Source organism: Roseomonas alba (assembly GCF_019430885.1).
Taxonomy (GTDB): Bacteria; Pseudomonadota; Alphaproteobacteria; order Acetobacterales; family Acetobacteraceae; genus Neoroseomonas; species Neoroseomonas alba.
This window is the reverse complement of record NZ_JAHYBZ010000003.1, coordinates 1-112214: the sequence shown is the minus strand read 5'-3', so window position 1 is coordinate 112214 and position 112214 is coordinate 1. Positions and strand designations below refer to the sequence as shown.

General features: G+C 69.9%; 99 protein-coding genes, 1 tRNA gene and 1 pseudogene (1 of these 101 running past the window's edge). 28 read left to right on the top strand and 73 right to left on the bottom strand.

Annotation, left to right across the window (positions count from 1 at the left end):
• Positions 1-1953 carry the 5' portion of a cation-translocating P-type ATPase gene (locus KPL78_RS09290; protein WP_219762662.1) on the bottom strand. It extends 717 nt beyond the left edge of the window, so 1953 of the gene's 2670 nt are visible here — the first part of the coding sequence; the start codon lies at positions 1951-1953; the stop codon falls past the left edge of the window.
• A 119-nt stretch (positions 1954-2072) separates the two neighbouring features.
• On the opposite strand from KPL78_RS09290, the gene KPL78_RS09285 reads away from it, so the two are divergent.
• On the top strand, positions 2073-2837 hold the full coding sequence (locus tag KPL78_RS09285) for a competence/damage-inducible protein A (protein ID WP_219762661.1): 765 nt from the start codon (positions 2073-2075) through the stop codon (positions 2835-2837).
• A 161-nt stretch (positions 2838-2998) separates the two neighbouring features.
• Here KPL78_RS09285 and truA read toward each other — a convergent pair whose 3' ends face one another.
• From truA to def, 3 genes are all read right to left on the bottom strand, one after another.
• Positions 2999-3760, bottom strand: coding sequence for a tRNA pseudouridine(38-40) synthase TruA (gene truA, locus KPL78_RS09280; RefSeq protein WP_219762660.1), 762 nt, complete (start codon positions 3758-3760; stop codon positions 2999-3001).
• On the bottom strand, positions 3760-4665 hold the full coding sequence (fmt, locus tag KPL78_RS09275; RefSeq protein ID WP_219762659.1) for a methionyl-tRNA formyltransferase: 906 nt from the start codon (positions 4663-4665) through the stop codon (positions 3760-3762). The genes truA and fmt overlap by 1 nt, the downstream gene beginning before the upstream one ends.
• 126 nt (positions 4666-4791) lie before the next feature.
• Positions 4792-5313, bottom strand: coding sequence for a peptide deformylase (def, locus tag KPL78_RS09270; RefSeq protein WP_219762658.1), 522 nt, complete (start codon positions 5311-5313; stop codon positions 4792-4794).
• 191 nt (positions 5314-5504) lie between these two features.
• Here def and KPL78_RS09265 point away from each other — a divergent pair, with 191 nt between their 5' ends.
• On the top strand, positions 5505-5900 hold the full coding sequence (locus tag KPL78_RS09265; RefSeq protein ID WP_432761279.1) for an Hsp20 family protein: 396 nt from the start codon (positions 5505-5507) through the stop codon (positions 5898-5900).
• A gap of 90 nt (positions 5901-5990) precedes the next feature.
• Positions 5991-6263: a DUF1150 domain-containing protein gene (locus KPL78_RS09260; RefSeq protein WP_255568818.1), complete on the top strand. Its 273-nt coding sequence runs from the start codon at positions 5991-5993 to the stop codon at positions 6261-6263.
• A gap of 15 nt (positions 6264-6278) precedes the next feature.
• Here KPL78_RS09260 and KPL78_RS09255 read toward each other — a convergent pair whose 3' ends face one another.
• From KPL78_RS09255 to KPL78_RS09220, 8 genes are all read right to left on the bottom strand, one after another.
• Positions 6279-7631 (bottom strand): caspase family protein, encoded by a 1353-nt coding sequence (locus KPL78_RS09255; RefSeq protein ID WP_219762656.1) that lies wholly within the window; start codon positions 7629-7631, stop codon positions 6279-6281.
• Between the two features lie 33 nt (positions 7632-7664).
• Positions 7665-8252: a ribosome hibernation-promoting factor, HPF/YfiA family gene (gene hpf / locus KPL78_RS09250; RefSeq protein ID WP_219762655.1), complete on the bottom strand. Its 588-nt coding sequence runs from the start codon at positions 8250-8252 to the stop codon at positions 7665-7667.
• Positions 8253-8354: 102 nt separating this feature from the next.
• Positions 8355-9830 (bottom strand): RNA polymerase factor sigma-54, encoded by a 1476-nt coding sequence (gene rpoN / locus KPL78_RS09245; RefSeq protein WP_219762654.1) that lies wholly within the window; start codon positions 9828-9830, stop codon positions 8355-8357.
• A gap of 75 nt (positions 9831-9905) precedes the next feature.
• Positions 9906-10667: an LPS export ABC transporter ATP-binding protein gene (gene lptB / locus KPL78_RS09240; protein ID WP_219762653.1), complete on the bottom strand. Its 762-nt coding sequence runs from the start codon at positions 10665-10667 to the stop codon at positions 9906-9908.
• Positions 10664-11629 (bottom strand): LptA/OstA family protein, encoded by a 966-nt coding sequence (locus tag KPL78_RS09235; RefSeq protein ID WP_219762652.1) that lies wholly within the window; start codon positions 11627-11629, stop codon positions 10664-10666. The genes lptB and KPL78_RS09235 overlap by 4 nt, the downstream gene beginning before the upstream one ends.
• A complete protein-coding gene (lptC, locus tag KPL78_RS09230) occupies positions 11626-12327 on the bottom strand; it encodes an LPS export ABC transporter periplasmic protein LptC (RefSeq protein WP_255568816.1) in 702 nt (233 codons plus the stop codon). Before lptC ends, KPL78_RS09235 begins: the two co-directional genes overlap by 4 nt.
• A complete protein-coding gene (locus KPL78_RS09225; RefSeq protein WP_255568815.1) occupies positions 12324-13295 on the bottom strand; it encodes a KpsF/GutQ family sugar-phosphate isomerase in 972 nt (323 codons plus the stop codon). Before KPL78_RS09225 ends, lptC begins: the two co-directional genes overlap by 4 nt.
• Before the next feature lie 122 nt (positions 13296-13417).
• A complete protein-coding gene (locus tag KPL78_RS09220) occupies positions 13418-14074 on the bottom strand; it encodes a ribonuclease D (RefSeq protein ID WP_219762650.1) in 657 nt (218 codons plus the stop codon).
• Positions 14075-14344: 270 nt separating this feature from the next.
• Here KPL78_RS09220 and crcB point away from each other — a divergent pair, with 270 nt between their 5' ends.
• Positions 14345-14827: a fluoride efflux transporter CrcB gene (gene crcB, locus KPL78_RS09215; protein ID WP_219762649.1), complete on the top strand. Its 483-nt coding sequence runs from the start codon at positions 14345-14347 to the stop codon at positions 14825-14827.
• Between the two features lie 9 nt (positions 14828-14836).
• Here crcB and KPL78_RS09210 read toward each other — a convergent pair whose 3' ends face one another.
• Together KPL78_RS09210 and KPL78_RS09205 are read right to left on the bottom strand one after the other, a co-directional pair.
• Positions 14837-15730: a phytanoyl-CoA dioxygenase family protein gene (locus KPL78_RS09210; RefSeq protein ID WP_219762648.1), complete on the bottom strand. Its 894-nt coding sequence runs from the start codon at positions 15728-15730 to the stop codon at positions 14837-14839.
• Between the two features lie 299 nt (positions 15731-16029).
• Positions 16030-16116: transfer RNA gene (locus KPL78_RS09205), tRNA-Leu, on the bottom strand.
• 156 nt (positions 16117-16272) lie between these two features.
• On the opposite strand from KPL78_RS09205, the gene KPL78_RS09200 reads away from it, so the two are divergent.
• The 5 genes from KPL78_RS09200 to fzlA all read left to right on the top strand — a co-directional run bounded on the left by KPL78_RS09200 (position 16273) and on the right by fzlA (position 25119).
• On the top strand, positions 16273-17217 hold the full coding sequence (locus tag KPL78_RS09200) for a complex I NDUFA9 subunit family protein (RefSeq protein WP_219762647.1): 945 nt from the start codon (positions 16273-16275) through the stop codon (positions 17215-17217).
• A gap of 257 nt (positions 17218-17474) precedes the next feature.
• Positions 17475-18914 carry an NAD(P)-dependent oxidoreductase gene (locus tag KPL78_RS09195; RefSeq protein WP_219762646.1) on the top strand — a complete coding sequence of 480 codons (1440 nt, stop codon included), beginning with the start codon at positions 17475-17477 and terminating at the stop codon, positions 18912-18914.
• A gap of 7 nt (positions 18915-18921) precedes the next feature.
• Positions 18922-23457, top strand: coding sequence for a glutamate synthase large subunit (gene gltB / locus KPL78_RS09190; protein ID WP_219762645.1), 4536 nt, complete (start codon positions 18922-18924; stop codon positions 23455-23457).
• Positions 23458-23586: 129 nt separating this feature from the next.
• Positions 23587-24096 (top strand): hypothetical protein, encoded by a 510-nt coding sequence (locus KPL78_RS09185; protein ID WP_219762644.1) that lies wholly within the window; start codon positions 23587-23589, stop codon positions 24094-24096.
• A 354-nt stretch (positions 24097-24450) separates the two neighbouring features.
• The gene (gene fzlA / locus KPL78_RS09180; protein ID WP_219762643.1) at positions 24451-25119 is read left to right on the top strand and encodes an FtsZ-binding protein FzlA; all 669 of its coding nucleotides are present in this window, start codon (positions 24451-24453) and stop codon (positions 25117-25119) included.
• 66 nt (positions 25120-25185) lie between these two features.
• Here the strand turns inward: fzlA and KPL78_RS09175 are convergent, their stop codons facing one another.
• Entirely contained in the window at positions 25186-26001 is an 816-nt protein-coding gene (locus tag KPL78_RS09175) for a tetratricopeptide repeat protein (RefSeq protein ID WP_219762642.1), read from the bottom strand.
• Positions 26002-26058: 57 nt separating this feature from the next.
• Between KPL78_RS09175 and KPL78_RS09170 the strand changes: the two genes are divergently transcribed.
• Positions 26059-26916 (top strand): Rossmann-fold NAD(P)-binding domain-containing protein, encoded by an 858-nt coding sequence (locus tag KPL78_RS09170; protein WP_255568813.1) that lies wholly within the window; start codon positions 26059-26061, stop codon positions 26914-26916.
• Here the strand turns inward: KPL78_RS09170 and KPL78_RS09165 are convergent.
• From KPL78_RS09165 to KPL78_RS09145, 5 genes are all read right to left on the bottom strand, one after another.
• Positions 26869-27618: an alpha/beta hydrolase gene (locus KPL78_RS09165; protein ID WP_219762640.1), complete on the bottom strand. Its 750-nt coding sequence runs from the start codon at positions 27616-27618 to the stop codon at positions 26869-26871. The two genes, KPL78_RS09170 and KPL78_RS09165, sit on opposite strands and share 48 nt — an antisense overlap.
• Positions 27619-27940: 322 nt before the next feature.
• Positions 27941-29107 carry a fumarylacetoacetate hydrolase family protein gene (locus KPL78_RS09160; RefSeq protein WP_219762639.1) on the bottom strand — a complete coding sequence of 389 codons (1167 nt, stop codon included), beginning with the start codon at positions 29105-29107 and terminating at the stop codon, positions 27941-27943.
• A 77-nt stretch (positions 29108-29184) separates the two neighbouring features.
• The gene (locus KPL78_RS09155; RefSeq protein WP_219762638.1) at positions 29185-29688 is read right to left on the bottom strand and encodes a glycosyl hydrolase 108 family protein; all 504 of its coding nucleotides are present in this window, start codon (positions 29686-29688) and stop codon (positions 29185-29187) included.
• Between the two features lie 47 nt (positions 29689-29735).
• Positions 29736-30950: a patatin-like phospholipase family protein gene (locus KPL78_RS09150; RefSeq protein WP_219762637.1), complete on the bottom strand. Its 1215-nt coding sequence runs from the start codon at positions 30948-30950 to the stop codon at positions 29736-29738.
• A 191-nt stretch (positions 30951-31141) separates the two neighbouring features.
• On the bottom strand, positions 31142-32335 hold the full coding sequence (locus KPL78_RS09145) for a patatin-like phospholipase family protein (RefSeq protein ID WP_219762636.1): 1194 nt from the start codon (positions 32333-32335) through the stop codon (positions 31142-31144).
• A 130-nt stretch (positions 32336-32465) separates the two neighbouring features.
• Between KPL78_RS09145 and KPL78_RS09140 the strand changes: the two genes are divergently transcribed.
• Positions 32466-33440, top strand: a complete 975-nt coding sequence (locus KPL78_RS09140; protein ID WP_219762635.1) for a Bug family tripartite tricarboxylate transporter substrate binding protein — start codon at positions 32466-32468, stop codon at positions 33438-33440.
• Positions 33437-34519, top strand: a complete 1083-nt coding sequence (locus KPL78_RS09135; protein ID WP_219762634.1) for a malate/lactate/ureidoglycolate dehydrogenase — start codon at positions 33437-33439, stop codon at positions 34517-34519. Before KPL78_RS09140 ends, KPL78_RS09135 begins: the two co-directional genes overlap by 4 nt.
• 396 nt (positions 34520-34915) lie before the next feature.
• On the opposite strand, the gene KPL78_RS09130 is transcribed toward KPL78_RS09135, so the two are convergent.
• The 4 genes from KPL78_RS09130 to trxB all read right to left on the bottom strand — a co-directional run bounded on the left by KPL78_RS09130 (position 34916) and on the right by trxB (position 38823).
• Entirely contained in the window at positions 34916-35887 is a 972-nt protein-coding gene (locus tag KPL78_RS09130; protein ID WP_219762633.1) for a Bug family tripartite tricarboxylate transporter substrate binding protein, read from the bottom strand.
• 62 nt (positions 35888-35949) lie between these two features.
• Entirely contained in the window at positions 35950-36522 is a 573-nt protein-coding gene (locus KPL78_RS09125) for a DNA-3-methyladenine glycosylase I (protein WP_255568812.1), read from the bottom strand.
• Between the two features lie 433 nt (positions 36523-36955).
• Positions 36956-37849 carry a LysR family transcriptional regulator gene (locus tag KPL78_RS09120; protein ID WP_219762632.1) on the bottom strand — a complete coding sequence of 298 codons (894 nt, stop codon included), beginning with the start codon at positions 37847-37849 and terminating at the stop codon, positions 36956-36958.
• Positions 37849-38823, bottom strand: a complete 975-nt coding sequence (gene trxB / locus KPL78_RS09115; protein WP_219762631.1) for a thioredoxin-disulfide reductase — start codon at positions 38821-38823, stop codon at positions 37849-37851. The genes KPL78_RS09120 and trxB overlap by 1 nt, the downstream gene beginning before the upstream one ends.
• 145 nt (positions 38824-38968) lie before the next feature.
• Between trxB and KPL78_RS09110 the strand changes: the two genes are divergently transcribed.
• Positions 38969-39445 (top strand): Lrp/AsnC family transcriptional regulator, encoded by a 477-nt coding sequence (locus KPL78_RS09110; protein WP_219762630.1) that lies wholly within the window; start codon positions 38969-38971, stop codon positions 39443-39445.
• A gap of 505 nt (positions 39446-39950) precedes the next feature.
• Here the strand turns inward: KPL78_RS09110 and KPL78_RS09105 are convergent.
• The 9 genes from KPL78_RS09105 to carA form a co-directional block, all read right to left on the bottom strand.
• Positions 39951-41198: a threonine ammonia-lyase gene (locus KPL78_RS09105; protein ID WP_219762629.1), complete on the bottom strand. Its 1248-nt coding sequence runs from the start codon at positions 41196-41198 to the stop codon at positions 39951-39953.
• Positions 41199-41289: 91 nt separating this feature from the next.
• Positions 41290-41763, bottom strand: a complete 474-nt coding sequence (greA, locus tag KPL78_RS09100) for a transcription elongation factor GreA (protein ID WP_219762628.1) — start codon at positions 41761-41763, stop codon at positions 41290-41292.
• Positions 41764-41879: 116 nt separating this feature from the next.
• Positions 41880-45125 (bottom strand): carbamoyl-phosphate synthase large subunit, encoded by a 3246-nt coding sequence (gene carB / locus KPL78_RS09095; protein WP_219762627.1) that lies wholly within the window; start codon positions 45123-45125, stop codon positions 41880-41882.
• A 45-nt stretch (positions 45126-45170) separates the two neighbouring features.
• Positions 45171-45440 (bottom strand): hypothetical protein, encoded by a 270-nt coding sequence (locus KPL78_RS09090; protein ID WP_219762626.1) that lies wholly within the window; start codon positions 45438-45440, stop codon positions 45171-45173.
• Entirely contained in the window at positions 45437-45724 is a 288-nt protein-coding gene (locus tag KPL78_RS09085) for a hypothetical protein (RefSeq protein ID WP_219762625.1), read from the bottom strand. Before KPL78_RS09085 ends, KPL78_RS09090 begins: the two co-directional genes overlap by 4 nt.
• Positions 45721-46020, bottom strand: coding sequence for a hypothetical protein (locus tag KPL78_RS09080; RefSeq protein ID WP_219762624.1), 300 nt, complete (start codon positions 46018-46020; stop codon positions 45721-45723). The genes KPL78_RS09085 and KPL78_RS09080 overlap by 4 nt, the downstream gene beginning before the upstream one ends.
• Positions 46020-46652 carry a LysE family translocator gene (locus KPL78_RS09075; RefSeq protein ID WP_219762623.1) on the bottom strand — a complete coding sequence of 211 codons (633 nt, stop codon included), beginning with the start codon at positions 46650-46652 and terminating at the stop codon, positions 46020-46022. The genes KPL78_RS09080 and KPL78_RS09075 overlap by 1 nt, the downstream gene beginning before the upstream one ends.
• Positions 46652-47410 carry an SDR family NAD(P)-dependent oxidoreductase gene (locus tag KPL78_RS09070; protein WP_219762622.1) on the bottom strand — a complete coding sequence of 253 codons (759 nt, stop codon included), beginning with the start codon at positions 47408-47410 and terminating at the stop codon, positions 46652-46654. The genes KPL78_RS09075 and KPL78_RS09070 overlap by 1 nt, the downstream gene beginning before the upstream one ends.
• Before the next feature lie 57 nt (positions 47411-47467).
• On the bottom strand, positions 47468-48844 hold the full coding sequence (gene carA, locus KPL78_RS09065) for a glutamine-hydrolyzing carbamoyl-phosphate synthase small subunit (protein ID WP_219762621.1): 1377 nt from the start codon (positions 48842-48844) through the stop codon (positions 47468-47470).
• Positions 48845-48960: 116 nt separating this feature from the next.
• Here carA and KPL78_RS09060 point away from each other — a divergent pair, with 116 nt between their 5' ends.
• Entirely contained in the window at positions 48961-49413 is a 453-nt protein-coding gene (locus tag KPL78_RS09060) for a GatB/YqeY domain-containing protein (RefSeq protein ID WP_219762620.1), read from the top strand.
• Between the two features lie 55 nt (positions 49414-49468).
• Positions 49469-50734, top strand: coding sequence for a hypothetical protein (locus tag KPL78_RS30650; RefSeq protein WP_219762619.1), 1266 nt, complete (start codon positions 49469-49471; stop codon positions 50732-50734).
• 22 nt (positions 50735-50756) lie between these two features.
• Here the strand turns inward: KPL78_RS30650 and KPL78_RS09050 are convergent, their stop codons facing one another.
• The 11 genes from KPL78_RS09050 to KPL78_RS09000 form a co-directional block, all read right to left on the bottom strand.
• Entirely contained in the window at positions 50757-50975 is a 219-nt protein-coding gene (locus KPL78_RS09050) for a DUF3126 family protein (RefSeq protein WP_219762618.1), read from the bottom strand.
• Positions 50976-51198: 223 nt separating this feature from the next.
• Positions 51199-51756: a GNAT family N-acetyltransferase gene (locus KPL78_RS09045; RefSeq protein WP_255568810.1), complete on the bottom strand. Its 558-nt coding sequence runs from the start codon at positions 51754-51756 to the stop codon at positions 51199-51201.
• A 549-nt stretch (positions 51757-52305) separates the two neighbouring features.
• Positions 52306-54225 (bottom strand): RNA polymerase sigma factor RpoD, encoded by a 1920-nt coding sequence (gene rpoD / locus KPL78_RS09040; RefSeq protein ID WP_219762616.1) that lies wholly within the window; start codon positions 54223-54225, stop codon positions 52306-52308.
• A 72-nt stretch (positions 54226-54297) separates the two neighbouring features.
• The gene (gene dnaG / locus KPL78_RS09035) at positions 54298-56094 is read right to left on the bottom strand and encodes a DNA primase (protein WP_219762615.1); all 1797 of its coding nucleotides are present in this window, start codon (positions 56092-56094) and stop codon (positions 54298-54300) included.
• 644 nt (positions 56095-56738) lie between these two features.
• Positions 56739-58811 carry a protein-disulfide reductase DsbD family protein gene (locus tag KPL78_RS09030; protein WP_219762614.1) on the bottom strand — a complete coding sequence of 691 codons (2073 nt, stop codon included), beginning with the start codon at positions 58809-58811 and terminating at the stop codon, positions 56739-56741.
• Positions 58812-58879: 68 nt separating this feature from the next.
• Positions 58880-59596 carry an MgtC/SapB family protein gene (locus KPL78_RS09025; protein ID WP_255568808.1) on the bottom strand — a complete coding sequence of 239 codons (717 nt, stop codon included), beginning with the start codon at positions 59594-59596 and terminating at the stop codon, positions 58880-58882.
• Between the two features lie 119 nt (positions 59597-59715).
• The gene (locus KPL78_RS09020) at positions 59716-60846 is read right to left on the bottom strand and encodes a linear amide C-N hydrolase (protein ID WP_219762613.1); all 1131 of its coding nucleotides are present in this window, start codon (positions 60844-60846) and stop codon (positions 59716-59718) included.
• A gap of 232 nt (positions 60847-61078) precedes the next feature.
• A complete protein-coding gene (locus tag KPL78_RS09015; RefSeq protein WP_219762612.1) occupies positions 61079-61825 on the bottom strand; it encodes a lysophospholipid acyltransferase family protein in 747 nt (248 codons plus the stop codon).
• The gene (locus KPL78_RS09010) at positions 61822-62469 is read right to left on the bottom strand and encodes a YdcF family protein (RefSeq protein ID WP_219762611.1); all 648 of its coding nucleotides are present in this window, start codon (positions 62467-62469) and stop codon (positions 61822-61824) included. The genes KPL78_RS09015 and KPL78_RS09010 overlap by 4 nt, the downstream gene beginning before the upstream one ends.
• Entirely contained in the window at positions 62466-63323 is an 858-nt protein-coding gene (locus KPL78_RS09005; protein ID WP_219762610.1) for a cell division protein FtsX, read from the bottom strand. The genes KPL78_RS09010 and KPL78_RS09005 overlap by 4 nt, the downstream gene beginning before the upstream one ends.
• Positions 63316-63990, bottom strand: coding sequence for a cell division ATP-binding protein FtsE (locus KPL78_RS09000; protein ID WP_219762609.1), 675 nt, complete (start codon positions 63988-63990; stop codon positions 63316-63318). The genes KPL78_RS09005 and KPL78_RS09000 overlap by 8 nt, the downstream gene beginning before the upstream one ends.
• An 80-nt stretch (positions 63991-64070) precedes the next feature.
• On the opposite strand from KPL78_RS09000, the gene KPL78_RS08995 reads away from it, so the two are divergent.
• Positions 64071-64484: a zinc-ribbon domain-containing protein gene (locus KPL78_RS08995; RefSeq protein ID WP_219762608.1), complete on the top strand. Its 414-nt coding sequence runs from the start codon at positions 64071-64073 to the stop codon at positions 64482-64484.
• A 204-nt stretch (positions 64485-64688) separates the two neighbouring features.
• Here the strand turns inward: KPL78_RS08995 and KPL78_RS08990 are convergent, their stop codons facing one another.
• The 4 genes from KPL78_RS08990 to KPL78_RS08975 all read right to left on the bottom strand — a co-directional run bounded on the left by KPL78_RS08990 (position 64689) and on the right by KPL78_RS08975 (position 69247).
• The gene (locus KPL78_RS08990; RefSeq protein WP_219762607.1) at positions 64689-65474 is read right to left on the bottom strand and encodes an ABC transporter permease; all 786 of its coding nucleotides are present in this window, start codon (positions 65472-65474) and stop codon (positions 64689-64691) included.
• On the bottom strand, positions 65474-66631 hold the full coding sequence (locus KPL78_RS08985) for an ABC transporter permease (RefSeq protein ID WP_219762606.1): 1158 nt from the start codon (positions 66629-66631) through the stop codon (positions 65474-65476). Before KPL78_RS08985 ends, KPL78_RS08990 begins: the two co-directional genes overlap by 1 nt.
• A 428-nt stretch (positions 66632-67059) precedes the next feature.
• Positions 67060-68103, bottom strand: a complete 1044-nt coding sequence (locus KPL78_RS08980) for an ABC transporter substrate-binding protein (protein ID WP_219762605.1) — start codon at positions 68101-68103, stop codon at positions 67060-67062.
• Positions 68104-68143: 40 nt separating this feature from the next.
• The gene (locus KPL78_RS08975; RefSeq protein WP_219762604.1) at positions 68144-69247 is read right to left on the bottom strand and encodes an ABC transporter ATP-binding protein; all 1104 of its coding nucleotides are present in this window, start codon (positions 69245-69247) and stop codon (positions 68144-68146) included.
• Between the two features lie 84 nt (positions 69248-69331).
• Here KPL78_RS08975 and KPL78_RS08970 point away from each other — a divergent pair, with 84 nt between their 5' ends.
• Positions 69332-70348, top strand: a complete 1017-nt coding sequence (locus KPL78_RS08970) for an enoyl-CoA hydratase/isomerase family protein (RefSeq protein ID WP_219762603.1) — start codon at positions 69332-69334, stop codon at positions 70346-70348.
• 388 nt (positions 70349-70736) lie between these two features.
• Here the strand turns inward: KPL78_RS08970 and KPL78_RS08965 are convergent, their stop codons facing one another.
• Positions 70737-71639: a LysR family transcriptional regulator gene (locus KPL78_RS08965; protein WP_219762602.1), complete on the bottom strand. Its 903-nt coding sequence runs from the start codon at positions 71637-71639 to the stop codon at positions 70737-70739.
• 103 nt (positions 71640-71742) lie between these two features.
• Between KPL78_RS08965 and KPL78_RS08960 the strand changes: the two genes are divergently transcribed.
• Both KPL78_RS08960 and KPL78_RS08955 read left to right on the top strand, forming a co-directional pair.
• Positions 71743-73398, top strand: coding sequence for a hydantoinase B/oxoprolinase family protein (locus KPL78_RS08960; protein ID WP_219762601.1), 1656 nt, complete (start codon positions 71743-71745; stop codon positions 73396-73398).
• Between the two features lie 5 nt (positions 73399-73403).
• Positions 73404-75503 (top strand): hydantoinase/oxoprolinase family protein, encoded by a 2100-nt coding sequence (locus tag KPL78_RS08955; protein ID WP_219762600.1) that lies wholly within the window; start codon positions 73404-73406, stop codon positions 75501-75503.
• Between the two features lie 116 nt (positions 75504-75619).
• On the opposite strand, the gene KPL78_RS08950 is transcribed toward KPL78_RS08955, so the two are convergent.
• On the bottom strand, positions 75620-77911 hold the full coding sequence (locus tag KPL78_RS08950; protein WP_219762599.1) for a xanthine dehydrogenase family protein molybdopterin-binding subunit: 2292 nt from the start codon (positions 77909-77911) through the stop codon (positions 75620-75622).
• Complete coding sequence (locus KPL78_RS08945) at positions 77908-78918, bottom strand: Ldh family oxidoreductase (protein WP_219762598.1); 1011 nt, start codon at positions 78916-78918, stop codon at positions 77908-77910. Before KPL78_RS08945 ends, KPL78_RS08950 begins: the two co-directional genes overlap by 4 nt.
• Positions 78919-79172: 254 nt before the next feature.
• Here KPL78_RS08945 and KPL78_RS08940 point away from each other — a divergent pair, with 254 nt between their 5' ends.
• Genes KPL78_RS08940 through KPL78_RS08905 form a run of 8 tightly spaced genes read left to right on the top strand, consistent with a single transcriptional unit; the run spans position 79173 to position 85565 of the window.
• Positions 79173-80048 (top strand): transporter substrate-binding domain-containing protein, encoded by an 876-nt coding sequence (locus KPL78_RS08940; RefSeq protein ID WP_219762597.1) that lies wholly within the window; start codon positions 79173-79175, stop codon positions 80046-80048.
• A 6-nt stretch (positions 80049-80054) separates the two neighbouring features.
• Entirely contained in the window at positions 80055-80720 is a 666-nt protein-coding gene (locus tag KPL78_RS08935; protein WP_219762596.1) for an amino acid ABC transporter permease, read from the top strand.
• Positions 80721-80726: 6 nt separating this feature from the next.
• On the top strand, positions 80727-81392 hold the full coding sequence (locus KPL78_RS08930) for an amino acid ABC transporter permease (protein ID WP_219762595.1): 666 nt from the start codon (positions 80727-80729) through the stop codon (positions 81390-81392).
• Entirely contained in the window at positions 81385-82179 is a 795-nt protein-coding gene (locus KPL78_RS08925) for an amino acid ABC transporter ATP-binding protein (protein WP_219762594.1), read from the top strand. Before KPL78_RS08930 ends, KPL78_RS08925 begins: the two co-directional genes overlap by 8 nt.
• Before the next feature lie 15 nt (positions 82180-82194).
• On the top strand, positions 82195-83358 hold the full coding sequence (locus tag KPL78_RS08920) for an NAD(P)/FAD-dependent oxidoreductase (protein WP_219762593.1): 1164 nt from the start codon (positions 82195-82197) through the stop codon (positions 83356-83358).
• On the top strand, positions 83355-84614 hold the full coding sequence (locus KPL78_RS08915) for an NAD(P)/FAD-dependent oxidoreductase (protein WP_219762592.1): 1260 nt from the start codon (positions 83355-83357) through the stop codon (positions 84612-84614). The genes KPL78_RS08920 and KPL78_RS08915 overlap by 4 nt, the downstream gene beginning before the upstream one ends.
• A gap of 8 nt (positions 84615-84622) precedes the next feature.
• The gene (locus KPL78_RS08910; RefSeq protein ID WP_219762591.1) at positions 84623-85156 is read left to right on the top strand and encodes an aminotransferase class IV; all 534 of its coding nucleotides are present in this window, start codon (positions 84623-84625) and stop codon (positions 85154-85156) included.
• A complete protein-coding gene (locus KPL78_RS08905) occupies positions 85137-85565 on the top strand; it encodes an aminotransferase class IV (RefSeq protein WP_219762590.1) in 429 nt (142 codons plus the stop codon). The genes KPL78_RS08910 and KPL78_RS08905 overlap by 20 nt, the downstream gene beginning before the upstream one ends.
• A gap of 137 nt (positions 85566-85702) precedes the next feature.
• On the opposite strand, the gene hemP is transcribed toward KPL78_RS08905, so the two are convergent.
• On the bottom strand, positions 85703-85864 hold the full coding sequence (gene hemP, locus KPL78_RS08900; protein WP_219762589.1) for a hemin uptake protein HemP: 162 nt from the start codon (positions 85862-85864) through the stop codon (positions 85703-85705).
• A gap of 259 nt (positions 85865-86123) precedes the next feature.
• Here hemP and KPL78_RS08895 point away from each other — a divergent pair, with 259 nt between their 5' ends.
• Complete coding sequence (locus KPL78_RS08895; RefSeq protein WP_219762588.1) at positions 86124-86939, top strand: lipase family protein; 816 nt, start codon at positions 86124-86126, stop codon at positions 86937-86939.
• Between the two features lie 147 nt (positions 86940-87086).
• On the opposite strand, the gene KPL78_RS08890 is transcribed toward KPL78_RS08895, so the two are convergent.
• The 21 genes and pseudogenes from KPL78_RS08890 to KPL78_RS08790 form a co-directional block, all read right to left on the bottom strand.
• Positions 87087-87722, bottom strand: a complete 636-nt coding sequence (locus tag KPL78_RS08890; protein WP_219762587.1) for a LysE family translocator — start codon at positions 87720-87722, stop codon at positions 87087-87089.
• 230 nt (positions 87723-87952) lie between these two features.
• Positions 87953-88393 carry an organic hydroperoxide resistance protein gene (locus tag KPL78_RS08885; protein ID WP_219762586.1) on the bottom strand — a complete coding sequence of 147 codons (441 nt, stop codon included), beginning with the start codon at positions 88391-88393 and terminating at the stop codon, positions 87953-87955.
• Between the two features lie 62 nt (positions 88394-88455).
• Positions 88456-90585 (bottom strand): NAD-dependent DNA ligase LigA, encoded by a 2130-nt coding sequence (gene ligA / locus KPL78_RS08880; RefSeq protein WP_219762585.1) that lies wholly within the window; start codon positions 90583-90585, stop codon positions 88456-88458.
• Positions 90582-91001, bottom strand: a complete 420-nt coding sequence (locus KPL78_RS08875) for a GNAT family N-acetyltransferase (protein ID WP_219762584.1) — start codon at positions 90999-91001, stop codon at positions 90582-90584. Before KPL78_RS08875 ends, ligA begins: the two co-directional genes overlap by 4 nt.
• 121 nt (positions 91002-91122) lie before the next feature.
• Positions 91123-92799, bottom strand: coding sequence for a DNA repair protein RecN (recN, locus tag KPL78_RS08870; protein WP_219762583.1), 1677 nt, complete (start codon positions 92797-92799; stop codon positions 91123-91125).
• A gap of 19 nt (positions 92800-92818) precedes the next feature.
• A complete protein-coding gene (locus KPL78_RS08865; RefSeq protein ID WP_219762582.1) occupies positions 92819-93673 on the bottom strand; it encodes an outer membrane protein assembly factor BamD in 855 nt (284 codons plus the stop codon).
• 80 nt (positions 93674-93753) lie between these two features.
• A complete protein-coding gene (lpxC, locus tag KPL78_RS08860) occupies positions 93754-94698 on the bottom strand; it encodes a UDP-3-O-acyl-N-acetylglucosamine deacetylase (protein WP_219762581.1) in 945 nt (314 codons plus the stop codon).
• A 375-nt stretch (positions 94699-95073) separates the two neighbouring features.
• Positions 95074-96639, bottom strand: a complete 1566-nt coding sequence (ftsZ, locus tag KPL78_RS08855) for a cell division protein FtsZ (protein WP_219762580.1) — start codon at positions 96637-96639, stop codon at positions 95074-95076.
• 58 nt (positions 96640-96697) lie between these two features.
• Positions 96698-97993, bottom strand: coding sequence for a cell division protein FtsA (gene ftsA, locus KPL78_RS08850; protein ID WP_219762579.1), 1296 nt, complete (start codon positions 97991-97993; stop codon positions 96698-96700).
• Entirely contained in the window at positions 97990-98892 is a 903-nt protein-coding gene (locus tag KPL78_RS08845) for a cell division protein FtsQ/DivIB (protein WP_255568805.1), read from the bottom strand. The genes ftsA and KPL78_RS08845 overlap by 4 nt, the downstream gene beginning before the upstream one ends.
• Positions 98882-99808: a D-alanine--D-alanine ligase gene (locus KPL78_RS08840; protein ID WP_219762578.1), complete on the bottom strand. Its 927-nt coding sequence runs from the start codon at positions 99806-99808 to the stop codon at positions 98882-98884. The genes KPL78_RS08845 and KPL78_RS08840 overlap by 11 nt, the downstream gene beginning before the upstream one ends.
• A complete protein-coding gene (gene murB / locus KPL78_RS08835) occupies positions 99805-100767 on the bottom strand; it encodes a UDP-N-acetylmuramate dehydrogenase (RefSeq protein ID WP_219763125.1) in 963 nt (320 codons plus the stop codon). Before murB ends, KPL78_RS08840 begins: the two co-directional genes overlap by 4 nt.
• A 2-nt stretch (positions 100768-100769) precedes the next feature.
• Positions 100770-102212, bottom strand: coding sequence for a UDP-N-acetylmuramate--L-alanine ligase (gene murC, locus KPL78_RS08830; protein WP_219762577.1), 1443 nt, complete (start codon positions 102210-102212; stop codon positions 100770-100772).
• Positions 102212-103333, bottom strand: a complete 1122-nt coding sequence (gene murG, locus KPL78_RS08825; protein ID WP_219762576.1) for an undecaprenyldiphospho-muramoylpentapeptide beta-N-acetylglucosaminyltransferase — start codon at positions 103331-103333, stop codon at positions 102212-102214. Before murG ends, murC begins: the two co-directional genes overlap by 1 nt.
• 8 nt (positions 103334-103341) lie before the next feature.
• Positions 103342-104520 carry an FtsW/RodA/SpoVE family cell cycle protein gene (locus tag KPL78_RS08820; protein ID WP_219762575.1) on the bottom strand — a complete coding sequence of 393 codons (1179 nt, stop codon included), beginning with the start codon at positions 104518-104520 and terminating at the stop codon, positions 103342-103344.
• The gene (gene murD, locus KPL78_RS08815; RefSeq protein ID WP_219762574.1) at positions 104520-105899 is read right to left on the bottom strand and encodes a UDP-N-acetylmuramoyl-L-alanine--D-glutamate ligase; all 1380 of its coding nucleotides are present in this window, start codon (positions 105897-105899) and stop codon (positions 104520-104522) included. Before murD ends, KPL78_RS08820 begins: the two co-directional genes overlap by 1 nt.
• Positions 105896-106984: a phospho-N-acetylmuramoyl-pentapeptide-transferase gene (mraY, locus tag KPL78_RS08810; protein ID WP_219762573.1), complete on the bottom strand. Its 1089-nt coding sequence runs from the start codon at positions 106982-106984 to the stop codon at positions 105896-105898. Before mraY ends, murD begins: the two co-directional genes overlap by 4 nt.
• Complete coding sequence (locus KPL78_RS08805; protein WP_219762572.1) at positions 106981-108351, bottom strand: UDP-N-acetylmuramoyl-tripeptide--D-alanyl-D-alanine ligase; 1371 nt, start codon at positions 108349-108351, stop codon at positions 106981-106983. The genes mraY and KPL78_RS08805 overlap by 4 nt, the downstream gene beginning before the upstream one ends.
• A complete protein-coding gene (locus tag KPL78_RS08800) occupies positions 108348-109790 on the bottom strand; it encodes a UDP-N-acetylmuramoyl-L-alanyl-D-glutamate--2,6-diaminopimelate ligase (protein ID WP_219763124.1) in 1443 nt (480 codons plus the stop codon). The genes KPL78_RS08805 and KPL78_RS08800 overlap by 4 nt, the downstream gene beginning before the upstream one ends.
• A gap of 4 nt (positions 109791-109794) precedes the next feature.
• Positions 109795-111735 carry a peptidoglycan D,D-transpeptidase FtsI family protein gene (locus KPL78_RS08795; RefSeq protein WP_255568803.1) on the bottom strand — a complete coding sequence of 647 codons (1941 nt, stop codon included), beginning with the start codon at positions 111733-111735 and terminating at the stop codon, positions 109795-109797.
• Positions 111736-111750: 15 nt separating this feature from the next.
• Positions 111751-112214, bottom strand: a pseudogene (locus KPL78_RS08790) (hypothetical protein); the annotation flags it as partial.

The window sequence follows — 112214 nt, the reverse complement described above, 5'->3', positions numbered from 1 at the left end:
GCCCTTGCGGCCCATGGCGACGCCAACATCGGCGCGGCGCAGGGCAGGGGCGTCGTTCACGCCGTCGCCGGTCATGGCGACGACGCCGCCTTCCGCCTGCAGGGCGGTGACGAGGCGCAGCTTCTGCTCGGGGCTGGTGCGGGCGAAGATGTCGGTCTCGGCGGCGGCGCGACGCAGCGCGGCGTCGTCCAGCGCGTCCAGGTCGATGCCGGTCAGGGCGCGTTCCGTCTGACCGAGGCCGAGCGCACCGGCGATGGCACGCGCGGTGGCGGGATGATCGCCGGTGATCATCGCGACGCGGATGCCGGCGGCGCGGCATTCGGCGACGGCGGCAATCGCTTCCGTGCGCGGCGGGTCGAGCAGCCCGACGAGGCCGAGCAGCGTCAGCGGCGGCGGCGTGCCGTCGGCGAGGCTCGCATCCTCCGGCAGCCAGGTCTCGGCCAGGGCGAGGACGCGGAAGCCCTCCTCGGCCAGGCTCTGCGCCGCGCGTTCCCAGCGGGGCGCGTCGAGCGAGGTCTCGCTCTCATCCGTCGCTTCCAGCGCGCAGAGCGGCAGCAGCGCCTCCGGCGCGCCCTTCACGGCGAGCAGCCGGCCGTCCTCGGCCCAGTGCAGCGTCGCCATCCAGCGGTTCCGGGAGTCGAAGGGAATGACGTCGAGTCGCTGCGCCTCCGGCACCACGCCGGCGCGGGCGGCGAGCGCCAGCAAGGCACCCTCCATGGGATCGCCGAGCACCGTCCGGCCACCGGACTCGTCGGGCGCCAGCGTCGCGTCGTTGCACAGCGCGCCAGCCCGGGCGAGGCGGCGCAGCAGCGTCATCGCCTCGGCCGTCGGCGTGCCGCCCCCGGCGGTGACGATGGAGGCGACGGGGCCATAGCCCTCGCCTTCGATGGACAGGCGCCCGGCGGCGGTGAGGACCGCGCGGGCCTCCATTTCGTTGCGCGTGAAGGTGCCGGTCTTGTCCGAGCAGATCACGCCGACCGCGCCCAGCGTCTCGACGGCGGGCAGGCGGCGGATGATGGCGTGGCGCGCGGCCATGCGGCGCACGCCGATGGCCAGCGTCACGGTCAGCACCGCCGGCAGCCCTTCCGGGATGGCCGCGACGGCGAGGCCCACCACGGCCATGAAGGCGTCGGCCGCCGCCCAGCCCTGGAACAGGGCCACGGCGAAGGCGAAGGCCGACAGGCCGAGCACCGCGATCGTCACCTGGCGCGCGAAGCGGTCCATCTGGCGGATCAGCGGGGTTTCGAGCGTCTGCACCTCGGCGAGCAGGGTGCTGACGCGGCCGATCTCGCTGGCAGCGCCCGTCGCGACGACGACGCCGCGCGCCTGCCCCGTCACGACCAGCGTGCCGGAGAAGAGCAGCGAATGCCGGTCGCCCAGCGCGGCGCCCTCCGGCACGGCGGCCACGTCCTTGTCGGCCGGCACGCTTTCCCCGGTCAGCATCGCCTCCTCCGCACGCAGCGCGCGGGCGGAGAGAATGCGCAGATCGGCCGGCACCCGGTCCCCGGCTTCGAGCAGCACGACATCGCCGGGGACGAGCGCCTCGGCCGGCAGGTCCGTCCGAACCCCGTCGCGCAGCACCGAGGCATGGGGCGCCAGCATCCCCCGGATGGCCGCCAGCGCCTGTTCCGCCCGTCCTTCCTGGATGAAGCCGACGATGGCGTTCAGCACCACGACGCCCAGGATCACCCCGGCATCCACCGGATGCCCCAGCGCCAGGCTGATCGCCGCCGAGACCAGCAGGACATGAATCAGCAGGTTGCGGAACTGGTCGAGGAAACGGCGCAGCGCGCCGCGCCGCGGCGGTTCCGGCAGCCGGTTGGGGCCGTGCCGGGCCAGGCGCGCAGCGGCCTCGGTGGCGGTCAGCCCCCCCGGCGCCGCCTCCAGGCGCGCGAGCACCGCGCCCGGCGGCAGCGCATGCCAGGGCGGCTGCGGGGGGCGGTCGGCTGGCATGACATCCATGTCATCTGGCTAGTCGCCCCCGCAGCGGCGATCAACCGGGGGCGGTCACAGCCGAGGCTTCCGGGCGGAAAAGGTCGCGCCTATCCTCGGCGGGACTGGAGGACGCCGCCATGCCCAACCCGACCGCCTGCCTGCTCATCATCGGCAATGAGGTGCTCTCCGGCCGCACCCAGGACGCCAATCTGAAGTTTATCGCCACGCGCCTCGGCGAGATCGGTATTCCGCTGCGGGAAGTCCGAGTCATTCCGGATGTGCCCGAGACCATCGTCGACACGGTCAACGAGGTCCGCGCGAAATACGATCACGTCTTCACGACGGGCGGCATCGGCCCGACACATGACGACATCACCAGCGAATGTGTCGCCGCCGCCTTCGGCGTGCCATGGGAACCGCATCCGGAGGCCTGGCGCCGGATGGAATCGCACTATGCGCGGCAGAACCCGCCCGGCGACTTCAACGCCGCGCGCCAGCGCATGGCGACCATGCCGCGCGGGGCGGAACTGATCGACAACATCATCTCCATCGCGCCCGGCTTCACCATGGGCAATGTCCACGTCATGGCCGGCGTGCCGCGCATCATGCAGGCGATGTTCGAAGCGCTGGCGCCATCGTTGCAGGGCGGCCCGCCCGTGGTCTCGGCCGCCGTGCACGCCAACGGGCTGATGGAAGGGCGGATCGCGGAAGGGCTCGGCGAGATCCAGAAGCGGTATCCGGACCTCGATATCGGGTCCTATCCCTACTACCGCACCGGCGGGGGCGGGGTCGCCGTGGTGGCGAAAGGAACCGATGCCGAGACGGTGAAGCAGGCCGCGCATGACGTGCTGGTGTTCATGCGGGCCTGCGGCGGGCAGCCGGTGGAAGGCGAGCCCGCATAGGGCAGGGGGCGGACCGGAGGAGGGCTCTGCCCTTCCCCGGGCCCCCACCCGCCAAAGGCCGAAGGGCCTTTGGAAACCCCAATCTGGTGTCGGGCGCGGCGGACCGCTCCTGACGGCGGTGGCACGTCCTGCACGGCACGCGCCCTCCGGTTCCCCCGCAGCTACGCCCAGTCGATCTGTTCCGCGTATCGCACGCCCGTCAGCACCAGTCCCTCGGCCGGCGCGGTTTGCCCCGCGCGCGTCCGGTCGCGGCCGTCCAGCACGCTGCGAGGCCAGGAGACGGGACGCTTGCCGCTGCCGACCTCGGCCAGGGTGCCCACCATGTTGCGGACCTGGTGATGGAGGAAGGAACGCGCCTCGGCGGTGATGACGACCTCGTCGCCCAGCCGCGCTACATCCAGGCGGTCGAGCGTGCGTAGCGCCGACTTCGCCTGGCAGGCCGCCGCGCGATAGGCCGAGAAATCATGCTTGCCGAGCAGCATCTGCGCCGCCTTATGCATCGCGCCGGCATCGAGACGCCGCTGCACGTGCCAGACGCGCCCGAGATCGAGCGCCGGACGTGCCCGGCGGTTGAGGATGCGGTAGCGATAGGCGCGGCCGATGGCGGAAAACCGCGCGGACCAGTCCTCGGGCATCACGGCGGCACCGAGCACGGCGACGGGATGCGGCCGGGTGTGGAAGTTCAGCGCCTCGCGTACCCGTTCAGGCGGCAGGTCGGCGGACAGCGTCACCTGCACCACCTGGCCTTCCGCATGGACCCCGGCATCGGTGCGCCCAGCCGCGGTGAAGACCGGGATCTCGCCGCCGTTCAGATTGGCCGCAGCGTCCTCAAGCACCTGCTGGACGGACAGCCCTTCGGCCTGGCGCTGCCAGCCGACGAAGGGCGCGCCGTCGTACTCGATGAGGAGCGCGTAGGACGGCATCAGCCGAGCTGCGTGCCGCGCGGCAGAGCGAAGCCGCGCAGGAAGGCGTCGGCGTCCATGGCCGCGCGGCCCGGGCGCTGGAGGCGCGCCAGGCGCAGCGCGCCGGTGCCGCAGGCGACCAGCGCGGCATCGTCCAGCGCCGTGCCGGGGGCGCCGGACCCGGCTTCGACCCGGGCGGCGAGGACGCGGATCTGTTCGCCCCGGTGGTCGAAGAAGGTGCCGGGCCAGGGGTTCAGGGCGCGTACGCGGCGTTCCAGCGCCGCAGCGTCCTTGTTCCAGTCGAGGCGGCCGTCCTCCTTGGTCAGCTTGGGGGCATAGGTGACGCCGTCCTCCGGCTGGGCGATGGCGGGCGGGTCTTCGGCCAGGGCGCGGAGGATCAGGTCGGCGCCGATGGCGGCCAGCGCATCGTGCAGGGCCTGGACGGTGGTGTCCGGCCCGATGGGCGTGGCCTGCGTCAGCAGCATGGGCCCGGTGTCGAGGCCCTCGTCCATGCGCATGATGGTGATGCCGCTTTCGCTGTCGCCGGCGAGGATGGCAGCGTGAATCGGCGCCGCCCCGCGCCAGCGCGGCAGCAGGGAGGCGTGGATGTTGAGGCAGCCGCGTTTCGGCGCATCGAGCATCGCCTTGGGCAGGATCAGCCCATAGGCCGCGACCACGGCGGCATCGAGCCCCAACGCCGCGAAGGCGTCGTGCTGCGCCGTATCCCGCTTCAGCCGGGTCGGCGTGCGGACTTCGAGCCCCAGCTCCAGCGCCGCGCGGTGCACCGGACAGGGCGTTTCCTTCTGCCCGCGCCCGGCTGGCCGAGGCGGCTGGCAATACACCGCGGCGATGTCGTGCCCCGCCTGATGCAGCGCCTTGAGCGCCGGCACCGAGAAATCGGGGCTCCCCATGAAGGCGATGCGCATGGCGTTCCCCGTTTTGCTGGATGGGCTGTGCCTGCGGCGTCGGCGCGACAGGCTGACAGGAAGTTCCCAAAGGCCTTTCGGCCTTTGGCGGGTGGGGTCCGGGGAGGGCAGGGCCCTCCCTGGTCTTCAATCCCTCTGCTTCGCCTTCAGTTCCTTGGCGAGTTTCCGCAGCAGCATGTTCCGCTTCAGGGCCGACAGGTAGTCCACGAACAGCACCCCGTTCAGGTGGTCGATCTCGTGCTGCAGGCAGGCGGAGAGCAGTCCTTCGCCTTCGATTTCCTTCTTCGCCCCGGTCAGGTCCTGGTAGCGCACCTTCACCCGCGCGGGCCGCGTCACGTCGGCATATTGCCCGGGCAGGGACAGGCAGCCTTCCTCGCGCGTCGCGACCTCGTCGCTCTCGGCGACGATCTCGGGGTTCACCAGCACGATCGGTTCGCGCTTCTCCTCGCGCTGAAGGTCGATGACGACCAGGCGGATGAGTTCCCCCACCTGCGGCGCGGCCAGGCCGATGCCCGGGGCGGCATACATGGTGGCGAGCATCTTCTCCGACAGGGCGCGCACGTCGTCGGCCTTCGCGACGGGCTTGGCCTTGGTGCGCAGGCGCTGGTCGGGGACGAGCAGGATCGGCAGGGTGGTGGGATCGGTCATGGCGGGGGCCTGGGCATGTAGCCTTCGCGCTCCCCCCTTGCAACTGCCTGCCCGGCCGCCAAAATCCAGGGCCGGCGGGATGCTTCGGGTCCCGTCGCCCGCTTCGCTCTCGGATGAGGAGGCCCGCCTTCGTGTCTCGACCGTCTCTGTTCGGTTCGCCGCTTTTCCTTGGCTTCGACCACCTCGAGCAGATGCTCGACCGGGTGGGCAAGAGCGCCGACGGCTATCCCCCCTACAACATCGAGCAGATGAGCACGGACCGCCTGCGGATCACGCTGGCCGTCGCGGGTTTCGCGATGGACGACCTGCAGATCACGCAGGAGGACAACCAGCTCGTCATCCGGGGCCGGCAGAGGGACGACAGCGAGGGACGGATCTTCCTCCATCGCGGCATCGCCGCGCGGCAGTTCCAGCGTGCCTTCGTCCTCGCGGAGGGGATGGAGGTGGAGGGTGCCTGGCTCGACAACGGGCTGCTGCACCTGGAGCTGAAGCGCCCGCAGCCGGAGAGCCGGGTGAAGACCATTCGCATCGGCGCGCGTGGCAATGGGGCCACGGCGCTGGTGGACGATAGCAACGAGCGCGGCTGAGGAGGCGCGCCCGACACATCCGGGCCCCCTTCGGGGCCGGAACAGCAGCCGCACGGGCCCATGACGGGACGGACGGCAGGAGAATGACCAATGTCCGACATCAATGACCGCATCGACGACGTCGAGGAGCAGGAGGAGGCCGAGGCCTTCCCGAGCGCTGAAGAACTGCGCCGGCTGTCGCCGCTCGCCTGGGCGCAGTATGGCGCCCGCCAGATCGCCTATGTCCGCCCGGTGATCGTCAACGGTCAGCCGGCCGTCGCGATCCACGCAGCCGACGGCACGCCGATCGGCGCGGCGCCCACCATGGCGCTGGCGACGGCGGCGATCGTGCAGCACGGGATGGGGCCTGCCCTGGTCCACTGACGCGCCGCCGGCGCGTCAGTCGATGCGCCGTAGGAAGGTGGTCACGCTCGGCCGCCGCCGGCCATCGCCGGAGGCGGCCATCAACCTTGCATCCATCACATCCGGCGCGGTGAGCGTGAGGCGCGTGGTCATGCCTTCGGGGCTCGTCCATTCGAGGATTCCCGGTGCCGTGACCGTCATCATCCGCCGCCAGTTTCCCGCCGGCGCCGATGCGGAGGCGAAGTTCCGCGCATCGTCCGGCGGGCCGATGAAGGCGCTGCGGGCGATGATGACCTCCGCCGTGCGTTGCGCCTCATTCACCGACAGCACGATGTAGACGATGTGCCGGCCGCTGCGCCCGCCCCACAGCCGCGATCCGCTGCTCCAGCTGCCGACCAGTCGCGCATTGGGGCCGGAGGAGGCGGGGCGGCTGAAGCGCAACTCGGTCAGGTTGCGCGGCAACGGCACGCCATGGGCGGCGGCATCCTCCACGATGCGGCGGGTCGGCCCGGCGGAGGCCGTCGCCCCTGCGGCGACACGCAGGAAGAACGGGCCGAGCAGGCTCGAATTGTCCCACGGCACCTGACGCCCGCCGGTCGCCTGGCGGACGCTGCGGCGCACCCGGGTCAGCATGTCGCGGATCTCGATATCCGGGGTTTCCATGTACCGCAGCAGCGCGGTCGTGAAGGGGCTGTTCGTCCCGTCGCCGTCCATCGCGACCTCTCCGGGTGCCGTGGCGAAGGCGATCAGTGTCCCCTCGGCCGAGGCCACCCGGGCGAGCCCATGCCGCGTTGCCGTGCCGGAGACGGCGGGACCGAAGGGATTGTCGCGACAGGCATCGAGAAAGATGAGCGTGGTCGCCGCCCGGCCCTGCAACGCCGCGGCGATGTCGTCGTAGCGCAGCCCCGCCGCGGCCAGAGACGACGCGTCCCGCACGCGGGACAGATCGACCGGGAAGATGAGGTTGTGCCCGCCGATCTCGGCCGCATGGCCCGCGAAGAACAGCAGCGCGGCCTCGGCGCCGGGTGCCGCATCCGCGAGGCGGCGGACCGCCGCGGCCATGCCGCCGCCATCCGCATCGACCAGCAATTCCACCCGGAAGCCGAGCCTCTCAAGCGTCTGCGCCATCGCCTGGGCGTCGCGGGGTGGGTTCGCCAAGGCCGGCGCGCCGCCCTGATAGGCACCGTTGCCGATGACCAGGGCGATCCGCCGCGCCGCCTGCGGCAGCGCCGGCACCGCTGGAGCGGTGGCGATGAGCGTCGTCGCCAGGAGCATGATGCGCCGCCGCATGCCGCCATCCTCTTCCTCGACGGAAGCAGTATGGAAATCCGGCCCGCCCCGGTCCATGGACGTGATGGTGAGGCGGTGCCGGCGCTGGAAATGCGCCATCCGGCGCATTTCCAGGCAGGGTTCCGGTCGGTCTCAGCCAGGACCGGGATCGATCCACCCCACATGCCCGTCGCCCCGGCGATAGACGACGTTCAGCGCCCGCGTCGCCTTGTTGCGGAACATCAGGACGGGGACATGGCCGAGATCCATGCGCATCACTGCCTCGCCCACCGTCAGGATCGCGATCTCGGTGGTGTGCTCGGCGATGATGGCGCCGTGATCGACGCCGTTCGGCACGGCGGGGGCCTCCTCGCCCTCCTCCTCGGTGACCTCAAGGACGCGTTCGCGGCCCTCGGGCGCCTCGTCGCGGCCGGGGGCGAAGGAGCGTGCGTGCTCGTTCACCCGGCGGCGATATCGGCGCAGGCGCTTGGCCAGGTGCTCGGCCGCCTCGTCGAAAGCGCGGTGGGCGTCGGGGCCTTCGCCTTCGGCCCGCATGGTCAGCCCTCGGCCGGCCTTGAGATTGATATCGCAGGCGAAATTGGCCCGGCTGCGGTGGAAGGTGACGTTCGCTTCCAGCGCGTGGTCGAAATACTTGCGCGTGATGGCGTCCAACCCGTCACGAACATGGGTCTTCAGCGCCTCACCGGTTTCGACCTGCTTGCCTGCGACTGTGACATGCATGGGGCTTTGCCCTCCTTCCTCTAGTGAAGGGGAGGGGCCGCCCCGCATGGCGACCGGACGCCGATCCGCCTCCTCAGGGCAGATCGTTCAGGCAGAACCGGATCAGGCCGGGACGGCCTTCTCCCGTTTGCGCTGCACCGAAGATGGTATCCGCAGCGCGTCCCGGTATTTGGCCACGGTCCGGCGGGCGATGTCCACGCCTTCCGTGCGCAAACGCTCGACGATCGCGTCATCGGACAGGATGTCGGCCGGTTGTTCCGCATCGACCATGGCCTTGATGCGGTGGCGCACCGCTTCGGCGCTCACGGATTCGCCGCCGGCGGTGCCGGCGATGGCGGTGGTGAAGAAATACTTGAGCTCGAAGGTCCCGCGCGGCGTCGCGATCGCCTTGTTGGAGGTGACGCGGGAGACGGTGCTTTCGTGCATCCCCACCTCCTCGGCCACATCGCGCAGGATCAGGGGGCGCAGATGCGCGACGCCGTGGCGGAAGAAGCCATCCTGCCGTCGCACGATCTCCGCGGCGACCTTGAGGATGGTGTTGGCGCGCTGCTCCAGCGACTTCACGAGCCAGGATGCGGTCTGGAAGCGCTCGGCCAGCCAGGCCTTCTCGTCGCGGTTCTTGGCACCGACGATGGCGCGGGCGTGGAAGCCGCGGTTGATCAGCACGCGCGGCAGGGTCTCGGGGTTCAGCTCGACGATCCAGTCCTCGCCCGGGCCGCGGCGCATCAGCACGTCGGGGATCAGGGTGAGGGCCGGCGGGGCGTCGAAGGACGCGCCGGGCTTGGGGTCGAGCCGCTTCAGCTCGGCCACCATCTCGGCCATGTCCTCAGCATCCACGCCACAGATGCGCTGCAGACCGCGCAGGTCGCGTCGGGCAAGGAGTTCCAGGTTGTCGAGCAGCGCGGCCATGGCCGGGTCGAAGCGGTTGCGGTCCTGCAACTGGACCATCAGGCATTCGCGCAGATCGGCGCAGAACATCCCCACCGGATCGAAGCGCTGCATGCCTCGGCGTACCGCGGCGACGAGCGCCTCCTCGCAGCCCAGCGCGGTGGCGATGGTCGCGTCGGGGATGGCCAGCCGCCCCGCGCCGTCGACCAGCGCCAGCAGGTTTGCCGCGATCATGCGCTCGACGGGCGTGGTGAAGGTCAGGCGGACCTGCTCGCCGATATGCTCGCGCAGGTTCTTCTCCGGCGCGGCCATGGCCTCGATGCCGGACAGGTCGTCCTCGAAATCGGACCGGCCGCCGCGCCCGATGGGCGGCGTGCCGCTGTCATAGACATTGTCCCATTCGGCATCGAGCGGCGCGGCATTCTCGCTTGGCAGCACGTCGGAGGACGCGGCCGCGGCGGCGTCCGGCACTTCCGGCGCCGCCGGCAGCGGGTCCCTCGTCCGGCCGGCATCGGGGCCCGGCGGCTCGCGGTCGTCACGCTCCAGCAGCGGGTTGCGTTCCAGCTCCTCCTCGACGAAGGCGGTGACCTCGAGATTGGAGGATTGCAGAAGCTTGATGGCCTGCCGCAGCTGCGGCGTCATCACGAGCTGCTGCGAATGGCGCAGGTCCAGCCGCGGCGCGAGCGACATTATCCGTTGCCCCCGGCCACGGGCGCGTGCCGTGGCGTGAGTGCGTGGGCGGCGGCGGATGACACGGCGCGCAAGCTAAAGACTGAACCTTTCGCCCAGGTAGACACGGCGCACGCCCTCATGCGCGACGATGTCGCGCGGGTTGCCCTCCATCAGCACCTGGCCGTCATGCAGGATGTAGGCGCGGTCGATGATCTCCAGCGTCTCGCGGACATTGTGGTCGGTGATCAGCACGCCGATGCCGCGGTCCTTGAGGTGCTTTACCAGGTCGCGGATCTCGCCGACCGCGATCGGGTCGATGCCCGCGAGCGGTTCGTCGAGCAGGATGTAGGAGGGGTGCGTGGCGAGCGCGCGGGCGATCTCGCAGCGCCGCCGCTCGCCGCCCGACAGGGCGAGTGCGGGCGCCCGGCGCAGATGGGAGATGCCGAATTCGGCGAGCAGCGCATCGAGCATCTGCTCCCGCCGGTCGCGGATCGGTTCCACGACTTCCAGCGCGGCGCGGATGTTGTCCTCGACATTGAGGCCGCGGAAGATCGAGGCCTCCTGCGGCAGGTAGCCGAGGCCGAGGCGCGCGCGCCGGTACATGGGCAGCGTGGTGACGTCATGCCCGTCCATCGTCACCTGCCCCTCGTCGGGCTGGACGAGGCCGGTGATCATGTAGAAGGTCGTGGTCTTGCCGGCACCGTTCGGGCCGAGCAGCCCCACGGCCTCCCCCCGCTTCACCGAGATCGAGACGTTCCGCACCACGGGGCGCTTCTTGTAGCGCTTGCCGAGGCCGCGGGCGACGAGGCCGCCGGCGGCGGCATTGCCTTCCACCACGCGCAGCGCCTCGCTCATCGCGGCCCCTCTGGCTGTGGTGAAGGCTGCTGCTGGTTCTGGGCCGGCTGCTGCTGGCCCTGCTGCGGCACGACGAGGCCCTGCACGCGCGCGCCAGGGGCGGAGACGAGACGGGCAACCCCGGTCTTCATGTTCACGATGGCTTCCTGACCGGTGAGTGTGTTGTCGCCGCGCGTGATACGCACGTCGCCGAGCAGCCGCGCGAGGCCGGTATTCGGGTTGTAGACGCCGCGGTCGCCACGCACGACCTCCTCGGCGGTGCGGATATCGACATTGCCATAGGCCTCCACCCGCTCGATGGAGGAGGGCTGCGGCTCGCCCGGCTGACCGGGCACGGGCGCCGAGGTCACCTGCGCGCGCGGCGGCGGCTGCGGTCGTTGTGCGCCCGGCGCCGCGTTCTCGACGAAGTAGGCGACGAGCGTATCGGCCCGGACGCGCCGGCCGTCATTCGTCACCACCACCGCATTGCCGCGCGCCACCGCCATGCGTCGCTGGGCCCAGTACTCGATGCTGTCGCGAGCGGTCAGCGTGTTGTCGGGTGTGACGAGGCGGAGATTCTGCCCCGTCATCACCATCACCGCCTGGTCCATGTCATAGACCGCGCGGTCGCCCTCGGCCCTGTCGGTCGCCGAGGTGACGACGACATTGCCCTCGGCCTCCAGGCGCCAGATCTCGCCGCCGCCGGCCGGGCCATCCGCCGGGGGACGCGGGGCAGCGGCGGCCTGCTGGCCTCCGCGCGGGCGGTAGCGGGCGATCAGCCGGTCGGCCTCGACCGTCACGCCGCCGCGGGTCGCGCGCGCTTCGCCGCGGGCGACCACCACCTGTTCCTGCTGGCGCCATTCGATGCCGTCGGAGGCGGTGACGTCGATCGGCCCGCCCTGGCTCAGGTCGAGCCCTTGATTCTGCGCAAAGGCCGTCGAGGCGAGCAGCGCCGCCGCCAGGCCGAGGAAGCCGCGTCTCATTGCCCGCCCTCCAACACCGCATGGGCATGGCCGGTGAAGATGACGACCTGGCCGCGTTCCGTGAGGCGGAAGCCCTCGCTGGTCAGCGTGCCGAAGGGGCCTTGCGCGGCAACCGGCTTGTCGCCGGAGGCGGACCCTTCCTGAAGCTGGATCTGCGCCGCTGCGGTCACCAGCAGGTTGCCGCCGTCCTGCCAGAGCGTGACCTCGCCCCAGAGGTCGAGCAGATGCCGCCCCTTGTCGAAGCGGCCGGTTTCGGATTCGAGCAGGATCCAGCTCCCGTCGGTCAGCAGGATGTCGGCGCGTGGCCGTTCGAGGTCGACGATGTCCGGATCCTCGGTCTGCGTGGCGGTGGTCGCGGTCACGGTGAAGGGGCGGTTCTGCTCGTCGAGGCCCTGGTAGCGCGGATCGACCACTCGCACCGCATCCGGCGCGGTCTGGATGACGCGGCGGAAGGAGACGCGGGCGCGGTCTTCCATGCGGTCGAGTTCGGGCCAGACGGCAATGCCGACCAGAAGCCCGACGCCGGCAAGCGGCAGCAGCCATTTCGCCACGCGTACGACGAAGCGATGCCGCGCGATCTGCCCGGCGGAAGGCATCCAGCGTTGGCGCGACGGCGGCAGCATGCGGCGGGGGCCGACCGCCCCGGACCCATGCACCGGCACGGCGGCGGCGATGCGCGGCTCCTCCCGACGGGTCATGCGACCCCGGCCCGCAGCAGGTCGTGGATGTGCAGGATGCCGAGCGGGCGCCGCGCCTCATCCACCACGAACAGGGCGGTGATGGATCGCGCATTCATCTCGCGCAGCGCCTCGGCGGCCAGCGTGTCGGGCGTGATGGTGCGCGGTGCGCGGTTCATCACGGAACCGGCGGTGCGGGCGAGCAGGTCCGCCGCGCCCCCGCCATCGAGCGCGCGGCGCAGGTCGCCATCGGTGATGATGCCGACCAGCGCCCCGTCAGGCCCCTGCACGCCGAGGCAGCCGAAGCGCCGTGCCGTCATGGCGACGATGGCGGCATCCATGGTGGTCTCGGGCGGCGCGAGGGGCAGTTCCGCGGCGCCGTGCATCAGGTCGCGCACGCGCGACAGCTTGGCACCGAGCTTCCCGCCCGGATGGAAGACGCGGAAATCGGCGGCGGTGAAGCCGCGCCGGGTGAGCAGCGCTACCGCCAGCGCATCGCCCATCGCCATCTGCATGGTGGTGGAGGTGGTGGGGGCGAGGCCCATCGGGCAGGCCTCGGGTTGCTTCGGCAGGATCAACGGGATGTCGGCGGCGCGGCCGAGGGCGCTTTCCTCGCGGCTGGTAATGCCGATGAGCGGCAGGCCGAAGCGCTTGGCGTGATTCACCAGATCGGCAAGTTCCGGCGCGTCGCCCGAATTGGACAGGGCTAGCACCGCATCGCCGGCGACGATCATGCCGAGATCGCCATGCGAGGCCTCGGCCGGATGGACGAAGAGCGCCGGCGTGCCGGTGGAGGCGAGGGTCGCGGCGATCTTGCGCGCGACATGGCCCGACTTGCCCATGCCGGTGACCGCGACGCGGCCGGAGGTCCCGGCGAGCACCGAGACGGCGCGGGCGAAGCGGTCGTCCAGGCTGGCGGCCAGGGCGGTCAGGGCTTCGGATTCCAGCGCCAGCACGCGGCGGCCGGTCTCGAGGTCGGGATGGGGCAAGGGTGCGTTCACCCTGCCTGTATGGTGCGCCGGCGGCCGGTGGTCAATAAATGCGCAAGTTGGGGAATCAAGAATCGTGCCAAACGGCTGCCGGCCGCACCCGGGCGTTGCGCCGGCGTCGGTCAGTGGGCGAAGATGTCGGGTTCTTCATAGCCCAGCAGGTCGAGCTTCCCGCGCGCCGGCAGGAAGCGGAAGCAGGCCTCGGCGAGGTCGAGCCGCCCCTCCCGCTTCAGCAGCCCTTCGAGCTTCGCCCAGAGCGCATGCAGGTGCAGCACGTCCGAGGCGGCATAGGCGAGCTGTTCGGGCGACAATTCCGGCGCGCCCCAGTCCGAGGTCTGCTGCTGCTTCGACAGGTCGACGCCGAGCAGTTCCCGGCACAGATCCTTCAGCCCGTGGCGGTCGGTGAAGGTGCGCACCAGCTTGGCCGCGACCTTGGTGCAGATGACCGGGGCCACGGTGACGCCGAGATACTGGTACAGTGCCGCGACGTCGAAGCGGGCGAAGTGGAACAGCTTGGTCACCGCCGGGTCGGCCAGCAGCTTCCTCAGGTTCGGCGCGGCATAGCCCTGCCCGCCGAGCGACTGGGGGATGAGCTGCACCAGATGCGCCGACCCGTCGCCCGAGGAGAGCTGCACCAGGCACAGCCGGTCGCGATGGGGGTTGAGGCCCATCGTCTCGGTGTCGATGGCGACGACGCGGCCGAGGTCGAGCCCGTCCGGCAGGTCGTTGCGGTGCAGCCGGATGGTCACGCCGGCATGGGTAAACAGGGTGGTGCCCACAGGGATCGCCGAGCCTCGTCTGGTCGTGGTGCCCAGGAAGGCGGTCCGGACAGCGGGCTGGAACAGAGCCTTGCGGCGCGGCGGGACGATCCTGAACCCCAGGGATTCCGTCGGGCTCTTACGGCGGGCGCCGCAGCCGCGCAAGCCGGGCCGTCGCCGGCATGGCTTCCGGAAACGCGGCACGCCGTGCGTGGAAGCCTTCCGGTCGGGCAGGGGCAGATCATGCGGCCACCCTGCGGGTTCCCCGCGTGCCGGACAGGAGGATCGCGCATGACCCTGGTGAATTGTCTGCTCGTCATGGCCGGCGGCGCCGGCGGCACCCTGGCGCGCTACCTCGTCTCGATGCTGGCCGAGCCGATCAGCCGCACCCTGCCCTGGGGCACGATGCTCATCAACATCACGGGATCATTCGCCATCGCGTTCTTCGGGATGCTGACGCTGGCCGGCGGGCGCTTTCCCGCACCGGATTCCGTGAGGGTCTTCGTCACGGTCGGCCTGTGCGGCGGCTTCACCACCTTCTCGACCTTCAGCGTCCAGGCGGTGGAACTGCTGCACGGCGGGGCCATGGCCCGCGCCATGGTCAATATCGCGGTGACCGTCACGCTGTGCATCGGGGCCGCCGCTTTCGGGCAAGCGCTGGCCATGCGCATCAACGGCAACGGCGTCCCCGGCGTGGAGCGCCCCGCGCCCCGCCTGGCCGAGGCGCCGGGGCATCGCATGGTGGAAGCCGGGACGTTGCCGCCCGTCGCATGATCCGCGGCGTCAGCCGCGCACGATCAGACGGTTGGTGTAGGCGTCGAGGGCGGGGGTGCCGGGCCGCCTCACGGGGTTGTAGTCGAAGCACTGGATGGGCAGGACCGAGAACTGGGCCTGGAGGATCAGGCGCGGTTCGCGTTTCGGCACCACGCCGCGATGGATCCCCGCCATGTCGCCGACGAAGCTGGTGCCGGATGGCCCCATGACGGACAGGATGCTGTCCTGCCCGAACCGGTCGGTCAGTCCGTCCTCGGTGAACCGCGCATTCCGCAGCGTCGCGCGGGTCCTGTGCGACCCGCGGACATAGGCATGCGGACCGGATGTCGGGCAGACATCGGTCAGGTAGGTGAACACCTTGATGGTGCGCCAGTCGTCGCAGTCGCGATGCCACGTCTGCACATCCTCCCGCCCGACGGCGTTCGGGAAGGACCAGCGCACGCCAAGGCTCGACAGCGTCGGCTTGCAGCCGAGATAGGCCGCGGCGAGGCTCAGCAGCTCGGGGTCGTTCACCGCCTCGAGCAGATGCGGGCAGTCGACGATGGTCTGCAGGTCATAGGCCGCGCTGCGCGTGCCGGCAGGGATCTCCGCGAGAGGTGCCTGCCGCCCGCCCGGCAGCGTGACGGGCGCGTTGTGGAAGTAGTCCTGCACGCTGCGCAGGGTTTCCTCGCTGAACAACGGGGCGAGCATCGCGATGCCGCGGCCGCGCAGCTCCCCCAATTCCCTCTGGCGGGAGGGGCGTGTCGGGCCCGCGCCGTGACGGCTGCGAATGACGAGAGCGATGCCCCCGGTGACCGCGCGGCGCAGGGGCGTGGGCGTGACCACGCGCTGGGCGTAGTAGGCAAGCGCCCGGCCCAGCCGGAACCCGGGCAGCCGGGGATTGATCTGCGCATAGGCTATCATGGGCGTCGTCTCGCGGCCGGCATGAGGGGGGCCTCCCGATGCGATGCCGCTTGGCCCTCTCGTCGATCCGTCCGCACGAACCTGGAAAGGGAGTTGCGGCTGAAACGCAATTTCAAGGTTCGGCCATGGCGCTAAGGCAGGTCAAATTACTAGTACGTAATGATACGATATTGATACAGATTCTGCCATCACGGGGGGGCGCCCGAAGGGCGCCCGCGGCCAATGCCCGGCTTAGTGGCGATGAACCACCGCCGCCGCCGGACGCATCCGGCGAGATTCTACTGTCCGGATGCTTGCCGTGGTGCCCAGGAAAGGACTCGAACCTTCACAGCCTTGCGGCCACAGGTACCTGAAACCTGCGCGTCTACCAATTCCGCCACCTGGGCAAGGGGGCCGGCGCCTCGCGGCGAGGCCGGGCGTTTACGCGGGGTCGCGCGGGGCGTCAAGCGGGGGTGTGGTTGCGGCATCGCCTCGGCCCGGCCCATATGGGGTCCGGGTGGCGCGGAACGGCGGTTCTGCCTGGGTTTCAGCGGGAGGCGAGGATGATCGGCAGCGGTGTCGCAACGGTCTTCGGGGGCGCGGGATTTATCGGGCGGCAGATCGTGCAACGCCTCGCGCGGCAGGGCTACACGGTGCGAATCGCCGCCCGCGATACGGAGCGGTCGGCGCGGCTTCGCCCGCTCGGCGATGTCGGCCAGGTCGAGCCGGTCGCGGCGTCCGTGACCGACGATGCCTCGGTGGCGCGCGCCGTGGCCGGGGCCGATGTGGTGGTGAACCTGGTCGGCATCCTCTTCGAGCGGAAGCGCGGTGACTTCGAGCGCATCCACGCCGAGGGCGCCGGCCGCGTCGCCCGCGCAGCCGCCGCGGCCGGGGTGCGGCGGCTGGTGCAGATCTCCGCCCTCGGGGCGGACCCGGACAGCCCGAGCCTCTATGCCCGCACCAAGGCGGCCGGCGAGGCGGCGGTGCGCGAGGCCTTCCCCGACGCGACCATCCTGCGCCCGTCAGTGGTGTTCGGGCCGGACGACCAGTTCTTCAACCGCTTCGCCGGTCTCGCCGTGCTGCTGCCCGTCATGCCGGTGATCGAGGGCGCGACGCGCTTCCAACCCGTCTATGTCGGCGATGTCGCGGATGCGGTGATGGCGGCCATCGACCGCGGCGATGCGACGGGCCGGACCTACGAACTCGGCGGCCCGCGTGTGATGACGATGCGGGACGTGCTCGAATTCGTGCTGGAGCACACCCATCGCCGCCGCCCGCTCGTGACGGTGCCGCATGGGCTGGCGGCCTTCCAGGCGCGGCTCGGCGAATGCCTGCCGACGCCGCCGCTGACGCGGGACCAGCTCAGCCTGCTGGCGCGGGACAATGTGGTGTCGCCGCAGGCTGCGGGGCTGGAGGCGCTGGGCGTCGCCCCCAAGGCGGCGGAGGCGATCGTGCCGGCCTATCTGGCCCGGTTCCGGCAGGCTGGGCGGCGGCGCGCGCCGGCATAGGTCCAAATCGGACCTTTATTTCGGTCATCGAAGCGTCGCAATGCCGGCGCGACGCATATTGCGAAGTATTTAGGACACGAAAACTGACCAATCGGCGCAGAAAGGACTCGCGTCGGGATTTTTCATGCCGTATGTGACGCTGAACCGAGGCCGCATGGACCGATCATGCCTGGAGGCATGGCCGCCTACGGCCCGGTGCGCGTCCTGACCTGACGCAAGCCGATGTATGCAAGACCGATGCCGCCGCGGGGGTTCGCATGGCCGAGAAGATGCTCCAGTTCGTTCGCCTGCAGCAGCGTCAGCCCGACAAGCGCGATGCCGCCGCGCGCCGCGCCGATTGGGGCGAGGTCTATCAGCCCTTCGCGCAGGAAGCCGCGTCTTCCCAGGCGTCGCGGTGTTCCCAGTGCGGCGTGCCCTTCTGCCAGGTACATTGCCCGCTGAACAACAACATCCCCGACTGGCTGAAGCTGACCGCCGAGGGCCGCGTCGAGGAAGCCTATGAGATCGCCGCGGCGACCAACACCTTCCCCGAGATCTGCGGCCGCGTCTGCCCGCAGGATCGGCTCTGCGAAGGCAATTGCGTCATCGAGAAGGGCTTCGATTCCGTCACCATCGGCGCGGTCGAGAAGTACATCACCGACACCGCCTGGGAAAAAGGCTGGGTCAAGCCGCCCAGGCCGGTGAAGGAACGCGCGCAGAGCGTCGGCATCATCGGCGCCGGCCCCGCCGGCATGGCGGCGGCCGAACGGCTGCGGACCATGGGTTATCAGGTCACGGTCTATGACCGACATGACCGCGCCGGCGGGCTGATGATCTACGGCATCCCGAACTTCAAGCTGGAGAAGGACATCGTCCTGCGCCGGCAGAAGCAGTACGAGGATGGCGGCATCACGTTCCGGCTGAACGTCGCGGTCGGCCAGGACATCCCCCTGTCCGAGCTGCGTGCGCAGCACGCCGCGGTGCTGGTCGCGACCGGCGTGTACAAGGCGCGCGACATCACCAATCCGGGCGGCGATCTCGCCGGCGTGGTGCCCGCGCTCGACTACCTCATCGCGTCCAACCGCAAGGGCCTGGGCGACATGGTGCCCGACTTCGACAGCGGCGCGCTGGATGCTGCGGGCAAGCATGTGGTCGTCGTCGGCGGCGGCGACACCGCGATGGACTGCGTGCGCACAGCGGTGCGCCAGGGCGCGGCCTCGGTCACCTGCCTCTATCGCCGCGACAAGGCGAACATGCCGGGGTCGATGCGCGAGGTGAAGAACGCCGAGGAAGAAGGCGTGGTCTTCGAATGGCTCGGCGCGCCCGAATCCTTCTTTGGCGAGGGCAAGGTCGAAGGCGTGCGCGCCCAGCGCATGCATCTCGGCCTGCCGGACGCGACGGGGCGCCAGCAGATCGAACCCATCCCCGGCGCGCTGTTCAACCTCCAGGCCGATCTGGTGATCAAGGCGCTCGGCTTCGACCCCGAGGATCTGCCCCAGGCCTTCGACGAGCCCGCGCTGTCCGTCACGCGCTGGGGCACGCTGAAGGTCGACTACCGCACCATGATGACGGCGCTGCCCGGCGTCTTCGCGGCGGGCGACATCGTGCGCGGCGCCTCGCTGGTCGTGTGGGGCATCCGCGACGGGCGCGACGTTGCCGACCAGATCCACAGCTACATCCAGGCCCAGGGGGAGACCCCGGCCATCGCGGCGGAGTGAAGCCACCATGTCGCACAGCGAATCCGGTTCCGAATTCACCGAATCCTTCCTGCGGGGCCGCGAGGCCCTGGAATCCGCCGCGCATCTCGACCTGACCGAGCACGACGCCTGTGGCGTCGGCCTGGTCGCCGCGCTGGACGGCAAGCCGTCGCGCGAGGTCGTGCAGGCTGGCATCGACGCGCTGAAGGCGGTCTGGCACCGCGGCGCGGTCGATGCGGACGGCAAGACCGGCGACGGTGCCGGCATCCATATCGAGATCCCGCAGGACTTCTTCGCGGAAGTCGTGCAGCGCGGCGGCGACCGCGTCCGCCCCGGCCGCATCGCGGTCGGCATGGTCTTCCTGCCCAAGACCGATCTCGGCGCGCAGGAACGCTGCCGCCAGATCATCGAGACCGAGATCCTGTCCGGCGGCTACCTGATCTATGGCTGGCGCCAGGTGCCGATCAACGTCGCCGTCATCGGCGAGAAGGCGAACGCGACCCGCCCCGAGATTGAGCAGATCCTGATCTGGGATCCCGAGGAACGCGACATCGCGACCGCCGAGCGCGACATGTACGTCATCCGCCGGCGCATCGAAAAGCAGGCCATCGCGGCGCAGATCCCCGAGCTCTATCTCTGCTCGCTGTCCACGCGCTCGGTCATCTACAAGGGCATGTTCCTTGCCGAGAGCCTGACCGAATTCTACCCGGATCTGCTCGATGCGCGCTTCATCTCGCGCTTCGCAATCTACCACCAGCGCTACAGCACCAACACATTCCCGACCTGGCGCCTGGCGCAGCCCTTCCGCATGCTCGCCCATAACGGCGAGATCAACACGCTGCATGGCAACGCCAACTGGATGAAGAGCCACGAGACGCGGCTCGCCCATCCGCTGCTCGACGCGCATATGGACGACCTCAAGCCCATCGTGCAGGCGGGCGGGTCGGACACCGCGACGCTCGACAATGTCTTCGAACTGCTGGTCCGCGGCGGGCGCGACGCCCCCATGGCCAAGGCGCTGCTGATCCCCGAAAGCGTCGGCAACAACGCGACCATGCCGGAGAGCCATCGCGAGCTCTTCATGTACTGCAACGCCGTGATGGAACCCTGGGACGGCCCGGCCGCGATCGCCGCGACGGATGGCCGCTGGGTGGTCGGCGGCCTGGACCGCAACGGTCTGCGCCCGATGCGCTACACCATCACCGATGGCGGGCTGCTGATCGTCGGCTCCGAGACCGGCATGGTGAAGGTGGCCGAGGATCGCGTGATCCGGAAGGGCCGCGTCGGCCCCGGCCAGTGCATCGCCGTCGACCTGGAGGAGGCGCGCTTCTACGAGGACGCCGCGCTGAAGGACCTGCTTGCCGCCCGCAAGCCCTTCGGCAAGTGGACCGCGCTCACCACCCGCATCGACGAGATCGTCAAGGCGGAAGCCGACGAACGGGCCCATTTCGGTATCGAGGAACTGCGCCGCCGCCAGCTCGCCATGGGCTACACGCTCGAAGAGCTGGAGCAAATCCTGCACCCGATGGCCGAGGACGCTGCCGAGGCGATCGGGTCGATGGGCGACGACACGCCGATCGCGGTGCTGTCCAACCAGTATCGCGGCCTGCACCACTATTTCCGCCAGACCTTCAGCCAGGTGACCAACCCGCCCATCGACTCGCTGCGCGAGACGCGGGTGATGACGCTGAAGACGCGGCTCGGGAATCTCGGGAACATCCTCGAGGAGGATCCGGCGCAGTGCGACATGCTGATGCTGGAAAGCCCGGTGCTGTCCAACGCGCAGTTCGAGGCCATGCGCCACTACATGGGCAGCACGGTCTGTTCGGTGGACTGCACCTGGCCGACGAAGGAAGGCGAGCACGGGTTGCGCCGTGCCGTGGAGCGCATCCGCCGCGAGGCGGAGGAAGGCGTCCGTTCCGGCTGTGCCCACGTCATCCTGACCGATGAGGCGCAGGGCTTCGACCGCGCCGCGATGCCGATGATCCTCGCCGTCGGCGCGGTGCAGACGCATCTGATCAAGCACGGGCTGCGCACCTTCACCTCACTGAACGTCCGCGCCGCCGAGTGCATGGACGTGCACTACTTCGCCGTGCTGATCGGCGCGGGCGCGACGACCGTGAACGCCTATCTGGCGCAGGAGAGCATCGCCGACCGCCATCGCCGCGGCCTGTTCGGCAATGTCGGCCTGGGCGATGCGGTCGCGAAGTACAAGAAGGCGGTGGACAAGGGCCTGCTGAAGGTCATGTCCAAGATGGGCATCGGCGTGCTGTCGTCGTATCGCGGCGGCATGAACTTCGAGGCCATCGGCCTCTCCCGCGCCCTGATCGCCGAGTTCTTCCCCGGCACGCCGTCGCGCATCTCGGGCATCGGCCTGTCGGGCATCGCGCGGCGCGTGCTTGCCCTGCACGACAAGGCGTGGACCGAGGGCGCGGTCGCGCTGCCGGTCGGCGGGCTCTACAAGCTGCGCCGGCGCGGTGAGACCCATGCGTTCGACGGCAGCCTGATCCACACGCTGCAGAAGGCGGTGGAGACCGACAGCTACCAGACCTTCAAGCGCTACTCGGACGCGGTGCGGAAGCTGCCCCCCGTGGCGCTGCGCGACCTGCTCGACTTCCGCCTGGAAGGCCGCACCCCGGTCGCGATCGAGGAAGTCGAGAGCATCACCGAGATCCGCAAGCGCCTGGTCGCACCCGGCATCTCGCTCGGTGCGCTCAGCCCCGAGGCGCATGAGACGCTGTCGATCGCGATGAACCGCATCGGCGCGAAGTCCGACAGCGGCGAGGGCGGCGAAGACCCGTCGCGGGCCAAGCCGCGGGCCAATGGCGACAACGCGAACTCCGCGATCAAGCAGATCGCGAGCGGCCGCTTCGGCGTGACCGCCGAGTATCTCAACAATTGCCGCGAGATCGAGATCAAGGTCGCCCAGGGTGCAAAGCCCGGCGAGGGTGGTCAGCTTCCGGGTTTCAAGGTGACCGGCCTGATCGCGAAGCTGCGCCACTCCACGCCCGGCGTGACGCTGATCTCCCCGCCGCCGCATCACGACATCTATTCGATCGAGGATCTCGCGCAGCTCATCTACGACCTCAAGCAGATCAACCCGGATGCGTCGGTCTGCGTGAAGCTGGTCAGCCGGTCGGGCATCGGCACCATTGCGGCCGGTGTCGCGAAGGCGAAGGCGGATGCGATCCTGGTCTCCGGCCATTCCGGGGGTACGGGTGCCTCCCCGCAATCGTCGATCAAGTATGCCGGCCTGCCCTGGGAGATGGGGCTGTCCGAGACGCACCAGGTGCTGCAGCTCAACCGGCTGCGGCATCGGGTGAAGCTGCGCACCGATGGCGGGCTCAAGACCGGGCGCGACGTGGTGATCGCGGCGATGCTCGGCGCCGAGGAATTCGGCATCGGCACCGCCTCCCTGGTGGCGATGGGCTGCATCATGGTGCGCCAGTGCCATTCCAACACCTGCCCGGTGGGCGTCTGCGTGCAGGACGAAGCGCTGCGCCAGAAGTTCACCGGCACGCCGGAGAAGGTCATCAACCTCTTCTCCTTCGTGGCGGAGGAGGTGCGCGAGATCCTGGCCTCGCTCGGCGTGCGCAAGCTGACCGACATCATCGGCCGCACCGATCTGCTCCAGCAGGTCAGCCGCGGGTCGGAGGATCTCGACGACCTCGACCTCAACCCGCTGCTCGTGCAGGCCGATGCCGGCCCGCATGCCTCCTACTGGACCATGGATGGCCGCAACGAGGTGCCGGAGACGTTGGATGCGGAGATGATCCGCGACGCCGACGCGCTGTTCCGCCACGGCGAGAAGATGCAGCTCCAGTACAATATCCGGAACACGCATCGCGCCATCGGCACCAAGGTGTCGTCCCGCATCACGCGGCAATACGGCATGTCGGGCCTCCAGCCCGGCCACCTGACCGTGCGGCTGCGTGGCACGGCGGGCCAGTCGCTCGGCGCCTTCGCGGTGCGCGGTCTGAAGCTCGAGGTCTTCGGGGACGCCAACGACTATGTCGGCAAGGGGCTGTCAGGGGCTTCGATCGTGGTGCGCCCCGCACCCTCCTCGCCGCTGGTCTGGAACGAGAACACCATCATCGGCAACACCTGCCTCTACGGTGCGACGGCCGGCGAATTGTTCGCGGCCGGCCAGGCGGGCGAACGCTTCGCGGTGCGCAATTCCGGCGCGACTGCGGTGGTGGAAGGCTGCGGTGCGAATGGCTGCGAGTACATGACCGGTGGCACCGTCGCGATCCTTGGCGCGGTGGGCGACAATTTCGGCGCCGGCTTCACCGGCGGCCACGCCTTCGTCTATGACGCCGACGATACCTTTGGCCTGCGCATCAACCCCGAGACCCTGCTGTGGGACCGCCTTGCGCATCCGCACTGGGAAAGCGTGCTGTGCGACCTGATCGCCCGGCACGTCGCGGAGACCGGCAGCCGCTTCGCCGCCCGCCTGCTGAACGAATGGGCGGTGGAACGGCAGCGCTTCTGGCACGTCGTGCCGAAGGAATACGCGAAGTACCTGCCGGTGCCGATGTCCGAGGCGCGTGCCGCAGCGGAATGATCTGCGTTACGGCCCGGTGAAGTGATTCATCGGGCTGTGACCCGGCTTCTTCCGTTTCGATGACTGCGGGGTAATCTGCTCCTCGTCCGATGCGCGCCGCCGCCGCATCGCAGGAGGGGAAAGATCACCATGCGCCGTTTCATCCTGACCCTCGGGGCCCTGCTGGCCCTGGCCGTTCCGGCCTCTGCACAGCAGGTCCAGAACCTCGCCGCCATCAATGGTTGGGTCGCCTATATCGCGCAGAGCAATGCCGGTCCGCTTTGCGGCATGGGCACCGAGGCCAATTCGGTCGGCCGCTTCTTCTGGATCAAGCTCGAACGGCTGAACGGTGACCTGCATGGCTTCATCCAGGTGGGCGACCGGGCCTGGAATGTCCGCCAGGGTGCGACAGGCCGCATCGTCGTCGGCATCGACCGCCAGCGCGCCGAGCTCAACTACACCGGGACCAACCGGCCCGACATGATCGAGGCGTCCTACCGCGGGGCCTTCCGCAACTTCATCAATTTCGTCGAGGCCTTCGCCGGCGGCTACCGCATGCAGGTGAGCTTCCCTGGCGAGGACGTCGCGCCCTGGTCGGCCGACCTGCGCGGCACCCGCGCGGTGACTGAAGCCTTTCTGGCCTGCGCCCGGCGGATCTGACGCGACTCTGGAACCGAGAGGGGTTTCGCCCCTCTCGGGCTCTCCGCTCCAAAGGCCGAGAGGCCTTTGGAGACCCCGGCTTGGCGCCGGGCGCCGCCGACAGGATCGGTGCCGAAGCCCGCTCTTGCGCAGGTCAGGCGCCGCGAGAAGGTTGAGCGCCCGCACCGCACGGCGCCGAGTGACGGTTTCCAAAGGCCTCGGGTCTTTGGCGGGGCAGAGCCCTTCCGATTCCAACAGCAGCGGTGCTTCACAAGCGCCTTCTGCTCTCCGACGGCGCGTTTCGCGGCAAGGTGTCCGAAAGTTCGGGCCCGGGCCCTGGCCTCCCGGCAGGGCGGGTGGCATAAGCGGCTGATTGTGAGGTTGCTGTTCCACCTTCCCCTCTCGCCCTTTTCCCGCAAGGTGCGGCTCGCCCTGGCCGAGAAGCGCATCCCCTTCGACATGCGCATCGAACGTGTCTGGGAACGGCGCGAGGATTTCCTGACCATGAACCCCGCCTGCACCGTGCCGGTGCTGGTGGAGGACAACGGCCTGACCATCGCGGATTCGACCGCGATCTGCGAATACCTCGATGAGGCCTATCCGGACATGCCGCTGCTCGGTCGGACACTGGCCGAGCGCGTCGAGGTGCGCCGCCTGGTCGCCTGGTTCGACGGCAAGTTCCACGCCGAGGTCGGCGCCAATCTCCACTACGAGAAGCAGATGAAGCGGCTGATGGGCCGCGGCAACCCCGATGCGACGGCAATCCGCGCCGGCTACGCCAATCTGCGCCCGCATCTGGAATATATCGGCTGGCTGGCGGAAACGCGGCCCTGGCTCGCCGGTACCTCGCTGACGCTGGCCGATCTGGCGGCGGCCGCGCATCTCTCGGTGCTGGACTTCATCGGCGACATCGACTGGTCGCTGAACGAATCGGCCAAGGACTGGTATGCGCGAATGAAGTCGCGCCCATCCTTCCGGCCGCTGCTGACGGATCGCGTCAGCGGCGTGACGCCGCCGGCGCACTACGCCGATCTGGATTTCTGACCTGACGCTGGCGGACCGAGAGGGGCGCCGCCCCTCTCGGGCGCACCTTGCCCAAGAGGCGCCCGCCTATCGCCGCGCCGGACCCGCCTCGATCAACGCCAGATTCTGTGCCGCGAGGTCCGCAGCCGCGCTATCCGGCGCGAGTTCGAGCACCCTCTCCCAATCCGTCCGCGCCCCTGCGGCATCGCCCTGCGCCTGGCGGATGATGCCGCGTTCGAGCAGCCCTTCGACATTCTCCGGCTCAAGCCGCAGCGCCTGGGCAACGCTTTCGGCCGCCGGCGCCAGCCGTTCCAGCCGGCGCAGCGCGGAGGCCCGGATGATCCACGCCTCGGCCCGCGATCCGTCGGCCGCGACCACCAGTTCGACGTCGGTCAGCGCGTCGGCCGGGCGGTCCAGAGCGATCGAGGCCATGGCCCGTTCCGTCAGCAGATCCGGATCGGACGGCATCAGCGCGATGGCCAGCGTCAGCGCCGCAAGGGCTTGCTGTGGCTTCCCGGCGGCGATCCAGGCCTCGCCGGCCTGGCCGAACACGGCCGCGCGGGCCGCGATGCCGGCCTGGCTGCGGGAGGCGATGCGTTCCAACTGCTCGGCGGCCCGTTCGGCCTCGCCCAGGTTCAACAGGGCGAGCGCGCCGCAATGGGCCGCGCCCTCGCCGCCGCCCTGCATGGACCAGGTATCGGCGAAGGCGCGCGCACCTTCCGGGTCGTCCTCCAGCATTTCCAGGCAGCGTTCGTATTCCGGCACATCCACCAGACGCGGCGGATCGGGCGGGGTCGGCAACACCTCGTCGCCATCCGCGCCGGCCAGGAACCACCACGCACCCCCTCCTGCCGCGACGAGCATGATCGCGGCGCCTGCCAGCAAGAGGCGAAATGGCGTCATGTGCGCAATCTAGTGTCCGGCGCTCAGCCGTGCCAGATCGTGGCGATGCAGGCAGCCATGCTTCTCGTTCTGGGTCTCGGACATGCCGGCGGCGCGGTGGCGCGCCTCGCACGCGCAGCCGGGTGGGCCGTCGCCGGCACCTCGCGCGCGCCCGACGCGCCAGGCGTGCTTCCCTTCGCCGCGGCGGGCGAGGCGATCCGCGCTGCCACGCACCTTCTGATCACGACGCCACCCACCGAAACCGGCGATCCGGTGCTCGAAGCCCATGCCGCGGCGGTGGAGGCGGCCCTCACTGCGGGCGGGCTGCGCTGGGTCGGCTATGTCTCGACCACCGGCGTCTATGGCGACCGCGCTGGCGCCAGCGTGGACGAGACCGCCGAGCCCACGCCCGCGCAGCCGCGCAGCCGCCGGCGCCTGGCTGCCGAGCAGGCCTGGCGAGACGTCACGATGGGCCGCGTCCCGCTCGACCTGATGCGCGCCGGCGGCATCTACGGTCCCGGTCGCTCCGCCCTGGACGATCTGCGTGCGGGCAAGGCGCGACGCATCGTCCGGCCGGGCCATGTCTTCACCCGCATCCACAGTGACGACATCGCCCAGGCGGCGCTCGCGGCGATGACGCAGGACCGTCCGCCCGTGCCCCGCGTGCTGCATCTGGTCGATGACGAACCGGCGGAGAGCGCCGCTGTCGTCGCATACGCCGCGGCCCTGCTCGGCATGGACCCGCCGCCCGCCATTCCGTTCGAGGACATACGCGCGACCCTGTCGCCGATGGCGCTCTCCTTCTGGTCGGAAAGCCGCCGTGTCACCAACGCCATGACCAAGGCCGCGCTCGGCCTCGCTTGGCGCTACCCGTCCTATCGCGAGGGCCTAGCCGCCATCCTGGCCGAGGAGCGGCGCCAGGGTCTCGCCCAGTAGCGCGAGGTCCTGCGGCCGCGACAGCCGATGGTCGCCGTCCTTGACCAGGTGGATGCGGACATCCTCGGTCGTCAGCGCCGCCGCGATGCGCAGCGCGTGCCGCCAGGGCACGTCGGGGTCGCGCTGCCCCTGCAGGATGCGCACCGGCGCCGCGACCTCCAGCGCCCCGCGCAGCAGCAGGTGATCCCGCCCATCCTCGATCAGCGCGCGCGTGATGGGGTAGGGGTCGCCATACTCGCTCGGCCGGTGCCAGACGCCCTCGCGCAGGATGGTCCCGCGTTCCTCGGCTGAGAACTCATCCCACATCAGATCCTCGGTGAAGTCGGGCGCCGGCGCGATGCCGACCAGCGCATGCAGCGCGACCCGCCGCCGCGCCGCGAGCAGCAGCGCGATCCAGCCGCCCATCGACGATCCGACCAGAAGCTGCGGCCCCTCGGTCAGCGCCGAGATGACCGTCGCGGCATCCTCCGCCCAGCGGCCGATCGTCCCATCGACAAAGCGGCCCTCTGATGCGCCATGCCCCGAATAGTCGAAGCGCAGATAAGGCGTGAGGCGCGCGGCGCACCAGCCGGCGAGGAACTCGGCCTTGCTGCCGGTCATGTCGGAATTGAAGCCACCGAGGAAGACGACCCCGATGCCGTTTCCGGGCTGGTGATCCCAGGCGAGACGGACGCCGTCACCGCGATCGAGCATGCCCTTCATGGCGCGAGGATACAGCGTCGGGCGGCATTGGAGAGAGGCTCTGCCCTTCTCCTGCACCGCGAAGCAGCGCTTCGCGCCCGCCACAGGCCGAAAGCCCGCTGGACACCCTGAATTGGCGCCGCGCGACCATCGTGGACCCGAAGGCGGAGCGCGCGTTGCGCACCGTGCCAAGGAATAACATGCCGCGCGGGGCACCGCGCCTGCTCTGGCCTTTCAGAACGACTGTCCCGCCCGGCACCAGGTATCGGTTTCCAGAGGCCCTGTGGCCTTTGGTGGGGGAATGATTGGAGGGGGGCAAGGCCCCTCTCCGACGGTCCTGCCCTCACAGCCGAGGCAATCCGCGCCGCACCAGCGACGCGAAGAGCGTCCCGGCCCCGAAGGTCCAGGGCGGGCATTCATCCGTCCGGTCCACCTCGTTCACCAGCACGCCGAGCCGCGGGCTGCCGATGCGCACCTCGTCGCCCTCCTTGTGCGTGAAGCCCATTCCGGCCGCGCCGCGGTCCTTGGATGGCGAGAAGGGCGTGCCGAGATACAGCACCACCCCGTCCGGATACTGGTGATGCGCCCCGATCATCTGCGCCACCAGGTCGGCCGGGTCGCGGCTGATGGATCCCACCGCGCCGCGTTCCTCCAGCGCGAAGCCATCCCGTCCGCTGATGGTCAGCGTGATCTCCGCCTGCCGGATGTCCTCCAGGGTGAAGCCTTCATCGAACAGACGGATCATTGGTCCCAATGCGGCGGAGGCGTTGTTGTCCTTCGCGCGCCCCAGCAGCAGCGCGCTGCGCCCCTCCACGTCGCGCAGGTTCACGTCGTTGCCGAGCATGGCCCCCTGAATGCGGCCGCGGCTGTTCACCACCATCACGCATTCCGGTTCCGGGTTGGACCATTGCGAATTGGAATGCACCCCTACCTTCGATCCGATGCCGACCGCGGCCATGGGCGGGCATTTGGTGAAGATTTCCGCATCCGCACCGATGCCGACTTCGAGGTACTGGCTCCACCAGCCCTTCTCGACCAGCGCGGCCTTGACTTTCATCGCCTCGGCGCTGCCGGGCACGACGGCGGCAAGGTCGTCGCCGATGATGGCGCGGACCTCGGCGCGCACGGCCTCGGCGCGGGAGGCATCGCCGCGGCAGCGTTCCTCGATGACGCGTTCCAGCATGGAGCGGACATAGGTCACGCCGGCGGCCTTCACCGCCTGGAGGTCGATGGGCGCGAGCAACCAGGGCCTGTTGGGATCGCGCGCGTCATGGGCGGAGTTGGCGAGCAATCCGTCGAGGTCGAGCGCCAGCGGTGCGCCGCGCGTACGGATACAGCTGATGGGACTATCCTGTTCCATCCAGCGCGCCATGGTGCCGAAGGCGGGCGTCATGTCGAAGGCAGCGTCGCCGATGAAGCCGATGATGCAGGGCCCTGCGGCGGTCATGACGCGGGCGGCGAAGCTGCCCTGCGTGAAATCAGCCGGCAGGCAGGATCGATCGAGCCGCATGTGGTGGTCCTCCCCGAAATTCTTGTCAGTGGCAGGCTGACGGGGCGGGGCCAGTCTGCCAAGGGGGGGGGCGACCGTTACGCCGGGCAGGGCGCCACGTGGTTGCGTTGGCGGATCGCGGTCGATGTGAATGGCAGGCCTCGCCGGCCGCGCCAGGACGCATGAGCAGCTTGGATCGCGCTGGCCAGGCCGCAGGCGGAGCGGGCGCGCGCGGCGTCCAGCGTCGCGGCATCGGCGGTGCCGCTCGGCGGCACGCCGAGTTCCGCCTGGAGATCGGCCATGGCCTTGACCGTCCCGGCTTCGAACGCATACGCGAACAGGGCGAGATCGACGCCCGCCGGCAACCGGGCCGCACCCAGCGGTGCCCAGACCAGGCCGCGCAAAATGCGCGTCGCATCCTCGCTCCGCAGCGCCCGCAGCATGCCGATATCGGCCGGCCCGCCGATCCAGACCGAAAGCAGGCCCAGCCCGACGCCGTGCGCCGAGGGGCCGCCGAGCAGCGGATCATGGGCACGAAAGCCACCGTGTTCCGCCATCGTGGTCGCGGCGCAGGCAGCGAAGCGGTCCGGAGAGTCGAGCATGGCGCCAGAGTGGCGTCGCCACCGTTAAGCCAGCATTGATGCCGCATTCAGACCGGTAGCCCGCTCTTCCAAGGATAGCCGCGGCGCGCCTTGGCGAAGCCGTACTCGAACAGGCTGCCGAGGAAGACCGGGTCGAAGGGCTCGCTCTCCTCCGCGGTGAAGTCGTCCTCGATATAGGCGAGGCGGAAACCGATGCCGTGGCGGTGTGTGGCGGTTTGGATGCGATAAAGATCGCCGAGGCTCGCCGCGCTGATCAGCGTCGAGATCGCCCGGCCCGCAATGTCGAGCGCACGCCTGCGCACCGGCCCGCCCTGCACCGTCAGCCGCCCATTGCGCACGACATAGGCGGTGACCTCTGCCGGCGTCAGGCCCTGGCGGATGCGTGCCTCGCGGCTCTCGCCGAGGCCCGGCGGATAGAGATAGGCCTGGGCATAGGTGCCGCCATCGACATGCATCTCCTGATGCGGACGGCCATTCACCGTCACGTCGATCATCACCGGCGGGAACAGCCCCGGCACGGCCGCCGAGGCCAGCAGCACCTGGCGTGCCAGGGACAGCGCGCGCGGATCGCCGCTCGCCGCGATGGCGCCGAGGTTCCACCCCACCGGCCGCTGCGCATCGAGATTGGTCGTCGCGATGATGAGCTGCCGTCCCGCCCGGTAGCCCTCGGCGATCTCGGCCAGCAGTTCCTCGGTCATGAAGCGGGCGATGGTGTTGGCGAGCGGCGTGGTGTCCGACACCGCATCATCCACCAGCGCGGCGAGCAGCCCGCGATCCCGCAGCACGTCCACCGCCCCGCGCAGGCCCGTATAGGCCTCGCGCAGGTCGCCATCACGGCTGGGACCCACGAAGACCAGCGGCGCGGTCAGCGCGCCGGTTGAGATGCCTGTCACCACGTTGAAGACCGGCCGGGTCCCCGTCTCGGTCCAGCCGCAGGACAGCCCTGCCCCGAAGGCACCATTCTCGCCCCCGCCGGAGAAGGCGATGATCGAACTCGATGGCAGCGGGTCGCGCGGGCCGAGGCCGAAGGCGCGGCGCTGCCGGCGCCCCGCCTCGTTGAACTCGGCGACGATGCGCGGCAGGTCCTCGGGATCGGCGACGCAGAAGCGTTCGTTCGGCAGGCCGAGCGCGGTGGCAAGCCGGACATCGGATTGTGGCACCGGCGCGCCGCGCTCGCCGAGACCGCAGCCGGCCAGCATGGCGCCCGTGCCGCCCAGCAGCACGCGGCGGCCGACGTCTCTCGGGTTCGGGCTCCATCGCATGGAGGCAGGGTATCGCAGGGCATCCGCGGCGGGAAAGCGGGGACGGCTCAGAGTCTGTCGTGAACGTCCGGCGCTGGCCCGCACCCCCAACCCGGCCAACCATCGAGGATATTGTCGTCGGGTGGCCGGGTGGGGGTGCGGGCCGGCGCCGGACGTCAGAAGTCGTCTCACCCGATTTCTGCGACAGGCGCCTACACCGGCGGGCGCGACGCCCAGGGATATCCCCGCCGCGCACGCTGGAAGCCGTAGTCGAACAGGGCGCGCATGTAGCCCTGGTCGAAGGGCGCGGGCAGTTCCATGTCGAAATCCGTCCCGATGAAGGCGAGGTGGAAGCCGATGCCGTCGCGCTGCGTGTTGGCGTAGATGCGCAGCACGTCGTTGTAGCCGCTGGCCGCGATCATGGTGGCGATGGCGCGCCCCGCGATGCCGAGCGTGCGGCGCTCCACATCCGCCCAGTCGGGGTCGAGGCGCGCATTGCGGATGACATAGGCCTCGACGTCGCGCGCCGCGGTGCCGCGCCGGATGCGCTGCTGCCGCCCCGCGCCCAGCGAGGCCGGGTAGAGGAAGGCCTGCGCGAAGGCGCCGCCATCGACATGCATCTCCTGCCGCGCCTCGCCATCCAGCGTCACGTCGATCATCACGGGCGAGAAGGCGCCGGGAATGGCGGCCGAGGCGAGCAGGATGCGCCGCGCGAGGTCGAGCGCTCGCGGATGCCCGCTCGCCGCGATCGCCCCCATGTTCCAGATGACCGGAAGCTGCGCATCGAGCTGCGTGGTGCCGATCAGCATCAGCCGCCCGCCGCGATAGGCCTCGGCGATGGCGGCCAGCATCTCCGCGGTCATGTAGCGGGAGATGGTGTGGAACAGTGGCGTGTTGTCCGCGAGCCCGTCCGCGAAGACCGCCTGCAGCAACCCGCGCGAGCGCGCCACTTCGGCGAGCGTCAGCTGCGTATAGACCGAGCGGAGCTGCGCATCGTAGGCGCTGCCGAGAAATGCGAAGGGTGCGGTCAGCGCGCCGGTGCTGACCCCGGTGACGAGGTTGAACTCCGGCCGATTGCCGGCTTCGGTCCAGCCGCAGAGCAGGCCGGCGCCGAAGGCCCCATTCTCTCCGCCGCCCGAGATTGCGAGAAGGTTGACCGGCGGCAGAGGCGCGGTCGGGCCGAGGTTCAGCCGCTGCCGCATGCGCTCGGCGGCGGCCTGGAACTCGGCCTCCAGCCCCTGCAGGCCGGCCCGGCTGAACAGGCTGAAGCGCTCGTTCGGCAGGCCGATGACCGTCGCCTCCGTCATCCGGCCCCGCGGCACCGCAGGGCCACGCACCGGCAGCGCGCAGCTGGCAAGCAGGCCGGTGCCGCCCAGGGCGAGGAAGGATCTGCGGTGTGCTGCCATAGGGGCTCCGAGGGCGATTCGCGCGCGGATGATAGGCGATGCACGGCAGGCCCGCGCCCCCGTTGCAATTGCGGCGGGGGCCGCGACGGGCCACTCTTGCGTCACCAGAAAGAGCCGGAGGAACAACGTCATGACCAGCACCCGCCGTACCGTGCTGACCGCGGCTGCCGCGGCCACGCTCGGCACGCCCCGCATCGCGCTGGCCGCCTGGCCCGCCGACCGCCCCATCGAGGTGATCGTGCCCTATCCGCCTGGCGGCGGCGTGGACACCATGGCCCGCGTGATCCTGCCCGTGGTGCAGAACCACCTGCCGGGCGCCCGCTTCGTGGTGACGAACCGTGCCGGCGCCGGCGGGCAACTCGGCTGGGAAGCCGCCTTCACGGCGCCGGCCGACGGCTTCACCCTGGCGGCGACCTCGGTGCCGGCGCTCGTCACCTATCCGATGGAGCGCCCGACCCGCTATCGCCCCATGGAATTCACCTATATCGCGAATGTGGTGGACGATCCGGGCGGGCTGTTCGTTGGCGCCAATTCGCCGCTACGCACGCTCGCCGACCTGGTCGCGGCGGCCAAGGCGCGGCCGGGCGAGATCAGCTACGGCACCACCGGCATCGGCTCGGACGACCACCTGCTGGTCATCGGCTTCGAGGAAAAGATGGGCGTCCCGGCGATGACCCATGTGCCCTTCAACGGCATGGCGCCGCTCGCCACCGCCCTGGTCGGCGGGCATCTCCAGGTCGGCGCCTTCAACATGAGCGAGGGCCTCGCCCTGCTGCGCGACGGGCGCATCCGCAGCCTGGGCCAGGCCGCGGCGACGCGCTGGGCCGCCACCCCCGACGTGCCCACCTTCCGCGAGCAGGGCGTCGACCTGATCAGCGGCGCGACGCGCGGCATTGTCGCCCCGCCCGGCCTGCCCGAGGAGATACGCCAGCGGCTGGAAGGCGCCTTCCGCGCGGCCCTTGCCGATACCGACTTCGTGCGGGAGGCTGAGCGGCTCGGCCTGCCGCTCGCCCCGCGCATCGGTGCCGACTACCGCAACGACGTCGCGGCGCTGGAGACGCAGTTGCGCGGCCTCTGGCAGCGCCGCCCCTGGAAGGAACCATGACGGAAGCAGACACCGTTCACGTCGAGGCGCAGGCCCTCGGCGACTTCGTGCGGAGCATCGTGGCGGCGACCGGCGCCACGCCGGATGAGGCGGCGGAAGTCGCCGCCCATCTGCTGGAGGCGAACCTCCAGGGCCATGACAGCCACGGCATCATGCTGCTGCCGCGCTACGTGCAGCATGTCGGCGAAGGCAAGCTGACACCCAATGCCGCGCCGATGCCGATCCGGCAGGAGGCGTCGCTCGCGCTGTTCGACGGGCAGATGGGCTATGGCCAGCATGTCGGGCGCCTCGCCATGGATTGGGCGATCGAGGCGGCGCGCCAGCACGGCCACGCCGTGATGGGCCTGCGGAACGTCCACCACATCGGCCGCGTCGGCACCTATGGCGAGCAGGCGGCGCGGGCGGGGATGATCTCCGTCCACTTCGTCAACGGCGTGTCCGGCCCGCCCGCCGTCGCACCCTTCGGCGGTTCGGATGGGCGACTGTCCACCAACCCGGTCTGCATCACCATCCCGCCTGCGGTCGAGGGCGGCCAGCCGCTGGTGTTGGATTTCGCAACCTCGGCCATCGCCCTCGGCAAGTGCCGCGTGGCGTTCAACGCGGGACGCATGGTGCCCGAGAACGCGCTGGTGGATGCCACCGGGCAGGCGACGACCGATCCCGGCGTGCTGTATCGCGATGGACCGCGCGGCGCGCTGCTCTCCTTCGGCGCGCACAAGGGCTACGGGTTGGCGTTGGTCTGCGAACTGCTGGCTGGCGCGCTGCTGGGCGGCGCGACCGCCTGGCGGCCGGAATCGCGCACCCAGGGGATCATCAATTCCTGGCTCGCCTTCGTGGTCGACCCGGCGCGGTTCGGGGATGTGTCGCAGTTCCGCGCCGAGGTCGCGGCGGTGATCGCGGACGTGAAGTCGTCCCCCGCAGCGGACCCCGAGAACCCGGTGCTGGTGGCCGGCGAGAAGGAACGCATCACCAAGGCGAAGCGGCTCGCCGGCGGCATTCCGGTGGACGCGACGACCTGGGGGAACCTGGTAAAGGCGGCAAGCGGTCTCGGGATCAATGCGGTGCCGGAAATCCGCTGACGGAGCGAAGGAGGTTCCGCCCCTTCGAACGTCGTTCGCCGAAGGCCGAGGGGCCTACTGATCGTCTGCGGAACCGAGAGGGGCTTTGCCCCTCTCGGGCTCTCCCCAGCAAAGGCCGAAAGGCCTTTGCAAACCTCAACTTGGCGCTGGGCGCTGCTGTCAGAATGGGCGCCGAAACCCGCACCTGCGTACCAAGCGCGCTTGGTGGGTCCGGAAAGCCTGTCGCGCCCGGCACCAATCGTTTGCGGTCCAGGGGCTCCAAGCCCCTTGGCGGCGTGGCCCGGAGGGGCGGCGCCCCTCCGGTTTCCGGCAGCGGTGTCTTCGAGGCGTGGCCGGCCGTGGCGCGCTGACACCAGGATCAGGAACGGGGCCGCCGCTCCGCCCCAACCCGCCGCCTCAATCCACTCGCGCGCCGGACGCGCGGATGATCGGTGCGAAGGACGCTTCGTTCGCCGCGCGGAAGTCGGCCAGGCCTTCCGGTGTCGTGTACCAGGGTGTCGCTCCGTATTCCTGAAAGCGGGCGATCAGGTCCGGGCTTTCCAGGGCTCGCTTCGACAGGGTGTTGATGCGGTCCACGATGGCCGGCGCGATGCCGGCCGGTCCGAGCACCCCGCCCCAGGACGTGATCTCGAAGCCCGGCAGGAATTCCGCCATGGCCGGGATCTGGGGTGCCAGCGGGCTGCGCTGGGCGCTGGTGACGGCAAGCGCGCGCACCTTGCCGTCGCGCGCCTCGGCGAGGCCCTGCGGGATGTTGTCGAAGATCATGTGCACGCGCCCCGCCATGACGTCGATATGCGCTGGCGCGCCGCCGCGATAGGGCACGTGGAGGATATCGAGCCCCGCGAGCGTCTTGAACATCTCGCCCGAGATGTGGACCGTCGTGCCCGAGCCCGAGGAGGCATAGGCGTACCGACCGGGATTGGCCTTCAGCAGCGCGATCAGCTCGGGGACGGTCTGCGCCGGCAGGTCGTTGTTCACCACCAGCAGGTTGGGCAGCTGCCACAGCCCGGAGATGTAGGTGAAGTCCCGCCGCACATCGAAGGGCAGTCGCGCGAAGAGCGTCGGCGCGATGGACAACGAGGACACCGAGGCGAGGCCGATGGTGTTGCCGTCGGCGGGGGACCGGGCGATGGCCTCGGTGCCGACATTGCCGGCGTTGCCGGAGCGGTTCTCGACGATGAACTGCTGGCCGGAGATCTCGCTCATCTTCTGGCACCAGAGGCGCGAGAGGATGTCGGTACCGCCACCGGGCGGGAAGATGCCGATGAAGCGGATGGGGCCGGTCGGCCATTGGGCCTGGGCAACGGCGGGCGCAGCAAGGGTGGCACCGGCGGCCGCGAGCACGGCGCGGCGGGACGTGGACGTCATGCAGTTCTCCCTGTCGGCTCTGAAGGCCGTGCCCCCATCGGACGATGCCGGGGGCGGGAGCGTCAAGCGTCGCGTCGGAAGCAACCCAGGCTGTGGTCGTTGACGATGCCCACGGCCTGCAGCCAGGCCTGCACGATGGTCGGGCCGACGAATTTGAAGCCGCGGCGCTTGAGCTCCTTCGAGATGCGCTCGGCGAGCTCGGCGGAGGCCTTCTGCGTCGTGCCGTCGCCGCGCAGGACGGTGCCGCCGGTGAAGGACCAGCAGAAATCGGTGAAGCTCTCGCCGCGGGATTCCATGTCGCAGAAGATCTGCGCGCCCTTGATGGTCGCCTCGATCTTCGCGCGGGATCGGATGATGCCGGCATCGGCGAGCAGGCGCGTGATGTCGGCCTCGGTGAAGCGGGCGACGATTGCGGGGTCGAAGCCGGCGAAGGCGGCGCGGAAGTTCTCGCGCTTGCGCAGGACGGTGATCCAGGCGAGGCCGGCCTGGAACCCTTCGAGCATCAGGCATTCCCACAGGGCGCGCGGGTCGCGCTGGGGCACGCCCCATTCGCTATCGTGGTAGTCACGCTCAAGGGGATCATTCTCCGCCCAGCGGCAGCGATGGACCGAGGTCATGAATTCGTGATCCAGCATGTGATGACTGCATGAAGCAAAGCGCAGAGCTTTGCAGGCATTCCTGAACAAATCAAGAACATATGGTTCGGGCGCTGAGCGCGCTGCGCCGCAAACCATGCCGCTTCGGTTGTAGAGAGGGGGCTTCGACACACGTGAGAATCGGGGTCCCGCGGTGCAGCTACACCGAAGCGGAAGCCGATCCGCCGTCAAAAGAAAGGCCCGGAACCCCTTGGGGGACCGGGCCTAGTCAACAGGGAGGCTTCACGTCTGGGAGACGAGGGATCCCGTAGGACCCCTTCCGACCTAGTCGCCGGATGTCCAAAACCTAATCCCGGAATCGACATGCGTGTTTCTCGATATGCACCACCCCGATATGCAGGAGGTGCATGCCTTTCGCTCACCCTTGTGTGATGCGCGTGACAGCCGGCTGCGCAACGAAGCGGCAGGCTGTTCAGCCCGTTGCATTGACCAGTTCCGCGACGAGAAAATCGCGGAACACGGAGACGCGCTTCGAATGCCGCATCTCCTCCGGATAGACGAAGAAGGCCTCGAAGCGGGGCGCCTTCACCTCCGGCAGGATCTGCACCAGATCATCGAGCTGGTCGCCGATATAATCGGGCATCGCCGCGATCCCGAGCCCGCTGCGCACCGCGGCCAGGATGCCGGGCAGGGAGTTGATCTCGATGGCGGTGCGGCGCGGCGTGCCGGGACGGCGCCCGGCCTCGGCCAGCCAGTTGATGTTGTCGATCGGCGGCCTGTAGTCGCCGTAGATGATCAGCCGATGCGCATCGAGATCCTCGACCCGCTGGGGAATCCCCATGGTCTTGAGATAGGCTGCCGACCCGCAGACCTTCCAGCCGAAGGTCGCGATATGCCGCTGGATCAGGTCCGGCTGCCGCGGTGGATGCATGCGGATCGCGACATCGGCCTCGCGCATCGCCAGGTCGAGGTCCGCATCGTCCAGCAGCAGCGTGATGCTGATCTCGGGATGCTGCGCCAGCAGCTTGTTCAGCCGCGGCGCCAGCCAGGCACTGCCGAAACCGGTCGTCGTCGTGACCTTCAGCCGCCCGGCCGGTCGCTCGCGACTCTCGGTCAGCAGGGCCTCGGTCATCGCCAGTTTCGCGAAGACTTCCCGCACTGTCCGGTTCAGCGCCTCGCCCTGCTCGGTCAGGATCAGGCCGCGCGCATGGCGGTGGAACAGCGGGACCGTCAGCGCCTCCTCCAGCGCCTGGATCTGGCGGGAGACAGCGGATTGGCTGAGGTTCAGGGTCTCGCCGGCATGGGTGAAGGACCCCGCCTCGGCGACCGCGTGGAAGACGCGGAGCTTGTCCCAGTCGATCGGCATCAGGCGGCTGCTTGCTCCGTCTCGGCATCCATGGCGGCAAGGAACTTCTCGGCTTCCAGCGCCGCCATGCAGCCGGTCCCCGCGGCGGTGACCGCCTGACGATAGACCTTGTCCTGCACGTCGCCCGCTGCAAAGACCCCAGGCACGGATGTGCGCGTCGTGCCGGGCGTGGTGACGATATAGCCCTCGGCGTCGGTATCCACCTGGCCGACGAACAGCGCCGTCGCCGGCGCGTGGCCGATGGCGACGAAGACGCCGTCGAACGGCACCTCGGACGTTGCGCCCGTCTTGGCATTGCGCAGCGCCAGGCCGCGCGCGACCGGCACGCGGCCGGACGGATCCGCCAGCACCGCCTCCGGCACCGTGTCCCACAGCACCGAGATGTTCGGCTTCGCGAACAGCCGCTGCTGCAGGATCTTCTCCGACCGCAGGCTGTCGCGGCGATGGATCAGCGTGACATGGCGGGCGAGGTTCGACAGGTACAGCGCCTCCTCCGTCGCCGAATTGCCGCCGCCGATCACCGCGACATCCTTGCCGCGATAGAAGAACCCGTCGCAGGTCGCGCAGGCCGACACGCCGAAGCCACCCAGCTCCTTCTCCCCCGGGATGCCGAGCCAGCGTGCCTGCGCGCCGGTCGCGATGACGATCGCCTCGGCCTCATAGGTCGCGCCCGAATCCCCGGTCGCGCGGAACGGCCGGCGCGACAGGTCGACAGCGGTCACGATGTCGTAAACGACCGTCGCGCCGACATGCTCGGCCTGCTTCTGCATCTGCGCCATCAGCCAGGGGCCCTGGATGGCCTCGGCGAAGCCCGGGTAGTTCTCCACATCCGTGGTGATGGTGAGCTGCCCGCCCGGCTGCAGCCCGGCCACCACGAGCGGCGCCAGCCCTGCGCGCGCGGCATAGATCGCGGCCGTATAACCGGCCGGGCCAGCGCCGATGATCAGGAGACGGGTGCGGTGAATCTCGGCCAAGGCACGCATTCCATTGCTTGTTGCCAGTGTGACGATATCGGGCACTCCCGGCGCCCCCACAACCCGACGCCTTGATGGATTGGGGTCCTGCAATGATATTGCGCCAGGGGCCGAGCCTGAGCAACGAAGCATACGAGTCGTCACGATGAACCGCGAACCCGAACCGGACCTCGATTCGGTGGACCTGCATATCCTCACCGAACTCCAGCAGGACGGGCGGATGACCAATGTCGAGCTGGCCCGGCGGGTGAACCTGTCAGCGCCCCCCTGTCTGCGCCGCGTCCGGCGGCTTGAGGAAACCGGCATCATCCGCGGCTACCACGCCGATGTGGACCCGGTGGCGCTCGGCTGGGAAATCACCTTCTTCGCCCTGGTGGGGCTGGAATCCCAGAAGCAGGCCATCCTCGAAGCCTTCGAGGTCCTGGCCACCACCTGGCCCGAAGTGCGCGAATGCCACATGATCCGCGGCGGCGGGGACTTCCTGCTGCGCCTGGTTGCGCGGGACACGGCACATGAGAACGAACTCACCAGCCGACTGACCAACGCGCCGAGCGTGCTGCGCGTGCAGACGTTGCAGACGATCCGGACGGCGAAGGACGCGGCAGGGGTGCCGATCGGGTGAAGTCGCCGCCAGGGAGGGCTCTGCCCTCCCCGGACCCCACCCGCCAAGGGCCCACGGCCCTTGGATCCCACTTTGTTGGCAGGGCGCCCGGGGAAGGGCAGGGGCGCGCTTGCCGGTTCCCGATCCGGAACATACCGCCCAGCCCTGTCGGTGACGTTTTCAGCGGCAAGGCTCGGCGATATGGCGCACGAGGTTGGTGGGGCTGCCGCGCACGAAAGCAGGACTCTGATATCAAGGCATTCGTAGGGCTGGCCGCTATCAGTCGGTGAGAGGCCCTTTGACCCTGGGTGGCCGGCCGCCGACCCTCGGCCAAGCGGACTGTACGCAACGGGAAGCGTTCGCGCGATCCGGCGATGGGAACACGATCAAGGCGTCGTGCAGAGCGTTTCGCTTCGATCCCCAGCCGATCTTTCATGCGTGGCGCCAGGTATCGGTTTCCAAAGGCCCTGTGGCCTTTGGTGGGTGAGGCCCGGAGAGGGGCAAAGCCCCTCTCCGGTCGCGCGTCTCACCCGCGCCGTACCACGTAATCCGCCGCTTCCATCGCCGCGATGATCGCGTCGCCCTGCGCCGCGTCGCGCACCTCGATCATCAGGTGCAGTTCCGTGCTCTGCACGGTCGGTGCGCCAAACAGCTGCTGATGCTTCACCTCGATGACGTTGCCGCCGACATCGGAGATGCGCTTGGCGATATCCGCCAGCACGCCGGGCCGGTCGGGAATGTCGAAATGCAGGCGCATGATGCGCCCGTCGCGCAGGAGCTGCCGCAGCAGCACGTTGGACAGCGCGCGCGCGTCGATGTTGCCGCCGCAGACCGTGGTGCCGACGACGCGCCCCTTGAAGCGCTCGGGATAGGTCAGCACGGCGGCGAGGCCCGCGGCACCTGCGCCTTCGGCCACGACCTTGGCGCCCTCGGCCAGCAGGGCGACGGCCTGTTCCACGGCGCGTTCGGGGACCAGCAGCACCTCGCTGTGGCAGCGGCGCAGGATGTTGAGCGGCATCTCGCCCACGTCGCGCACGGCAATGCCCTCGGCGATGGTCGGGCCGCCGACCGAGACGGGCTCGCCCGCCAGGCGCTGCGCCATGGCGGGATAGCCCTGCACCTCGACGCCGAAGACCGGCACGCCGGGGCGCAGCGTGGCGGCGACGGTGGCCGTGCCGGCGCACAGACCACCGCCGCCGATCGGGATGACGAGGGCCTCGATCTCCGGCGCGTCCTCGAGCATTTCGAGCGCCATGGTGCCCTGGCCGGCGATCACGCCGGCATCGTCATAGGGATGGACGAAGACCAGGCCCTCGCGCAGCGCGAGCTCATGCGCATGAGCCGCCGCTTCGGCCAGCGTCTCGCCATGCAGCACCACGCGCGCGCCCCAGGATTCGGTGCGTACCACCTTCGTGGACGGCGTGAACTTCGGCATGACGATCGTCGCCGCCACGCCGGCGAGCTGTGCATGCCGAGCCACCGCCTGCGCATGGTTGCCGGCCGACATGGCGATGACGCCGGCCTCGCGTTCGCGCTGGGTCAGCAGCGCCAGGCGATTCGCCGCGCCGCGTTCCTTGAAGGCACCCGTCGCCTGAAGATTGTCGAGCTTCAGGAAGACCCGCGTGCCGGCCACGCGGTTCACCGACGGATTCTCGATGGTCGGTGTGCGGATGATGGCGCCGCGAATTCGCTCGGCCGCGGCACGGATGTCGGCGAGCGTGACGCTCGGCGCGACAGGGGCCTCGGTGGTGCGGATCGCATTCACGGCGGACATGGGACTTCCTTGTTGGTGGACCAGAAAGACGAAGGGCGCACCGGGGAAGACCCCGGAGCGCCCTGGCCGCACAGCGTAATCTGGCAGGCGGTCAGGCGAATTTGACGGCGGTAATCTCGACGGACCGGGCGCCGCCGGGGGCGGGAACCTCGACGGAATCGCCGACCTTCCTGCCCATCAGCGCCTTGGCAAGCGGGGAGGTGACGGAGATCGACCCGTTCTTCATGTCGGCCTCATACTGGCCGACGATGCGATAGGTCTTCTCGTCCTCGCTTTCCTCATCGACGATGGTGACCTTCGCGCCGAACAACACCTTGTCGCCCGTGAGGCGGCCGACGTCGATCACCTCGGCCGAGGGGATGATGGCCTCGAGCTCGCCGATGCGGCCCTCGATGAAGGACTGGCGTTCACGCGCGGCATGGTATTCGGCGTTTTCCGACAGGTCCCCATGGGCACGCGCTTCGGCGATGGCGCGGATGATGGCCGGGCGCTCTTCGGACTTGAGCACCTTCAGCTCCTCCTCGAGACGCGCAAGACCTTCGGCGGTCATCGGGAACTTCTGCACGGCGAACCCTTCCCCAGGAATCACTGTCCCCCTCCCGGCCCTCGGTCCGGTTCTGCCAGGCCTGGCGGTCGGTGGGGGGGAGAGACAGGACGGGGGCCGAAACGGCCCCCATGCGGTCAGAACGACGTAGCAAAATACGCTTGCAGGGGCGCCACATCAAGGGTTCCGGCTTTCAGGGCCGCAATGGCATGGACCGCCGCCCGCGCCCCCGCCGCGGTGGTGTAGTGCGGAATGCCATGGGTCAGGGCTGACCGGCGGATGTCGAAACTGTCCGCCACCGACTGCCCGCCGCCCGAGGTATTGATCACCAGCTGGATGTCACCGGACTTGATCGCATCCACGCAATGCGGCCGGCCTTCCAGGACCTTGTTGACGATCTGGACCTCGAAGCCGGCGTCGCGGATGCGCGCCGCGGTGCCCCGGGTGGCGAGCAGCTTGAAGCCCATCTCGGTCAGCCGCCGGGCGAGCGTCACCGCCGCGGCCTTGTCGCTGTCCTTGACCGAGATGAAGGCGGCCCCTTCCTCCGGCAGCTTCACCCCCGCGCCGAGCTGCGACTTGAGGAAGGCGCGCTCGAAGGAATGGTCGAGGCCCATCACCTCGCCGGTGGACTTCATCTCGGGTCCGAGGATGACGTCGACATTCGGGAAGCGATTGAAGGGGAAGACCGCCTCCTTGACCGCGACGTGGCGGGAGATCGCGTCGTCATCCAGGGTGAAGGCGGACAGCTTCTCGCCCGCCATCACGCGCGCGCCGATCTTGGCGACTGCGATGCCGGTCGCCTTGGCAACGAACGGCACGGTGCGCGAGGCGCGCGGGTTCACTTCCAGCACGTAGATCTCGCCATCCTTCACCGCATACTGGACATTCATCAGCCCCTGCACCTTCAGCGCGCGGGCCATGGCTTCCGTTTCGGCCTTCAGTTCCGTGACGATCGCCGGCGGCAGGGAATAGGGCGGCAGGGAACAGGCGGAATCGCCGGAATGGATGCCGGCTTCCTCGATGTGCTCCATCACGCCGGCGACATAGACTGCGCCATCCGCGTCGCAGATGCAGTCCACATCGACCTCGATCGCATCCTGAAGATACTGGTCGATCAGGATGGGGTTCTCGCCCGAGACCTTCACCGCCTCGGCGCCGAAGCGGCGAAGCTGCTCGTCATTATGCGCGATTTCCATCGCGCGACCGCCGAGCACGTAGGAGGGACGCACGACGACCGGGTAGCCGATGCGGTTCGCCTCGGTGATCGCCTCGTCCAGCGTGCGCGCGGTGCCATTTTTCGGCTGCTTCAGGCCGAGGCCCTTCAGCAGGATCTGGAAGCGCTCGCGATCCTCCGCGATGTCGATCGCCTCGGCCGAGGTGCCGAGGATCGGGATGCCCGCCTTGTGCAGCGCCTGGGACAGCTTCAGCGGCGTCTGCCCGCCATACTGCACGATGCAGCCCAGCACCTCGCCGGATTCCTGTTCCTTGCGGATCAGGGCGATCACGTCCTCGGCGGTCAGCGGCTCGAAATACAGGCGGTCGGAGGTGTCGTAGTCGGTCGACACCGTCTCCGGGTTGCAGTTGACCATGATGGTCTCGTAGCCGGCGTCGCGCAGCGCGTAGCAGGCATGGACGCAGCAATAGTCGAACTCGATGCCCTGGCCGATGCGGTTCGGCCCGCCGCCGAGGATGATGGCCTTCTTGCGCCCGGTCGGCCGCGATTCGCAGACCGGCACGCCGAAGCCGCCCTCATAGGTCGAGTACATGTAGGGCGTCTCGGAGGCGAATTCCGCCGCGCAGGTGTCGATGCGCTTGTAGACCGGCTGCACGCCGAGCTTGCCGCGCAGCGCCGCGACATCGGCTTCCTTCACGCCCGCCAGCACGGACAGTCGCGCGTCGGAGAAGCCCAGCGCCTTGAGTTTGCGCAGCGCGGTCGCGGTCTGCGGCAGGCCGATCTCGCGCACCGTGTTCTCGGCCTGCACGATCTTCTCGATCTCGCGCAGGAACCACGGGTCGAACTTGGAGGCCTCGTGGATTTCCTCGATCGACACGCCGGCGCGCATCGCCTGGGCGGCGACCAGCACCCGGTCGGGCTTGGGCGTCGCCAGCGCGGCATGGAAGGCCTGGGCCGACCCGTCACCGGGGGCGGGAATGTCGTCGAGACCCGACAGCCCCGTCTCCAACCCGCGCAGCCCCTTCTGCAAGGCTTCCGCGAAGGACCGCCCGATCGCCATGGTCTCGCCGACCGACTTCATGGACGTCGTCAGCGTTGCCGGCGTGCCGGGGAACTTCTCGAAGGTGAAGCGGGGGATTTTCACCACGACATAGTCGATTGTCGGCTCGAAGCTCGCCGGCGTGACCATGGTGATGTCGTTCTGCAATTCGTCCAGCGTGTAGCCGACGGCCAGCTTCGCCGCGACCTTGGCGATCGGGAAGCCGGTCGCCTTGGATGCCAGAGCGGAGGAGCGCGACACGCGCGGATTCATCTCGATGATGACCATGCGGCCATCGGCGGGGTTGATGCCGAACTGCACGTTCGACCCGCCGGTATCGACGCCGATCTCGCGCAGGCAAGCGATGGAGGCATCGCGCATGCGCTGATATTCCTTGTCGGTCAGCGTCAGCGCCGGGGCGATGGTGACGGAATCGCCCGTATGCACGCCCATCGCATCGAGATTCTCGATGGAGCAGATGATGATGCAGTTGTCCGCCTTGTCGCGGACCACCTCCATCTCGAATTCCTTCCAGCCGAGGACGCTTTCCTCGATCAGGACTTCGCTGGTCATCGAGGCCGACAGGCCGGCCGAGACGATCTGCTCGAATTCCTCGCGGTTGTAGGCGATGCCGCCGCCCGTGCCGCCCAGGGTGAAGGACGGACGGATGACGCAGGGCAGCCCCACCGCCTTCAGCCCCTCGCGCGCCTCGTCCATCGTATGCGCGATGGTCGATTTCGGGCTCTCGATGCCGATCTTCGACATGGCATCGCGGAACTTCTGCCGGTCCTCGGCCTTGTCGATCACCTCGGCCTTCGCGCCGATCAGCTCGCAGCCATACTTCGCGAGCACGCCGGCCTCGGCGAGCTTCAGCGAGGTGTTGAGCGCGGTCTGCCCGCCCATGGTCGGCAGCAGCGCGTCGGGGCGTTCCTTCGCGATGATCTTCTCGACGATCTCGGGCGTGATGGGCTCGATATAGGTCGCATCCGCCAGGCCCGGATCGGTCATGATCGTCGCCGGGTTGGAATTGACCAGGATGACGCGATAGCCCTCGGCGCGCAGCGCCTTGCAGGCCTGGGCGCCGGAATAGTCGAATTCGCAGGCCTGGCCGATGACGATCGGGCCCGCGCCGATGATGAGGATGGACTTGATGTCGGTGCGCTTCGGCATGGGGGTAAGGGCCTCTGGCGAAAGGAAGATCGAAGAAGGGGCTGGCTACGCTGCGGCGGACTGTCGTCGCGCCGCGAGCAGCAGCAGCGGCAGGATCAGCAGGTGTGGCAGCAGCCAGAACAGGGTCAGCGGCAGCCAGCGTTCCTCATCCGCCATCAGGAAGGGCGTCGCGCCATGCACGGCGGCGGAGAGGAAGAAGGCCGTCCAGGCCGCGCGCACCGGCGGCAGGATGCGCCGCAGCGCATGCGCCAGCGCGAAGAGCACGACGCCGGAATAGGCCAGCGCGAAAAGGCCGAGCGCGGCAGCCGACATCATGTCGCCTCCGGCTGCGGCAGGATCCGCGCCACGACAACGCCACCCATCACCGCACCCATCAGGGCGTCGCCGACTTGGGCCGGGCGCTCCATCAGGAAGGCCACGACGCCCGCGGCGACGAGCATCGCCGCATAGGAGGCGCCCGCGATCAGGAAGGCGCGCAGGCCACGGGACCCGTCGCGTATCGGCCGCGTGGCGAGCCAGAACACCGCGGCGCCGGGAAGGGCAGCCATCAAGGTGGTCATGGCGCCGCCGAGCTGGGCATCGAGCGTATGGCGGATCATGGCGGATGCGGCAGCGCCAGCAGGATCAGGAAGCCGATCAGGCCGACCAGGCCGCCGCCGATCAGCGCCCCGCCCATAGCTTCGTCGGTGTAGCTCGAACGTTCGAAAGTCAGGGCCCAGGTGCCGGAGGCCGCCATCGACAGGCCAAAGGCCGCGCAGGCGCTGACGAAGGGCCGCAGCGCCCGAACCGCCACCGCGAGCGGCCGCGTCAGCCACCAGAACAGCACCAGTGCCGGCGGCAGCGTCAGCAACGCTGCCACCGCCCCATGCGCCAGCGCATCCAGGCCATACATCATCACCGCCGCCCCTCCGTCGCCAGCTTCACCGCGATCAGCGCGAGCGCGGTGCCCAGGATCCAGCGCTGTGCCGCCATCCAGGCCGGACGCGTGCCGAGGAAGCGCGCGACACCCGCCGCGCCATAGACCAGCAGCCCGTCGAAGACGATCGCGACGCCGATCTGCACTGCCCCCAGCGCCGCGCCCTGCGCGAAGACGCTACCCAGTGCCGGGTCGATGAAGGGCGGCAGCACCGCCACGTAGAACAGAGCGACCTTGGGGTTCAGCGCCGCGGTCGCGAACCCCACCGCGAACAGCCGCCCAGGCGGCTCCTTCGGCATCGCCCGCGGTGCGAAGATCGGCTGCCCGCCCGGCCGCAGGCACTGCCACGCCAGATAGGCCAGATAGATCGCCCCGCCGATGCGCAGCACGTCCCAGGCATAGGGCACGGCGAACAGCGCGGCGGTCAGCCCCGCCGCCGCGCACAGCATGATCACCAGCGACCCGAACTGGCACCCCACCAGCGACACCAGGCCCGCCCCGGTCCCCTGCGCCAGCGCGCGGGAGACGAGGTAGAGCATGTTCGGCCCCGGCGTCGCCGCGAGCCCGAAGGACAGCGCGGCGAAGACCAGCAGGGTCTGGATCGAGGGCATCAGCCGTGCACCGAGAACCCGCCATCGACCGGGATCGCCACCCCGGTGATGAAGGCCGCGCTGTCGGAGGCGAGGAAGGCCGCCACCCCCTCGAAATCCTTCGGATCGCCCCAGCGCTTGGACGGCGTCCGGCGCAGCACGTCCTCGTTCAGCGTGGCCATGTCCTGCCGCGCCTTCTTCGTCAGGTCGGTGTCGATCCAGCCCGGCAGGATGACGTTCACCGTGATCCCGTCCGGCGCCCAGGCCACGGCGAGCGACTTCGTCATCTGCACCACCCCGCCCTTGGACGCGCCATAGGCCGCATGGAACGGAAGCCCGAAGATCGACAGCATCGACCCGTTGTTGATGACCCGCCCGACTCCGTGCTTCTTCAGCCAGGGATAGGCCGCCTGCGCCGCGATCATGCCGCTGGTCAGGTTGGTGGCGAGCACCGTGTGCCAGTCCTCCATCCGGTATTCCTCCGGACGGCGGCGGATATTGGTGCCCGCATTGTTCACCAGGATGTCGAGCCGGCCGAAACGATCGGCCGTGGTCGCGACGGTCTCGCGGATCGACGCCTCATCCGTCACGTCCATCTGGGCGCTGGCGGCGATGGCGCCGAGCGCCTTCAGCTCCGCCACCGCCGCGGCGTTCTTCTCGGCGTTGCGCCCGGCGATCATCACCGCGGCACCGGCCTTGGCCAGCCCGCGCGCGAAGCCCAGCCCGATGCCGCCATTCCCGCCGGTGACGAGCGCGACGCGCCCCTTCAGGTCGAACATCCGTGTTTCCCTCTCCCTATCGCCCGCGCGGCCGATCCGGTCGGTCGCGCGGCCGGCTCAGGCGCCGGCCTTGTGCGCCTCGATCATCTCCACGAAGCGGTGGAAGAGGTAGTGGCTATCGCTCGGCCCCGGGCTGGCTTCCGGGTGGTACTGCACCGAGAAGGCCGGGCGGTCGGTCGCGGCGATGCCCTCATTGGTCCCGTCGAACAGGGACACATGGGTCACCGTGGCATTCCCCGGCAGGGTCTTGGGGTCGACCGCGAAGCCGTGGTTCTGGCTGGTGATCTCGACCTTCCCGGTGGTCAGGTCCTTCACCGGCTGGTTTGCCCCGCGATGCCCGCGGGCGAGCTTGTAGGTCTTCGCCCCCAGCGCGAGCGCCAGCAGCTGGTGCCCCAGGCAGATGCCGAAGACCGGCAGCTTCGCGTCCATCACGCCCTGGATCGCCGGGATGGCGTATGCGCCCGTCGCCGCGGGGTCGCCGGGGCCGTTTGACAGGAAGACGCCGTCCGGCTTGTGGGACAGGATGTCCTCCGCGGTCGCGGTGGCGGGCACCACCACCACCTCGCAGCCGGCCGAGGCCAGGCAGCGCAGGATGTTGCGCTTCGCCCCGTAATCCACCGCGACGACCTTGTGCTTCGGCGCCGCCTGGATGCCGAAGCCCTCCGGCCAGGCCCATTCCGTCTCGTTCCAGGCGAAGGTCTGGCGGGTCGTGACCTCCTTGGCGAGGTCCATCCCCTCCAGCCCCGGCCAGCCGGCGGCCTGGGCCTTCAGCGCGGCAATGTCGAACTTCCCATCCGCCTTGTGGCAGATGACGCCGTTCGGCGCGCCCAGGTCGCGGATGCGCGCGGTCAGGGCACGGGTATCGATGCCCGACACGCCCGGGATGCCATGCGACACCAGCCAATCCCGCAGGTTCTTCGTGGCGCGGTAGTTGGACGGCTCGGTGACGTCCTGCTTCACAACCAGGCCGCGCGCGGCCGGGGTGATGGTCTCGATATCCTCGGGGTTCGTCCCGACATTGCCGATATGCGGGAAGGTGAAGGTGATGATCTGCCCGGCATAGGAGGGGTCGGTCAGCGTCTCCTGATACCCGGTCATGCCCGTGTTGAAGCAGATCTCGCCGACCGTCGCGGCCTCGGCCCCGAAGCCTCGGCCCCAGAAGATCGTCCCATCGGCCAGCACCAGGCAGCCCGTCGCACCTTCGGGGGGAGTATCGGCCGCGTTCATATCGGGTTCCGTCTTCTGGGTTTCCGTGGGCGCGCCGGGAAGATCGGCGAGGGACAGGCCGGTCGCGGACAGGATCGCCGGCCAGTGCTTGGCCGGGATGGCCTTGGCCTGGCGCCATTTGCGGATGGCCTCGGTGCCGACGCCGCAATGATTCGCTGCCGCCTCGGAACCCCCGAGCAGCCCGATGATGTCTTCCACGGTGCGCATGGCGGGAGACATATCGGGAATGGATTTCCCAGCGCAAGCTGAATCAGTCGGGTGGGAAATTTCCTCCCGCGCGAACCCTGCGCTATAGGGCGCCCAACAGACGAGGAACCATTGCCATGTCGCTCCGCGACCGCTTCCTGGACGAGCTCAAGACCGCCATGCGGGCCAAGGATGCCGAGCGCGTCTCCACGCTCCGCATGATCCAGGCCAAGCTGAAGGACACCGACATCGCCGCCCGCCCCGGCCCGCCGGTGGACGAGGCCGGCATCATCGCCATGTTGCGGGGCATGGCGAAGTCGCGCGCGGAATCGGTCGCCCTCTACCGCCAGGGCGGCCGCGAGGAACTCGCTGCGAAGGAGGAGGCCGAGATCGCCGTGATCGACAGCTTCCTCCCCCAGCAGATGGACGAGGCCGCCATGACCGCCGCCGTCGAGGCCGCGGTGGCCGAGACAGGCGCTGCCTCGATCAAGGACATGGGCAAGGTCATGGCCGTGCTGCGCGCGAAGCACGCCGCGACCCTGGACATGGCCAAGGCCGGGCCGATGGTGAAGGCGCGCCTGGGCGGCTGAACCCGCGCGGCGCCGGGCGACCCGTGAAACGGGGTATCAGAGAGGCGCACTGTGCATGACTGAGACGATCTCCTGGACCGGCCTGGCCGTCCTCGTGCTGCTCATCCTGGCGGGCATTGTTGCGGGGCTGCTCTACGCGAAGCTCAAGGACGCCATCCTGCAGTTCCAGCGCCGGCTCGACGGCATCGGGCAGGATCTGGCGGCGGCGGGGCGGGAGATGGCGGGGACCCGGCAGGACGTGGCGGAGATCCGGCAGGAGATGGCCGGTAGCCGGCAGGAGGCGACGGGAACCCGGGAGGAGACGGCCGTCGCCCGGCAGGAACTTGCGGCGCTCCGGCAGGATGCCGCAGCATTCCGGGAGGAAGCCGTCGCTGCCCGGCAGGTGGCGGCTGCCGACCCGGCCGAAACGGCCGCGATCCGGCAGGAGATGGCCGCGCTGGTGCAGCGTGCCGACGCCATCCGGGCGGACCTGGCGCGGCTCTTCACCACGACGCGCGTCGCGAACATCCTCGCCAATCCGATCGTTCTCGACCACCTGGCCGCGCTGCGTGAGGAGATCGTCCCCCCGCCGCGCGTAAGCTATCCCTTCCGCGCCGCGGTGGGTGCTCTCGCGCCCCGGATCACGCGGCGCGCCGGGACGACGGTGCTGTGCACGGTCGCACTCGGGGAGGCCTATCTCGCCAAGATCCGGCCCGCCATCCTCTCGCACGAGGCCTATGCCGAGGCGCGCGGCATCAGCCACGCGATCCTGTCGGACCCGCCAAGCTACATCGACCGGCCGCCATCCTGGATGAAGATTGCCCTGATCATGCACCTGTTCGCGCAGGGCTTCGATCGCGTGGCCTTCGTCGATGCCGATGCGCTGATCACCAATCCCGCTTTCGACCTGGATGCCGCCTTCGGCGCCCGCTCCCCCAACGGGTCGCTGACGCTGACCGAAGACGAGGCCGGCATCAATTGCGGCGTGATGTTCCTTGAGGACGGTCCTGCCATCCGGCGCGTCCTCGACCTGGTCTGGTTGTTCGATGCGGACATCACCAACGGGACCTGGGAGCAATACGCGCTGAAGGCGCTGATGGCGCTCTCGAACGACATCACCCAGCATATCACCATCGTGGACGACCCGCGGGTCTTCAACGCCTTCCCCGAGGAGAGGAACCGGTTCTACCGGACCATGGCGCGCAGCGTCTGGCAGCCAGGGGATTTCCTGTGCCACTTCTCCGGCATCCGCTCGCCGCACCTCGAGGCGCTGATCGAGCATTATGCCGCCAGGACGGCCTGGGGCCGCCTGCCATCGGACCAACCGGCCGGAACGCCCTGACGGCGCCCCGGCCAAAGCCCGGTCAGTTCGGCATTTCGAGGTCTTCGGACAGCACCACGATCTGGACGGCGTAGGACACTTCGCCATCCTCCGCGTCGCGGTGCACGGTGCCGATGAACTCGTCGCCGACACGCAGCTCGACGCTCGCGCCCTTGCGTTCCGGGGCGGTGACGGCGATGCGGTTGTTGCCGAAGAGGCGGCGCAGATGCGCCTGGACGGCGGCGCGTTCAGCCGGGGTCATGCTGGGTTCCCTGTGTCTGGAAGGCCGGCTGGATAGACCCGGCGGGCTGCGGGTGCAAATCCGCCGGATTTCCGCGGCGTCAGAGATCGTCTGAAAAGTCCGGCACCGGCCCGCATCCCCGCCCGGTCACCCGACAACAGCATGCTGAATTGGGTGCCGGGTGGGGATGCGGGTCGGTGCCGGACATGGACATGCGCCGACCGGCGCATGTCCAAACGGTCTCTCAGCGCCCCAGATGCGGCGGCACCCGAAGGCCGAGCCGCCTCGGCACCGGCCAGACTTCCCGCACCGTGCGCAGCCTCTGGAACCCTGCGGCCACATAGGAGGGCAGGGCGCGCGGATGATCCGCCGTGCAGGTATTCACCGTCACCGCCGGCTTGCCCGCGGCCCAGGCGGTATCAACCGCATGGCGCAGGAAAGCGCGCCCCACCCCAGTGCCGATCGCCCAGGGCATCAGCCCGAAATAGGCGAGGTTCACCGCATGCGGATAACGGCGGTCGAGCTCGTAGAACCCCGCGGGTTCGCCATCCTTCATCAGCACATGGATCGACACCGCGGGCATGGACAGCAGCGCCGAGAGCTCCGCATCGGTGGCTGTGCGGCGCATCCACCACAGCCAGGGTTCGCCCACCGTGTCATAGAGGTAGCGATAGAAGGGCACCGAGCAGTGCCGCGCCTGTTCCACACGGACATCGGGCGGCAGGGGTCGGGACGGATCGCTGGGCGGCGTGTCCATCCGCAGGAAGGTGACGTCGACCGTCACTTCCTCGATCTCATTCATCGTTGCCGCCATTCGTGCGACCCTCTCCTGATGGCGCGACTCTCGCGATGGCGAAGGGCGTGGTCAACAGAGGCGCTCTGCGGGCGGGAGGCGGACCCTGGCCCGCTCGCCTCAACCGCCAGGCCGAACTGCTGCCTGCCCGCCGGATCTTGTGCCGCGCACCACAATCGATATTCAAAGGCCGGCTTGTTTCCGGTGACGAGTTGGAGGGGCTTTGCCTCTCCAGGCCACCCCAGCAAAGGCCGAAAGGCCTTCGCGGACCTCAACGTGGTGCCGGGCGCCGCTGACGGAATGGTGGCGAAGCGCGCTCTTGCGCACGAGGCGGGCTTCGAGGGGCCAATACGGGCTTTCTGCTGTGTGCGAGATGCCTGCGGTCCAGGTGCTCCAAGCACCGGGGGCACCCACTGACGTTTCATGGCAACGTCAGTGGGACCGCGATGGCGGGGATGTCCGGAGAGGCACGGCCCCGCCGGTTCCGCCCGTGAACGCAAACAAGCCCTCAGGAAGGCCTCTCGGCCTTGCGCGGGGAAAGCCCTCTCGGTCTCGCCCTCAATTATCCAGGAACGACCGCAGCTTCCGCGACCGGCTCGGGTGCTTCAGTTTGCGCAGCGCCTTGGCCTCGATCTGGCGGATACGTTCGCGCGTCACGTTGAACTGCTGCCCGACCTCTTCCAGCGTGTGGTCGGTGTTCATGCCGATGCCGAAGCGCATGCGCAGCACGCGCTCCTCGCGCGGCGTCAGGGACGCCAGCACGCGGGTCGTCGCCTCGCGCAGGTTGGACTGGATCGCGGCGTCCAGCGGGATGACCGCGTTCTTGTCCTCGATGAAGTCGCCGAGGTGGCTGTCCTCCTCGTCGCCGATCGGCGTTTCGAGGGAGATCGGCTCCTTCGCGATCTTCAGCACCTTGCGCACCTTCTCGAGCGGCATGCCGAGCTTCTCGGCCAGCTCCTCGGGCTGCGGCTCGCGGCCGATCTCGTGCAGCATCTGCCGGCTGGTGCGAACCAGCTTGTTGATCGTCTCGATCATGTGGACCGGGATGCGGATGGTCCGCGCCTGGTCGGCGATGGAGCGCGTGATCGCCTGGCGGATCCACCAGGTCGCGTAGGTCGAGAACTTATAGCCGCGGCGGTATTCGAACTTATCCACCGCCTTCATCAGGCCGATATTGCCTTCCTGGATCAGGTCCAGGAACTGCAGGCCGCGATTCGTGTACTTCTTGGCGATGGAGATCACGAGGCGGAGATTGGCCTCGATCATCTCCTTCTTCGCCTGGGTCATGTCGCGCTCGCCGCGGGAGACGGTCGCATAGACGCGCTTGAACTCGCCGATCGGCATGCCGGTGGTGTTGGCGACCTCGGTGATGCGGGCGCGGATCTGGTCGACCTCGGCCGAGTGCTTCGCGACGAAGGCCTTCCAGTACTTGGACGGCAGGGCGCCGACCCGCTCCAGCCAGGCCGGGTCGAGTTCCGACCCGCGCCAATGCTGCAGGAAGTCCTCGCGCTTGACCTTCTGGCTCTCGGCGAGGCGCAGGACCTGGCCTTCCAGCACCGTCAGCTTGCGGTTCAGGCCCTTGAGCTGGTCGACCAGCTCCTCGATGCGGTTATTGTGGAGATGGACCTTCTCCACCAGCGCAATCAGGTCGCGGCGCGACTTCTCATAGGTCTTCTCGCCACGGCCCACGAGCTCCTCGCCGGCATGGTAGGCGTCCATGCGCTTGGAGGTGAGCTTCAGCAGCTTGCCGTAGAGGCTCTCGATCTCGGCGAAATTGGCGAGGACTTCGGGCTTTAGCTTCTCTTCCAGGGCGGAGAGCGACAGGCCCATCCCCTCGCCCTCGTCGCCTTCCTCGAATTCCTCCTCGGCGGCCTCGGCGGGCGCGCCGTCGGGGTTGCCGGCGGACTGGGTGGCTTCGAGGTCGATGACGTCGCGCAGCAGCATGCGGGCCGGGGTGGCGCGCACCGCCTCATGCCAGCGCAGGATGGCCTGGAAGGTCAGCGGGCTCTCGCAGAGCCCGCCGATCATCATGTCGCGGCCGGCCTCGATGCGCTTGGCGATGGCGATCTCGCCCTCGCGCGACAGCAGCTCGACCGAGCCCATCTCGCGCAGATACATGCGCACGGGGTCGTCGGTGCGGCCGAGGGATTCCTCATCGACGTTGCCGCCGGATTCCTCCTCGTCGTCATCCTTCTTCTCGGCCGGCTTGGCGGCGGCCTCGCCGTCCTCGTTCTCCTCGGCCTCGACGACATTGATCCCGGCCTCGCTCAGCGTGGCCATCGTGTCTTCGATGGTCTCGGAGGACACCTGGTCCTGCGGCAGGGCGGCGTTGATCTCGTCGTAGGTGACGTAGCCACGCTCCTTGCCGCGGGCGATGAGCTTCTTCACGGCCGCCGACTGGGTATCCAGCAGCAGTCCTTCGACCTGCTCGTCCCGCGTCTCGACCGTCTCAGCCCCTGCCGCCGCTTTGCTCGCCATGCGTACTCCGCTCCGTCCAACGGTTTCGGGCATCCGATCGCAGCCGGATGCCCGAGAAAACCACCCTCTACCCTATGCGGCGTCGCCCGACGCCTCCGCGGCGCCCTCGCCGCGGCGGAGCGCGTCCAGCGCCTCCGTCACCAGGATCAATCGGCGCTGCGCCGAAGGATCATTCGTTTCGGCAAGACTCTGCCGGGCTTCCCGCTGATCCTCGATCAATTCCGCCTCGCCGCGCAGGCGCAGGAAAAAGTGCCAGAAGCCTTCCTCGACCTCCCGCGGCAGGGCTTCCGGCCCCGCTGCGAAGGGGAGGCCCACGGGCATCAGAGCCCAGGCAACCGCATCTTCCGCGCCATGATGGGCGAGGTGGGCGATCAAACCTTCAGAGTCAAGCGGTTCCGAGGCCACACCCCATGCGAGAATCGCGTCCCGCAGTTGCGTGGCGGGTCCCGGCGGCAGGTCGAGCAGCCCGATCGCCTCCTCCACCTGGGGCAGGATCCAGGGGTGGCGGAGAATGATGGCGAACATCATCCGGGCGCGTTCGGCGCGGACCGGGCCTTCGGATATGGCGGGCCGGGCGGCGCGGCGGGGCGGCGGGCGCTGGCCTGGCCGCAGGCGGGATGCGGCGAAGAACCGGTCCAGCAGCACGCGGCGGTATTCGCCGGCCAGCGCCTTGTCGGCGATGGCCCCTGCTGCCGCGTTCAACCGGTTGCGCAGCGCGGCGCGCTGTTCGGGCGTCGCGGCCGGGCGCCCCTCGGCAATCAGACCGTAGAGCGCATCCGACATCGGCCGGGCCCCGTCGAGCACGGCCTGGAATGCCGCCGGGCCGCGCTTCGCGGTCAGGGTGTCAGGGTCCTCCCCGGCCGGCAGGGTCGCGAAGCGCAGCGTCCGTTCGCTGGTGATCAGTGGCAGGGCCAGTTCCGCCGCCCGCGCCGCCGCCCGCGCGCCTGCCGCATCGCCGTCGAAGCACAGCACCGGCTCGGGGTTCAGCCGCCACAGCTCTTCCAGTTGCTCCGCCGTCAGCGCGGTCCCGAGCGGCGCGACGGCTCCCGTGAACCCGGCCTGGTGCAGGGCGATGACGTCCATATAGCCCTCGACCGCGACGACCGAGGCGCCGCGAAACGCCCCCTCCCGCGCCAGATCCAGGCCGTAGAGCCCCATCCGCTTGCGGAACAGCGGCGTCTCCGGGCTGTTCACGTATTTCGGCTGGCCGTCGCCCAGGATGCGCCCGCCAAAGGCGATTACCCGTCCGCGCCGATCGCGGATGGGGAACATGACGCGTGAGAAGAAGAAGTCGCGGGGCGGATCCCCGGCCTCGCCCGCCCGCAGCAGCCCGGCTTCAAGCAACTGCTCCTCGGTCACGCCCTCGGCCTTCAGGTCGGCCTGGATGGCGCCCCGGCCGCCGGGTGCCCAGCCCAGCAGGAAGTCGCGGATCGTCGCGTCCTTCAGCCCCCGCCGCAGCAGGTAGTCCAGCGCCGGCCGTCCCTCCGGCAGGAAGAGGCGGCGATGATAGGCTTCGGCCGCCGCCTGCATGACGGCATGCAGATCGCGCGCGCGCCGCTCTCGCGCAGCTTCCTGCGGCGATGGCTTCGGCACATCCATCCCGGCTTCTGCCGCCAGGCGCTCGATGGCCTCGGGGAAGGACGCGCCGTCCGCGCGCATGACGAAGGTGATGGCATCCCCATGCGCGCCGCAGCCGAAGCAGTGGAAATGGTCGTCATAGACGTAGAAGGAGGGGGTCTTCTCGCCATGGAAGGGGCAGCAGCCCTTCCAGTTCCGCCCCGATTTGGTCAGCCGCGTCTTCCGCCCGATCAGCCCGGGCAGGGGCGTTCGGGCGCGCAGCTCGTCGAGGAATGCGGGGGGCAGGGCCATGGGAAGCCGGAGAAACTAGACTCGCGCCGCGATGATTGCACGCGCGCGGAGAGGGGCTCTGCCCCGCTCCGGACCTCACCCCGTCAGAGGCCCGGACGCCATTCTCCATTGCCGGGCTGGTTCCGCAGCCGAAGATCGGGGGGCTCTGTCCCTCCGAACCACCCCGCCAGATGCTTGGAGCGCCTGGACCGCAGGCACTTGGTGTTGGGAGGGGCGGTCACCTTCGTGCCCTCGAAACGCCTTGCGGGCGCAAGGGCGGCTTTCGACGGACGTCCTGCCAGCGGCGCATAGAGCCAGGTCGATGGCTGCAAAGGCCCTCCGGCCTTCGCGGGGTTGGTTTGGAGGGGCGGCGCCCCTCCAGCTTCCGCAGCGGAAGAATGAGGGCAACGGCCAGGGACCCGCGCATCCTCGGCGCGCGAGAACGACTCCCGGCCTTGGGCCGAACCGTGATGCCCCATGCCAAGTGACGGTTTCCAAAGGCCCTGTGGCCTTTGGTGGGGGAGGTTTGGAGGGGGCAAAGCCCCCTCCAATCACCCGTCACGCCCCGACATACTTGGTCGCGCATCCATAGGGCGGCGTGCTCGCCTGCTGCACCGGCCGCCCTTCGGCGGCGCCGAGGGCGGCGCGGCGGGTGAACCTCGCCGTCATGTGCTCTCTCGCGGTTCGGCAATGGCTTGGAGGATGATCCCTTCGGTGAGGATCTGCGGCAGGATGCGCGGCGCACCGCCCCCCGCCGGGTAGAACAGATAGAGCGGCACCCCATCCCGCTGATGGGCGCGCAGCACGGCGGTGATGGCCGGGTCGCCGCGGGTCCAGTCGCCGGTCAGATAGGCGATGTTGCTGTCGGCGAAGGCGCGCTGGACCCCATCGGTCGCGAGGGCCACCCGCTCATTCACCTTGCAGGTGATGCACCAGGCGGCGGTAAGGTTCACGAAGACCGGGCGGCCTTCGGCGCGCAGCGCGGCAAGGCGGGCCTCGGACCAGGGCTCGCCATGGTCCGCGCCGGCGGCCTGGGCGGGCGCGGGGGCGGCATGCAGGCCCGGCAGCAGGGCAAGGGCGCCGACGACCGCCGCGACCCCCACCGCCCGGGCGATGCGTCCACCCGACTGCTGCGCGATGCCGATCGCCCAGGCGGCGAAGCCGATCAGCACGGCGCCGCCCAGCACGGCGAGCACCGCCATCGACCCGGCCTGTTCCGACAGCACCCAGACCAGCCAGGCGGCGGCCGCATACATCGGGAAGGCCAGGCCCTGCTTCAGCCGCTCCATCCACAGGCCGGGCTTCGGCAGCAGCCGGGCCAGGGCGGGGAAGACCCCGAGCAGCGCGTAGGGCAGGGCCATGCCGAGCCCCATGGCGGCGAATACGGCCAATGCCTCGGCCGCGCTCATGCCCAGCGCCGCGCCGATCGCCGCGGCCATGAAAGGCGCCGTGCAGGGCGTCGCCACCAGCACGGCGAGCATCCCGGTGAAGAAGGACCCGGCATGCCCGCCCTTGGCCGCGAGCCCGCTGCCGGCCGAAACCGGCCCGCCGATGGCGAAGACGCCCGACAGGTTCAGCCCGACCGCCAGCATCAGCCAGGCCATGGCCGCGACGAAGACCGGCGAGGTGAACTGGAACCCCCACCCCGCCACACCGCCGGCCGCCCGTAGCCCGACCAGAAGCGCGCCAAGCGCGAGGAAGGACAGCACCACCCCCGCCGTATAGGACACCGCATGCGCCCGCACCGTCCCGCGCGCCGCGCCGGACAGCTTCGCGAGCGACACCGCCTTCATGGCGAGGATCGGGAAGACGCAGGGCATCAGGTTCAGGATGAGCCCGCCCAGGGCGGCAAACAGCAGCGCCTGCCACAGCGGCAGCCCGGCCGCCGCGCCAGCCGCGGGCACCGGGCCCAGGGGCGCCGAGATCAGATAGGCCCCGCGCACGCCCGCGGCATCGGTGATCGCCACCACGCCAGCCACCGAGGATGGCAGGCTCTCCGCCCCGCCGCGCGTCAGCCCGAGCCGCAGCGTGCCGTCCGCGACCGTCATCGGCTGCGGCGCGGCGTTGTCGATCACGCCCCAGGGCTCGGGGAAGAAGAAGGCCTCGCGCACCGCGCCGGGCGCGATGCCCGGGCCGGAGATCGCGATGGCCCCGGCGCCGTCCTGGAAGCCATAGGTCGCGCTGAAAGGGGCGGCGCGGGCCTGGGAAGCCTCGGCGGCGATGAACAGGCTGCCGGTGGCGGCGTCGGCCGGACGCCCCGCGGCCTCAACCGGGATGTCGAGCCGGAAGGTGCCTTCCTCGGGGATGCAGATGCGCTCGCAGACCAGCCAGGTCGCATCGGCCTGGATCGGGAAGGTCTCGCCCGGCTTCAGGCCCGCCGGGGCGGTGACCGGGATTGTGAAGACCGCTTCGCCCTCGTAGCCGAAATTCACCAGGGGTCCGAAGGGGATGCGCTGCGGCGCGGGGAACTGCATCGGGGCGCTCGTCGCGCCCTCGGGCATGGTCAGGGCGACCTCGGGCGGTTGCCCCGCATCCCCCGGGTTGATCCAGTAGGTGTGCCAGCCAGGCGCGAGGCGCTGGCGCAGCGCGATCCGGAAAGTCTGTCCCGGCGCGATGGCGTCATGGTCCGCGAGCACCGTGACCGTCGCGCGGGGGGAGGTGACAGGCGCGCTCTCAAGCGCCCGCGCGGCGGGCGCGAGCGCGAGGACGGCGGCAAGGACGGTGAGCACTTGCAACATGACGGGAAAGAAAGGTGCCCCGGACCGCGCCGCAAGTCCCGTAACGAAGAATTTCGGCCGGCCGGGGATCATTCCAGGGAGCTGCTTTCCCAGGCGGCGTCGCTGATGGCCGGGTGGCGGGACAGTTCGGCCACCACCGCCCCGATCTCCGCCGTCACCACGACGGTGCTGACCAGCACGGCAGTCACCTCGACGACGTCCTCGCCGCGTTCGATCACCTCGACATCGGCGACCGGATACTGCGCGGCCTGAAGGCGCTCGATCAGATGTCGGCGCATCGCCGCCAGGTGCCGGGCGTCGGTGGTGATGCGGACCTCGATCCGCGCCTCGGTGCCTGTCTGGTCGAGCGGGCGACGCTCGATCCAGGTCACCACGGGCCGCAGCAGCGTATTGCCGGCCAGGACGAAGGCGGTGATCAGGACCGCCTCCACCACCAGATCCGACCCCGCCGCGGCGCCGATCGCCGCCGAGCACCACAGCGTCGCCGCGGTGTTCAGGCCGCGGACGTTCAGCCCCTCCTTCATGATGACGCCGGCCCCCAGGAAGCCGATGCCCGAGACGACATAGGAGATGACGCGCACCGCCTCGGCATCGCCGGCCAGGCGCTGGGCGATGTCGACGAAGGCGGCGGCGCCGACGGCGACCAGCGTGTTGGTGCGCAACCCGGCGCTGCGCTGGCGGAACTGGCGTTCCACTCCCACTAGCGTGCCGAGGACGAAGGCGACGAAGAGGCTGAAGGCGCTGTCGAGCAGCGCCATCGGCTGGATCGTGGTCAGGAAGTGCAAGGGTCAGGCACCGCGCGGGGGAAAAGGACGCGACCCTCATACCATGCGATCGCATATGCGGCGGACCGCCATGAAATCGTCATGCCGAGGGTGGCGAGGCGCCCGCTGACGGCCGCGCGCTACGGGCGCGGCACCACGTCCCGGATCGGTTCCTCCCGGGGATCGTCCAGTGGCCGGCTGGCCACCCGGCCGCCCAGCGACGCAAAGTCCACATCGGCCATCTTCACCCGGCGCAGCGTCCTGTTGAACTGCGTGTGGTAGTACATGGCGCGGTTGCGGATATCGCTCGCCACCGTCCATTGCGTGGCGCTGTACATCAGTTGCGGCTGGCCCGGCGCGCCCCGCTCCTGGCTGACCGCTTCCACGGGCAGGTCGAAATTGTCGAGGATGCGGAAGCTCTCCCGCACCGTGTCGAAGCCGCCCGTGGTGTGCCGCGCGGTCGCCACATAGGCCGCGGCGCGGATGAAGCGGCTGGGCGGCGTATAGTCCCCCGGCAAACCCAGCAGCCCCGACCCCACCCCGATCGGCGCCAGCTCCACCCCGGCGACGCGGCGCGGGCCGCGATCGGCGGGCGAGAGTTCCAGATAGTTCCGCACATTGGTCATGTGCCAGTCGTAGCTGGGCGAATTGGTGATGACGCCGAAGGGCGCATCGAAGACGCGCAGCGCGCCCTCGAGCGATTCGATCACCACCGCCTGGCCGCTCTCCTCGATGGCGATGACATGCGCCGGTGCTGGGAAGCCGAGGGCCGGCTCGACCACCGGGGCGATGCGGATATCGGCAAGCGCCGCGCGCACCTCGGCGACCGTCGCGCAATTCGTCAGCAGGTAGCCCGCGAGGTCCGTCATCGCCATGGACCGGGCCGCCTGGGCGGGATCATAGGGCGCATAGACCGCCGTGCCCGGGTGGTAGAACATGCCGACGACAAGGCCGGCCTCGTTCAGCCCGTCCGTGACCACGGGCTTGCCGAGGGCGAAGATCGCCAGCGCCTTGTGGCGGCCGGTCCAGGCGATGCCGGGCTTGCCGTCGGGCATCTTGTCAGCCGCCTGCAACGCGATGCCCGAGGGCACCGCGGCCAGCCGCGGCATCATGTCGAAGGTGCCCCATTCGAGGGTCCGGGCGAAGATGACAGACCCATCGGCGCCCTTCAGCCGGATGCCTGTGCAGGCCTCGGCCTGGCGCGGCGCCAGCAACCCGGCGGCGCCCAGGCCGAGCCCGGCGGCCAGCAGGCCGCGTCGATCCCATCGCATGCTGCGTTCCTTCTTCCCGTGGCGGGTTGGTTCCCGCACACGTTTCGCGCGAATCTAGCGCAGGAAGCACCACGAAAAGTTGAGTTTCCGCAAGTTGCCGGTCCGCCGGGGATGCCACCGTGCGGTGCGCGCCGGCACGCCGGTGGGGCACTTCATCCACAAACCGGGCATCTTGGAAAAAAACTCAATATCTTCAGTACTATGACCTAATGCCCTGACCCCCTGGATGAAGTTATCCGCAGCCTCTCTCCCCAGATTTATCCACAGGATGCGCACTGCCGTGGAGGCGCGCGGTTTCGTCCTCGATCGCCGTTTCCAGGGCGTTCATCAGCGCGGCGCGTGGCTGGCCGGCCGGCAGTGGCGGCAGCACCGAGATGTGGATGACCCCCGGCGGCTTGCGGAAGGCGCGCCGGCCCCAGCAGCGCCCGCTGTCGGTCGCCACCGGCACCACCGGCGCATGGGTCGCGGCGGCCAGCGCCGCGACGCCGGGCTGGTACGGCACGTGCTCGCCGGGTGCCGTGCGCGTGCCCTCGGGGAAGATCACGATGGGCCGACCCTCGGCGAGCCGGCCCCCGGCCTCCCGCACCATGCCCCGTAGGGCCTTCGCACCGGCCTTGCGATCGACGGCGACATGCCCGCAGCGCCGTGCGAGCCAGCCCCAGATCGGGATGTCGAGCAGCTCCTTCTTCAGGACATAGACGCAGCGCGGCAGCAGGACGAGCCAGACCACGGTGTCGAAGGCCGATTGATGCTTGGCGGCGATGATCGCGCCGCCGGTGGGGATGTGCTCAAGGCCTGTCACCGCGACCCGGATGCCGCAGACGATGCGCAGCAATCCGATCACGGCGCGGGCCCACAGCCGCACATAGCCGATCAGCACAGGCGGGGGCGCGGCGAGCAGCGGCACGGCCGCGAGCACGACAAGCGCCGTCCCGCCCAGGAACAGCAGGTTGAACAGCGCCGAGCGCAGCATGGTCATGAATCGCGAATCTCCCGCCGCGGACTGGCCAGCGCCGACAGGCCGGCGCGCGCGAGCAGGTAGCGTCCGTATTCACCGAACAGAAGGGCCCAGGTCGAAGCTTTCCACAGCGTCCCCGGCGCGCGCAGCGTGCTCGGCACGATGGCGTGGGGCACCAGCGTCGCGCCCCGCATGGCGCGGCGCAATTCCAGCAGCGCCCGCGGCATGTGGTACGAGGCGGTGACCACGCGCAGCGAGTGCAATTCTTCGGCCCGCGCCCAGGCCGCGGTTTCCACCGCATTGCCCCGCGTCGTCGCGGCGGCCCGCCCGATCGCGACCCGAGTCGTGAAGGGTGCCGGGTCGTGGCCGGCGGCCGCGATGATGCCGACCAGCCCCGCCTCGGGATGCGCGCCGGAGATCAGCAGCCGCGGTGCCCGGCCTTCGGCCAGCAGGCGCAGGCCGGTGGCGACGCGCTCGCTGCCGCCGGTCAGGACGACGATGCCGTCGGTCTCCTGCATCGAGGGCGCCGCCGGATCGAAGGCACGCGCGACGAAGACCGCGAAGCCCAGGAGAAAGGCGATCGCGAGGCCCAGCACCAGCCCGAGGACCCACCAAAGCCGCCGGCGGCGGCGTGGCGGCGCGGGCGCGGCGGCCTCCTCGCTCATGGCAGGCGGCGCAGCCACCGACGCACCGTCGCCTGGGTCGCGATCCAGGCGACCACGCCTGCCATCACCGGCAGCAACAGCAGGTCGACCCAGGGCAGCCCCTGCCAGGACGCCTCGCCGGCCAGGGGGCCGGCCAGGGATGCGAGGCCCGCCAGCGCCGGAACGGCCAGTACCGTGCCCATCACCGCGCCCATGCCGGCGAGATACGCCGCCCTGCGCGCGAAGCGCCCCGCGACATCCGCGTCCGTCGCCCCGAGCCCGTGCAGCACCAGCACCGCATCGCGGCGCGCCGACAGGCCGGCCCGCACCGCGACACCCACCACGGCGGCCGCCACGCCGGCGACCAACCCGAGAACGGCCAGCGCCAGCCCCTGGATCGCCCGCGCCAACGCAGCGAGATGGGCGACCCAGATGCCATGCGCTTCAGTGACGGCGCCGGGGACCTCCCGGGCCACGCGATCGCCGATCAGGGTCGCATCGGCCGACAGGTCGGCGAGGTGGAGTTCGATCACGCCGGGCAGGGGCAGCCCCTCGGCGCCGCCCAGCCAGGGGCGCAGCAATTCCGCCATGCGGGCGGGATCGACGGGCTCCGCCGACGCGACCTCGGGCTGAGACCGCAGCACGGTCAGGGCGCGCTGCATGCGCTCCGGCGTGGGTTGCGGGATCTGCACGGTGACGGCGGCCTGCGCGCCTTCCCGCCAGCGTTCGGCGAGGCGGTCCGCGCCAGCGCGCCCGGCCAGGGCCAGCGCGGCCAGCAGCGCCATGGCGGCCACCAGGCCGATCAGCAGCCGGTCCGCGAGCGCCTTGCGCAGGCCGAGCGGATCGCGTGCCAGCCGCCGCTTCGGCTCAGCCATCCGCCACCAGCCGGCCGCCGTCGAGGGTGAGCATCCGTCCCGCGTGGCGCTGCGGCAGGTCCTCGGAATGGGTGGCGACGACGACCGTCGTGCCCATGCGGTTCATTTCCAGCAGCAGCGCCAGGGTGCGCCGCCCCTGGCGCGGATCGAGCTCGGAGGTCGGCTCATCGGCGACCAGCAGAGCGGGGCGGGTCACCACGGCGCGTGCGATGACGAGGCGCTGCTGCTCGCCGCCGGACAGTTCCTCGGGCCGCCGCGCTTCCTTGCCCGCCAGCCCGATCCAGTCGAGCAGGTCGGCGACATCGGCGCGGATGGTCGATTCGGCGATGCCGGCGAGTCGCAGTGGCAGCGCGACATTGTCCCAGGCGTTCAGATGGGTGAGCAGTCGGAATTCCTGGTGCACCACGCCGATTCTCCGGCGCAGCGCCGGCAGGTCCCGCCGGCGGGCACGCGACAGCGGGATGCCGAGCAGCTCGACCTCGCCCTCGCTCGGTCGCAGCGCCGCCTGCATCAGGCGCAGCACCGAGGTCTTGCCCGCGCCGGAAGGCCCGAGAATCCAGGTGAAGGAGCCTTCACCGAGCGTGAAGGACAGGTCGCGCAGGACCTCGGGACCTGGCCGTCCGCGCTGATCGGGATAGGCAAGGCCCACGCGGGTGAATCGCACCATGAGGATGTTTTGCCTGCGTGGCGCGCGCACCTCAACCGCTGCTTGCCGCATCGCGCGCGCCGGTCGAGGATGGAAGAACGATGCGTATCGATTGTCCCGCCTGCGCCGCGACCTATGAGGTGCCAGACCGCCTGCTCGCCGGGCCGGCGCGGACGCTGCGCTGTTCGCGCTGCGGGGCGGATTTCGCGCTGCCGCGGGTGGCGGCACCGGCACCGCCGCCGGTCGCGGAACCGCCGCCCGCGGCGCCCCCGGTGCCGGAACCCCAGGTCGCCACCGAGCCGCCACCGGCACCGCCGCCGCGACCCGAACCGCTGGCGATGGTCGCGCGCACGCCACCGGACGAAGCAGCGACCCCGCGCGGGCTGGTCGGGGCCTGGATCGCCTCCCTGGTGGTCGTGGTGGCGGCGATCCTCGGGCTTCTTGCCTTCCACGCGAAGGTTATGGAGATCTGGCCGGCGAGCACGCGGCTCTTCGCGGCGCTGGGGCTCGCTTAGAGCATGTTCGGTTCACGTTCGTTCACCCATCATGCTCCAATCCATTGTTTGATCGCGTGATTCAGACTTCCGGCGCAGCCCCACCCGCGGCCGTCACGCGCTGGAGCCGATCCTGTCCGGATGAACTCATCTGGACAGGTGAAGATGGCCGCAAAAACAAACACCTGGAGCGTTGCTGGTGAACGGAAGCTCGCCGGAAGTGCTCTAGCCGCCGGCCTGACGCTTCCCGCGGCCCTGCAGCCAGGCGACCGTCAGCAGCAGCAACACCGACAGCCCCACCAGAAGAGCCGCCGCCGCGGTCGTCGTCAGGCTGATCGAATCATTCAGTCCGGCGAACATCTGTCGCGGCAGGGTGCGTTGCGCGGGACCGGCGATGAACAGCGCGACCACCACCTCATCCAGCGAGGTGGCGAAGGCAAAGACCGCGCCCGCCGCCACGCCCGGCGCGATCTGCGGCAGGCAGACGCGGAAGAAGGCGCGGAGCGGCCCCGCGCCGCAGGCCGCGGCGGCGCGCAGTTGGACGGGGTCGAAGCCCTCCAGCGCCGCCAGCACCGTCACCACCACGAAGGGCACGCCGAGCGTCGCATGGGCGATGATCATCCCCGCATGGGTCGCGACCAGCCCGATCGGCCCGAAGGCCAGCAGCAGCGCGACGGCGACGACGATCACCGGCACGACCATGGGCGCCAGCACGACGCCCATGGCGACCGCCCGGAAAGCACCCGTCATCCGCCACAGCCCGAAGGCCGCCGGCGTGCCGAGCAGCGTCGCCAGCCCCGCCGCCGCCGTGCCGATCAGCAGCGAGTTCCACGCCGCCGGCAGCCAGAAATCGGAGCCGAAGAAATCCTGATACCAGCGCAGCGACAGCCCCGGCAGCGGATAGAACAGGAAGGACCCGGCCGAGAAGGACAGCGGCAGGATCGCGACGATCGGCGCCATCAGGAACAGCGCCACCAGCAGGCCCACGGCCCACAGCGCCCCGCGCGCCATCACGCCGCCCCTGGCCGGCGGAACCCCGCCAGCCTGCCATACAACGCGACGCACAATCCGACCGCCACCAGCAGCATGATCGACAGCGCCGCGGCCAGGCCCCAGTTCACCGAGCGCGTGGCATAGAAGCCGACGAACCAGGCGAGCATCTGGTCGTTCGGCCCGCCGAGCAGTGCCGGCGTCACGTAGAAGCCCAGCGCCTGGATGAAGACCAGCAGGCAGCCCGCGCCGATCCCCGGCAGGCACAAGGGCAGCGTCACCCGCAGGAACACGAGCCATGGCGCCGCCCCCAGCGAAGCCGCCGCGCGCGGCAGCCGTGGATCCAGCGCGCGGAAGGCGGCCACCAGCGGCAGCACCATGAACGGCAGCAGGATGTGCACCATCGCCAGCACCACGGCGAAGCGGTTCATCATCAGCGTCAGCGGTCCGATCCCGATACTGCCGAGCGCCGCATTCACCACGCCCTCCTTCTGCAGCAGCACCATCCACGCCGCGGTGCGGACGATCAGGGATATCCAGAAGGGCAGCATCACCGCACCCAGCAGCAGCGTGTTCGCCCAACCCCGCGTGGTCGCGATCAGCCAGGCCATCGGCCAGCCCAGCAGCAGGCAGCAGGCCGTGACCAGCAGCGAGATCCACAGGCTGCGCAGCAGCACGGCGCGGAACACCGCCTGGTTGTCCGGCACCGGCCGCACGGCCCCCGTCGCGTCGCGCTGCAGGTCCAGCGCGGTCAGCGCATGGAAGGCCGAGAGCGGCCCGCCGGCGCGGCGGATCGCGCCCCAGGTCTCGATGTCACGCCAGTCCTCGCTGATGGCGAACACGGCGTCCTGTGCCGGACCTGGGAAGGGGCGTTCGACGCGCCGTGCGGTCATGGGCAGCAGGCCACGGAAGCCGGGGCGATCGGCATTCAGGCGCGCGGCGGCGCGAGCGATGGACCCGCCGCCGGTGTCGCGGTCCCGCGCGCGGGCGTCGCGCAGGTCAGCGACCAGGGCGGCGAAGGCGGGTTCGGGCGGCAGCGCGGTGCCGTTCCAATCGGCCAGCGTGGCGACGGTGCGGGGCAGGACGGGGGCGACCTCGGCGTCGCTGACGCCTCGCCAGAGGAAGGCGGCGATGGGAGTGGCGAAGGTGAGGAGCAGGAAGAGGAGGAGAGGCGCCATTAACAGCGCCGGACGGTTCATGGGGTATCGGAGAGGGGCGCCGCCCCTCTCCGAACCTCACCCCGCCAACGGGGTCCGATTGACGTTGCTTCGCAACGCCAATGGGTGCCCCGGGTGCTTGGAGCACTTGGAGCGTAATCATGTGTTGCTGGGCGCATCGGGCAGTCTCCGCCCTTCCAGCGCGTTTCGGGCGCAAGAGCGGGTCTCGGCGGCATTCTGCCTGTGGCGCCCGGCATCAGGTAGAGTTTTCAAAAGGCCTTTCGGCCTTTGGCGGGTGGGGGTTCGGGGGAGGGCAGAGCCCTTCCCTGATGCGCCAACGCCACGATCCTCGCGCCTGCGGGGCAAAGCCCCCCCAATCCTCAGCGGCGGCACGGAGACCAATCAGCCCCTGCCCGCAACGGGACGAGAGCGGCGTCCTATTCCGGCTCTCACCGCGACACCCAGGTGTTGAACCGCTGCGTCAGCCGGTCGAGGTTGTCGAGCCAGAACTGGTCGTTCAGGTGCAGCGCGCTTTCCAGGTTCTGCGGCGCCGTCGGCAGGTCCGCGAGCAGGCTGGCGGGCAGCTTCTCGTTCACGCCCTTCGCGGTCACGCCATAGGGGATCTTCGGCGGCAGTTCCGCCTGCACGGCGGGCTGGCCGACGAATTTCAGGAACTCCAGCGCGCGCGCCTTGTTCGGGCTGCCCTTCATGATCACCCAGGAATCCAGGGTGAAGATGTTGTTGGTCCAGACGATCGCGAAATTGCGCCCATCCGTCGCATTCGCGGCCGAGATGCGGCCATTGTAGGCGACGGTCATCGCCACCTCGCCCGCAGCGAGCCATTGCGGAGGCTGCGAGCCGCGCTCGAACCAGGCGAGGTCGGCCTTGATGGTCTCCAGCTTGCGGAAGGCGCGGTCCACGCCCGCCGGCGTGCCGAGCACCTGATAGACCTGGCTCGGCGGCACGCCATCGGCCATCAGCGCCATTTCGAGCGTCGTCTTCGGACCCTTGCGCATGCCGCGCTTGCCGGGGAAGCGCGTGGTGTCGAAGAAATCCGCCCAGTTCGTCGGGCCCTGCGGCGTGCGGGCGCGGTCGTAGCCGATGATGAAGGAATAGAGGATCGCACCGACGCCGAAGTCGTTCACCGCCTCGGGGATATAGGCGTCCTTGCCGCCGATCGCGGCCCAGTCCATGGGCTCGAACAGACCTTCATCGGCGCCGATGAGGAGCTCCTCGCTCTCCACCTGCACCACGTCCCAGGTATTGGCACCGGAGGCGATGCGCGACCGCAGCACACCGATGCCGCCGTCCCAGGTTTCCTCCAGAAGGCGAGTGCGCGTGGCCTGCTGGAAGGGACGGAAATAGACCTCGCGCTGGGCGTCCTGATAGGCGCCACCCCAGGAGACGACGGTGAGGTCGCGGCCCTGCGCCTGCGCCGCCCCCGGCAAGGCCGTCGCCGCGAGGGCGCCCTTCAGGATGGTCCGGCGTTTCATGGGGTCGTCTCCTTCGTGGCGTTCGGCTGCGGTGGGGATTCTAGACCTTGGTCGAGGCGTCACGGAAGGCGACGGCAGCACCTTCCGGCCAGGCGATGGAAATCGGCCCGCCGGGGGCGGGCAGGCGGCCGATGCCGGCGGGGCGCTTGGACAGGACCTCGCCGCCCTCGTCGAAGGCCAGGCGCAGCCGGACATGGTCGCCGAGGAAGATCGCCTCGAGCAGCGTCGCCGGCTGCGCGCGCTCGCCGAGATCCGAGGCATCGGCATCGGCCACGGCGATGCGTTCGGGGCGGATGGCGACCAGGCAGGCCTCGCCGGTGCCGCCGCAATCCGCGGCCTGGGCGGTCACCACGGGGCCGCAGCGCAGCCGCACGCTGACCTCATCACCATCGCGCGAGGCGACGATGCCCGGCAGCAAATTGTTCTCGCCGACGAAGCCGGCGACGAAGGCATCGGCCGGCCGGTCGTAGAGCATCGTCGGGTCGGCGCATTGGCGGATGCGGCCGCCCTCGAAGACCGCGATGCGGTCGGACAGCGTCAGGGCCTCCGCCTGGTCATGCGTGACGTACATCATGGTCACGCCCAGCCGCTGGTGGATGTGGCGGATCTCGAGCTGCATCTCCTCGCGCAGCGCCTTGTCCAGCGCGCCCAGCGGCTCGTCGAGCAGCACGATGGGCGGTTCGAACACCATGGCGCGGGCTAGGGCCACACGTTGCTGCTGCCCGCCGGAAAGTTGCACCGGCCGGCGGTCCGCGAAGCCGTCCAGCCGTACCATGGCCAGCGCCCTGCGCGTGCGGTCGTCGCGTTCGGCCCGGCCGACACCGCGGACGGACAGCGGGAAGGCGACATTCTCCGCCACCGTCATGTGCGGGAACAGCGCATAGGACTGGAACACCACGCCGATGCCGCGTCGGTGCGGCGCCGTATGCGCGATGTCGCGGCCTTCCAGCAGGATGCGGCCCTCGGTCGGCGTCTCGAAGCCCGCAAGCATCATCAGCGTGGTGGTCTTGCCCGACCCGGACGGGCCGAGCAGCGTCAGCAGCTCCCCCCGCGCGATGTCGAGGTCGAGCGACTGCACCGCGGCGGGCCCACCGGCACCATAGGTCTTCCGCACGCCTTCGAAGCGCACCAGCGTTTCGGCCATGGCCCCAGCTTCGGCGGCTGGGCCGGCTTGTCAACGCCCGGCCGCCCCGGTAACGCCCCTGCCGGTACGAGGGAGCCCAGGACCATGAGCGAGACCACCGAACCCAGCCTGATCGCGAAGCGGGAGGGTCTTGCCGGCACCCTGCTGATGAACCGCCCCAAGGCCCTCAACGCCCTGACGCTGGAGATGATCCGCGACTTCGCCGCGGCCATTGCTGACTGGCGTGACGATGAGGCCATCCGCCTGGTCGTGCTGGAAGGCGCCGGCGGCCGCGCCTTCTGCGCCGGTGGCGATGTCCGCGCCGTGCGCGCCGCGTCCATCGCCGGCGACCGCGCGGCGGTCGAGGCCTTCTTCTCCGAGGAATACGCGGTCAACACCGGCATCGCGACCTTCCCCAAGCCCTGGATCAGCCTGATCGACGGCGTCTGCATGGGCGGTGGCATCGGCGTCGCCGTGCATAACGGCCCGCGTGTCGTCACCGAGCACGCGCTGGTCGCCATGCCGGAAACCGCCATCGCGCTCTTCCCGGATGTCGGGACGTCCTATGTGCTGCCGCGCCTGCCCGGGAAGGTGGGGATCTGGCTGGCACTGACCGGCGCGCGGCTGACGGGTGCGGATTCCGTGCATGCCGGCCTCGCCACGCATTTCGTGCCGCGCGATGCCCTGCCGGGCCTGCGCGCCGCCTTGCTGGCCGAAGGCGCGGGCGCGGTGACGCAATTCGCAGTGACGCCGCCGGAAGCCTCCTTCGCGTCGCATCGCGAGGCGATCGACCGGTGCTTCGGCCAGGACGGCGTGGCCGCGATCCTCGCCGCGCTGGACGCGGAAGGCACGGAATGGGCCGCCGCCCAGGCGAAGATCCTGCGGCGGATGTCGCCAACCTCGCTCTGCGTGTCGCTGGAACTGCTGAAGCGCGGCGCGGAACAGGATCTGGCCGGGTGCCTGGCGACGGAACTCGCGCTGACCCGCGTCGTGGTGAACGAGCACCCGGATTTCGTCGAAGGCGTGCGGTCCGTGCTGGTGGACAAGGACGGCGCGCCGAAGTGGCAGCCGGCGCGAATCGAGGACGTCGATCCGGCGGCGATCGCGAAGATGTTCGCGTAGGTGGGCCGGAGAGGGGCTTTGCCCCTCTCCGGACCTCTCCCCACCAAAGGCCACAGGGCCTTTGGAAACCGATACCTGGCGCCGGGTAGGGCACGCGGCTCGCAATGCCAGGACGGGCGCGGTGCCTGGGCGTTGGGCGTGAAGCGCGCTGTCCCGTTGCTTCGACTTTCGATGCCAGGCCGCAGAAAGTGACCTGCCGGAAGCCAGGGGCACCGGGCACAAGGGGCACTCAGCGCATCTTCGTGCCTGAGTGCACCATCTGACGCCCGTTGCGACAGTATTGCGCGGAACCAAGTCAAGGTTTCCAAAGGCCCTGTGGCCTTTGGCGGGTGGGGTCCGGGGAGGGCAGAGCCCTTCCCGGTTCCGCCCTTCCCAAGCCGGCGCCTCGTCACCCCCGCCCGATCCGCTTCAGCGCGTCATCGATCAGAGCCCGCAGCGCGGACCCGCCGCCGCGGCGACGGTACGCCATCCAGATGCGTGACACGGCCGAGGTCTCCGCGATCGGCAGCACGCGCAGTTCCGGCAGGGTCAACCGGCACAGGCACCGCGGCAGCACCGACAGGCCGATGCCGGTGCCGATCAGCGACAGGATGGACCCGTTCTGGCTGAGTTCCTGCTCGATGCGCGGCTCGAAGCCCGCAGCGGCGCAGAGCGAGGCGACGTGCTCGGCAAGCCCGGCGTCGGAGCGGCGGGAGAAGTGGATGAAGGGTTCCTGGGCCAGTTCCTTCAGGGGGACGGGGCCTTCACTGCGTGCCAGGCGGTGGTCGCGATGGACCACCAGCATCATCGGCTCGCGCATGACCTCGGCCAGGGCGAAGCCGGGCGGGACTTCGGGGCGCGTGGGATAGCGCAGATAGGCGACCTCCAGCCGGCCGGCGGCCAGTGCGCGCACGGCGGCGTAGACCGCGAATTCCTGCAGCACGAGGCGGATACCGGGATGCCGGTCGCGATAGCTGAGGATGGTGGCGGCGACCGGCTCGGCGAGCAGGGCGGAGGGGAACAACCCGACGGTGACCTCCCCGATCTCGCCGCGATGCGCGCGGATGGCGGTCTGCCGCGCCCGCTCGGCCTGGTCGAGTGTGGTGCGCGCCTCGGCCAGGAACAGCCGCCCGGCCTCGGTCAGGGTGACGGAGCGGCTGGTGCGGTCGAACAGGCGCACCTTCAGCTCCTCCTCCAGCGCGCGGATCTGCTGGCTGAGCGGCGGCTGGGAGATGCCGAGGCGTTCCGCGGCGCGGCCGAAATGCAGTTCCTCGGCCACGGCGACGAAATAGCGGAGGTGACGCAGCTCCATGCGATCCATTCGTATGACATATGGATTTCAACGCAAGCCATATTGGAAGCCACCCGCCAGCCGTTCCTAGACTGATGCGACGCAACCATCCGGAAGGACGGCGATGAACGACGCGCCCGCGGCGGCCCTCGACCCGATCACGCTTGAAATCTACTGGAACCGCCTGATCTCGGCGGCGGACGAGGCGGCCACGGGCCTGCTGCGCACCGCCTTCTCGACCATCGTGCGGGAATCGAACGACTTCGCCACGGTGCTGATGGACCGCGACGGGAATTCGGTGTCGGAGAACACCGGCGGCCTCGCCTCCTTCTCCTGCATCCTGCCGAAGACGACGAAGGACTTCCTGAAGCGCTACCCGGCTGAGACCTGGAAGCCGGGCGACGTGGTCGTGACCAACGACCCGTGGCTGGCGACCGGCCATTTGCCGGACTTCACGGTGACGACGGGCATCTTCCACCGCGGCAAGCTGGTCGGTTTCTCGGGGTCGATCTCGCATTCGCCGGATGTCGGCGGCGCGCTGTGGTCGGCCGATTGCCGCGAGATCTTCGAGGAAGGCATCCGCATCCCGCCGTCGCGCCTGCTGCGCGAGGGTAAGTGGAACGAGCAGTTGCTCGACATCCTGCTCGGCAATGTGCGCGTGCCGCGCCAGGTGCTGGGCGATTTGCAGGCGCAGGTGGTCGCGGCCGAGGTCGGCGCGCGCCGCGTCGCGGAATTCCTCGAGGATACGGGCCTGCCGGACCTCCAGGAACTCTCGGCCGCGCTGAGCGAGCGCGCCGACCGCGCCATGCGCCGCGCCATCGCCGAGGTGCCGGACGGGAGCTGGTCCTCCGTCATCACGGCGGATGGCTTCGACGACAAGCATACGCGCATCGCCTGCACCGTGACGGTGAAGGGCGACACGATGCACATCGACTACGCCGGCACCTCGCCGCAGATCGATCGCGGCATCAACTGCGTGATGAACTACACGCACGCCTATTCGGTCTATCCGATCAAATGCGCGCTCGATCCCTTCACGCCGCGCAATGAGGGGTCCTACCAGGCCATCACGGTGGCGGCGCCGGAGCGGTCGATCCTGAACCCGCTCTATCCCGCACCGGTCAGCGCGCGGCAGTTGACGGGGCATCTGCTGGCGGGCGCGATCTACCAGGCGCTGTCGCAGGTCATCCCGACCAAGGTCATCGCCGATTGCGGCGGCGCGCCGACGATGCGCGCGCTGTTCAGCGGCACCAAGGCGGATGGCGACAGCTTCAGCCAGGTGCTGTTCGCTTCCGGCGGCATGGGCGCCTGCCCGCACAAGGACGGCATGTCCGCGACGGCCTTCCCGACCAATGTCGGCGCGGGGTCGATCGAGGCCTATGAATCCGTCGCCCCCATCATCGTGCGCAAGAAGAAGCTGCGCGTGGATTCCGGCGGACCCGGCACCTTCCGTGGCGGGCTGGGGCAGGAGATCGAATTGGAACTCGACAGCGACAAGGCCGCGCGGCTGTCGCTGCTGTCCGACCGTCACGACAACCCGGCCGGCGGCATCCTGGGCGGCCTGCCTGGCGGGCCCTCGGTGATCACCTTCGGCGACGGGACGAAGCCGCATCCGAAGTCGCGAACCTCGATCGAGCCGCACCAGTCCGTGCTGCTGCTCTATGCGGGCGGCGGCGGCTTTGGCGATCCGAAGAAGCGCGCGCCGGAGGCGGTGAAGGAAGACCTGCGCCACGGCTACATCTCGGCCGAGGCGGCCAAGACCATCTACGGCGTGGAGTGACGCGCATGACCACCACTGCTTCTGCGCGCGTCGGCGTCGATGTCGGCGGCACCTTCACGGACCTCGTCCTGCACGACCCGGTGCGCAACATCGTGCGCACCGGCAAGCTGCTGACCACGCCGGACGATCCCTCCGAGGCCATCCTGAACGGCATCGCGCGCATCCTGCGTGAGGCCGGGCTGGAGCCCGGGGACGTGCACAGCGTCATCCACGGCACGACGCTGGTCACCAACACCATCATCGAGCGGACGGGTGCGAAGGTCGGGCTGCTGACCACGGACGGCTTCCGCGACAGCATCGAGATTGGGCGCGAGACGCGCTACGACCTCTATGACCTGTTCCTCGAAACCCCGACGCTGCTGGTGCCGCGCGCGCTGCGCCTCGAAATCCCCGAGCGCATAGGCGCCGATGGCCGCGTGCTGAAGCCGCTGGACGAGGAAGCTGTCGCGGTGGCGACGAAGCAACTCGTGGAAGGCGAGGGGGTCGAGGCGCTGGCCGTCGGCTTCCTGCATTCCTACCACGCGCCGCAGCATGAGAAGCGCGCCGGCGAGATCATCCGCAGCCTTTACCCGAAGCTGCCGATCTCGCTGTCGGCGGAGGTGGCGCCGGAAATCCGCGAGTTCGAGCGCAGCTCGACGGCCTGCGCCAATGCCTATGTGCAGCCGCTGATGGCGCGGTATCTGGACCGGGTGCAGTCCACGCTGGAATCCACCGGGTTCCGCGGCAATCTCTACATCATGCTCTCCGGCGGCGGCATTACCACCGTCCGCGAGGCGAAGGACTTCCCGATCCGCCTGATCGAATCCGGCCCGGCGGCCGGTGCCATGGCGGCGGCCTTCATCTCGCGCCTCGCGGGGCTGAAGCATGTCGTGTCCTACGACATGGGCGGCACCACGGCGAAGATGTGCCTGGTCGACGACCATGAGCCGAACCACAAGTTCGACTTCGAGGCCGGCCGCGTGCGCCGCTTCCAGAAGGGGTCGGGCCTGCCGCTGAAGGTCTCGGTGGTCGACATGATCGAGATCGGCGCGGGTGGCGGATCGCTCGCGCGCATCGATCCGGGTTCGGGGCTGATGAAGGTCGGCCCGCGCAGCGCCGGCGCGAAGCCGGGGCCGGTCTGCTACGGCCGCGGCGGCACGGAGCCCGCGGTAACCGATGCGGACCTCGTGCTGGGTCGCCTCGATCCGGCCTACTTCCTCGGCGGCGAGATGGCGCTGAACCTCGACCCGGTGCGCAAGGCCTTCGAGACGCGCATCTCGGCCGAGACCGGCATCGGCGTCGATGAAGCCGCCCTCGGCGTGCAGCGCATCGTCGACGAGACCATGGCCTCCGCGACGCGCATGCACCTCGCCGAGAAGGGAAAGGATCCGCGCCGCTACACCATGATCGCCTTCGGCGGCGCGGGGCCGGTGCATGCCTGGAATCTCGCGCGGCTGCTGAAGATCAAGACGCTGGTCGTGCCGCTGGGGGCGGGCGTGGCGTCGGCGCTTGGATTCCTCGTCGCGCCGCCGGCGACCGACATGGTGCGGTCCTATGTGGCGCGGCTGGAGCGCATCGACTGGGTGCGGGTGAACGGATTGTTCGCCGAGATGAAGGCGATCGGCACGCAACTCCTCACCGAGGCCGGCGCGAAGGCGGAGGAGATCACCTTCCGCCCGGTCGCCGAGATGCGCCATGTCGGCCAGGGCTTCGAGATCCCGGTGCCGTTGCCGGGCCTCGAATTGTCGGATGCCGATGTGCCGACGATCCGCAGCGCCTTCTTTGAGAACTACCGCGACCGCTTCGAGCGCGTGATCGAGGAGAACCCGATCGAGGCGCTGAGCTGGCGTCTCGCCTGTGCCGCGCCGGGTTGGACCATCGACCTGGCTGGCGCCGTGCAGCGCGATGCCGGGCCGGAAACCCCGACGCCGCGCACGACGCGCCGCGTGCTGTTCGAGGGCGCGGGCTGGCAGGACTGCCCGGTCTATGACCGCTACGCCCTGCGCAGCGGCGCGACGCTGTCGGGCCCGGCCCTGATCGAGGAGCGTGAATCGACCTGCGTCGTCGGTCCGGACAGCACGGTCCGCGTCGACGACACGCTGAACCTGGTGATCGAGCTCGCCTGATGTGAAGCGCCCGGCGTGGACAACACGCCGGGCGTTACCCGTCGCAGAACGGGGTGTGGGAGTGCCAGAAGCGCGGCGCGTGAAGAAGGAACTTCACGATGCCGATGCGCGACGTGTCAGGGACCGGCCGACCGGATCGCCTGCCAGACCCTGGCAGGCGTCAGAGGCATGTCGATCGCCGCGATGCCAAGCGGCGCGAGCGCGTCGAGCACTGCATTCACCACCGTCTGCGGCGCACCGATGCAGCCCGCCTGTCCCGATCCCTTCACGCCGAGCCGGTTGGACCGCGTCGGCACCTCGATGCAGGTGACGTCGAGCGGCGGAAGGTCCTCCGCCCGCGGCAGCCAGTAATCCATCAGCGAGGCGGAGAGGATCTGCCCCGTCGCGGGGTCGTAGGCGATTTCCTCGCCCATCGCCTGGCCGATGCCCTGAGCGAGGCCGCCCTGCACCTGGCCGATGGTCAGCATGGGATTCACCAGCCGGCCGTAATCGTCGACGGCGGTGTAGCGCAGCAGGCGCACCAGCCCGGTCTCGGGATCGACTTCCACCTCCGCAACCTGGCAGCCATTGGGAAAGGTGACGAGGTCGAGGTCGCTGTCCACCTCGGCATCGATGGACCCGCCCGCTTCGCGCGCCGCCTGCGCGACATCGAGCAGGCCGATGCCGCGCCCATCCGCCGTGCCGAAGCGGCCATCGGTGAAGTCCAGATCGGCCTCCGCACATTGCAGCAACTGCGCGGCCAGCGGCTTCGCCTTCGCGATCACCGCATCGATGGCGCGCACCAGCGCCTCGCCGCCCATATGCATGGACCGCGCGCCGCCATGGCCGTGGCCATGCGGGACGAGCGCGGTATCCGCCTGGACGAGACGGAAGGTCTCGACCGGCAGGCCGAGCAGATCGGCGGCAACCTGCGCGAAGCTGGTCGCCAGCCCCTGCCCGTTGTTCTGCGTCCCGGTGGCGAGGTCGATGCCGCCATCGGCACGAAACCGCACGCCACCCCATTCGCCTGGCGCGCCGCGCGAGGTTTCCAGGAAGCAGGCGACGCCGAGCCCGCGCAGCATGCCGCGCCGCGCCGCATCGGCGCGCCGGGCCGGGAACCCGTCGGCATCGGCGGCGGACAGGGCGCGATCCACATTGGTGATGAACTCGCCGCAATCGATCGACATGCCCATCGCCGTGCGATGCGGGAAGCCGGCGATCAGGTTCTGTCGGCGCAGCGCGACCGGATCGCGCCCGATGCGTCGCGCGGCGAGGTCGATCAGCCGCTCGATGATGTAGTTCGCCTCCGGCTTGCCGGCGCCGCGATAGGCGTCGATCGGCACGGTGTTGGTGAAGGCGCCGCGCACATCCATGTGCACTGCAGGGATGTCGTAGAGTCCACCCATCGCCGTACCCGGCGCATTGGTGGAACTGCCCGGCCCGCTCGCCGAGAGGTAGGCGCCGAGATTGGCCACAGTCTGCACGTCGAGCGCCAGGATGCGGCCTTCACCGTCCAGACCGAGCCGCGCATGGGTCAGGTTGTCGCGCCCATGGGTGGTGCTGACGAAATCCTCCATGCGTTCCGCGACCCAGCGCACCGGGCGGCCGAGCCGTCGCGCGGCGACCATCTGCACCACGTATTCCGGAAACAGGAAGTTCTTCGCGCCGAAGCCACCGCCGACATCCGGTGCGACGAGGCGGATGCGGTCGCGCGGCATGTGGAAGATGTCGTCGGCGAGCTGGTCGCGCATCGGATGCACCGCCTGCCCGCTGAGCTCCAGCAGGAAGCTGCCGGTCGCGGCGTCGTAGGACGCGACGGCGGCACGTGGTTCCATCGGCGCGGCGGTGACGCGGTTGTTCACCAGATCCAGCGAGACGATGGTCGTCGCCTTCGCCATCGCTGCCTGCACGGCGGCCGCATCGCCCTTGCGGAAGCGGAAGGCGAGGTTGCCCGGCGCCTGCGGCCACAGCAGCGGCGCATCGGCGGCGAGCGCGGCCGCGCCATCCGTCACGGCATCCTGCGTGTCATACTCGACCCAGATCGCTTCCGCGGCGTCGCGTGCGAGGCTCACGCTGTCAGCCACCACGAAGGCGACCGGGTCGCCGACATGGCGCACCGCGCCATCGGCCAAAGCGGGCCGCGGTGGGATGATCAGCGGCGCCTCGCTGGCGATCTTCGCCACGCAGGGGAGGGAACCGATGCCCTCCGCCTCCAGATCCTCGATCGTCAGCACAGCCTGCACGCCGGGCATGGCGCGCGCCGCATCGGTGTCGATGGACAGGATGCGCGCATGGGCATGCGGCGAGCGCAGCACCCAGCCATGCAGCGCGCCGGGCGCGTCCAGGTCGTCGACATAGCGCCCCTGCCCACGCAGGAAGCGATCATCCTCGAGACGACGGCGCGAGACGCCACGTTCCGGCACGCTCATGCCTCTTCCTCTCCGGCCAGCTTGCATAGCTTGGCATATGTGGCATCCGGGATCGCGATGCCATCCTCCACCGCGCGGGCACGCCGATGACAGCGTTCGTCGCCCGGCAGTCGGTCCGATCCGGCCTCCCGCAGCATGGCGACCAGCACGGCGATGCGGGACGGTGCGTCGCCGCCCGGCCCGCGCGACGGGTCGATCAGCAGCAGGAATTGCCCCGCGCGCGAGGTCTGCGCACCGGGGAATTTCGGCGAATCATCCTGGAAGCCGAAGCGCCCGCCGGTCATGGCGGCGGCCAGCACCTCGACCATGAAGGCAATGCCGGCGCCTTTATGCGCGCCAAAGGGCAGCAGCGATCCGCCATCGAGGATCTTCGCCGGATCGGTGGTGGGCACGCCTTCTGCGTCGAGGCCCACACCCTCCGAGACCGCATGCCCTTCGACGCGGGCCTTCAGCACCTCGCCCTGCGCGCGCAGGCTCGATGCCTGGTCCCATACCACCGGCGGCCCGTCGCTGCGCGGACAGGCGAAAGCCATGGGGTTGGTGCCGAGCACCTTCCGCTTCCCGCCCCAGATCACGATGCGCGACCGGGCGTTCACCATCGCGATCGCGATCAGCCCGCGTTCGGCGAAGGGCTCCACATCCGGCCACAGCGCCGCGAAGTGATGCGAGTCATGGATGCAGATCGCGGCGAGACCTTCGCGCCGCGCGGTGGCGATTGCCTGCTCCCGCGCCGCGGCCAGCGCCACTTGCGCGAAGCCATTGCAGGCATCGACGGCGAGGATCGCCGGCGCGGGCTGTGTCACCACCGGCACCGCCTCGCCATTCACCCAGCCGCTGTTCAGCGTGGCGATATAGCCGTCCAGGCGCAGCAACCCGTGGCTCGCCGCGCCGTCGCGCTCGGCCGCGGCCACCACGCCGGCAACGATGGCCGCGTTGTGCGGGGTCATGCCATGCCGTTCGAAGGCCCGGGCGATGAGGGCGCCCAGCGCCGCTTCGGTGATGATCACGCGGGGTCTCCCGATCGCTGCACGCAGCGCAGCATGCCATCACGCCGCGTGGTTTCCAGGGCCGCGACGACGATGCGGAAAAAAACTTCGGAGGGGATAGGCGAGCCGCCCGCGATGCGACTACCGTTGCCGTCGGGAGACGACGCGGCTTCAGCAAGGCGGGCGCTCGGCGGCATCGGAAGGCCGCGCGGATCCCGCTCCATGACCGACGCAGCGGCCGGTGCCGCGGGGCGTAGATCGAGGAGGCTTGAACCATGCAAACACCCTTCACCCGACGCCTGTTGCCGGGGCTCGCCGCGGCTGGCGGACTGCTCGGCGCACGTGCCGCCCAGGCGCAGCCGGCGGCAGCATCGACCTGGGACCAGATCATGTCGACGAAGCGGCTGCGCGTCGGCGCGGCGCTGACGGAGCCCTGGTATTACAAGGATACCACGAACAACGCCGCGCCCGGCGGGGTGAAGATCGGTGACGTCACCTGGCGCGGCATCGGCCCGCGCCTGGGTGATGCGATCGCCAAGGCGATGAACGTGCAGCTCGAGATGGTGGAGGTCACCTGGGGCACCGCGGTCGCGGCGCTGCAGGCCAACCAGATCGACACCATGTTCATCCTCGATCCGACGCCCGAGCGGGCGCTCGCGATCGACTTCGTCTTCGCGCCCATCCTCTGGTATCCGGTCGCGGCGCTGGCGAAGAACAACTTCGCGCCGACCACCTGGGCGGAGATCAGCGATCCGGCGGTGAATTGCGGCGTCGTGCTCGGCAGTTCGACCGACCAGACGCTGACGCGCCTGTCGCCGCGCGCGAACATCCAGCGCTACCAGCAGACCGGCGAGATGCTCGCCGCCTGGCAGTCCAACCGTATCCAGGCGGCCTTCCTGACGGCGCCGGGATCGGACCTCGCCATCGCTCGGCTGCGCAGCGGCAAGACGCTGATCCCGCGTCCCGTCGTCGCCGTGCCGGCCGGTGCCGGCGTGCGCAAGGAAGCGGATAGCCGCTGGGCGAACTACCTCTCGACGGTCGTCGCCTATTACTACAATTCCGGCCTGACCCAGACCTTCTACGACGAGTTCATGACCTTCCGCGGCCTGGAACCTGGCCGTGCGACGGCGATCCAGCGCGAGGCCTGGTAGCCCCGCATGGGCTACGAGTGGGATTTCGCGGCGGTCTTCCGTCACAGTGGCCTGCTGCTGGAAGGTGCCCTTGGCACCTTCCGCCTGGCGGGGATGGCGATACTCATCGCCATCCCTCTCGGCCTGCTCGTCGCGCTGCTGCGGCTGTCGCGGTTGCCGGTGATTTCCTGGCTTGCGGTGATCTATACGGATGTCTTCCGCACCTCGCCGTCGATCGTGCTGATCTATTGGTTCTTCTTCGCCTTCCCGCTGCTGGTCGGCGTCGATTTCGACACCTTCACGGCGGTGTCGCTGACGCTCGGATTGCAGACCGGCGCCTATATGGCCGAGGTCTTCCGCGGCGGGATCCAATCCATCCGGCCGGGGCAATGGCAGGCGGCCAAGGCGCTCGGCATGGGGCCGGCGATGACGCTGCGCTACATCATCCTGCCGCAGGCGGTTCGCCGCATGATCCCGGTCTTCTTCACGCGGCTGACCGAGCTGTTCAAGGCGACCTCGCTCGCCGCCGTCGTCTCCTATGCGGAGGTCGTGCAAATGGCCTCGCGCGTGTCGTCGGAGACCTTCCGGCCGATCGAGACCTACACCGTCGTCGCGCTGTTCTTCTTCGTGGTGATCTTCCTGGCGAGCCGCCTGGTGCGCTACGCCGAACACCGCTTCGCGGTGCCGGAGTAGCGCCGCATGGACCATGAATGGGACTTCGCCTTCCTGCTCGACCAGCGCGACTTCATCCTGCGCGGGCTGATGGCGACGTTGCGCTTGGCTGCGGCCTGTGTGGCCGCAGGCATTGTGCTTGGGCTGGTCTTCGCTTCGGCGCGGCTGTCGCGATCGGCGGCGATGCGCTTCATCGGCACCGCCTATGTCGAGTTCTTCCGCAACATTCCGGTGCTGGTGCAGATCTTCTGGTGCTACTTCGCCTTGCCGATCCTGACCGGCATGCAGCCTGACGCCTTCGTCGCCGCCTCGGTGGCGATCTCGCTCTATGCCGGGGCGTATCTCGCGGAGATCTTCCGATCCGGCATCCAATCGATCGAGAAGGGCCAATGGGAAGCCGCGCGCGCCATTGGCTTCGGGCATGTCGCGCTGATGCGCTGGGTCGTGCTGCCCCAGGCGGTGCGGCACGTCATTCCGCCGCTGACCAACCAGGTGATGGAGATCGTCAAGACGACCACCGTCGCCTCGACCATCGCCTATGGCGAGCTGCTCTACTCGGCCAAGGTGCTGAGCGACCAGGAGTTCCGCCCTATCGAGAGCTACACTGCGGTCGGTGCCTTCTTCATCGTCCTGCTGACCCTCGTCAGCCTCTTGTCGTCGTTCCTGGAAAGGAGGCTGCGCCGCCATGTCTGAGGTTCTGCGCGTCGAGAACCTGCACAAGCGCTTCGGACCCCTGCATGTGCTGCGCGGCATCAACCTCTCCGTCAAGAAAGGGGAGACGGTTGTCATCCTCGGCGCGTCCGGGTCGGGCAAGAGCACGCTGCTGCGCTGCGTGAACTTCCTGGAGATGCCGAACGAAGGCCGCATCACCGTGGAAGGCAAGCTGGTCGGACGCGCGACGACGAAGCCGGGTGTCATGGCCTACTCCAACGCCGAGCTGAACGCGCTGCGTGCCCGTGTCGGCATGGTGTTCCAGCAATTCAACCTGTTCCCGCACATGACGGTGGAAGGCAACGTCATGATCGGGCCAATGAAGCTGCGGGGCATGTCGGCGGATGCCGCTCGCACGCTGGCGCATGACAATCTCCGCCGCGTCGGCATCCTCGAGAAGGCACGTGAATATCCCGCGCGCCTGTCCGGCGGTCAGCAGCAACGCGTCGCCATCGCCCGCGCGCTCGCCATGGAACCATCGATGATGCTGTTCGATGAGGCGACATCGGCGCTTGATCCCGAACTGGTCGGCGAGGTGCTGCTGTCGATGCGGCGCCTGGCGGAGGAAGGCATGACCATGCTCGTCGTCACCCACGAGCTGGGCTTCGCCTACAACGTCGCGCATCGCGTCATCTTCCTCGAAGGCGGGGAGGTGCATGAGCAGGGCACGCCGCAGCAGGTCCTGCTGAACCCGCAGCGCGAGCGCACGCGCGATTTCCTGCGCAGCCATACCCTGTTCCGCCTGCCTGAACCCGGCGGCGGCCTCTGAAGGAGATCCGCGCAAATGCGGCGCATCGTCATCATCGGCGGCGGCATCATGGGGTCCGCCATCGCCTATTCGCTCGCGCGTGCCGGCGTCGTCGCCGATGTCACGGTGGTGGAGCCCGATCCGACCTATGAATTCGCCGCCACGCCGCGCGCGGTGGGCGGTGTGCGCCTCCAGCACGCGGTGCCGGAGAATGTCGAGATGTCGCTCTATGGCGACACCGTCTATTCGGCCTTCGACCAACACGTCGTCGGCGGCAAGGTCACCTTCGATCCGCAGTTCCATCGCATCGGCTACCTCTTCCTTGTCGAGGGCGCGGAGGCGATCGCCTCCCTCGAAGCCAATGTGCGCATGCAGAAGGAACTCGGCGTCGAGGTGGACATCCACGACGTCGCGGAACTGCGCCGCCGCTACCCCTCTTTTACCTTCAAGGGTGCGGAGGCCGGCGCCCTGTCCCCCGGCGACGGCCAGATCGACCCGAATGCCGCGCTGATGGGCTATCGCCGGGCGGCGGAAGGGCTCGGCATCACCTATCTCAAGGATCGCGTCGTCGCGCTCGACATGGCGGGGAACAAGGTGGCCCTCGCACGGCTCGAATCCGGCGCCACCCTGCCGGTCGAGATCGTCATCAACACCGCCAATTGCTGGGCAGCGGATATCTGCGCCATGGTCGGCGTGACGGTGCCCATCGCGCCGATGCGCCGCCAGCAATTCCACTTCCTGTCGCAGGATCCCGTCGAGACTTTCCCGGCGATCCGCTACCTGAACGGCTTCTCCTTCCGGCAGCATTCCGGCGTCTATCTCTGCGGCCACACCAATTTCGGCGAACCGCCGGGCTTCAACTGGGAACTCCAGCACGACGTCTTCGAGGAACAGCTCTGGCCGCAACTCGCCGAGCAATGCGCGGCCTTCGAGACCATCAAGCCGCGCGGCGGCTGGGTCGGGCATTACGACATGAATCACCTCGACGGGAATCCAGTGATCGACTGGATCGACAGCGTGCCGAACATGCTGCTCTGTGCCGGCTTCTCGGGCCATGGCTTGCAGCACGCGCCGGCAGTCGGGCGCGCGGTGAAGGAATTGATCCTCGATGGCGGCTTCCGCTCCATCGACCTCTCGCGCTTCTCCTACCGCCGCATCGTGGACGGTACGCCCATCCCGGATGACGGGCCCAAGGCATGACCGCGCCCGTCGTCGTCATCGGCGGCGGCTTCATCGGGCTGTGCTCGGCCTTGCAGATGCAGCGGCGCGGCCTGGCGGTCATGCTGGTCGATCCGGGCGATCCGGAGCGCGCGGCATCCTTCGGCAATGCCGGGCAATTCGCGGTGGGGGAGGTGGTGCCGCTCTCCGGCCCCGACACGCCAGCCAGGGTGCCGCGCTGGCTGATGGACCCGCTGGGGCCGCTGGCGATCCGCTGGCGCTACCTGCCGCGGCTCGCGCCCTGGCTGATCCGGCTGTTGCGCGCGGGACGGATGGACCGGGTCGAGGCGATCTCCGCCGCCATGGTGTCGCTCAACGACCGCATCCATCTCGATTATCAGCCGCTGCTGGAAGCCGCCGGCGCGGGGGCGCTGGTGCAGCCGGGGCCGCATCTGCGGCTCTATCCCTCGCGCAAGGAGTTCGAGGCCGAAGGCTGGCGCTGGCAGATGCGCGTCAAGGCCGGGCTGAACTTCGAGCTGCTCGACCGTGACGCGCTGCATGCGTTGGAACCGACGCTCGGCGATGGGATCAAGTTCGCCGTCGCCTCCGCTGATCGCTCCTCGGTGATCGAGCCTGTCGCGTTGATGCGTGCCTTGGAAGCCTGTTTCCGTGGCGGCGGCGGGACTGTCGTCGCCGGCACGGTCACCGCCTTCACCCATGACGGCCCCACCGTCAGCGGCGTGGCGCTCGAGGGTGGCCGCGTGCTCCCGGCCAGCCGCATCGTCATCGCCGCCGGCGCCTGGTCGCATCGTCTGGCGAAGCTGCTCGGCGATCGCCTGCCGCTCGAAAGCGAACGCGGCTACCACGTCGTCCTGTCCGATCCGCGCGTCATGCCGCGCCACGCTATGTCCCACACCGAACGCGGCTTCGCCGTGCTGCCGATGGGCGACCGGCTGCGCCTCGCCGGCACGGTGGAACTGGCGAGCCTCGATGCTCCGCCCAACTGGGACCGCGCCCGCAAGCTGATCGAAGGCGCGCGCGAACTGTTTCCCGGCATCAATACCGGGGGCGCGACGTTCTGGATGGGCCATCGCCCTGGCCTGCCGGACTCGCTGCCGGTGATCGATCGCGCGACGCAGGCGCCCAATGTGATCTACGCCTTCGGGCACGGCCATATGGGCCTGTCCTGGGGCGCGACGACCGGGCGGCTGGTCGCGGACCTCGCCACCGATACGGCGAGCAATCTTGACCTCACCCCCTTCCGAGCCACCCGTTTCCAGGGCCCCGTCTGGGCATAGGAGCCGCCATGAAAGGCAGCCAGGATTTCGCCGCCGATCCGCGCAATGCGACGGTGAAGGTCTATCTCTCCGGCGCCCTGGTCCCGCGCGACGAGGCGCGCGTGTCGATCTTCGACGCCGGCTTCGTGCTCGGCGACGGCGTGTGGGAGGGGCTGCGCCTGCACAAGGGCGGGCTGTGCTTCCTCGACCGTCACCTGGACCGCCTTTACGCCGGCGCGTCGGCCATCGACCTCGACATCGGCATGACACGCGCGGAACTGACCGAGGCGCTGTGGACCACGCTGCGCGCCAACGGCATGCAGGACGGGGTGCATATCCGCCTGATGGTCACGCGCGGGCTGAAGAAGGCGCCGAACCAGGATCCGCGCCACGCCATCGGCCCCGCGACGGTCGTCATCGTCGCCGAGTGGAAGCAGCCGAGCCCCGATATCGTCGCCCAGGGCCTGTCGCTCGCGACGTCGTCGATCCGCTGCTCGCCCGCCGACATGTTCGATCCGCTGCTCGCCCGCCGACATGTTCGATATGCGGCTGAATTCGCATAGCCGGCTGAACCTGATCACCGCGCTGCTGCAGGCCATCCGCGTTGGCGCGGATGAGGCGCTGATGCTCGACCCGCACGGCTTCGTCTCCTCCTGCAACGCGACGAATTTCTTCTTCGTGCGCGATGGGGAGGTCTGCACCTCGACGGGCGACTACTGCTTCAACGGCGTCACGCGGGCCAATGTCATCATGCTGTGCCAGCGGCACGGCATCCCGCTGCGCCAGGGGAATTTCACCCTGATGGACGTCTGTGGCGCTGAGGAAGCCTTCGTTACCGGCACCTTCGGCGGGCTGACGCCGGTGCGCGCGATCGACGGGCGCAGCCTACCGCTGTCGCTGCCCGGCCCGACGACGGCGAAGCTGCGCGGGCTCTACGATGCGCTGAAGGACGGAGAGGCGATGACGATGTAGCGGCGGCCGCCGTCGTGCCGGAATGGGAAGGGCGCCTCCGGCCCCGACCCGCGCGGTCGCTCGGAGTGGTCGGATGCCTGGCTGGCTGGCTTCGGGCGTGCTGGCTGGCGATGAGGCGGTCGTCCGGGGGGGAACCGCTATTTCGTCAGGATGAGCTTGCCGTGGCGGGTCAGCCGCAGGCGGTAGGCCTCGGTGCCATGGAGGATCGTGATCTCCCGCGCGGAGCCCAGGAGGTCGGCGCTGTTGACCACCGGCACCGGCTGGTCGGATGCGGGGGCGAGTTCGGCTTCGGCGATCATGCTGGGGCACTCCGGCACGGCTCGTCGCACGGGGCCCGGCGCATGGCGACGGCCCAGGACCGGTTGGACACGTGGCTCTCCTTTGTCTTACGGGCGCGGGAAGGGGTTCTCCCGACGGCGTGGCCAGAAGCTAGAGTTATTAAGAATGATTCGCAATAGCGAATTGCGGTGGGCCGTTTGCCGGTTTCGCGCCGCGTCGAAATAGTGACAGCGCGGCGAATCAGAACGCTGCGATCAGCGAGGAGCCGCCACCATCGGCATGCAGAATCCTGGTGTCGGCGACTCTCCGGCCATACGACCCGAGGCCATCACCCTGCGGGGCCGCCGCGTCCTGCTCGTCTATGGGCTGATGGGTGAGGTGGTGGCCGCCTTTCGCCCCTTTGGGCTGGAATACATGCACCCCCTGGCCGAGTGGCTGTCGAGCGAGGGCGCCAAGCCCTGCGTCGTCAATCTGCGCACCGCGGAGGCCATTTCGGCCAATGCCGCGCGCCTGCGCGCCGTGATCCTCGACGACGCGGAACCCGCGTTGGTGATCGCCCACAGCAAGGGCGGGCTGGAGGCTCTGGCGGCCCTGCTCGACCCCGCGGCGCAGGCGCGCTGCCTGGGCTTCCTCGCCATGCAGTCGCCCTTCTTCGGCAGCCCGATCGCTGATCTCGTCATCGGAGCGAAGCCGCTGGAGGCCGCGGCGGGCGGCCTCGCCCGGCTGCTGCGCATCGGGTCGGGGGAAGGTGTGCGCGACCTCACCACCGGCGCCCGTCGCACCTGGATGGCCGCGGCCGAGGCGCCGATCGCCCGGCTGCTCGCCGCCCTGCCGGTCGCCTGCCTGGCGACGGAACTCAGCGAAGGCCAGGCCCACGGGCGGGAGAGGCTGCACCTCGCCGCCGCGCAATGGATGGAAAAGCGCGGCTACGGCCCCAATGACGGGCTGGTGCCTGTGGACAGCGCGCTGATCCCCGGGGCGCGGCACGTCGTGCTGCCGGGCAGCCATATCGCGAGCGTCAGCCGCGGGCCGGGACGGGATCCGGTGGCGGTGCTGCGGGCGGGGCTCGACGCGCTGGGCGGAGGGGAGTGCTGAAAGGAATTGGAGGGGCATTGCCCCTCCAAACCACCCCACCAAAGGCCGAAAGGCCTTTGGAAACCTCGAATTGCACTGTGGCGCGGGGGGAAAGGGCGTGACTGCCCGGATAGGGCCGGGACATCGCGGGAATGAGTGCTCCGGCGGCTAGCGCGCGCCGGCCAGCATCCTCAGGCCGAGGCCGAGGAACAGTGTTCCCGCCACCCCGTCCAGCCAGCGGCTCACCCGGGACTTCCGCAGCCGAGCGGCAATGCGGGAGCCACCCGCGATCAGGACCGCGAAGAACGGCACCGAGATCAGCGGCAGCAACGGGCCGAGGATCAGCATCTGCATCCAGGCGGGGCTGCGGCCCGGATCGACGAAAAGCGGCACGAAGGCGAGGAAGAACAGCCCGACCTTCGGGTTCAGCAGATTGGTCAGGAAGCCCTGCCGCCAGGCCGTGGCGAAGCTGCCAGGCGCGGCGGCCTCCGCGACCAGCCCGCCTTCGCCCCGCAGTGCCGCGCGAATGGCCTGCACGCCGATCCACAGCAGATAGAGCGCCCCCGCGATCCGCAGTGTGGTGAACAGGCCCGGATGTGCGGCCACCAACGCCGCGACCCCCGCTGCGGCGGCCAGGATATGCACCGAGGCCCCTGAGAAGACCCCGAGCGTCGCCGCCCAGCCGCGCCGCGCGCCGCCCGACAGCGTCTGTGCCAGCACGAAGGCCATGTCCGGCCCCGGTGTCAGCACCAGGACCACGCAGGCGAGGAGGTAACCGGCGAGGAGATTCGGATCGACAGGCATGGGCAATGGGATGCGTGGCCTCCGCCCATTCGTCCAACGCATTGGTCTGATGCATGGCATCAGGCATGTTGATGGTCGCTGCGGGACCCGATGGGTCCAGGGCCCCGGGCCCGAAACCCGCTTCTCCGCTGGTCCTACTATTGGCGCAGGGCACCAAGTCAAGGTTTCCAAAGGCCTTGTGGCCTTTGGCAGGGAGAGGTTTGGAGAGGGGCAGGGCCCCTCTCCAACGCTCAGCCGCCCTTCACGGACAGCGCGACGTCCACATTCCCCCGTGTCGCGTGGGAGTAGGGACAGATCTTCGCATGCGCTTCCTGGGCCAGCGTCTCGAGCGTCGCCTGCGGCACGGAGGGATCCTCCACCGTCAACACGACGGACAGGCCAAACCCGCCGCCCTCTCGCGGGCCGATCGAGACTGCTGCGGTGATCTTCGCGTTGGCCGCGTTCACCTTGTGCTGGCGGCCAACGAAATCGACCGCGCCGCCGAAGCAGGCGGCGTAGCCGGCGGCGAAGAGATGCTCGGGCGTCGCGGTGTCCGGCTTGCCGGGGCCGCCCATCGCCTTGGGCACGGACAGATCGACCGAGACGATCCCGTCATCGGTCGCGGTGTGGCCGTTGCGGCCGCCCGTCGCGCTGGCGGTGGCGGTGAATTTCGGGTCGATCTTGTCCACCATGGGGACCTCCTGTCGTGTGACGTCAGGGGCAGGTGGGGTCTAGGTCGCGACCGGCAACCCAGTCACAGACCTGCCATGTCGCGGTATTCGGCTTCGGACAACACGCGAATCCCCAGTTCCGCGGCCTTGGCGGCCTTGGAGCCGGCATCCGCGCCGACGATCACGAAATCGGTCTTCTTCGATACCGACTTGGTGACCTTCGCCCCGAGGCGTTCGGCCTGCGCCTCGGCCTCGTCGCGCGTCAGGGTTTCGAGTGTGCCTGTGAAAACCAGGGTCTTGCCGGCGAAGGGGCTGTCGGAGGCCGCCGCGACCTCGGCCGCGAGGGGCATCGCCTCGGCGGCCAGGTCGTCCAGGGCAGCGAGGGCGCGGGGTTCGGCGAAGAACTCGATCAGTTCGTCGGCGATGGCGGGGCCGATGCCCTGGATGGACCCGAGCTCCTCGCGCGCCTCGGACCCGATCACATGCGCGTCGATCATCTTCTGCCGCCACTCGGCCAGCGTGTGGTAGTGGCGCGCGAGCAGCTTCGCGTTCTGCTCCCCGATGCGGCGGATGCCGAGGGCGAAGATAAAGCGTTCCAGCGGGACGTGGCGCCGCGCCTCGATGGCGTCGAGCAGCTTGGACACCTTGCGTTCACCCCACCCTTCCCAGGCGAGCATCGCGTCGCGCTTCGCGTGCAGGCGGAAGATGTCGGCGGGGCTGTGGACCAGCTTCTCGTCGAACAGCTTCTGGATGTTCTCCTCGCCCAGCCCCTCGATATCCATCGCGCGGCGGGAGGCGAAGTGCTTGAGGCGTTCGACCACCTGCGCATCGCAGGTCAGGCCGCCGGTACAGCGGCGGACCACGTCCTCGCCGTCGCGGATGGCGTGGGACCCGCAGACTGGGCAGTGGTCGGGGAAGTCGAACGGCACGGCGTCCGCCGGGCGCTTGTCCAGCACCACGCCGAGGATCTGCGGGATAACATCCCCGGCGCGCTGAAGGACAACGGTGTCGCCGATCCGCACATCCTTGCGTGCGATCTCGTCCTCATTGTGCAGCGTCGCGTGGCGCACGACGACGCCGCCCACGGTGACGGGCTGCATCACCGCGCGCGGCGTCAGGGCCCCCGTGCGGCCGACCTGGATCTCGATATCGAGCAGCTTCGTCGTCGCCTGTTCGGCCGGGAACTTCCAGGCGGTCGCCCAGCGCGGCGCGCGGCCGACGAAGCCGAGGCGCCGCTGCCAGTCGAGCCGGTCGATCTTGTAGACGACGCCGTCGATATCATAGCGCAGCGCGGCCCGTTGATCGCCCATGCTCTGCTGGAAGGCGGCCGCTTCCTGCTCGTCGGCGAGGCGCTTCGACAGCGGGTTCACATGGAAGCCCCAATGCTTCAGCCGTTCGAGGAAGCCGTGATGCGTCTCCGCCGGTGCCTCGCTCGCCGCGCCCATGGCATAGGCAAACAGTTTCAGCGGGCGTGACGCGGTGATGCGCGGGTCGAGCTGCCGCACCGATCCCGCCGCCGCATTGCGCGGATTGGCCGGCACGACGACGGCATCACCGAGCTTCTCGCCGCGCGTGCGGCGGGCCTCGCGTTCCTCCAGCGCCTTTTCCTGCGCCGCGCGGAAGGCGAGGAAATCCGCCTTGTCCATGAAGATCTCGCCGCGGATCTCGATGCGCGCGGGATAGGGTGCGTGCAGCCGGCGCGGGACCTCGGCGATGGTCAGCAGGTTCTGCGTGACGTCCTCGCCTTCCGTGCCGTCGCCGCGCGTCGCGCCCTTGATGAAGGCGCCGTTCTCGTAGAGCAGGTTGATCGACAGCCCGTCGATCTTCGGCTCGGCGACGAAGGGCAGGGCTTCCTCCGCCTTCAGGCCGAGGAAGCGGCGGATCGACGCGCAGAATTCGGCGAATTCCTCGGGGCTGAAGACGTTGTTCAGCGAGAGCATGGGCTCGCCGTGGCGCGACTTGGCGAAGCCGTCGGACACCGCGGCGCCGACGCGGCGGGACGGGCTGTCGCTGCGGATCAGCTCCGGGAAGCGCGCCTCGATGGCGCGGTTGCGCAGCACCAGCGCGTCGTAGTCGGCATCGCTGATCTCCGGCGCATCCTTGCCGTGATAGAGCGCGTCGTGATGCGCGATCTCGGCGGCCAGCGCGGCGAGTTCGGTGGCGGCTTCCTCCTCGGTCAGGGCCTGGACGTCGATGCTGCGCGGGGTGGTCATCGCGGCGTCTCCGCGGCGAGGTTCAGGAAGTCCTGGGACACGACCGCGAAGGCCATCACGCGTTCACCCTTGCTGCCGAGGCGCCGATAGAAGGCGTGCGCCGCCGTGTTGGTCTCCTGGGCCGTCAGCCAGAGATGGCGCGCGCCTGCCGCATGTCCAGCACGTGCCAGGGCGGCGAGCAAGGCGCGGGCGATGCCGCGTCGCCGATGGTCCGGCGCGACATAGAGATCGCCGACATAGACGCCCTTTTCGGCGTGCCCGGTCTCATAGGTCGCATGCCCGGTGGCGTAGCCGACCAGCGTGCCGTCGTGTCGTTCTGCGACAACGACCATGGCGCTGCCGATCAGATCGCGTCGCAGCGCCTCGACGGTCAGCAGATCCGCAGGGTTCCCTTCGGTGCGGTTCAGCGCCCTCATCAGGCCATGAAGCGGCACGGCATCACGCGCTTCGGCCTGCCTGACACCGACCGTCTGCGAGGGCGGAGAGTCAGAAAAAGGAGGGGGTTCGGGGGAGTTCTCTCCCCCGACCTTTCTGCTGTCAGCGCCCATCCGCGAGCAGGCTCTCGGCGGCCGCGCGTGCCGCGTCCGTGACCTTCTCGCCGGCGAGCATGCGCGCGAGTTCTTCCCGCCGCTCGCTGTCCGGCAGGGTTTCGACGCGCGTTTCGGCGCGTTCACCCTTCACCTTCTTCGCCACGCGCAGATGCGCCGCGCCGCGGGCGGCGACCTGAGGCGAGTGGGTGACGACCAGCACCTGCAGGCGCTCCGCGACGCGGGCGAGCCGTTCGCCCACCGCGGCCGCGGTGGCGCCGCCGATGCCGGAATCGACCTCGTCGAAGACCAGGGTCGGCACGGGCGACCCGCGGGCCAGCACGACCTTCAGCGCGAGCATCAACCGCGAGAGCTCGCCGCCCGAGGCGATCTTGGCGAGTTGCCCTGGCGTCTGGCCGGGGTTGGTCGCGACGAGGAAGGCGATGCGGTCCTGCCCGTCCGGTCCCCAGGCGGCTTCATCCTTCGCCGCGATGTCGATCGACAGCCGTGCGCGATCGAGCTTGAGTGGCGGCAATTCCTTCGCGACGGCCTTTTCCAACCGGGACGCGGCCTCCCGGCGGGCCTCTGTCAGCGCCGCAGCAGCCGCGAGATACGCTTTGCGCGCCGCGGCCTCGTCGCGTTCGAGGGCGGCGACGCGCCCCGACCCGGCATCGAGGGCTTCCAGCCGGGCGCGGAGATCGGCGGCGAGCGCGGGCAGGTCGGTTACCGCGACGGAGTGCTTCCGCGCGGCGGCACGGAGCGCGAAGAGGCGTTCCTCGACAACTTCCAGCCGGCGCGGATCGGGCCCGCCTTCCTGCATCAGGCGGGTCAGGGCGGATTCCGCCTCGGCCAGCGCGTCCTGGGCGGCGGCGAGGGCCTGGAGGGCCGGCTGGGCGTCCTCATTGGGCGGGGGTAGGCGTTCCAGGGCGCGGGCGGCCTCCCGCAGGGCGCGGGATGGGGACGCGGCGCGGCGGTCGCGGGGCGTCAACTCGCCGATGGCGGCGGCGATGGCCTCCGCGCGGCGCTCGCCCTGCTGGAGGCGCTGGCGCTCGGCGGCGAGACGGTCCTCTTCGCCTTCCTCCGGTGCAAGGTCCTTGAGTTCAGCGACCGCGTGGCGGAGCCATTCCTCCTCGCGCTGCGCGGCGGCGATGGCCTCGCGCGCCTCGGTCAGGCGCTTCGTCGCGGCGCGCCAGGCGGACCAGGCCCCGGCGGTGGCCGTGCGGCGCGGCTCCAGCCCCCCGAAGGCATCGAGCAGGCCGGCATGGCTCGCCGGATCGGCAAGGCCGACCTGGTCGTGCTGGCCCTGCACCTCGACCAGCGTCGCCCCCAGGCGGCGCAGCAGCGCCACACCCACGGGCTGATCGTTGACGAACGCGCGGGACCGGCCATCGGCCTGCACGACGCGGCGCAGGACGAGGTCCTCCTCCGGCTCGATGCCCTGCTCGCGCAGGATGTCGAAGGCCGGATGCTGGGCGGGCGGGTGGAAGGCCGCGGCGACCGAGGCCTGCGCCTGGCCGGCGCGGACCATGCCGGCCTCGGCGCGGCCGCCGAGCGCAAGACCGAGGCTGTCGAGCAGGATGGACTTGCCCGCGCCGGTTTCGCCCGTCAGCGCCGTGAGGCCCGGACCGAAGGCGAGGTCCAGGCGCTCGATCAGCACCACGTCGCGGATGGCGAGGCTGGCGAGCACGGTGCCGCCGGCGCCCGCGCTAAAACAGCCAGTTGAGCGTGCGGGTGAAGAAGCCCGGTCGGTTGTCACCCGCGCCCGGTGCGCCTTCGACCAGCAACGCATAGGAATCCTGGTACCAGGGGCTGCCCGGGTAGTTGTGGCCGAGCACCGAGGCGGTGCGCCGCGCCTCATCCGTCAGGCCGAGCGAGATGTAGATCTCAGTCAGGCGGTGCAGCGCCTCGGGGACGTGGTTGGTGGTCTGGTATTCGTCGACCACGCGGCGGAAGCGGCCGATCGCGGCTGTCGTCAGGCCCTGGCGCTGATACCAGCGGCCGACATGCATCTCACGCCCCGCCAGGTGGTCGCGGGCGAGGTCGATCTTGAGGCGCGCATCGCGGGCATAGGCGGTGTCCGGGAAGCGGTTCACCACTTCCTGCAGCGCCGTCATGGCGACGATGGTCTGCTGCTGGTCGCGCTCGGCATCGTTGATCTGCTCATACTGCGCGAGGGCGCGCAGATAATACGCATAGGCGATGTCGCGATGCGCCGGATGGAGCTGGATGAAGCGGTCCAGCGCGCCGATCGCCTCGGTATAGCGGTTCCGGTAATATTCCGTGTAGGCGGCCATCAGCTTGGCGTTGGTCGCCCAGGTGGAATAGGGATGCTCGCGTTCCACCGCGTCGAACAGGTCGACGGCGCGCTGGTAGCGATTGGCGCGCAGTTCCTGCATGCCGGCAGCGTAGAGCGCCTCGGCGGACTGGTCGGCCGCGTCCGCGGGCGCCGTGGTGGTGGCGGTCAGCGAAGGATCAGCCCCGGTGCCCTGGCGGAAGCGATTGCTTTCGCCGCAGGCAGCCAGGACTACGACCAGGAGGAGGGGCAGGAATCGACGGATCATCTCGGCAGCCATGAAGTCGCGCCGCTCTATATCATGCGGTGGGGCGAACCCGCCAAGCCGCCCCGCACAGGGGGGGAGGCTCAGGCGACGGCCGGGGCCGCGGCGGCGCGCAGAGGGGAGGCGGAAACGCCCTCGGCGAAGGCAGGAATACCGGCGAAACGCCAAGCGGAAGCGTCGGCGAACAGCGCGCGCAGCAGGCGGTTGTTCAGCGCATGGCCCGAGCGGCTGCCGCGAAACCGGGCATGCAGCGGCGCGCCGGCGAGGGCGAGGTCGCCCACCACGTCGAGCAGCTTGTGCCGCACGAACTCATCCGCGCGGCGCAGCCCGCCCGGGTTGAGGATCATCGGCCCATCCACCACCACGGCGTTCGCCAAGCTGCCGCCCTGGGCGAGCCCGACGGAGCGCAGCCGCGCCACATCCTCGGCGAGGGTGAAGGTGCGGGCATCGGCCAGTGCCTCGCGGAAGCTGCGCGGGGTGATGCGCAGTCCGATCGTCTGGCGGCCGATCGCGGTGTTCGGGAAATCGATCTCGAGATCGGCGTCGAAGGCGGCCTCGCGCGCCGGCAGCAGCTCGGCGAAGGCGCCGGAAGCATCCTCGACGCGCACCGGGCGCAGCACCTCGATCGTCTCGCGCGGGGCGGCGGTGGTGACGATGCCGGTGCAGTCGATCAGGAAGACGAAGGGGGTCGCCGAGCCGTCCATGATCGGCACCTCGGGGCCATCGACCTCGACGATCGCGTCGTCGATGCCGGTGCCGGCGAGGGCCGCCATGACATGCTCGATGGTGCCGATGCGGCCCTCGCCCTCACCGATCGCGGTGCAGAGCCGGGTGTCGGTCACGCGGTCGAACAGCGCCGGGACCTCGATGCCGAGGTCGGAGCGGCGGAAGACGATACCGGTGCCGGCTGCGGCAGGATGCAGGGTGACGGAAGCACGGCGGCCGGAATGCAGGCCCACGCCGACGCATCCAATGGATGCCTTCAGCGTCCTGCGTCGCCCCGTCTCTGCCGTGATGAAACCGTCCATCTATCCTGCTGCCTTTCCGAGGCCTCGCCCTGTCGTGTCTTCCGCAACGATCCTTGCGAACCGGGCGGGAGCACGTCGGGGTTAACACCCAGTCTCAAACAAGCACTGTGCGATGCGAGATGCTATTCAAGCCTTGTTTCTCTATATTTCGTTGTAAGCCATTGAAAATAAACAGATGGTGCGACGCGGAATGGGGCAGAATCAAGGCGAGGTCCGCGTCGCTGCCTTCCGCACCACACAACCGGGGCGCGTCCGCCTCTGCCGTTATCGACCGTCGGCGGAGCAAGGTTGCGCCGGCGCACGAAAAACCGCCGTGCCCTGGCGGACACGGCGGTTGAGCGAGCTCGGAAGGACGAGGCGGTGCCTCGTCCGGGATCAGTTGCTCTGGCGACGCAGGAAGGTGGGGATCTCGAGACCCATCTCATCCTGGTGCTGCTGCGGCGCGGGGCGCGGGGCCGGGCGCGCCGGGGCGGCGGTCTGCGGCGCACCGACCGAAGGCTCCATCCGCACCGTCGGCGCGGCGTGGTGCTGCGGCACCGAGGCCGGGGCGTCCGGCAGCGTGCGGCGCATCATGCTGCCGAGATTGGTCGCCTTTTGGAACAGGTTCCGGAAGCCGCCGCCGGCGGGGGCACGCTGCGCGTCGACCACGGCCGGGCGCATCTGCGGCATCGCCTCATGCTGAGCCATCGGCGCGGCGTTCATCATCACCGGCGCCGGCTGCTCCATCGCCGGCACGGCGGACAGTTCCGGCTGCTGCGTCTCGTAGGAGACAGGCTCCGGCGCGGCCTCGACCACCGCGGGGCGCATCGCCGGCATGGCAACGGCAGGCGCCGCCACCACCGGCCGCACGAAGGACGGCGGCGCGGCCGAACGCGGCGCGGAGGCAGGACCCACCGACTGCGTCGCCACGGCGGCGACCGGCGCACCGCCATTGACGACGAGCTTCGGCTTCACCGCTTCTTCCTGCACCACCAGGTCGATGCCGGTGGCGACGACCGAGACGCGCACCCGCCCGTTCATGCCATCGTCGACCGAGGTGCCGAAGATGATGTTGGCGTCCTCGTCCACTTCCTTGCGGATGCGGTTGGCCGCCTCGTCCACCTCGAACAGCGTCATGTCGAGGCCGCCGGTGATGTTGATCAGCACGCCCTTCGCCCCCGCCATCGAGATGTCCTCGAGCAGCGGGTTGTTGATGGCGGCCTCGGCGGCCTTGCGGGCGCGATCCTCGCCCTCGGCCTCGCCGGTGCCCATCATGGCCTTGCCCATCTCCGCCATCACGGTGCGGATGTCGGCGAAGTCGAGATTGACCATGCCCGGGTTGACCATCAGGTCGGTCACGCCGCGCACGCCCATGTAGAGGACGTTGTCGGCCATCTTGAACGCTTCCTGGAAGGTCGTGCGCTCATTGGCCAGACGGAAGAGGTTCTGGTTCGGGATGACGATCAGCGTGTCCACGAAGGACTGCAGTTCCTCGATGCCCGCATCGGCGGACTTCTTCCGCTTCGGGCCTTCGAAGTCGAAGGGCTTGGTCACCACGCCGACGGTCAGGATGCCGCGCTCGCGCGCCATGCGCGCGATGACCGGCGCCGCGCCCGTGCCGGTGCCGCCGCCCATGCCGGCGGTGATGAAGATCATGTGCACGCCTTCGATGTGGCGCGCGAGCTCTTCCATCGCCTCTTCCGCCGCGGCGCGGCCGATCTCCGGCTTCGCGCCGGCGCCGAGGCCCTGCGTCAGATGCGGCCCGAGCTGCACGCGCCGTTCGGCGCGCGAGTGGAACAGCGACTGGCTGTCGGTGTTGGCGACGAGGAATTCGACCCCGTCGAGCCCCATCGCGATCATGTTGTTGACCGCGTTCGTGCCACCGCCGCCGACACCGACGACCGTGATGCGCGGGCTGAAATCCGTGTGCGTGTTCGTCGGAACGGTCAGGTTGAGGGTCATGGGCGGGCCTCCTGAAGAGTCTCTACGCGATCGCTTCGATTCGTGGCGAGTACCGACATCAGACTCGGTCCTTCACCCAGTTCACGAAGCGGCGGAATGCACCCCCGGCCCGCGCGGGGCCGGGTGCGATGTCGAGCACGGGGCGGCCTTCGCCGGCGCCCCACAGAAGCAGGCCGATTGCCGAGGCGAAGGCCGGGCCCGACGCGGCCTCGGCGAGGCCGCGCACGGCGAGCGGACGACCGACGCGCACCTGGCGATCAAGAACGCGTGCGGCGAGTTCGCGCACGCCGACGAGCTGGCTCGCGCCGCCGGTCAGCACGACGCGCGTGCCGCCTTCCTTGCCAAGTCCCGCCGCATCGAGGCGATCGCGCACCATCTCGAAGGTCTCTTCGATGCGCGGCTTGATGATGCCGACGACCATGGCGCGAGGGATGCGGGCGATGGCGTGCTCATCCTCGCCGAGCAGCGGGACGGGGAGGAATTCGCGGTCGTCGTCCGCACCACCATGCACGCTGCCATGCAGCGTCTTGATGCGTTCGGCATGCGCGACCGGCGTGGAGAGCACCGTGGCGAGATCATTCGTAACCTGCCCGCCGCCCACCGCGATCTGCGCGGTGTGGACCAGGTGCCCCTCGCTGAAGACGGCGAGGGAGGTCGTGCCGCCGCCCATGTCGATGACCGTGGCGCCGAGCTGCTTCTCATCCTCGACCAGCGTGGCGAGGCCGGCGGCGAAGGGGGCGGAGACCAACTCCTCGACCTCCAGGTCGCAGCGCATCAGGCAGGCGCCGAGGTTGCGCAGCGAGGCCTGGGAGGCACTGACCATGTGCAGCCGCGCGCCCAGCGTGTCGCAGATCATGCTGCGCGGATCGTCAACGCCCGGCGTCGCATCCACGGTGAAGCCGAGCGGGATGGCATGCACCGTCTCGCGCCCTTCCTCGACCGTGCGGCGGCGGCCTTCGTTGAGGATGGCGCGCAGGTCGTTCTCGGTGACCGCCCGGCCGCCGATGCCCCATTGGATGTTGAGCTGGCGCGAATCGGGCTGGCCGCAGGACAGGTTCACGATGGCGCCGGGGATGCGCGTGTCGGCCATTTCCTCGGCCTGGCCGACGGCTGCGCGGATGGCGCGTTCCGCTTCCTCCAGATCGACGATCGACCCGCCCTTCACCCCGCGCCCGCGCTGCCAGCCGAAGCCGAGCACGCGCGGCGACCCGTCGGATTCGATCCGCGCGATCAGGCACACCGCCTTGGTCGAGCCGATATCGATGACCCCGAAGGTGCCGCTGCGCGCGTGACGACGCTTGCGCTGCGGCTGGCCGGGCTCGACGGGGGCGGGCAGGCGAGCCATCTGGTTCATCCCCGTCGTGCCCTTGTTGCCTGCTGCGCCGGTTGTTCGGCCGGTTCCGCCTGGCGGGTCGGGCGCAGAACCAGCCGGTCCGGCAGGCGCAGGTCGATCGCGGCGAGCGGACGGTCGAGCAGGCGCGCCTCGCGCTGCAGCTCCGCGAGGCGCTGGATGGCGGCGGCCTCCGCGCCCTCCGGCAGCAACACGTCGGTCCCCGTGTGCAGACGGAGGTTCCAGCGCCGCTCATGGATGCGCACCATGGCCTGGACGCGTTCGTTCACCTCGGGCTGCGCACGCAGCAGGTCATAGAGGGCGGGGCCGCTCGTATCCGCGCCGGTGCCAACCAGCAGCGGCAGCGGCCCGAACTGGTCGAGCCCATCGGCGGCGACGACCTTGCCCTCGCGGTCGATGATCACGAACTGGCCGTTGTTCTGCCAGATGGCAAAGGGGCGGCGTTCGTCGATGCGCACCAGGATGGTGCCGGGCAGGCGGCGCTCGACATGGGCGTGCTGGACCCAGGCGATGGTCTCGATGCGGCTGCGCGCGGCCTCGGGCGAGAATTCCAGCATCGGGTCACCGCGGGAGACGCCGAGCGCCGCGCGGATCATGTCGGTCGGCGTGTTGCGCCGGCCTTCGAGGATGACCTGCTGGACCTCGAGCCCCAGCCCGTCGCCGACACCGGAGAAGGATTCCGCGAGGCTGCGCACGCGCCCGGCCGGATCGACCGCGCGCACAGCGAGAAACGCCACGCCCAGCACGCCGAGGCCGACCACGCCATAGATCGCCGGACGCAGCAGCGCGCGGCGCCGCTTCAGCCAGATGCGCGTGCGGGACGGCCGCTCCGGCGCCTTCTGCACGGAGGAGGCGCGGGAGAGCCGTTCGCGCGCCGCGGCGCGGACGGGGTCACGCGCCATGGCGGGCCTCCTTCACCATCCAGGCGCACAGCGCGGGGAAGGGGAAGCCGCAATAGGCGGCCTGTTCCGGCAGCAGCGAGGTCGGCGTCAGGCCCGGCTGGGTGTTCACCTCCAGCAGGACGATGCGGCGATTGCCCTCGGCGGTCTCGTCGTAGCGGAGGTCGGCGCGGGAGGCGCCGCGGCAGCCCAGCGCCTGGTGCGCGCGCAGCGCGATGTCGAGGGCGCGGGCGTAGTCTTCCTCCGGCATCTGCGCCGGAATGACGTGGCGCGATCCGCCCGCCGCATACTTCGACTCGTAATCGTAGAAGGCACCGGCATCGGCGAGGATGTCGGTCACGGCGAGCGCGCGGTCGCCCATGACGCCGACCGTCAGCTCGCGGCCGGGGACATAGGTCTCCACCATGGCGTGGTCGCCATAGCGCCAGGTGCGAGCGATCTCGGCGCGCTGGTTGCTGCCCTTCAGCACGATGTGCACGCCGACCGAGGATCCCTCGTTCACCGGCTTCACCACATAGGGAACCGGCAGGGGGTCGGCGGCTTCAAGCTCGTCGCGGGTGACGAGGCGATGGTCCACGACAGGCAGGCCGGCCGCGCGGAACACGGCCTTGGCGGCCGCCTTGTCCATGGCGAGCGCGGAAGCGCGCAGCCCCGAATGCGTATAGGGAATGCCGAGCCAGTCGAGCACGCCCTGGATGCAGCCATCCTCGCCATAGCGGCCATGCAGGGCGTTGAAGACTGCGTCGGGCCGCGGATGCGTCAGGGCATGGATGACCGCGGTGAGATCTTCGGTGACCTCGATCGGGATGACCTCGAAGCCGGCCTCACGCAAGGCGAGGATGCATTCGCGCCCGGAGGAGAGGGAGACCTCCCGTTCCGCCGACTTGCCGCCGTAGAGAACCGCCACTTTCTGCGTCATGCCGGCCTCCCGATGCGCTTAATTTCCCAGTCGAGCTCGATACCCGAGGTCGCCTTGACGCGGGCACGGACCTCCTCGCCGAGGGCCTCGATATCCGCCGCGGTCGCACCGCCGAGGTTGAGCAGGAAGTTGCAGTGCTTCTCGCTGACCTGGGCGGCGCCCCGGGTCAGGCCGCGGCAGCCGGCTTCGTCGATCAGTTCCCAGGCCTTCTTCGCCCCGGGCGGGTTCTTGAAGGTGGAACCGCCGGTGCGGGCGCGGACGGGCTGCGTGGCTTCGCGCGCGGTGCGGATCTCGTTCAGCCGGGCGGCGATGGATGCGGCATCGCCCGACGCGGCGCGGAGGCGCGCGCGGACAACGACGCTGCGCGCCGGCAGTTCCGCGCGGCGATAGGCGAAGCGCAGATCGGTGGCGCTCAGGCGGATGACGCCATTCGCGGTCGCGATGTCCGCCCAGTCGAGAACGTCCTTGATCTCGCTGCCATAGGCGCCGGCGTTCATGGCGACGGCGCCGCCGATGGTGCCCGGGATGCCGACGAGGAATTCCAGGCCGCCCAGGGCGTGCTGCGCCGCCGTTTCCGCGACGGTGACATCCAGTGCCGCCGCGCCGGCGACGATGCCGTCCGCCTCCACGGTGATGTCGCCGAAGCCGCGGGCGAGGCGGATGGTCACGCCGGTGATCCCGCCGTCGCGCACGATCATGTTCGATGCTGCACCAATGACGGTGAGCGGCGTGGTTGCCGGCAGTCCCTTCAGCAGCGCGACCAGGTCATCCGCATCGGCCGGCCGGACCAGCGTGTCGGCATTCCCGCCCACGCGGAACCAGGTCTGCGGCCCGACCGGCGCATCATGAGCGATGCGTCCCCTCAAGGGCGGAATCGAGGTTTCCAAAGGCCTTTCGGCCTTTGGCGGGGTGAGGTTTGGAGAGGGGCGGCGCCCCTCTCCAAGTGCGGCGGCGGCCATCATCACTTCATCGCCCCGGCCAGTCGCCCCCGCGACCGCTGCTGCAGATCCTGCAACTGCCCTGGCAGTGCATGCGCCCACTGCGTGATGTTCCCTGCCCCGAGGCACACCACGTAGTCGCCGGACTTCGCGATGGCGTGGATCATCTCCGGCAGCGAGTCCGGCCCCGGCAGCGGCACGACGGACCGGTGCCCGCGGGCGCGCAGCCCTTCGACCAGCGCGTCCTTGTCCACGCCCTCGATCGGCTGTTCGCCGGCCGCGTAGACATCCGCCACGATCACCGTGCCGGCGTCGTTCATGCAGGTGCAGAAATCCTCGAACAGCGTGGCGAGGCGGGAATAGCGGTGCGGCTGCACCACCGCGATCACGTCGCGCGCGCCGGCCTGCCGGGCAGCCTTCAGCACGGCGGCGATCTCGACCGGATGGTGGCCGTAATCGTCGATCACGGCGATGCCGCCGGCCTCGCCGGTGCGGGTGAAGCGGCGCTTCACGCCCTTGAAGCCGGCCAGAGCGGTGCGGATGGTCGCCTCGTCCACATCCATCTCGACGCCGATGGCGATGGCGGCGAGCGCGTTCTGGACGTTGTGCTGGCCCAGCATCGGCAGGCGGAAGGGCTTCATGGTGCGCGTCCGGCCGGTGGCGCGGTCGGTGATCGTCACCTCGAAGGTCGCGCCCATGCGGTCGGTGATGACGCGCTCGGCGCGGACATCGGCCTGGGGGGAGAAGCCATAGGTCACGATCCGGCGATCGGACAGGCGCGGGATCATCGCCTGGACCTCGGGGTGGTCCATGCAGAGCACGGCGAAGCCGTAGAAGGGGATGTTGCCGACGAACTGGGCGTAGCCTTCCTTCATGGCATCACCGGTGCCCCAGTGGTCGAGGTGCTCGGGGTCCATGTTGGTGACGACGGCGACCACGGCCGGAAGTTTCAGGAAGGAGCCGTCGGATTCATCGGCCTCGACGACCATCCAGTCGCCGGCACCCATGCGGGTGTTGGTGCCATAGGCGTTGACGATGCCGCCATTGATGACGGTGGGGTCGAGCCGCGCGGCTTCCAACACCGCGGCGACCAGGGACGTCGTGGTGGTCTTGCCGTGCGTGCCGCCGATGGCGATGGACCATTTCAGGCGCATCAGCTCGGCGAGCATCTCGGCGCGGCGGACCACGGGGATGAAGCGCTTGCGGGCCGCCGCGACCTCGGGGTTGTCGCGCTTCACGGCGGTGGAGACGACCACGACCTGCGCATCGCCCAGGTTCGCCGCGTCATGGCCGACGGCGACGGGAATGCCGACGGCGCGCAGGCGCTGGACATTCGCATTGTCCGCGATGTCGCTGCCCTGCACCTGGTAGCCCAGGACGTGCAGTACCTCGGCTATGCCGGACATGCCGATGCCGCCGATGCCGACGAAATGGATGGGTCCGATATTGAGCGGCAGCGCGCGCATCAGGCGGCCCCCATCGTCGCGCGGCGGGCCAGAGCCAGCACCTGGTCGGCAAGATCCCGCGCCGCCTGCGGGCGGGCGAGGGCGGAAGCTGCGGCGGCTGCGGAAGCGAGCCGCTCGGGCACGGTGAAGAGTGCGGTCATGCGTTCGGCGAGGGCGGCCGGGGTGAAGGCCGGCTGCGGATAGACCCAGGCGGCGTCGGCCTCGGCCAGGGCGCGGGCATTGGCGTTCTGGTGGTCGTCGATGGCGGAGGGCAGCGGCACCAGCACGGAAGGCCGGCCGGCACAGGCCAGTTCCGCGACCGTCGAGGCCCCGGCGCGCGCGACCACCAGATGCGCGGTGGCGAGCCGGCCTGCGATGTCGGGGAAGAAGGGCGCGAGATTCGCGACGACGCCTGCCTTGCGATAGGCCGTCTCGGTGCGCGCGAGGTCCTCGGCGCGGCATTGCTGGGTGACCAGCAGGCGGGCGCGGATGGCTTCCGGCAGCGCGGCCACGGCGGGCGGCACGACATCGGCGAAGATTCGCGCGCCCTGGCTGCCGCCGGTGACGAGCAGGCGCAGCACGCCGCCCTCGGGGATCGGCGGATAGGGTTGGTCCGCCAGCGCAGCGAGGGCCGGGCGCACCGGATTGCCGACTACCTCGGTGCGCGTGCCGGACGGGACGTTGGTGGTGCCTTCGAAGGACAGGGCAAGCAGGTCAGACGCGCGCGCCATCAGCCGGTTGGCCCGGCCGAGCACCGCGTTCTGCTCATGCAGTATGATCGCCGGTCGGCGCGACACGCCCATCAGCCGCGCTGCAGCGAGCGGTGGAAAGGACGCATAGCCGCCGAAACCCACCACCGCAGCGGGGTTCAACTGACCAAGGTGCCGCCGCGCCTGGACGGTACCGGCCAAGAGCTGCATCGCGCCCTTCGCCGCTCGGCGCATGCCGCGCCCCGACAGCCCGGCGCCGGAGAGCACGAAGCGCTCGGCATTGGCGAAGGCGGCGCTGTCATAGGCGGAGGAGCGCGCATCGGTCATCAGTGCGATTCGCTCGCCACGGCGCAGCAATTCGGCGGCGAGCGCCTCGGCCGGGAAAAGGTGCCCGCCGGTGCCGCCGGCGGCGATGACGATGGGCTTCACCATCGGCCCCCTCACCGCACCGCTCCCGTCGCCAGATCGGGCGCGACGGAGCTGTCCTCGGTGATCTCGCCGCTGCGCGCGCCGACCCGGCGGCGCGTCAGGGCGAGCAGCATGCCCATACCGATCGCGATGGCGAGCACCGAGGAGCCGCCATAGGACACGAAGGGCAGCGTCATGCCCTTGGTCGGGATCAGGTGCAGGGTCGATGCCATGTTGACGAAGGCCTGCAGGCCGAACTGGGTCAGCAGCCCGGTGCCGGCGAGCATGACGAAAAGGTCGTTCTCCGCGAGCAGGCGCATGAGCCCACGGACGACGACGAAGGCAAACAGCGCGAGGATGACGAGGCAGATGACCATGCCAAATTCCTCGCCCACCACGGCGAAGACGAAGTCGGCATGGGCATCGGGCAGCACGTTCTTCACCCGGCCCTCGCCCGGGCCGCGGCCGAGCAGCCCACCATTGGCGAAGGCCTCCATGGCGACGCTGACCTGATAGGAATCGCCCGAGGTCGGATCGAGGAAGCGCTGCACGCGCGACTGCACATGCGGGAACATCATGTAGGCGCCGAAAGCCGCGACGACGCCGAGGCCCGCCATGCCGCCGACCAGGAAGAGGTTCAGCCCGGCGACGAAGAACTGCGCGAAGAGCACCGCCGAGATGACGATCAGCATGCCGATGTCGGGCTGGCCCTTGAGGATCACGGCGATGACGCCATAGAGCCCGATGGCGATGGTGGCACCCCAGACGCGGGATCCCGGCGCCTTGCCTTCCGCGATCAGCCAGGCGGCGACCACGGCGAAGCAGGGCTTGAGGAATTCCGAGGGCTGCAGCGACAGCGCCGGGATCGGCAGCCAGCGCCGCGCGCCCTTGATCTCGACGCCGATGACCAGTGTCGCGGCCGTCAGCAGCAGCGCCGCCGCGAAGCCCATCAGCGCGAGGCGCCGCACGCCGCGCGGGGACAGCAGTGAGACCGAGACCATCAGCGCGGTCGCCATCATCAGATAGGCGACCTGCTTGATGAAGAACATGTGCCGCGAGGAGGCGCCGATGCGCTCGGCGACCGCCGGGGAGGCGGCGAGCATCATCACGTAGCCGAAGCCGATCAGCGCCAGCAGCGCCGTCAGCGTCCAGCGATCGACCGTCCACCACCAGCGGCCCAGGACGGAGGTGTCGGCACGGGAGAAGGCCATCAGGCGTGCTCCTCGGCAATGGCGCGGGCAAGGTCGCGGAAGCGGTCGCCGCGCGCGTCGAAGCCGGTGAACTGGTCCCAGGAGGCGCAGGCGGGCGAGAGCAGCACCACCGGCGCGGCGCCGGCGAAGGCCGCATCGGCGGCCGCGCGCGTCGCGGCATCGAGCATGCCGACGATCTCATGCGCCACGCCATGCTCGGCGAGCGTCTTCGCGAGGATCGGCGCGTCGCGCCCGATCAGGAACGCCTTGGCGATGCGCGGAAACAGCGGCACCAGGGAGTCGATCCCGCCTTCCTTCGCCGTGCCGCCGGCGATGAGCACGACGCGGTCATAGGAGGCGAGCGCGCGGGCCGTGCTGTCCGCGTTCGTCGCCTTGCTGTCGTTCACGAACAGGACGCCGCCCGTCTCGGCGACGCGTTCCTGGCGGTGCGGCAGTCCGGGATAGGAGCGCAGGCCGGCCGCGACCTGGTCCCGCGCCACGCCGAGGGCGAAGCAGGCGGCCGACGCGGCCGCCGCGTTCTGCGCATTGTGGCTCCCCGGCAGGGTCGGCGCGTCGTTCAGGTCGAGGATCACGCCCGCCTCGTCGCGCAGAATGCGCCCCGCGGCCCAGATGCCGCCCTTCTGGGCCGTCGTGCCCGAAATCGGCACGATCCGCGGCTTGAGCCCCCGCCCCATCGCGGCCGTCATCGCGTCGTCCTGGCCGAGCACCGCAACGTCGTCGGCCGTCTGCCGCGCGAAGATCCGAGCCTTCGCAGCGGCATAGCCTGCCATGTCACCATGGCGGTCGAGGTGATCGGCGCTGAGGTTCAACATGACAGCCACGTTGAAGCGCAGCGTCGCGATTCGCTCCAACATGTAGCTCGACATCTCGAGGGTATAGACGCCGTCCGACCCCAACATCTTGAGTCCGAGCGCCGCGGGGCCGAGATTCCCCCCAACCTGCGCCGGGCGTCCCGCGCCGGTCAGGATGTGGTGGATCAGCGCCGTGGTGGTGGACTTCCCATTGGTGCCGGTGACGCCCACGAAGCGTGCCCCGGCATGGGATGCCAGCACGGCACGATAGAGGAATTCGGCATCGCACAGGATCGGCGCCCCCGCCTTGCGCGCTGCCGCCGCCGCGGGGTGCGACTTCGGCAGGATGTGCGGAATGCCGGGGGAGAGCAGCAGCGCATCGGCGCGGAACTTCCCTTCGGCCGGGTTGCGCACGGTCAGGCCAGCTTCCTCGGCCGCCTTGCGCGCGGTCTCGCCATCGTCCCACGCCTCGACCTCCGCACCCCATTCGGCCAGGCGCAGCGCCGCCGGCAGGCCGGCGCGGCCGAGCCCGACGACGGCGATGCGGGCGCCCAGGAATGGCGTGAAGGGGGGCGGGGGTGCAGTCATCGGATCTTCAGCGTGCTCAGGCCGACGAGGGCCAGGATCATGGCGATGATCCAGAAGCGGATGACGATGGTTGGCTCGGCCCAGCCCTTCTTCTCGAAATGATGGTGCAGCGGCGCCATCAGGAAGACGCGTTTGCCGGTGCGCTTGAACCAGAAGACCTGGATCATTACGGACACCGTCTCGACCACGAAGAGCCCACCGACGATGGCGAGCACGATCTCGTGCTTCGTCGCGACGGCGAGGCCGCCCAGCGCGCCGCCCAGCGCGAGCGATCCCGTATCGCCCATGAACACCGCCGCCGGCGGCGCGTTGAACCACAGGAAGCCGAGCGCCGAGCCGATCAGCGCCGAGGCCAGCACCGCGAGTTCGCCCGTGCCCGGCACGTAGTTCAATTGCAGGTAGTCGGCGAAGACGCGGTTGCCGACGAGATAGGCGATCAGCGCGAAGACCGCGGCCGCGATCATCACCGGCACGATCGCAAGGCCATCCAGCCCGTCGGTGAGGTTCACCGCGTTGGACGCACCCATCATCACGACCATGCCGACCAGCGGGAAGAACACGCCGAAGGGGATCAGCAATTCCTTGAACACCGGCACGGCCAGCCGGTCGGCGAGCGGCCCCGGCATCAGCGCGGTGATCCACAGCGCCGCGACCAGGCCGATCACCGCCTGGGCGAAGAGCTTGCCGCGCCCCGACACGCCCTTGGTGTTGCGCTTGGTCACCTTCAGCCAGTCATCGGCGAAGCCGATCGCGCCATAGCCCACCGTCACCAGCAATACCGCCCAGACGAAGCCCGAGCGCAGATCGGCCCAGAGCAGCGTCGAGACGACGAGCGCGGTCAGGATCATCACGCCGCCCATGGTCGGCGTGCCCTTCTTCTCGATCAGGTGGCGTTCCGGCCCGTCATCGCGGATCGGCTGCCCGCCACGCTGGAAGGACCGCAGCCAGCGGATGATCGGCGCGCCGAAGATCAGGCAGATCAGCAGCGCGGTCAGGCACGCCGCGCCCGCACGGAAGGTATGGTAGCGCGCGAGGTTGAAGAGGAAGAAATCCTCGGAGAAGGGGGTGAGGAGATTGTAGATCATGCGGCAGGGCTTTCGGTCAGCGCGCGCACCACGGCCTTCATGCCGGTGGCGAGGCTGCCCTTGACGAGGATGGTGTCGCCGTCGCGCAACGCGGCGCGGACGATCGGGGCGAGTTCGGAGGAGGTTTCCGCCCAGCCGCCCACCATGGCGGGCGGCAGCGCGGCGAGGGTATGCCGCATCAGGGGCGCGCAGGCAAAAACGAGATCCGCCGCGTCGCGCAGATGCGGCGCCAGCGCGCGATGTTCCGACTCCGCAAAATCTCCCAATTCACCCATCTGGCCGAGCGCCGCGATCTTGCGACGGCCCGGCAGCAGCTTCAGCAGCGCCAGTGCCGCGCGCATCGAGGGCGGCTGGCCGTTATAGGCCTCGTCGAGCAGCAGTGCGGTGCCGCCATCGGGCGTGCTGATGCGGCGGCGGTCGCCGCGGCCCGGCATGGCCCGGAAATCGGCGAGGCGCGCAGCCCCCGCCGCGACATCGGCGCCGATGGCCGACACCGCGGCCAGCGCGGCGATGGCGTTGCGCGCCATGTGCAACCCCGGCGTTCCGAGGCGGAACGCGATGCGCGTCCCCGCGATATCCGCCTCGATATCGCTGCCTTCGATGTCGGCGGTGGCGCGGATCGCATGCGCATCGCCGCCCTCGCCGAAGGTGAGGATGCGCGCGCCGGCGGCGGCCGCGCGCAGGATCGGCAGCATGGGCGTGTCGGCAGGCAGTATCACGATGCCGCCCGGCTCCAGCCCTTCTGCGATCGAACCCTTCTCCCGCGCGATCGCCTCCAGGCTGCCCATATGGCCGATATGCGCGGCCTCGACCGTGGTGATCAGCGCGACGTGCGGGCGGGCCAGGCGCGCGAGGGGCGCGATCTCGCCCGGATGGTTCATGCCGATCTCGATCACCGCGAAGGCGGCGTCGCGCGGCGTGCGCGCGAGCGTCAGCGGCACGCCCCAGTGATTGTTGTATGACGCGGTGGCGGCATGGGTCGGCCCGCTGGCTGCGAGCGCTGCGCGCAGCATCTCCTTGGTGCTGGTCTTGCCGACCGACCCCGTGACCGCGATGAAGCGCGCCGCGCTGCGCGTCCGGGCGGCGGCGCCCAGCGCAGTCAGTCCCGCCAGCGTGTCCGCCACCCGCAGCAGCGGCGCACCCGGCGCGACACCGGGCGGGTCGCGATCCACCAGCGCGCCGGCGGCGCCCCGGGCCAGCGCCTCGGCAACGAAGTCATGCCCGTCGCGCACATCGCGCAGGGCGACGAACAGGTCGCCCGGCTGCAGGCTGCGCGTGTCGATCGACACGCCCTGGACGGCGAAGTCGCGTGTCATCGTCCCGCCGGTGGCAGCGCGCAGCGCTTCGGCCGTCCACAAGGCCGTCACGGCGCGACGCCCGCAAGGCGGCGGACCACCGCGACATCGTCGAAGGGGTGCTTGATCCCGGCGATCTCCTGCCCGGATTCATGGCCTTTGCCGGCGACGGCAAGCACATCGCCCGGACGCAGGTCGGACAGGGCGGCGGCGATCGCCGTCTCGCGTGCGCCGGCATCGATCGCGCCCGGCGCGCCGGCCAGTACGGCGGCGCGGATGGTCGCGGGATCCTCGCTGCGCGGATTGTCATCCGTCACCCAGACCATATCCGCGCCGGCCGCCGCGGCGGCGCCCATCAGCGGGCGCTTGCCCGGGTCGCGGTCGCCGCCGGCGCCGAACAGCACATGCAGCCGCCCCGCCGTATGCGGCCGCAGCGCGGCGAGCAACCGCTCCAGCGCGTCCGGCGTATGGGCGAAGTCGACATAGACGGCGGCCCCGCTTGGCAGCACCACGGCGCGCTCCATCCGGCCGCGCACGCCCCGCAGCCCCGGCAGGGCGGCGAGCACGCGATCCGCCGGCAACCCGGCGCCGACCGCGAGTGCCGCGGCGAGCAGCGCATTGTCCGCCTGGAAGCGGCCGGGCAGGGGCAGGTGGATCTCCCATCTCGCGCCGAAGGCCTCGACCGTCAGGGCCAGCCCGTCGGGCAGAGGCTGCGCGGCGACCAGGCGGATCGCCTCGCCGGCCTCGCCCACGGTCAGCAACTGTAGGCGCCGCCGCGCCGCGATGGCGCGCAGGGCGGCGAGGGTCTCGCCGTCCATCTCGGTGCAGGCCGCGGCCGCGGCGCCGACCGGCAGCAGCGTGTCGAACAGGCGCAGCTTGGCGGCACGATACCCCGCCATGTCGCCATGGTAGTCGAGGTGATCGCGCGTCAGGTTGCTGAACCCCGCCGCCGCCAGCACCACGCCATCGAGCCGCCGCTGGTCGAGCCCGTGCGAGGACGCCTCCATCGCCGCCGCGCCGAAACCCGCCCGCGCCAGGGCGGCGAGTGTCGCATGCAGCGACACCGGATCGGGCGTCGTCAGCGACGGTCCGGGCGGGAAGCCTTCCGCCACCAGGCCGAGCGTGCCGAGGCTCGCCGCCCTCGTGCCCGTGGCGGTCCAGATCTGGCGCAGGAAATCGACCGTGCTGGTCTTGCCGTTGGTCCCCGTGACGGCGACGACGGTGCGCGGCTGTGCACCATGGAAGGCGGCTGCCATCAGCGCCAGGGTCCGGCGCGGATCGGCCGAGGTGATCAGCGGCCGCACCGGCACGCCGGGCGGCCATTCGGTGCCGTCCGGCGCGATCACCGCCGCCGCGCCGCGTTCCACCGCGTCGGCGATGAAGGCGCGGCCATCGGTGTGCATGCCGGGCAGGGCGGCGAAGACCATGCCGGGACCTACCGCGCGGCTGTCGGCGGTCAGCCCTGCGATGGCGGCGTCTTCGGCCAGTCCGGTGAGGCCGGCGCGGCGCATGATCTCACCGAGTTTCAAGGCGTGCCTCCCGCTGCGGCGGGCGAGGCACGGTGGTGGTGGAGGCGGGGCGGGCCGGGCGGGCGGCCGGGCGGTCCTGGCTCGCCGCGGGCGTGGTCTGCAACGGCACATAGCCCGGGATGCCGCGGCCGTTCATGGGCATGGCGGTGGAGCGCGTGATCTCGGGCGTCGCCTGCTCGGGCAACATGCCGAGGATCGGCGCGATGCGGGAGATGACCATACCGGCGGCCGGCGCCGCCACCCAGCCTGCCGTCGCGAAGCCGTGGCTGCGCGCATTGGGCTTTGGCTCGTCGACCATGACATAGACGACGTAGCGCGGGGCGTAGATCGGGAAGGCGCCGACGAAGGCGGCGATGCGCTTGTTCTCGAGGTAGCCGCCGCGCGGACCGGTCTTCTGCGCCGTGCCGGTCTTGCCGCCGACGAAGTAGCCCGGCACGTCCGCGCCGCGGCCCGACCCGTCAGTGACCACGAGGCGCATCAGCCGGCGCATCAGCTCAGAGGTGCGCTCGCTGATCACGCGCGTGCCGTCGCGCTGGGCGCCGGGCGGCTGGGCGAGGATGGTGGGCTGGCGCAGGGTGCCGCCATTGACGATGGCGGTGACCGCGGTCGCCACATGCAGCGGCGTAACCGAGATGCCGTGGCCGAAGCCGATGGTCATGGTGTTGAGCTCGCGCCAGCTCCGCTGCGGCGGCACGAGCGGCAGGGCCGTCTCCGGGATCTCGATGCGCAGGCGGGAGGTGAGGCCCATCGAGCGCAGGAACTCGCGGTGCCGGTTGACCCCCACCGCGGCGGCCATGTGCGCCGCGCCGAGATTGGAGGAATAGGCGAGGATCTCCGGCAGGGCGAGCCAGCGCCCCTTGCCGCGATAGTCATGGATCGCATGCCGGCCGACGACGATCGGGCGGGAGGCATCGTAGCCCTGCCAGGGCTGCAGCCCGTTCTCCAGCGCCATCGACGCGGTGAGCAGCTTGAAGGTCGACCCTGGCTCATAGACGCCGACGGTCACGCGGTTGAAGCGCTGGTCGGTGGTCGCCGCGCCGACATCGTTGGCGTCGTAGTCGGGCAGGCTCACCATGGACAGCACTTCGGCCGTATTGGCGTCCATCACCACGCCGGCGCCACCGATGCCATTGTATTCGGTGATGGCGCGCTGCACGGCGTCGCGCAGCGCGAGCTGCACGCGGATGTCGAGCGACAGCCGCAGCGGCGTCGAGGGATCGTCGCGCAGGCGGCCGTCGAAATGGCGCTCGACGCCGGCGATGCCGTGCCCATCGACATCGACGCCGCCGATGATGTGGGCGCCGGTGCGCCCTTGCGGGAAATAGCGGCGCTCGGCTTCCTCGAAGTGCAGGCCGGGGATGCCGAGGGCGTTGACCTGCGCCATTTCCCGCGGCGTCAGGGCGCGCGCGATGTAGGCGAATTGCCGTTCGCCCGACATGCGCTGGATCAGCCGTTCGCGGTCGAGGTTCGGCAGCACCGTGCGCAGCCGGTCAGCGGCCTCGGCCGCATTCTCGATCTGCTGCGGATTGGCGTAGAGCGCCGTCAGCGGCAGGGAGACCGCCATGATCTCCCCGTTGCGGTCGGTGATGGTGGCGCGGGCGACGGGGGCCTCGGCCGGCGGGGCGGGCGGGCGCGACAGGGCGGCGGCCCGCCGCGCATCCGCCGGGTTCAGCACCGTGGCGAAGGCGAGCTTGAGTGCCACCGCGCCGAACAGCGCCGAGAAGCCAAGTGCCGCGATGACCAGCCGCCCGCGCGTGCGTTCGAGGATCGCTCGCCGCATCAGATCCGGCTGCGTCACGCGCACCAGGGCGCGCGGCGCGGCCTCAGGCTGGGTGGGCGCGACCGGCCGGTGCAGGCCATAGCTGCCGGCCGGCATGGAATCCGGCTCGGGCGGGCGGAAGCTCTCGGGCTGGGGGATGTGGTTCATCGGCGGCGCGCCGCCTCAGCGCGTCATGCCGGGCGGCAGCGAGGCCGCCGCCGCACGGGCGATCGGCACCGGCGGCGCGAGGGTCGCGGCGCCGCCCAGGGACGACATGCCGAGCGACGAGGTGACCGCCGGGGCCGGGATATTGGCCGCCACGGTCTGCGCCCGCGGCGGGGCCGGCGGGCGGCGCTGGACATGCAGCGCAGGCTGCACGGCCGGTGCCGCTGGCTGCGCGGGACGCGGCGTGGCGGCCGCGACGCGCGGGGCGGGGGCAGGGCGAGGGGCAGGCGGCTCGGCGCGCGGGGCTTCGGCCGCGGCGACCACGGGGGACGTCTGATGGGTCGGCGCGACTGCCGGGGCCGGCGCGGCAGCGGGCGCGGCGGCGGCGGGGGGGGCGGCCGGCGTCGGCGCTGGCTGCGCGATGGCGGCGACCGCTGCCGGGATGACTGCTGCCGCGACGACCGCGGCGGCAGCGGGCCGCT

What these genes read in the sequence shown, in the direction of transcription:
- KPL78_RS09285 (WP_219762661.1), top strand. Translation starts at nt 2,073, where the DNA reads ATGCCCAACCCGACCGCCTGCCTGCTCATCATCGGCAATGAGGTGCTC.
- truA (WP_219762660.1), bottom strand. Translation starts at nt 3,760, where the DNA reads ATGCCGTCCTACGCGCTCCTCATCGAGTACGACGGCGCGCCCTTCGTC.
- fmt (WP_219762659.1), bottom strand. Translation starts at nt 4,665, where the DNA reads ATGCGCATCGCCTTCATGGGGAGCCCCGATTTCTCGGTGCCGGCGCTC.
- def (WP_219762658.1), bottom strand. Translation starts at nt 5,313, where the DNA reads ATGACCGATCCCACCACCCTGCCGATCCTGCTCGTCCCCGACCAGCGC.
- KPL78_RS09265 (WP_432761279.1), top strand. Translation starts at nt 5,505, where the DNA reads ATGCTCGACCGGGTGGGCAAGAGCGCCGACGGCTATCCCCCCTACAAC.
- KPL78_RS09260 (WP_255568818.1), top strand. Translation starts at nt 5,991, where the DNA reads ATGTCCGACATCAATGACCGCATCGACGACGTCGAGGAGCAGGAGGAG.
- KPL78_RS09255 (WP_219762656.1), bottom strand. Translation starts at nt 7,631, where the DNA reads ATGGCGCATTTCCAGCGCCGGCACCGCCTCACCATCACGTCCATGGAC.
- hpf (WP_219762655.1), bottom strand. Translation starts at nt 8,252, where the DNA reads ATGCATGTCACAGTCGCAGGCAAGCAGGTCGAAACCGGTGAGGCGCTG.
- rpoN (WP_219762654.1), bottom strand. Translation starts at nt 9,830, where the DNA reads ATGTCGCTCGCGCCGCGGCTGGACCTGCGCCATTCGCAGCAGCTCGTG.
- lptB (WP_219762653.1), bottom strand. Translation starts at nt 10,667, where the DNA reads ATGAGCGAGGCGCTGCGCGTGGTGGAAGGCAATGCCGCCGCCGGCGGC.
- KPL78_RS09235 (WP_219762652.1), bottom strand. Translation starts at nt 11,629, where the DNA reads ATGAGACGCGGCTTCCTCGGCCTGGCGGCGGCGCTGCTCGCCTCGACG.
- lptC (WP_255568816.1), bottom strand. Translation starts at nt 12,327, where the DNA reads ATGACCCGTCGGGAGGAGCCGCGCATCGCCGCCGCCGTGCCGGTGCAT.
- crcB (WP_219762649.1), top strand. Translation starts at nt 14,345, where the DNA reads ATGACCCTGGTGAATTGTCTGCTCGTCATGGCCGGCGGCGCCGGCGGC.
- KPL78_RS09210 (WP_219762648.1), bottom strand. Translation starts at nt 15,730, where the DNA reads ATGATAGCCTATGCGCAGATCAATCCCCGGCTGCCCGGGTTCCGGCTG.
- KPL78_RS09200 (WP_219762647.1), top strand. Translation starts at nt 16,273, where the DNA reads ATGATCGGCAGCGGTGTCGCAACGGTCTTCGGGGGCGCGGGATTTATC.
- KPL78_RS09195 (WP_219762646.1), top strand. Translation starts at nt 17,475, where the DNA reads ATGGCCGAGAAGATGCTCCAGTTCGTTCGCCTGCAGCAGCGTCAGCCC.
- gltB (WP_219762645.1), top strand. Translation starts at nt 18,922, where the DNA reads ATGTCGCACAGCGAATCCGGTTCCGAATTCACCGAATCCTTCCTGCGG.
- KPL78_RS09185 (WP_219762644.1), top strand. Translation starts at nt 23,587, where the DNA reads ATGCGCCGTTTCATCCTGACCCTCGGGGCCCTGCTGGCCCTGGCCGTT.
- KPL78_RS09175 (WP_219762642.1), bottom strand. Translation starts at nt 26,001, where the DNA reads ATGACGCCATTTCGCCTCTTGCTGGCAGGCGCCGCGATCATGCTCGTC.
- KPL78_RS09170 (WP_255568813.1), top strand. Translation starts at nt 26,059, where the DNA reads ATGCTTCTCGTTCTGGGTCTCGGACATGCCGGCGGCGCGGTGGCGCGC.
- KPL78_RS09165 (WP_219762640.1), bottom strand. Translation starts at nt 27,618, where the DNA reads ATGAAGGGCATGCTCGATCGCGGTGACGGCGTCCGTCTCGCCTGGGAT.
- KPL78_RS09160 (WP_219762639.1), bottom strand. Translation starts at nt 29,107, where the DNA reads ATGCGGCTCGATCGATCCTGCCTGCCGGCTGATTTCACGCAGGGCAGC.
- KPL78_RS09155 (WP_219762638.1), bottom strand. Translation starts at nt 29,688, where the DNA reads ATGCTCGACTCTCCGGACCGCTTCGCTGCCTGCGCCGCGACCACGATG.
- KPL78_RS09150 (WP_219762637.1), bottom strand. Translation starts at nt 30,950, where the DNA reads ATGCGATGGAGCCCGAACCCGAGAGACGTCGGCCGCCGCGTGCTGCTG.
- KPL78_RS09145 (WP_219762636.1), bottom strand. Translation starts at nt 32,335, where the DNA reads ATGGCAGCACACCGCAGATCCTTCCTCGCCCTGGGCGGCACCGGCCTG.
- KPL78_RS09140 (WP_219762635.1), top strand. Translation starts at nt 32,466, where the DNA reads ATGACCAGCACCCGCCGTACCGTGCTGACCGCGGCTGCCGCGGCCACG.
- KPL78_RS09135 (WP_219762634.1), top strand. Translation starts at nt 33,437, where the DNA reads ATGACGGAAGCAGACACCGTTCACGTCGAGGCGCAGGCCCTCGGCGAC.
- KPL78_RS09130 (WP_219762633.1), bottom strand. Translation starts at nt 35,887, where the DNA reads ATGACGTCCACGTCCCGCCGCGCCGTGCTCGCGGCCGCCGGTGCCACC.
- KPL78_RS09125 (WP_255568812.1), bottom strand. Translation starts at nt 36,522, where the DNA reads ATGCTGGATCACGAATTCATGACCTCGGTCCATCGCTGCCGCTGGGCG.
- KPL78_RS09120 (WP_219762632.1), bottom strand. Translation starts at nt 37,849, where the DNA reads ATGCCGATCGACTGGGACAAGCTCCGCGTCTTCCACGCGGTCGCCGAG.
- KPL78_RS09110 (WP_219762630.1), top strand. Translation starts at nt 38,969, where the DNA reads ATGAACCGCGAACCCGAACCGGACCTCGATTCGGTGGACCTGCATATC.
- KPL78_RS09105 (WP_219762629.1), bottom strand. Translation starts at nt 41,198, where the DNA reads ATGTCCGCCGTGAATGCGATCCGCACCACCGAGGCCCCTGTCGCGCCG.
- carB (WP_219762627.1), bottom strand. Translation starts at nt 45,125, where the DNA reads ATGCCGAAGCGCACCGACATCAAGTCCATCCTCATCATCGGCGCGGGC.
- KPL78_RS09090 (WP_219762626.1), bottom strand. Translation starts at nt 45,440, where the DNA reads ATGATGTCGGCTGCCGCGCTCGGCCTTTTCGCGCTGGCCTATTCCGGC.
- KPL78_RS09085 (WP_219762625.1), bottom strand. Translation starts at nt 45,724, where the DNA reads ATGATCCGCCATACGCTCGATGCCCAGCTCGGCGGCGCCATGACCACC.
- KPL78_RS09080 (WP_219762624.1), bottom strand. Translation starts at nt 46,020, where the DNA reads ATGATGTATGGCCTGGATGCGCTGGCGCATGGGGCGGTGGCAGCGTTG.
- KPL78_RS09075 (WP_219762623.1), bottom strand. Translation starts at nt 46,652, where the DNA reads ATGCCCTCGATCCAGACCCTGCTGGTCTTCGCCGCGCTGTCCTTCGGG.
- KPL78_RS09070 (WP_219762622.1), bottom strand. Translation starts at nt 47,410, where the DNA reads ATGTTCGACCTGAAGGGGCGCGTCGCGCTCGTCACCGGCGGGAATGGC.
- carA (WP_219762621.1), bottom strand. Translation starts at nt 48,844, where the DNA reads ATGCGCACCGTGGAAGACATCATCGGGCTGCTCGGGGGTTCCGAGGCG.
- KPL78_RS09060 (WP_219762620.1), top strand. Translation starts at nt 48,961, where the DNA reads ATGTCGCTCCGCGACCGCTTCCTGGACGAGCTCAAGACCGCCATGCGG.
- KPL78_RS30650 (WP_219762619.1), top strand. Translation starts at nt 49,469, where the DNA reads ATGACTGAGACGATCTCCTGGACCGGCCTGGCCGTCCTCGTGCTGCTC.
- KPL78_RS09050 (WP_219762618.1), bottom strand. Translation starts at nt 50,975, where the DNA reads ATGACCCCGGCTGAACGCGCCGCCGTCCAGGCGCATCTGCGCCGCCTC.
- KPL78_RS09045 (WP_255568810.1), bottom strand. Translation starts at nt 51,756, where the DNA reads ATGAATGAGATCGAGGAAGTGACGGTCGACGTCACCTTCCTGCGGATG.
- rpoD (WP_219762616.1), bottom strand. Translation starts at nt 54,225, where the DNA reads ATGGCGAGCAAAGCGGCGGCAGGGGCTGAGACGGTCGAGACGCGGGAC.
- dnaG (WP_219762615.1), bottom strand. Translation starts at nt 56,094, where the DNA reads ATGGCCCTGCCCCCCGCATTCCTCGACGAGCTGCGCGCCCGAACGCCC.
- KPL78_RS09030 (WP_219762614.1), bottom strand. Translation starts at nt 58,811, where the DNA reads ATGTTGCAAGTGCTCACCGTCCTTGCCGCCGTCCTCGCGCTCGCGCCC.
- KPL78_RS09020 (WP_219762613.1), bottom strand. Translation starts at nt 60,846, where the DNA reads ATGCGATGGGATCGACGCGGCCTGCTGGCCGCCGGGCTCGGCCTGGGC.
- KPL78_RS09015 (WP_219762612.1), bottom strand. Translation starts at nt 61,825, where the DNA reads ATGACCATGCTGCGCTCGGCGCTGTTCAACCTGCTGTTCCTGGGCGGG.
- KPL78_RS09010 (WP_219762611.1), bottom strand. Translation starts at nt 62,469, where the DNA reads ATGAGCGAGGAGGCCGCCGCGCCCGCGCCGCCACGCCGCCGCCGGCGG.
- KPL78_RS09005 (WP_219762610.1), bottom strand. Translation starts at nt 63,323, where the DNA reads ATGGCTGAGCCGAAGCGGCGGCTGGCACGCGATCCGCTCGGCCTGCGC.
- KPL78_RS09000 (WP_219762609.1), bottom strand. Translation starts at nt 63,990, where the DNA reads ATGGTGCGATTCACCCGCGTGGGCCTTGCCTATCCCGATCAGCGCGGA.
- KPL78_RS08995 (WP_219762608.1), top strand. Translation starts at nt 64,071, where the DNA reads ATGCGTATCGATTGTCCCGCCTGCGCCGCGACCTATGAGGTGCCAGAC.
- KPL78_RS08990 (WP_219762607.1), bottom strand. Translation starts at nt 65,474, where the DNA reads ATGGCGCGCGGGGCGCTGTGGGCCGTGGGCCTGCTGGTGGCGCTGTTC.
- KPL78_RS08985 (WP_219762606.1), bottom strand. Translation starts at nt 66,631, where the DNA reads ATGGCGCCTCTCCTCCTCTTCCTGCTCCTCACCTTCGCCACTCCCATC.
- KPL78_RS08980 (WP_219762605.1), bottom strand. Translation starts at nt 68,103, where the DNA reads ATGAAACGCCGGACCATCCTGAAGGGCGCCCTCGCGGCGACGGCCTTG.
- KPL78_RS08975 (WP_219762604.1), bottom strand. Translation starts at nt 69,247, where the DNA reads ATGGCCGAAACGCTGGTGCGCTTCGAAGGCGTGCGGAAGACCTATGGT.
- KPL78_RS08970 (WP_219762603.1), top strand. Translation starts at nt 69,332, where the DNA reads ATGAGCGAGACCACCGAACCCAGCCTGATCGCGAAGCGGGAGGGTCTT.
- KPL78_RS08965 (WP_219762602.1), bottom strand. Translation starts at nt 71,639, where the DNA reads ATGGAGCTGCGTCACCTCCGCTATTTCGTCGCCGTGGCCGAGGAACTG.
- KPL78_RS08960 (WP_219762601.1), top strand. Translation starts at nt 71,743, where the DNA reads ATGAACGACGCGCCCGCGGCGGCCCTCGACCCGATCACGCTTGAAATC.
- KPL78_RS08955 (WP_219762600.1), top strand. Translation starts at nt 73,404, where the DNA reads ATGACCACCACTGCTTCTGCGCGCGTCGGCGTCGATGTCGGCGGCACC.
- KPL78_RS08950 (WP_219762599.1), bottom strand. Translation starts at nt 77,911, where the DNA reads ATGAGCGTGCCGGAACGTGGCGTCTCGCGCCGTCGTCTCGAGGATGAT.
- KPL78_RS08940 (WP_219762597.1), top strand. Translation starts at nt 79,173, where the DNA reads ATGCAAACACCCTTCACCCGACGCCTGTTGCCGGGGCTCGCCGCGGCT.
- KPL78_RS08935 (WP_219762596.1), top strand. Translation starts at nt 80,055, where the DNA reads ATGGGCTACGAGTGGGATTTCGCGGCGGTCTTCCGTCACAGTGGCCTG.
- KPL78_RS08930 (WP_219762595.1), top strand. Translation starts at nt 80,727, where the DNA reads ATGGACCATGAATGGGACTTCGCCTTCCTGCTCGACCAGCGCGACTTC.
- KPL78_RS08925 (WP_219762594.1), top strand. Translation starts at nt 81,385, where the DNA reads ATGTCTGAGGTTCTGCGCGTCGAGAACCTGCACAAGCGCTTCGGACCC.
- KPL78_RS08920 (WP_219762593.1), top strand. Translation starts at nt 82,195, where the DNA reads ATGCGGCGCATCGTCATCATCGGCGGCGGCATCATGGGGTCCGCCATC.
- KPL78_RS08915 (WP_219762592.1), top strand. Translation starts at nt 83,355, where the DNA reads ATGACCGCGCCCGTCGTCGTCATCGGCGGCGGCTTCATCGGGCTGTGC.
- KPL78_RS08910 (WP_219762591.1), top strand. Translation starts at nt 84,623, where the DNA reads ATGAAAGGCAGCCAGGATTTCGCCGCCGATCCGCGCAATGCGACGGTG.
- KPL78_RS08905 (WP_219762590.1), top strand. Translation starts at nt 85,137, where the DNA reads ATGCGGCTGAATTCGCATAGCCGGCTGAACCTGATCACCGCGCTGCTG.
- hemP (WP_219762589.1), bottom strand. Translation starts at nt 85,864, where the DNA reads ATGATCGCCGAAGCCGAACTCGCCCCCGCATCCGACCAGCCGGTGCCG.
- KPL78_RS08895 (WP_219762588.1), top strand. Translation starts at nt 86,124, where the DNA reads ATGCAGAATCCTGGTGTCGGCGACTCTCCGGCCATACGACCCGAGGCC.
- KPL78_RS08890 (WP_219762587.1), bottom strand. Translation starts at nt 87,722, where the DNA reads ATGCCTGTCGATCCGAATCTCCTCGCCGGTTACCTCCTCGCCTGCGTG.
- KPL78_RS08885 (WP_219762586.1), bottom strand. Translation starts at nt 88,393, where the DNA reads ATGGTGGACAAGATCGACCCGAAATTCACCGCCACCGCCAGCGCGACG.
- ligA (WP_219762585.1), bottom strand. Translation starts at nt 90,585, where the DNA reads ATGACCACCCCGCGCAGCATCGACGTCCAGGCCCTGACCGAGGAGGAA.
- KPL78_RS08875 (WP_219762584.1), bottom strand. Translation starts at nt 91,001, where the DNA reads ATGAGGGCGCTGAACCGCACCGAAGGGAACCCTGCGGATCTGCTGACC.
- KPL78_RS08865 (WP_219762582.1), bottom strand. Translation starts at nt 93,673, where the DNA reads ATGATCCGTCGATTCCTGCCCCTCCTCCTGGTCGTAGTCCTGGCTGCC.
- lpxC (WP_219762581.1), bottom strand. Translation starts at nt 94,698, where the DNA reads ATGGACGGTTTCATCACGGCAGAGACGGGGCGACGCAGGACGCTGAAG.
- ftsZ (WP_219762580.1), bottom strand. Translation starts at nt 96,639, where the DNA reads ATGACCCTCAACCTGACCGTTCCGACGAACACGCACACGGATTTCAGC.
- ftsA (WP_219762579.1), bottom strand. Translation starts at nt 97,993, where the DNA reads ATGAACCAGATGGCTCGCCTGCCCGCCCCCGTCGAGCCCGGCCAGCCG.
- KPL78_RS08845 (WP_255568805.1), bottom strand. Translation starts at nt 98,892, where the DNA reads ATGGCGCGTGACCCCGTCCGCGCCGCGGCGCGCGAACGGCTCTCCCGC.
- KPL78_RS08840 (WP_219762578.1), bottom strand. Translation starts at nt 99,808, where the DNA reads ATGACGCAGAAAGTGGCGGTTCTCTACGGCGGCAAGTCGGCGGAACGG.
- murB (WP_219763125.1), bottom strand. Translation starts at nt 100,767, where the DNA reads ATGGCCGCCGCCGCACTTGGAGAGGGGCGCCGCCCCTCTCCAAACCTC.
- murC (WP_219762577.1), bottom strand. Translation starts at nt 102,212, where the DNA reads ATGCGCGCGCTGCCGCTCAATATCGGACCCATCCATTTCGTCGGCATC.
- murG (WP_219762576.1), bottom strand. Translation starts at nt 103,333, where the DNA reads ATGGTGAAGCCCATCGTCATCGCCGCCGGCGGCACCGGCGGGCACCTT.
- KPL78_RS08820 (WP_219762575.1), bottom strand. Translation starts at nt 104,520, where the DNA reads ATGGCCTTCTCCCGTGCCGACACCTCCGTCCTGGGCCGCTGGTGGTGG.
- murD (WP_219762574.1), bottom strand. Translation starts at nt 105,899, where the DNA reads ATGACTGCACCCCCGCCCCCCTTCACGCCATTCCTGGGCGCCCGCATC.
- mraY (WP_219762573.1), bottom strand. Translation starts at nt 106,984, where the DNA reads ATGATCTACAATCTCCTCACCCCCTTCTCCGAGGATTTCTTCCTCTTC.
- KPL78_RS08800 (WP_219763124.1), bottom strand. Translation starts at nt 109,790, where the DNA reads ATGCGCCGCGCCGGCCTCACCGGACTGGCCGAAGACGCCGCCATCGCA.
- KPL78_RS08795 (WP_255568803.1), bottom strand. Translation starts at nt 111,735, where the DNA reads ATGAACCACATCCCCCAGCCCGAGAGCTTCCGCCCGCCCGAGCCGGAT.